Origin of the sequence: Tenuifilum sp. 4138str (assembly GCF_041102575.1) — a bacterium.
In the GTDB taxonomy this organism is placed as follows: Bacteria; Bacteroidota; Bacteroidia; order Bacteroidales; family Tenuifilaceae; genus Tenuifilum; species Tenuifilum osseticum.
The window spans coordinates 173,014-288,356 of sequence record NZ_JBGCUE010000002.1; the positions used below are offsets into that span (position 1 = coordinate 173,014).

The window sequence follows — 115,343 nt, forward strand, 5'->3', positions numbered from 1 at the left end:
AAGTCCAATACTCCCGGAGTTTCACATACCTGTGGCCACGATGGCCATATGGCCATTGTTTCAGGCCTGGCGGTTCGTTTTTTTGAAAATCCTTTAGAAAAGGGGAAGGTGATTCTGTTCTACCAACCCTCAGAGGAGAATGGTTCCGGTGCCAAGGAATCCATTGAAAGGCTAAAAGAGCTAGACCTCATGCCCGATTATGCATTTGCACTTCATAATTTACCCAAGTACAAAAAGGGCAGCGTAGTGCTTGGCCGATACACCTTTACGGCAGCATCAAAAGGCTTGATTATTAAACTTACCGGACGAAATTCCCATGCAGCCTTCCCAGAACTGGGACTTAATCCATCGGCGGCTACAGCTGAAATCATTCAGCACCTGCTTGCGTTACCTACCAACTTAAAGTATAAGAACTTTGTACTGGTAACCCTTATACACGTTAAGATTGGCGAAGTGGCATTTGGAACCTCAGCCGGTTCGGCTGTTATTATGGCTACACTCAGAGCCTTTGACGATTCCGATATGCACCTACTTTCCGATAACGCTCTCAAAACATCAACCCAAATTGCAACCAGACATGGCTTAGCCATTGAAACCGAATTTACCGACGATTTCCCAGCCTCAGTTTGCGACCCGCAGCTTACTAATGTTGTAGAGAAAATTGCCTCCGAGCAAAGGAAAGAGGTTATTTACCTCAATGAACCCAACCGCTGGAGCGAGGATTTTGCCCACTTTACAGGTGTATTCCCATCGGTAATTTTCGGACTTGGTGCGGGTGAAGACCACCCCGATATACATAGCCCAACCTACGATTTTCCCGATGACCTAATTATTGATGGAGTTGACCTACTGGAATCAATAGCACGAGAAATCACTTCCTCTGAATCCTTTTTAAAATCCTAACCAGCCAGCCGTCAGGACGCTGGCTTACTAAGTAAACCCCTGCAAATACCAGAGCTGCAGCAGTTATCTTTCTGGCATCGAGGCTATCCATTCCCAACAATACAGCAACTAAGGCCGCTATAACAGGCTGAGAGTAAATATATATGCTTACAGTGCTTGCCTGAACGTACCGTAATCCCCATCCGTTCAAGAGGTATGCTAAAAATGTTGGGCCAAGTAAAACAAAAAGTATTGAAGCGTAAATCATTGGTGGAATAACTGCCCACCTTGTAGTGGCTAAATCGTAAACACCAAAGGGAAGCAGGGAAATCAAACCAACCACAAAAACACCTTTCATAACAGTAATTGGCCTATACTTTAGCATCAGGGGCTTTACTACCACAAGGTAAAACGCATAGAAAAGAGTATTCAGGAAAAGCAAGGCATTGCCAAGGGTATGGTTCTGCCCAACCTCCAGGGAGCCCTTGCTCAGGATAAGCAAAAGGGCACCCGATGCACCAATAAGCAAACCTGTTACTTTAACAAAATTGATATGTTCCGATAGGACAAAGTATGCAATAAGCATCACCATTGCAGGGTTCAAGGTTGATATGATTGATGACTCGATTGGAGTACTGTAGTTTAACCCATTGAGAAATAGCAGCTGATTAAATGTAATGCCAAACAACCCCGATGCAATAAATCGTGGATAATCAGCTTTGCTTATTCTCTCATCACTCTTGTCAAATATCGAAATAACCCAGAAAAGAAACGAGGCTGTAACCACCCGAAGGAGAGTGAATGCCATGGGCGATAGGTAATTGGGCATAACCCCTTTGGCTATTGAGTAGTTAAGCCCAAACATAATGTTTGCAAGTATTATGGCTAAATGTGACTCGGCTCGCTTATTTTTTGCAATCACCATATACATTAAAAATACAATGCAGTTCGATTTCTAAAACAAAGTAAAGTTTAAAAAAGCAAAACTTACAGAAGGGTTACAAAGTTCATGTTTTTAACCCAATAAACAATTTAGCTTTTAATTAGCCATGATTTAAACCCTAAAACTTTAAATTTGTTAATTATTGCATTTGAAATTAATGCATAAGCAAACCGCCCATATTAAGGAAAACCCTGCACAACGTATAAAGGCAAAACTTGCCCTAATACCGGTTTTGCTTGGGCTGGGAGTAACAGGGGTCTTACTATACAATGAATTTAACCCTAGGGCTTTTGACGTTATAAACTTTACATGGAAATCAGCGTTGTGGCTAATGCTGGCTTGGCTTTTCATGGTTGGTCGCGATTTGGGTTATACCCTCCGGCTAATGATTTTAAGCGATGGTAAATTCCGATTCTGGAAGGCTCTAAGGGTGATAATGCTCTGGGAATTTACCTCGGCAATCACACCATCGGCTATAGGTGGCACCAGCGTGGCAATTGTTTATGTCAATAAGGAAGGTTTAAATCTTGGGCATAGCTCAGCACTGGTAATGATAACCTCGTTCCTGGATGAGCTTTACTTTGTGGTAATGTTTCCACTCCTGGTTTTGCTGGCAGGTTACCATGGATTATTCGATATTGGTACCACAAACAGCATGGCCAAGGAGCTTTTAACATTCAGCATTATTGGCTACTCATTAAAACTTGCCTGGGTAATAACCTTGGTTTACGGTTTATTCTTTAACCCCCGTGGACTTAAATGGTTGTTACTTTTGATTTTTAAACTACCATTCCTGCGGCGATGGAAGCATGGAGCAAATCGCGCCGGCTCCGATATCATAAACAGCTCCAAGGAATACCGAAACAAGCCCACTTCGTTCTGGGTAAAGGTTGTACTGGCCTCGTTTCTCTCGTGGTCATCGCGTTTCCTGGTTGTGAATGCGTTACTTATGGCATTCTTTAGCATTGAGCACAACCTGCTAATTTTTGCACGCCAACTGGTAATGTGGATAATGATGTTAGTGAGTCCAACTCCCGGAGGTAGTGGCTTTGCCGAGTTTGTTTTTACCCGTTACCTTTCAGAATTTATCCCTGTTGATGCAGCATTAATTGTTCCTGTTTCTGTGGCAATGGCCTTACTATGGAGACTGGTTACATACTATCCTTACCTCTTCCTGGGTAGCATAATTTTCCCCCGCTGGGTTCGTCGACACTTCATCAAGTAAATACTTTTCAAACTGACAGCTCTAAAACAAATCGTTTTATAAAGCTGTTTAGTTTGATATTAAAAAAAGGAGGATATGAATTATTTCTATATTACCGGTACTAGCTCGGGAATTGGGTTGGCGCTTACTCGCCAAATACTAAGCAATGACAGCTCCTATGTGGTTGGATACTCACGTAGAAATGTAGTTAGCCACCATAGGTATAAACATATTCAAATTGACTTCAGCCAACTGGGAGCAGCAAGAGAGGTAGAAATACCTTTCTTTCCCAATGCCAAACACGTTATACTTATAAATAATGCTGGCATACTAGGCGATGTAAAACCTATAGGTAAAATAGATAATGAACAGCTAGAGAAAATATTCATGGTTAATACCGTTAGCCCTGCAATACTAACTAACCGTTTAATATCGTTATATCTACCTTCAGCTGAATTAATTACCATTGTTAACATCAGCTCCGGAGCAGCGCGCCATGCGGTGGAATCGTGGAGTGGGTACTGCGCATCCAAGGCAGCTATCGATATGTTTTCACTTGTGCTACATGCTGAACAAAAGCTGGTAGGCGACCCAAAGGTTAAAGTAATTTCATTAGCACCCGGAATAGTTGACACCCCCATGCAGGACTCGGTTCGTAAAGTTGACCCAACGTACTTTCCCCAATCCGAAAGGTTTCACCATTACAAGCAGAAAGGAATGCTTGCCTCAACCGAGCAGGTAGCAAAAAAAATCGTTGAGCTGATAGGTAACCCGCCCAACGATCCAATTATCGATTTACGTATGCTTTAATTACTCAACTCCCTGATGTACTTAATCATTGACTCGAAAATAAGCCTGCCGTCAGTATTGCCCAGTTCATCGTCCGAGGCACGCTCCGGGTGGGGCATCATACCAAAAACATTGTGGCGCTCATTGCATACACCGGCAATGTTCTCCACTGAGCCATTGGGGTTAGCACTTTCTGAAACCACTCCGCTCTCATCGCAATAGCGGAAAAGTATTTGACCGTTTATTCGCATTTGGGCAAGTGTATCCTTATCGGCGTAGTAACGACCCTCGCCATGGGCAATGGGAACCTTAAGCGCCCTGTCGCGGGGTAAGTACTTTGTAAGAGCAGTGTTCTTGCTGTCAGGTACCAGGTGAACATTCTTGCATATGAACTTTTGGCTGGTGTTGTGCAGTAATGCTCCCGGTAAAAGTCCACTCTCGCAAAGAATTTGGAAACCATTGCAAATACCAAACACGTAACCCCCATTATTGGCAAAATCAATTACCCTGTTCATTATTGGCGAAAACTTGGCCAGGGCCCCTGATCGTAGGTAATCGCCATAGGAGAACCCGCCCGGCAGAATTATCACATCAATATTGGGATCAAAATCGGTTTCCTTGTGCCAAAGGGTGACTACTTCTTGCTCAAGAATCTCCTTAATTACATATACTGTATCCTGATCGCAGTTGGAACCAGGGAATACAACTACTCCAAACTTCATGCTAATGCAATTAATATGCGTCAAAGATAGCCAATAATATAAAATCGTCAAAATTAGGTTTGAACCAATAACATTTTTGGTTTAAATTTGATAATCAATTATTAAAAAAATGATTAAAAACACTCTACGTCTTGGCTTTATAGCTATAGCTTTTGCATTTATCTTTGCAATCCTATTTATGGTGTACAGCACCATAACCTTCTACAATCCTGAAAGGGAAATTACCCTTCAAGTTTCACTAAACCCCGACACAGTTGCTATAAGTACGCCGTACCAACTGATTACATGGAACATTGGTTATGCCGGGTTAGGCGACAATATGGACTTTTTTTATGATGGGGGAAAGCAAACCCGCGATACTAAAGCACGAACATTAGAAAACCTCGATTCCATTAAAAAATTCATTCTACAAAACCGCACCGATTTTATTTTTCTTCAGGAAGTAGATTTAGCATCGCGTCGATCATACAACACCAATCAACTTCAAATTATTAGCCAAGCGGTTAACTACTTTACCTTCTTTGCCACCAACTATCAGGTGTCATTTGTTCCGGTTCCACTTAAAAACCCAATGGGCAATGTAAATTCAGGAATTATGACTCTTAGCCGCTTTACCCCAATGAATGCGGTAAGAGTTCAGCTGCCTGGCCTATCGCCATGGCCTAACAGGGTTTTTAACCTACGTCGCTGCCTGCTGGTTACACGCTTCCCGGTAAGTAATGGCCGTGAATTTGTGCTTATCAATACCCATAACTCAGCATTTGAAAACGATAGCCTCAAGATGGCTGAAATGAGTTTCATTCGCCAGGTAGCATTAAGCGAGTATGAAAAGGGAAATTATGTGATAATTGGAGGCGACTGGAATCAACTACCGCCCAATTTTCCGCCCGACAGGTTCGGAAATGCATACGAAACCAAGGCTTTCAAACCTCTTTCCATTGAAAGCAGCTTTATGCCAAGCGGATGGCAATGGGCTTTTGACCCATCAAAGCCTACTAATCGATATCTGGATAGGCCATTCAGTAACCAGTGCAGAACGGTTATTCTCGATTTCTTCCTGCTTTCGCCAAATATTCATATTACCGATATCGTAACCACCGACTTAAAGTTCAGGCATTCCGATCATAACCCCGTTAAACTATCATTTGTTCTCCTGCCAATCCAATAGTATCAATGGAAAATGCAATCTCATAATCCATTAGGTGATGTTAATCAAAGTTAATGCTATCTTTGCCATTTAGATTTTGTTTGTATTTAAGAAAAATCTATATTTAGCCTGATTATTGTTGATGATATCTGCTTAATGAGATAATGCCAAGCCAGCGTATGCAGGTAACCGACCAGGATTTACAGTATTTTGTAAATACTATTAAAAGTGTTTCAAAGTATGACTTTTCCGAGTATTCGGAGAAGTCGCTTAAGCGCCGTTTGCAAAAAATTCTTGAAGATTACAACCTCGACCTAACCTCCCTGCTTACCTCGCTCCGGCTCGATAGGGATTTTCTGGAGAAAGTGGTCAAGGAAGTAACGGTTAATACAACAGAGTTATTCCGCGATCCACCGGTTTGGCATCTTTTGCGCTCGCGTATTCTACCCCGATTCAAGAACAACAAAACCATAAATATTTGGCATGCCGGTTGCTCCACCGGACAGGAGGTTTACTCCATGATGATTCTCCTGAACGAGATGGAAATGCTCGACAAGGCAAAAATATTTGCAACCGACCTAAACTCCGATGTGCTGGATGCTGCTAAGCAAGGAGTATACAAATACCGCTTTAACCTAGGCTATCTGGACAATTTCGATAAGGTTATTAAGCAAAACCCTCTCAACTTTGAGGAGTATAACGACGTTCCATACGAAAAGTATTTCGATATCGATAAGGTAAGAGATACTATCACCATGAAAAAGTTCTTAACCGAGCGTCCCATTTTCCGCAAACACGACCTTGTGGTCGATGGCAATATCTTTTTTGCCAAGTTCGACCTTATACTTTGCCGTAACGTAATCATTTACTTTAACTACTCGCTCCAGAACAAGGTTTTTGAACTCTTTCATAATAATCTTTACCCCAAGGGGACATTACTGCTTGGGATGCACGAAACCATACTTGGCCCTTGGGCTTCCCGTTTTGAACGATTAGGTCAGGCTTACATAAAAAAATAAATTTTACCATGAAGGCTTTTGCTAACATGAAACTTGCACAAAAAGTTCAACTTGCCATAATCCCTTTAATGGTTGTGCTCTTTGCCTTTGCAGGTTTAACCCTAAATTACTTTTCCCGTACCAGAACCATTAATAACGCCGTTAAAGAGGCTTACGTTTACATTGATAGGTTAATTGACATTGCTAACATAGTTGAGCAAAAAACTGGAAAAGGTTTAACCTCAAACGATATATTTGAGCTAAAGCCCTATTTCAATAAGCCAGCATTCAACAAAACCGATTTCCCCTCATTGATTTCCAGGAACGGCGAATACGTTTTACACATTACCCGCCAGGGAGCACGACTCCCAATGAAGACCATTCAGGAAATTAAGAACCTCAAAGCCAACGAGGGCTTCATATACTACCAGGATATTACCGATGACATTACGGAGAACCGAATACTTGTTTACAAGTACTACAAACCATACAATGCCTACTTTGCTATTTCAGTAAGTCCAACCGAAGTTCTTGAGCAGGTCAAGGCTAACAGGAGAGCCATGATTGCCATCGTTTTCCTCTCTTCGTTGATATCTGCACTTGTTGTATGGCTTTTGCTCAAACCTATCACAAAACAACTGGCCCACCTCTCCGTTCGACTAAAACAGCTTGCACAGGGCGAGATTCCTCCGGCTGTTAAAGTTACTGACAGGAGCGAGCTGGGAACCTTAGCAGAGTCGCTAAACAGCTTAATCGACGGGCTTAAGAGTACTACTGAATTTGCACGGCAAATTGAACAAAACAAACTCGATTTTGACTTTAAGCCTCTCAGCAAAAACGATCAGCTTGGATTGGCTTTACTACAAATGCGCGAAAGCCTAAAACGAGCCCAACAGGAAGAGGCTAAGCGTAAGAAGGAGGATGATATCCGTACATGGATTAACGCAGGTCTTGCCAAGTTTGGCGATATACTTCGTCAAAACAACAATAACCTTAACCTCCTTGCCGATAATGTTATCCAAAACCTGGTAAACTACCTTGATGCTAACCAGGGAGGAATTTTCATGTTTAAGGAGTACGAATCGGAAAAACACCTCGAACTCCTCTCGGCCTTTGCCTATAACCGGAAGAAATTCCTTCAAAAAAGCATTATGCTTGGCGAGGGACTTGTGGGCACCTGTGCGGTTGAGAAGCAAACCATTTACCTGAAAGAAATCCCAAGCGATTACATTGCCATTACCTCTGGGTTGGGTGAGGCCACCCCAACATCGCTGCTCATTGTTCCCCTTAAGCTTGAGGATGAGATTTTTGGTGTTATAGAGATAGCGTCGTTCAATGAGTTTGCCCCATACCAAATTGAGTTTGTTGAAAAGGTTAGCGAGAGCATAGCCTCAACCCTGAACTCGGTTAAGAATAATATCAGAACCCGTGAGCTGCTTGAACAATCGCAACAGCAACGTGAGGAAATGGCTGCACAGGAAGAAGAGATGCGCCAGAACATGGAGGAAATGCAAGCCACCCAGGAGGAAATGCAGCGTAAGAACCTTGAACTCGAAATCATCACTTCAGCCATTAACCAATCGTTGGTATCATGCTCACTTAACGACGATGGTTTTATTGTCGACTCCAACCTGGTATTCCAGGAGATGACCGGCTACAGCAAGGTTGAACTTGAGGGAATGCTGCTTGAGAGCTTAATTGTCGACTCACAGCGTGAGGAGTTTAGCAAGCTATGGAAATCTGTCCTTAACGGACAATCAATCAATACAACCCTTCACCTGGTTGGAAATAATGGCAGGGAACGCTTCCTGCTTGCTTCACTCACACCCGGTTTCGATCCCATGGGATTGCTAATCAAGATACTCCTTGTGGGGCACGATATAACCGAGTCAAAGAAACTCGAATTGATGACCCAGCAGCAAGCCAAAGAAATTGAAAAGAATATCAAGCGCATTAAGGAAGAGCAGGAGATATCGAACCTGCGCCAGCGCGAGATGGAAACCCTGCTCAAGGCTCTTGACCAAAACTGCCTGGTTACCATAATAGAACCCGATGGCCTTATTACCTACATCAATAACAAAAATGTAGAGGTGCTGGGCGACAAAAAGGAAGACATTGAGAACCGATTCATTCAGGATATTGATTTTACCGCTAAAAATAAACCCAAAGAATTTGAACGTTTTTGGAAATCGCTTCATAAGGGAACCAAACAAACCCGTGAGTTCTCACTTGATGTAAAAGGCGAAACCCGATGGGTGCTGGAAAACTACACCCCAATCATGGATGAAAATGGTAACCTTTACAAAATAATAAATATTGCCCTGGATATAACCGAGAATAAACGGAAAGAAATGGAACTAAATGCTGTTATTGAACAGCTTAAGCAACAGCTCAAGAAATAGTGAAGTATGACCATACGCTACGAAATAGGAATTGTTGACACCCGGAACGTAATCAAAACGTTGCTCGATGATTATGGTCTCGATTTCCGCGATTATGCCCTTACCTCACTAAAGCGGAGGCTGGAGTACATCATATCGCTTTACGCGCTTCGCGATGCCGAGGGCCTTATTGCCAAGCTAAAGAGTAGCAAGGATTTTTTAGACCAATTCCTTTACGATATTACCCCTGAAACCACCGAAATGTTCCGCGATCCATCGTTCTGGAGAATTCTAAGGGATGAAATCATTCCTGAACTGGTTAAGTCGGGCTCATCAAAACCCCGTATATGGATTGCATCGTTCGACTCGGGCGAAGAGCTATACTCGTTATCAATCCTTCTAAAGGAATTGAATTTACTTAACGAGGTAAATTTATACTGCAACGTACTCTCCGATCACACCATACAGCGCATCACATCGGGTCGCTTGGATCCTAAAGATATGGAGGTGAATGAGGCAAATTACCAACGTTTTAACGAGAAAGGGAAGTACTCGTCGTACTACCGAACCGAGGCAAACAGCATTGTTTTCGACGTTAGCCTTATTAAGGATGTAAGCTTCATCAAGCAAAATACATTAATTGACGAGGATCCGGGTGCGCCAAAACTTATAATCTTCCGTAACCAGGCAATTTACTACAACCAGCTTCTCAGCGAGAAGGTTTTCGCCAAGCTTGCCAACTGCCTGGTAGCTGGTGGGTACTTAGCAATTGGGGTTAAAGAAACTTTGGAAAATACCAACGTTAGTAATAAATTTACTCTGTACAACGAGGCAGAAAGAATTTACAAGCGAAAAACCAACTAGTTTTTATGTATAAAGCAGTTATCATAGGAGGATCGGCAGGAAGCTTTCAGGTTATTACCCGAATACTACACGCTTTGCCCCCAAACTACCCACTACCTGTCCTTCTTTGCCTGCATAGGTTAAAGCATGTTCGAAGCGGATTTGTTGAGGCCCTTTCCATCAAATCGGGCATTCAAATTATTGAACCAAACGATAAGGAACAGATCAAACCCGGCAAAGCATACCTGGCTCCAGCTAATTACCACATGTATGTGGAATTAGGAAATAAAATAGCCCTTTCAACCGAGGAACCGGTTAACCATTCACGCCCCAGCATCGACCTTTCATTTATTACCGCTGCTCAGGTTTACCGTGAAAAATTAGTGGGAATTATTCTCTCCGGAGCAAACCGCGATGGCGCATACGGGTTAAAAAAGATAAAGGACTTAGGTGGGCTAGCCATTGTCCAAAACCCCGATGAATGCCAGGTTAGAACCATGACCGAAGCCTCGCTCAAGATGACGCCTGTTGACTTTGTTTTTAATACTAACGAGATTATTAAGTTTCTTCAAAACATCAAAGTATAAAAACATGAAACCAATTAACCCGACTAACCGATTTGTACCTGTTATAGTATTGGTTTTGCTGCTAGCCAGTTCCCTATTGGTTTTCAGCTTGATCTATAACACGGCATTGGAAACCGGGCAAAAAATATCTCCTTGGATTATCGGCCTTTGCCTACTCCCCTTTCTTTTTGGATTGTGGTTCTACTTTATTGTAGTTAAGCAACGAAACCTTATCGATGGCCTTCAAGCCCAAATTGAATTGCTTAAAGCGCAGGTTGAATCATTCATGAAATCGCAGAAAAAGGAAACCACTCAGGAAATCCGAAAAGAAACCCTTGACTACAAGAAATTGCTTGAAAAGATTATCCCTAACCTTCCTACTGACGATATTGTAAAATATGGCGAGGCGCTCCTTGCCAATGTTGCCAAAACCGCTGAAATTGTTCAGGGGCAACTATACCTTAAAAATTCACAAACCGATGTTTTTAGCTTTAAAGCCGGCTACGCTTTCTTTTCCGAGACCACCCCACCCGAATACCGGGAAGGGGAAACCCTTGCAGGACAGGTGGCCAAAAACCAAAAACTTATAAACATTGATAATATACCCGAAGGTTACATTACTATACTATCCGGCCTGGGTAAGGGTTCGCCTAAACATTTAATTATTGCCCCAATAATCTCTACCGAAAATACAACTATGGGGATAATAGAGCTAGCCTCATTCAAACCCTTTACTAGCGAACACGAGGAACTTTTTTCTCAGCTCGGACGTAAACTTGGAGAGATATTAAGTGTCAATCAATAATAACCAAACTGCGGCATGATTTCATTCGGAATTATATCGACCACCGATAGCAAACAAGTAATCCGGCAAAGGGTAACTCAAGCCTTCTTGGTTAGCCTTATGTTCCCCATGATTGCCTGGATTGTTGATATCCTATCCAGAGGAATCCCTTTTAACTTGACCAGCATCGCAGATATACATGCCACCAATCCCATTCATTGGATTATTGATTTGGCTCCCTTTGTAATTTCCTATGTTACGTGGCTACAGCTTACCCGACACTACCGTAGGATTCTTTTGCTGGAGAAGGAACTCCGGCAGCGCGATGAGGACATTGAGAAAAATGCGCGCTTTGCCCAACGTATTGGCGAAGGCGACTATAATGCACCTTTTCAGGTTGGTGGTGACGATGATATCCTTGGAAAGTCGTTGGTTATCATGCGCGACAACCTGCTTGCAAACCAGAAAAAAGAGGCTGAGCAGAACTGGATAACCAAGGGGAAAGATGAAATATCGCACATCCTACGCCTACACAATAATATTGATGAGCTATCGTACGACGTACTGGTTAAGCTGATAAACTACATACGAACCATACAGGGGGCAATTTACCTTTACGATGAAGAGAAGCAGAAACTTGTTAACCTTGCCACGTATGCATACAACCGCCGTAAGTACATTAAGCAGGAGTTTCGTATTGGCGAGGGGCTTATAGGCGAGTGCGCCTACGAGCGTGAATTTATTTACCGAACCGAGGTACCCGATAATTACGTCACCATTACCTCAGGTATTTTGGGCGATCGTAAACCTAAAAGCTTGCTGCTTGTGCCCCTTATCACCGATGAAAAGCTTGAAGGTGTTTTAGAATTTGCCTCGCTCGACGACGAGATACCCGAGCTGACTATTCGATTCCTGAAAGAGGTGGGTGAAATAATAGCCCGCACCATCTTTAACCTGCGCATAAACCAAAAAACTGAAAAATTGCTGCAGGAAGCCCAGCAAATGGCTCAAGAACTCAAGGAGAACGAGGAAGAACTTCGCCAGAATGCCGAGGAGATGAAGATAACTCAAGAAGAACTTGAGATATCGAATGCTAAGCTCGAAGCTAAAATCCAGGAAGTTGAAAATGCCCAAAAACGTTTACACTCCCTCCTTGAAAACGCATCGGAAATTATATCGATATATAATAGCGAGAAACAGCTAACCTACATAAGCCCCTCGGTAACCAAAATTTTGGGTTATACCCCGCAGGAAATGATGAGCGGCAAGGATATCGATCGCCTAACCCGCAAGGGCGAAGCCGCTTTTAACGAAATGTTTGAGCAGCTCCTGGAGAATCCCCGTATTGCTATCACCATCCAGTACACCTTTATGAAAAAGGATGGTGAAAAGATTTTCCTTGAAGTAACCGGTCGTAATTTGCTCGACGACCCTGCCATTGGCGGTATAATCATTAACTCACGCGATATTACTGAACGTAAACGCGCCGAGAAAGAGGAGCGCATGCGTAGCAAAATGCAATCGCTTTCCGAGAACTCCCCCGATATTATCATGCGCGTAAACCCAGCCGGGCAATTCTTCTATGCAAACCCCATGGTGGAAACCTACCTTGGAATTGACTACAGGGAATTGGTTAACCAAACAATAACCGCGCTTGACGGTATTCCAGTGCTTTCGAACTTTATTCGCGAAGCCATAAAAACCATTAAGGTTGAAAAGGAAAAGTACGAAGGCGAAATTACTTTTACCACCAATCGGGGCGAAACGGTAATGCACATTGTTGGCATCCCTGAATTCAATGAGAACGAGCTTGAGACCATACTGTTTGTTGCCCACGATATAACCGAGCAAAAGCAAACCGAAAGGGAAATTCAGGAAAAGAACCGCAAAATCACCGAAAGTATTAACTACGCCCAGCGTATTCAAACATCAATCCTACCAAATAACAGAATCATTAGGCAGTACCTGCCCAAATCGTTCATTTACTACCACCCCAGAGATGTTGTTAGTGGCGACTTCCCCTGGTTCTTCATAAAGGATGATTTCATTTACATAGCTGCTGTTGACTGTACTGGCCATGGGGTTCCAGGCGCTCTGCTCTCCTTTATTGGCTACTTTACACTGAACAACGTGGTTGACCACGACTCATCGTACACAGCTGGTCAAATACTTGACCATCTACATTTTGGGGTTCGTAAAACCCTTAAGCAGGATCGCCCCGATGCCGATGCCCGCGATGGTATGGATATTGCTTTTTGCAAAATCAACCCCAAAAACAAGGAACTCCAGTATGCAGGGGCTCACCGACCGCTTTACTTTGTACGGAATGGAGAACTAACTGAATACAAGGGCGACCGCAAAGCAATTGGCGGTATTCCTCATCCCAAAAAGGCCGAAGAACCATTTACCAACTATATCATAGAGTATAAACCGGGCGACAGGGTATACTTTTTTTCCGATGGTATAGTTGACCAGGTTGGTGGCCCTGAAAAGAAAAAGTTTGGAGCTCAAAGTATTCGTGATATCATTATGAACAACCTAAAAACGCCGATTCACGAACTTAACGACGTGTTTGCAAAAGCACTTACCGATTACCAGGGTGAAAATAAACAGGTTGACGATATACTTTTAATTGGTATTGAATTTTAAAAATGTAATATATTTGTAACTCATATAACTCATCGGGCTATGGATCGAAAAAACATTAAAGGGTTTCTTGAGTTCGTTTACGACTTTTACAAGTCGATGAAGGCTCATGAAATTACTCTCGTTTACGAGGGTGAAATAACCCATCAAATAACCAAAGCCTTCACCTCCCTTACCGAGTCAAATATGGCCAAGGAGGAGGAGTCGAACTCCGTTCAGAAAAAGGTTTTCCATGTAATGGTGGAATGCCTCCAGAACATCAGCAAACATGCCGATAGTTTCGGCTCCGATGATTTTCTCTTTGCTGGCCGTGGTATTTTCATGGTTAGCAAAGGTGATTCGGAATACCACGTTACTACTGGCAATGTGATTGAAAACTCCAAGATTGAGGAGCTCTCAAAAATCCTTGATCACATTAACTCGCTCGACAAGGAGGGTTTGAAGCAACTCTACAAAACCCAGATGCGCGAAGGCCGCCTTTCCGAGAAGGGTGGAGCCGGATTGGGTTTCATTGACATAGCCCGAAAAACCGGAAGGAAGCTTGAGTACCACTTCCTCCCTATCGACGAGGAAACCCATTTCTTTGTATTAACTTCAACCATTTCAAGATCAGAATAACAGTACCGATATGGAAACCATAAAAATAATGGGGACCGATGATACCCCAACCGTAATTCTGGATGCTCAAAACGAAATCTTCGAAATCTCGGGTCGTTCTTTGCCCGAGGACGTTACTGCATTCTACGATCCAATTCTGCAGTGGCTCGATGACTACTCAGCAGCGCCAAAACCCAAAACCATCTTTACCTTTAAGCTGGTGTACTTTAACACGGCCAGCTCTAAGCTGCTCCTCGATATTCTGATGAAACTTGAACAGCTCAAGGAGGGCGGTCACGACGTACTTGTGCGTTGGTACTACCCTGAGGACGACGAGGATATGCAGGAAGCTGGCGAGGAGTACGCCGATATAGTTGATGTTCCTTTTGAACAGATTGGCTACACCTTGAGTTAGGTTCTTTTCCGTTTTTTGCCCAAGTGAAGAAGAATGAGTGAGGAGATTCTCAAAGCGTTAATGCAACTCTTTGCAATCATTGCAAAGCAGGACGAAGGTGTTGAGCTCAAGGAGCGTGACTATGTTGTTAATTTCCTCACCCAGCAACTCAACGATGAGGCAGTAAAGGAATACATCAGACTCTTTGATGAGCATGCAGGCCTGCTCGACAAAGAAGATAATGCCGAAAACGATGAGGAAAAGGGCAAACGAAAACTTACTTCGGTAAAGGATTCCGTTCGTATTCTGGGTATTTGTAAGAAAATCAACAAAACTCTTACCCAGAAACAAAAAATCGTTGTTCTGGTTCGTTTGTACGAGCTTATCAATGCCGACCGCAAGTTTACTGAACAACGAATGGCTATTATCAATACCGTAGCCGAAGTATTTAAGCTTACCAAGGAAGAAATATCGGATATTGAAAATTTTGTTATAAAAAATTCACCCGAAGAGTTAGACATTCCAAGTATTTTAACCATTCACGATAAACCCTTTACGGGCAAAAACTGCAAGCACATTGGCACCGAAGCCCTGGATGGTTATATATATATTCTCCAAATAAAAAGCGAGGACCTTTACTTCCTCCGGTGTACAGGCAATGAGGATATTTACCTTAACGGATTACCCATTCACAACCGCCGCATCTATCTTTTTGCCAGCGGGAGTTCACTTAAACTACCTAAAGGGAAGCCGGTTTACTACACCGATGTAGTTTCCCACTTCCTGGCCGACTCCACGTCAATCCGCATTTCCTACAAAGTAGAAAATGTTGGTTTTCAGTTTAAAACAGGTGATATCGGATTAAGAAACATTTCCTTTTCCGAGGGGCATGGTAAGCTGGTTGGTATCATGGGAGCCAGTGGTGCTGGTAAAACCACACTGCTAAACGTACTTGCCGGTATCGAAAAGCCTACCACAGGCCGTGTTATTGTTAACGGCTACGACCTTCATAATGAAAAGGAGAAACTTGAAGGTGTTATTGGCGTTATCCCGCAAGACGATTTGCTCATTGAGGAGTTAACCGTATTTGAAAACCTATACTACAACGCAAAACTTTGCTTTAAGGATAAAACGGAGGAGGAACTGGTAGCCCTTGTGGATAAAACCCTTGCAAATCTTGGTCTTTTAGAGCGTAAAAACCTCAAGGTTGGAACCCCGCTCAACAAGATGATATCGGGCGGTCAGCGTAAAAGGTTAAACATAGCCCTTGAGCTAATTCGCGAGCCCTCCATCCTTTTTGTTGATGAGCCCACCTCGGGGCTTTCGTCGCGCGACTCAGAAAACGTAATGGACCTACTCCGTGAGCTAACGCTCAAGGGAAAGCTCATATTTGTGGTAATTCACCAACCCTCATCGGACATCTACAAAATGTTCGATAACATGGTTATACTGGATACAGGCGGATACATGATTTACTACGGCAACCCTGTTGAAGCCGTGATGTATTTCAAACGTCTTGATATGCAGATTAACAGCGATGTTGGTGAATGCCCTGTTTGTGGTAATGTAAACCCGGAACTTATCTTCAACATCATTGAGGCACGCGTAGTTGACGAATTTGGTCGTTACACTCCCATACGCAAGGTTTCGCCCCAGAAGTGGGAGGAACAATTCCGTGAAAACATTAAGCTATCCCACATCCCCGATGAGAAAGCAGAGCCACCCAAAACCCTAAACATCCCGTCGCGGTTTAAACAGTTCCTCATCTACACCAAGCGCGACTTCATGTCCAAGGTAAGCAACACCCAGTACATTGTTCTTAACCTGCTTGAGACCCCAATTTTAGCTTTCATTCTGGCTTACGTTATTCGCTACATTGCCGACCCAAACTCTGACATTTACATCTTTTACGAGAACGAGAATATCCCCATATACCTATTTATGGCACTAATTGTAGCCCTGTTTATTGGCTTAACGGTTAGCGCCGAGGAAATTTTCCGCGACCGTAAAATACTTAAACGCGAGGCATTCCTTAACTTAAGCCGATCGAGCTACCTATTCTCCAAAATATCGCTCCTGCTTTTGCTATCGGCTATCCAAAGTGCAACTTTTGTAATTATTGCCAATAGCATTCTGGAAATCAGGGGCATGTACTTTGACTACTGGTTGGTGCTTTTCAGCACAGCTGTTTGTGCAAATCTGCTTGGCCTCAATATCTCCGCAACATTTAACTCTGCCATCACCATCTACATCGTAATCCCTCTGCTCATGATTCCCATGATGGTACTCTCGGGTGCAATGTTCAGCTTTGAGAAGCTCAACCGTTCAGTGGGAAGCTTTAACCGGGTACCACTCATTGCTGAGTTCATGATTACCAAATGGGGTTATGAGGCACTTGTTGTTCACCAGTATAAGGATAATGCCTTCCAAAAAATTTTCTACGACATCGACAAGGTAATCAATAATGCCAACTACAAAACGGTTTACTATATAGATGAGCTGGAAAAGCGCGCTACCGACCTCATTGATTTATTGCCACAAAAGGACAACCCTGAAGCACAGAAAAAGATTGCCGATAGGCTAGCTGTACTCCGAAAGGCAATAATAAATGAAACTTCCTATGAGTCGCCTTCAATAACCTTTGATAAACTCAATAAACTAACAATCAATACAATAGACGAAACAACCGTTTACGCCATATTCGACTACCTCGACAGGCTTAAGAGCCACTACTCCGATATCTATAGCACCCAGTCGCAAAAGCGCGAGCGAATGATATCATTCCTCGTAAATAATAACCGGGAACTCTACGAGGCCAAGCGTCGGGCCTACGATAACGAGAGCCTTGCCGACCTGGCAACAAAAACCTTTGAAAAGAACAAGATTGTGCAATACGGCGATGAGCTGGTTCAGCAGTACGATCCCGTTTACCGCGACCCAATCCCAAGGCATTACCTCGATTTTCGTTCACATTTCTTAGCTCCCCGCAAGCATTTTCTTGGCATGTATTTTGATACTTTCTGGTTTAACCTGGTGATCATTTGGCTTATGACCATAGTATTATATATAACCCTTTACTACGAGTCGCTAAAAAAATTGCTCGATTTTTTGGGGAAAATTAAAATTCCAACTCTAAAAAAATAAAATTTTGTATCTTTACTTTTCGAAACAGGATATTAAAATGAAAAAACTGCGTTTTATATACTACCTATCGCTGTTTGCAATACTTTCACAAGTTATTACCGCTTGCAACTCGTGTAGCAAACAAGGGGTTGATGTGACACAGGATTTATATGTTCCTGACTCAGTGATTGAGGTTGCACCGCCCCAGGTAAGCAAAGCGGTTACTGAGCAAATGATGCAAAATATTTCGTCGCCAGTTGAAACAGCGGCACTTATTAAAGGGTTAAAAATACCCTTCAATAAAAACTTTCTGGCCAGCACCAAGCAAGCCGAAAAGTTCAACACAAACTTTGAAAAAGCATTTGCCCTTGGGCTTTATGGTTGCGATTTGGGTTACCTCAACATGTATGAGAAAACCTCGTTTGTGGTCGATTACATCTCAACCATTAAGCGTTTAGCCGATGATATCCAGGTAGGTCAATTCTTTGACTTTAATACCCTAAAACGCCTGGCCACCAATAATGAAAACCTGGACTCATTAATCCTTATCTCACAACAAAGCTTCAACCGTATTGATAACTACTTGGCTGAAACAAACCGCTCAATGCTTAGCGCTGTTATTGTAGCCGGTGTTTGGGTTGAGGGGGCTTACCTTTCGAGTCGCGTGGCTCAAATTAGCAATCATCCCAGGATTAGGGAAACCATTGGAGAACAAAAAACCATTCTCAACTTCCTACTTGCCCTCCTAAAGGTTTACGATAAAGATCCCAACATGGCAAAGCTTATAACCGATTTTGAAAACATCAAAAAGATATACGATGAGGTAAAAATTACTTACGAAGTTGGAGAACCTGAAATGGTGGAGGAAAACGGAGTTTTAACCTTCAAGCAAACCGATAAGCAAATAATTCAGATGGACGATGAACTCTACCAAAGGTTGATTGTGGGTATACAGGAATTACGTAACGATTTATTAAAACTGTAAGAAATTTTCAGCTATGAAAAAGATATTATTCTCGTTATTGGTGGTGTTGATGGGTGTTACCTATTTTAACAAAGTAAATGCCCAATCGGAAGAGGAGTTGGTGCAAATCTGCACCATGGTAGCCGGCGATGCCGAATACCTAAAGGATTTCCGCATTAAGCTCGATGCTGGCGACCCTCCCCCTGTACAACGATTTCCAATTCTCCTGAAAAAGGATATCAAGTATCGCTTCACGGTTTGCAACTCCAAGGACTATGAAGGAAAGGTAATTCTGCAGCTTTTTGACAATAACAGGCAGCTGGCTACAACCTATATAGTTGCCACCGGTAAGGATTACCCATATATAGATTGGGTTTGTACCAAAACAGGAGCTTACCATTTGGTTTACTCCTTCAGGGATGGGAAAGCGGGACTGGCCGTTGGATTGCTCTCCATGGTAGGAACAATGTAAGGAATACACTATATATTCTATAAAAAAACCGCCTAAAAGGCGGTTTTTTTTGGCTTAATGGACATATTTCAGGCTGGCATAGCGTTTAACTCCAATAAATATCGAACTTTGGAGAATTTGAATGTCATGAATAAAAAATTTGTTTTTACTGTGGTTCGAAAAGGACGAAGAAAAATGGCTCAAGGAATGGTATCCAAATCTATAAATGCAACGACTGCCAACGCCAGTTTCTAGGAGGGCAGCGGATAGACAACCGGACTCTTTGGTTAGAATACACCGAAGGCAAACAAACCTACAGCCAACTGGCATTGAAATATGGTGTTTCGGTAAGAACCATTCAGCGACGGCTAGATAAAGTATTTGTATCCCAACAGTTCTATAGGCCTAAGGAAAGTATTGTTTTAATGGATACTACCTACTTTGGACGTGATTTTGGCGTCATGGTGTTTAAAGATACAGAAGGTCATCACCTGTACTGGAAGTATGTAAAGTACGAGACCATCAGTGAGTATGTTGCGGGCATAAGACACCTCGAAAACCAGGGTATAAAGGTAAAGGGCATTGTATGTGATGGGAGAAAAGGTTTATTCAAAGCATTGCAGGACTACCCCGTTCAAATGTGCCAGTACCACCAAGTGGCCATTGTAACGCGGTATATCACTAGAAAGCCTAAGGTTCAGGCATCGAGAGAGCTGAAAGAAATCGTTCATCTACTACCCCACACGGATAAGGAAAGCTTTTGGGGTGCACTTGACGAGTGGCATTCAAAATGGGAAGAGTACATAAACACAAGGGCTATTAACCCTGAAACCGGGAAAAGCCGGTATGTACACAAAAGGCTGAGGAGTGCCTACAAAAGTTTAGAGCACAATAAGCAATACCTGTTTACCTGGTACGACAACATGGAACTGGGGTTGCCCAACACTAATAATCAGCTTGAAGGGACTTTTACCGCTCTGAAAAACAAGCTTCGAAACCATAACGGGCTAAGCCGCAAACGTAAAGAAAAGTTTATAAATGAGTTTTTGAAGGCATCTGCTCTTGGAATTGTCAATAAATAAAGGCTGACGAGTGTCAGCCTTTATGACCATTCCAGTCGGTCAGGATATTCCTGACAGGTTGCTCTCCAGCAGAGCCTGTTTCTGCTTACCTGACATACAAAACTATTAATACTATTTGCTTCTTTCGAAAAACATTAAAAATAAAAAGCCTGAAAAATGTCCATTAGAACAAACTACCTAAAAAATAGCCTGAATTTTGTCCATTACGCCGTTTTTTTTTATTGACTAGTGATTTTTCTCTAAAAATGTTTCAGTATCAACATTTTATTAGCCCAAATTATTTTGTTTATTCATGGAACTTGAGTTCCACTTTTCACTTTTCACTTTTCACAATTCTTCTAACTTCCTCTAACTTCCTTTAACTTCATCATATTCTGTTTATTCCGACTCATTACTGCTTAAAATCACACATTAAACTTTTAACGGTTCACGGTTCACGTTTAACGGACTAAAACTTCCTCTAACTTCCTCTAACTACTTCATATTCCCATTCATTCCGACCCATTCCTCAAAAATCATGGCACTTGGTTTAATTTTTCTCTACCTCCAGTACAAGATCTTTTACCTTACTCCAGCGTGTACCATCCATTTTTGGACCAAGCACCTCAATAACATGTCCGGAGAGAATAGCCCCTATTTCACCACACTTAAGGAGTGAAAGGCCTTTTGATAATCCGTAAAGGAACCCTGCTGCGTACAAATCGCCAGCTCCGGTGGTGTCGATACTTGAAACTTCAATTACTCCAACCTCATAGGTTGTTTCACCTTGCTTAATGATAGAGCCATAGGCTCCCAGCTTTACAACAGCAATATCGGCCAACTTCCCAAGTTCATTCAATGCCTCAACGGGCATTTTACCCGTAAATGCTTTTGCCTCTTCCTCGTTGGCAAATACAATATCAACATAGTTTTCAACTATTTCGCGGAGGAAATCACGGTTCTCCTCAACTACATTATAGCTTGCCAAATCCAGCGAAATGCTGCAACCACTCTGCTTGGCAAGTTCCACTGCTTTCCTTACAAGACTATGGTTTTGCACCAGGTAACCCTCAATATGAAAATGGGTATACCCACTAAATAGTGAGGGGTTAAGGTCGTTAGGGGTCATTTCAATGGCTGCACCAAGGTAAACAGCAAAGGTGCGCTCGGAATCGGGGGTGATAAAGGCCAATGCCCTACCCGACTCGGCGTTGCCCTTAAGCATTATTGGTGTAATGCCGTTCTGCGTCATATCGTTAGCAAAAGCCTGGCCAAACGAGTCGTCGCCCACCTTGCCAATGAAAGCTGTACTCATGCCAAGATTTGCCAAGCCGTGAATGGTGTTAGCAGCGCTTCCGCCTGCGGCAAGGGTACGGGGGAGCCCCTCGGTCTGGGCCAGTATGCTTTGCATGCGCTCAGCATCAACTAGCTGCATGCTTCCTTTGGGTAAATTCAGCTCAAAGAGTTTTGCATCGTTTGGTAGCTGCACAAGGATATCAACCAATGCATTCCCAAGTCCAAGAAACTTTGCCATAATCTATCAGCGGTTTAATCAGATGGTAAATATACAAAAAAATAAAACCCCGATTTTCATCGGGGTTTGCTCCTCATCTAGGACTTGAACCTAGGACCCCCTGATTAACAGTCAGGTGCTCTAACCAACTGAGCTAATGAGGAGTGCTGTTCTGTTATTGCGGTGCAAAAATAATATTTTTTGAGAATACGAACCAAATTTTTTAAAAAAATTTTTATCCAAATAGCCCAATACCACTAAACTACAACATTCTGAGGGTTTTGCAAAATCCACTTTTGGATATTGTCCAGAACAATACTTGCCCGCTTGCCGATTGCCTCGTGGGTGGCGTAGGCAATGTGGGGTAGTAAAATAGTATTGGGGGCTTTGAGTAATGGGTGATCGGCCTCAATGGGTGGCTCATGCTCATATACATCAATAGCAGCCCCGGCTATCTGCCCTTTCTGAAGGGCTGTACTTAAAGCCATACAATCCACAATACTGCCCCTGGCGGTATTAATAATCACCGCCGCTGGCTTCATCAGGCTTATCAGCGACTTATTAACTAAACCCACCGTTTGTTGTGTTGCAGGTAGATGGAGCGATAAAATATCGGAGTCTCTGAACAGCTCTTCAAGCTCTACAAAGGAAACTCCGGGAGTGGGCTTGGGTGAACGGGTATGAGCTATAACTTTACATCCGTAAGCTAATGCCAGGTTAGCCACTCGCTGACCAATTGCACCAAACCCAAGTATTCCGAATGTTTTGCCAGCCAGTTCGCCACCTAAGAAACCACTACGGGTGCCCCCGCTACGGGTTGCAGCATCAAAATGAACAATATTGCGGAGCAATGAAACCGCTAGGGCTAACGTTAACTCAGCCACTGCTGTTGTACTATATCCTGCAGCATTACACACGTTAATTGAGTGTTCCCTACAGTAATCGAGCGGAACATGGTCGACCCCGGTAAATGCTACCGAAATTAGCTTAAGCGAGGGGCACGACTGTAGGGTTGATGCTGCAATGGGGTGGTTTGAGATAACAAGCACTTCAGCACCTTGAATGCGCTGCTGCAAATCGGACTGTGAGGCTGGAACGGTATCGAAATACACCACTTCATAGCCATATTTAAGCATTTCTGCTGCAAACGTGTCTGCCGTTGTCCTGTTAAGCCCTATGGGCTCAGCAAATACTATTCTTTTACTCATTGCTAAACTTTTTTATCAATACTGCTGGTAATGAATACAAACTAGGTGCTCAGAAGGAACCGCCATGGTACCTTTGACCAGTATGGCCCGGCATAGTCAATTCCAATGCGGGGCGTGGTTATGAAACTAGGTGCAACTCCGGTATCCTCTAGCCAAAGGCGATTTGAGGTCACCAAATCCTCACCATAAAAGGATTTGTCAATGGCAAGCAAGCGGGTAAGCTTTCCTGGGCCATCGGCTCCTGTTACCCCCCTTACAAGTACGGCCTGTGGATTGTTTTCAACCGAGGTAACCACATTGAACATCCAGTACATCCCGTAGATAAGGTAAACGTAAACCAGCCCACCCCGTGCGAACATCACCCTGTTACGCTCGGTCATGCCCTTGCTGGCATGGCACCCCAAATCATCGGTTCCGCGGTAGGCCTCAACCTCGGTGATGGTTACCCGTAACTCGTCGCCACTTTCGAATTTTCGAACCAGTGTTTTGCCCAGCAGGTCAGGGGCCACCTCAAGAACATCGCGCTGGTAGAACTGACTATCGAGCCGCATAATCTTCTTTCTTTACTATTGGAAAACTATGCCCAAAAAGGAAAAACGCACTGAAGACCGCTACAAATGATATGCCTGTATGGGTAAGCATGGTATCCTCAAAAAGCATCGAAATCAGAACCATTATCCAAAAATAGAGTACTGGCATTGCCTTTAGATTCGACGAAAATAAAAAGGGTAGAGCTAGCGAGAGCAGGAAAACTGCTAACCCGATAATTCCTGCCGAAGCCCAAATTGTTAAGTACTGATTGTGAGGCATAAACCGGTAGCTCTGTGGTAAATCAACCTTATAAATATCATAGAATTGGTTCATGGCAGTAGGCAAATCGCCGTAACCAACACCAAGTATAGGGCTCCCCTTAATAACGTGCCATGCCGCACGGGCATAAATCAAACGGCGAAGAACAGAACCTCCTGTTAGTGTGCCTGATTGCCTGAACTTATTAAGTTCATAGAAAAACTCGTAGAGTCGGCTCTCAAAACCTGTTGCCTTCTTTTTGAAAATTGTATTTGTATACCCAAGTTCAACTAAAGCAATATCGGCCGAATCGAGGTGACTTAATCCGACAGAGTCCTTTGTAAGCCCTGCCGATGTTAAGTAGCGTATTAAGGTGCTCCTTAAGGGTTGGCCCTTTTTATCGGTTCCATCGTACAATAGATTGCTCCGTTCAGGCCACTCGTTCCGTAGTTCATCTTCGCAAATGTTGATATTTACAAGATACCCATTCTCCGTTTCCTTGGATAACACATCGTGTTGGTAAGGATTTCCATTTACTGTAGTAGTTTTTGGGCTATTTTCCGGGCTAAGCCTAATGGTATTCATGCTATCATACTTGTGCAATAAGTACGATAACATAAGAAAAATCAATGTTGATAAACCAGTAATAGTAACAAAGCGAGCAACAGAGCCAAGCCCAAACAGATACTTTATAGCAATTAGCACTATCAAAAGAACTAGCATTAAAATGCCGGTAAACGAAGCCAAGAGAAAGAGGAAAAACAGAAACCATAACAAAACAAAGAGATGAAGCAGTATGGCAAGGGTTTTCGTTGGCGGTTGATGTACAATAAAGTAAACCATGATTGCAAGGGCAAGATTTACCATCAGTGCAAGCCTAATATGCGATATGAACGGCGATATTTTTCTAATATCGGCTGTATCGCCGGTAAGGTAATTGTAGGTACCTAGTATTGTAACTATTAAAGTGGAAAGAATAAAAAGCCAGAGTAAAAACCTAAACTCCTTACCGGTTAATTCCTGGGAAGCAGCAATAATTGGTGGTATCAGTAGAACAGGCAGCCAAAGGCGGATAATCTCAAAGCCTAAACGATGATTACTGGAAAGCAATCCGCTAAGCAGGATAGGTAAATACATTGCCATGAAGACCAAAACCATTGGTTGGGACTTCAGCCGTTGTAGCTTTATTGCCCAGTTGCCGCTCAAAAGAAAGTTAACAACCAACGTAATTGTTCCAATGCTTAAACCAATAATTGAGGAGGGTAAACTGGACAGAATTACCGCAAGAGCGGCAAGATATACTTTCTGATGGAAATGCTCACCAAACATCAACTCAGCAAATTTTTACAAATATAGTTATTTGGAAGGTAGCCAACTGGTCAAAAGCAATTGGTTATTGATTAAACGAATATGAAAATGTATTTACCCCCTTAAAGCTATGTAAATCTAATATATCAGCCTAATCTGCATTCTATTGAATTTACTCTCAACTTGTCATCCTGAGCAGCCTGTCCCGCCCTAGCGGTGAGCGAAGGATCTCATTTTTAGTGTGCAGTGTGCAGTGTGCAGTGTACAGTGTATGGGGGTGGTTAGTGGTTGGTGTTTGGTTTTTAGTGTTTAGTGTAGGTTAATATAACCAGTGTAAATCTAGAAAATCAGCATAATCTGCGTTCTATTAATCTAACTATCAAACATCAACTAAAAACTACTCACACTAAGTCCTATTGGGTTAAGGAGCCCTATTCAAGGGCAAGGGGGTATATGTTATTTTTTGCATAAATATCTACAAGAATAAAATTCGCATTTTTATGTTAAAATATCACCAAGAATTTGATATCGTATTAAATGTTAGTAACTTAAAAGCCTTCCTTATATCATTTTTGTATGAAAGCAAATAATGCACTATCCTGGAAAATCCTGATTTTACTGCTGTTGAACTGGTTAGCAATTTCGGGGTTTGCACAAAAAGGAATTCCTTTTATTACCAACTTCACGCTCCCGGTGAGCATGAGCACTGATAACTATCAGGTTGTTCAGGGTGATAACAATATGATATATGTTCTTAACCAGAACGGCATTTTCAGTTTCGATGGGTACAACTGGGAACACCTGCCAGTTGGTGGGCAACCCATGGCAATTACTTATTTAGATAAACTATTTGTAGGTGGCGATAAGGTTCTGGGTTACTTTAAGAAAAATTTGAATGGAATAAATGTTTTTGTTCCCATAGAGCAGAATAGAACTGAATTGTTTTACCTTTTTCATCACTTTAACAATATTCTTTACGCTGCCGGCGTTGATGGCATTTATAAAATTCGAAGAGTTGAACCTTACAGGGTTGAAAATTACTATACCGAGAGGGATAGTACCCAAATCATTACCGATATGTTTAGTGTGGGTGAACAATTATTCATTGTAAAAAACAAATCGGCTTTTTTTAGGGTTTACAAACAGGATGCAACACAAATAAATACTTCAGTTCTGGGGAATAGCGAGATACTGTTCTCATTTAAACATAACAATGAACAAATTATTGGAACAAGTTCCAATAGAGTTTTCAAATTTGACGGAAAAACATTCTCGCCAATCATTTTAAAAGACCAGAATTACATTGATGCCAGCTACTTAACAAGCGGTATCTCATTTGATGATAAGTCAATTGCATTATCCACATTAATTGGCGGATGTGTAATTGTAAATACCATTACCGGCGAAACAAGCCATATCATTAACTACTCCAGCGGTTTACCCGATGATGAAGTTAACGCAATGGGTAAGGACAGCAACGGAGGACTTTGGTTAGTACATGGAATGGGAATTTCCAGGGTTGATTTATCTGTCCCTATTTCGTCGTACCACCACATTTCGGGATTGCAGGGAAATATTCTATCTACAGTAAAGTTTAATGGTTCATTATACGTGGGAACCAGCGATGGGCTATATAGGTTAACTGAAGTACAGAATTACTCTACCAAAACCATTCAGTTCACTACCCAAAAACCCGTTGTAAAAAAAGTAAAACAAGCTGTTCAGCCGCAACCCCCTCAGGAACCTGAAAAAGACCAACAGACAGCTGCAAAGAAAAAAGGCTTATTTGCCAGAATCTTTGGTGGGGAACGAGCAGAGCAAATGCCAATGGAACCTAGCCAAATCCATACCAATGAAATTGAAACAGAGCAAATAGAATACGAAAAAAAAGTAATCAAAAAGAAAGAGCGCTTGTTGCTCTCAAGCAACTTTATTTACCAGAAAATTAGTGGAATAAGTGGTAAAATTAGCGCGCTTCAGACCTGGAACAATAATCTTTTAATAGCGTCGAGCACCGGATTATACTATATCGGCATTGCTGATCCAAAGCCCATTATTCCCAGCCAATATATTTTTAGCATCAATCCAAGTGTTTTCGACAAAAATGTCCTATACATTGGTTCGTGGGGAACACTTTACCGAATTAAATACGAAGGAGGCAATTTAAACCCAAGGGCGGTATTAAAACTTAACAACGAAAAAATTACATCGGTTTCGGAGATAACCGAATCGGAAATAGTATTTACAACCGATTATAAAGTGTACAAAGCAACTAATATTAACTCAGGTAACCCCAAACTGATTCCCATTTCCGAAGGTAAATACTCGGTTGTATCGCCTGTTGTACGAAAGTTAGGTGCTGAATACCTGATTATTACCCCTACTTGGGTATTTAAGTTTTACCATACTGCCGATAGCATTGGTGCACATCCCGAATATGCCCAACAAACCAATTACAAGGCATTCTACTCTAGCCCCGAGCAAACCTGGTTAAGAGCCGGACAGATATGGTACCCCTTCCCAAAAACGGAACAGAATCAAAGGATTGCAAAGTACATAGGACTGCTTGACCGGGTTAACTCTATAAGCTATGCCGATAGCAACGAGGTTTGGGTGGTAAATGGTTTTAGCCAGCTATACAAAATCTACCCAACCAAGCAAAACGATACCCTTAAAGCGGTTAACCTTTTCGTAAAACAGGTTTTGGATAAATCCGGGAATAATCTTAACACCAATTACGTTGAGCTGGAAGCTAACAACAACGCATTTAAGATTAAGCTGGGTGCACCCTTCTACCTGAAGGAGAAAGGCGTGGAATACCAGTTCAAGCTTAAAGGGCTTATGTCCGAGTGGTCCGACTGGGGTAATGTTCCGGAAAAAGACTTCCCATACTTCCCTCCGGGAAACCACGTCCTGCAGATTCGTGCCCGCGACGCCATGAATAATATCAGCGATATTAAGGAGTACTCGTTTAGCGTTACCCCTCCAATCTACCAAACAATTTGGTTTTACTCACTGGTTGCAGCCATTGCTGTTACCCTTATTGTAGTAATTATTAGAGCTAGGGAGAAAAACCTCATCAAGGAAAAACAAATCCTTGAACAAAAGGTAAAGGAAAGGACAAAAACCATTGAGGAGCAAAAGAACGCCATTGAGAAACAGCGCGATGAGCTTAAAGTGTTGAACCAGGAAATTCTTCAGCAGAAGGAGGAAATTGAAGCGCAACGCGATGAAATAACATCGCAACGTGACCAAATAATATCGCAGAACCAGGATATCATTAAGAGTATTTCGTATGCCCGACGAATACAAACAGCCGTAATGCCAAGTAAGGAAGTTGCCGACATGATACTTAAGGATTACTTTATTTTACTTAAACCCCGCGATATTGTTAGTGGCGATTTCTACTGGATGACCCAGAAGGGGAGCAAAATAATTGTAGCCGCTGCCGATTGTACCGGGCATGGAGTACCCGGCGCATTTATGAGCTTGCTGGGAATTACCCTCCTTACCGAGATTGTTAAAAACACCAACGATGTTCGCCCTCACATTCTGCTGAATGAGTTAAGAACCAATATCAAAAAAGCCCTAGCGCAGGTGGGCAAGGAAAACGAAACAAAAGATGGAATGGACGTTGCCCTAAGCGTAATTGATTACGATACTAGCACCCTCCTGTTTGCCGGTGCGTACAATCCGCTCTACCTGATTAGAGACAGAAAATTGATTGAGTACAAGGGTGATAAAATGCCTGTTGGAGTACATATAAACGAGGTAGAATCATTTACCCTTCATGAGATTGAGATAAAAAAGAACGATTGCATATACATGTTCTCCGATGGATATGTTGACCAGTTTGGCGGGCCCGATAACCGCAAGTTTATGTCAAAGAACTTCAAGGAACTTTTGCTTAGTATTTCCGAAAAGGATATGTCAGAGCAAAAAACAATTCTTGACGATACCATTGACCAATGGATTGGCCCCCACGACCAACTCGACGATATTCTGGTAATGGGAATACGGCTATAGAACCCGGAACAGGGCTGGTTCATTGTTACAGCTACCCGCCCGCACGGAATTACAATAAACACCTTTATATTAAACCCCTTTAAACCGTGTAAAGCTAACAAATCAGCGTAATCTGCGTTCCCTTGAATTTTCTCTCAACTTGTCATCCTGAGTGGCCTGTCCCGCCCTAGCGGAGAGCGAAGGATCTCATTTTTAGTGTGCAGTGTACAGTGTACAGGGGTGGTTGGTGTTTGGTGTTTAGTGTTTGGTTTTTAGTGTTTAGTATTTGGTTAATATTACCTGTGTAAATCTAGAAAATCAGCGTAATCTGTGTTCTATTAAGCTCACTATCAATCATCAACGAACAACTTCAGGTGTTAAGTAGAGTAGTATAAAAAAAATAAAAAGTTCATTTGATGATTAGTGAAAATATTATATTTTTGAATAAACCTTACAAAAAGTACGGTTATACACCCAAAATAGATGTATATAATTACTTTTGGTACGGTTATAAACGAGTTGTAGCCAATGCATAAAACGACCAACAGCCTAATAACGAGATAATTTTAAAAATAAGATTGATATGTACTATTTGAAATGTAGTAATTGTGGACACTTTAACGAGGTCAAAACAGAGTATTTAGTTTTTTGTGCAAACTGTAATAAAAAACTTGATAACAGTTATTCGGAATGGACTAAACGTAATTCCGACAAGTCATTTGATGATTATAAACAGTTGATTTGTACGACAGAGAAAACAGATTTATCGAAAGATAAACCAAAATCCAAGAAAATTAAAGGACTAAAATATTGGATTGGATTTACTGTTGCATTTGCAATCTTTTATGCTATTGGACAAATCGGAGGAGAAAAACTTGCTGGATTATTTCGGAAACCTGCATTTGATAAGGCATTAATGGAAACGGCAAGCGAGATTAATAAATCTTGCCCCATAATGATAGATAATGCAACAAGATTGGATAATGCGATGGCAATGCCTGATAATGTATTTCAATATAATTACACATTGGTAAGCATGATTAAAGATTCGATTAATATTGACGAATTAAAAGGTTATCTTGAGCCGACAATTACAAATTTTGTTAAGACTAATCCTGATATGAAGGCAATGCGTGATAACAAGGTAACTGTAAATTATTATTATAAGGACAAAATGGGAGTGTATTTATTTACAATATCTGTAAAACCAGAACAATATGAATGATTGATAATTAATGCACTGGCTACAACACGCGGTCATAAAACATGCCGGTTTCAGTGGGTTTTCGAGCGTTTCGTCCCGCCTCATGGGTTTGTCACGGGGGATACGGACGCAACCTTGCAATCCGGCACGTTTCATACCGCCAACCGTTGTGCACAATTATAGAGATCAATGCCGACATGAAAAATTGAACTTTCAAATAATTTTACATAATGAGTAAGGAGAATGAAATAAAAGATTTTTTAACGGCTGATTCCTCATCGGTAAAGAAAAAACCAGAAGAGTTATTATCCGTTCCTTCTAGTCCATTCCTAAATATCAAACGTGACTTAAATGAAGAAGATTTAAAAAGTCCCGCAGTACAGAGATTGCTATTAAGTGAAAACGACAAGCTTGAACATCAGGTTCATAGATTGGAAATTTTTGAAGAGAAGTTCCATTCACTTGATAAGGAATGTGCTGTGCTAAAAGAAAAGGTAAGTCAAAATACTGCATTTGAGATTATTTTTACAACATGTATTGCGATTGGCTCTGCACTATGTGGAATCTCAAGTTTGTATTGGTCTCAAAAAGGATATATTCTTCTATTAATTGGTTTAGGACTTACATTGGGTGGTATTTTAGCTAAAATTGTTAAAAAATGAAAATTCAAATTCATTCATTTATAGACAAGGGAAATATTAATTCTGAACGGATTGCTTTGAGAGCTTCTGCAGATTGTAATCTTAAATTCTTTTGTATACACTTAACTTACGAATTAAGTTCAGGTGGCTTCTATAATCAACCTAAACATACTTATTGGTTTCCACCTCAGGATATAAAATCCGGAGATTGGATTGTTATTTACACTGGACATGGTAAATCTTCTAGTAAGAAAAATGAGGACGGTTCAACTTCATATTTTTACTATTGGGGATTAGATAATATTATATTTAATAAACCTGAAGATACGATTGTACTTGCAGAATTAAATACATGGCAAACTAAGAATAATAGATAACTGTACACAACATGCTGGCATAAAACATAGTGGTTTCAGTGTAGTTTGCAAGCTCGTCTCCCGTTGCCAAGGTCAGTAACGGGGGATAGGTTCGCAGCCACGCAATACGCTAGGTTTCATACACATAACCGTTAGGAACCATTCTGAAGAAATTATGATGTATGGATAAAAAAACAACACTTGATATACTTTATCAAGAAAGAAACAGATTAAATCAAAAATATAGTACTCATGGATGGAATTTGTGGGCTGCAATAGGTGCATTATCTGCTCTAACATGGACATTCTTATCTCAAATTGAAACAAAATCATTTGCAACTAAAGAAGTTATTTCTGTTTTTATTATTTGTTTTTGTCTCTATTATTTATTTTATATTTCATACTCCTTAATCAAACCTAATCAATTTTCAAAAGAACTAATAACTAAAAGATATTACTATTTCGACAAAGACTTTTCAAATATCAAGTTTAGTATAATCTCTCATATAATTTTATTTAGTTTTTTTATTTACTCTAATTGGAGTTTAGGTTATTTGAGTGGAATATTCTCTATAGTTTTTATTGTTTTAAACATTGGAATTATTGTTTATCTAGTATTATTATTATTTTTAAGTATTATCAATATTCCTATACCAAAGGATACAAACCCTTCCTTTAAATTTACAACAATACTAATTCTTAGACTTTTAATTATTGGAATTATCTTAATAATAATTGGTTTAATAATTAATATTAGAAGTAAAGATTTAATTTCTTCAATTAAATTTGGCTTTATAATTTTCGGATTTTATTATTTAATTATTTTATTAAATAATATGTTAAGACCGAATAAAATATTAGACAAAATTGATGAACTTGTTGAATGTGCACTTTTCGAAAAGAAAACAAATGAAAATATTTTAAATGAACTTGAAATTTTAATACTAGGATTAGAATTAAGAGCATATTTCGAAACAACACTAATAAATTATTTCAATGCTATTGATAAATTTGAGAAACATTGTGAGCTTCTAAATGAAGACATTGATGAATTCAAAACTGCTGAAAAAGATTTATCAACAATTATTGGTGCTATAAATATTGACAATAAAATAGAAGAGATTTTAAAAAAAGTTGATGTTTTAGGCAATGATATAGATGATATTGAAAAATATAGCAAAAGGATATTAAACAAAATCGCTACTATTATTTTTTATAAAAACACAAAAGATGATATAGTGAAAATTATTGAGTCGGTTAGATTGAGATTTAACGAAAGTAAAGAAAAATATAACATTACAAAGAATAAAGTTTTGTCAATGTTAGAAAACTATAGGAATCTTAAAAGATAAAAAACGGTGCCTATCAGGCTGTTCCTTTCACTGGGGCTTATGACGCAGATGCAGAATATTTATTACATTTAACTAACTTTTTAACGGCGGATAACGCCGCTGGCGGTTAACTCCCCAGCAGTTTAAACCGCCGACCGTTACACAATAAAATTAACCTAACACCTCTGTTCACTACATTCTAATAAAGCTATTCTTTTGTGAGCTCTAAACTGGGTCAGGGTAATCACATCATGACAAAGTATGGAAGTTTCTTAATCCCGTCATTTTTACAGTCAACTATCAACAAACAAATATCAACTACCTTCAACGCAATGAAGTGTAAGCTTGAAGAACCAGGGATGTTGGTTAGCAAGAAGAAATTGTGCCTCATTTAAAGTAAACCCATCCTCCCAATTAGGTTTTACAGAATAGAATGAATAAATTCGCGTATCCAAGCGATACGAAATGGAACAGAAAAAGAAAGAGGAGAAAAGCGCACTTATAGTAAATCCGGGCATTGAACAGCCACCCATGGTGAATGAGGATGCCATTAAACGTTTCAAGGCTAAAAAGCGAAAGCTGCTGAGCGCTGAGGAGTATATGGATGGTATAAAGAATGGTAATATTCCCATACTCAGCCAGGCCATTACCCTTATTGAGAGTTCGCTTCCGCAGCATCAGGAGCTGGCAAGGGAACTGGTTGAGCAATGCCTCCCCCTTTCGGGTCGTTCGGTTAGGATTGGTATAACCGGTGTTCCCGGAGTTGGTAAAAGCACTTTCATTGAGGCGCTGGGAAGCACCATAACCGCTCAGGGACACAAGCTGGCCGTGCTGGCCGTTGACCCAAGCAGCGAGCGGAGCAAGGGAAGCATACTTGGCGATAAAACCCGCATGGAGTCCCTTAGCGCCGATCCCAATGCATTCATCAGGCCTTCGCCCTCGGCGGGTTCACTGGGCGGGGTTGCCCGCAAAACGCGCGAGACCATTATTCTTTGCGAAGCTGCCGGTTTCGATACTATATTTATCGAAACGGTTGGTGTTGGGCAAAGCGAGGTGGCGGTTCATTCCATGGTCGATTTCTTTCTGCTGCTTATGCTCGCCGGTGCCGGCGATGAACTCCAGGGAATTAAGCGCGGCATAATGGAAATGGCCGATATGATTGCCATTACCAAAGCCGATGGAAGCAACATCCAAAAGGCAAAACTTGCTCAGGCCGAGTACCAGAACGCCCTACACCTTTTCCCTGCCACGGAATCGGGATGGGTACCCCAAGCGGTTACATGCTCATCGGTTAACAAAACAGGTATATTGGAGATTTGGAGTACCATAAACCAGTACATGGCATTTACCAAGGCAAATGGCTACTTTAGCCACAGGCGAAGCCAGCAGGCAAAGTACTGGATGTACGAAACCATAAACGAGGAGCTGAAAAACCGTTTTTACCACAGCACACAGGTGAGTACCATGATTAAATGGATTGAGCACGAGGTTACTCATAACAAGCTTAGCTCATTTGCGGCCGCACAAAAACTAATCGATGTGTATTTTGAACAGAATGGTAATAAGTAGAATTCTATGACCTTTGATGAGATAAAACAACGTTTAAAGCACTACACGGTTGGCATTGCCGGTGCAGGTGGACTTGGCAGTAATGTAGCCATGCACCTCACGCGGGTTGGCATTGGAAAGCTGGTAGTTGCCGACTTTGATGTAGTTCAGGAAAGCAACCTGAACAGGCAGTTCTACTTCAGGCACCAGCTTGGCGCCAAAAAGGTTGAGGCGCTAAAAACAAACCTTTTAGCCATAAACCCGGAACTTAACATAGTAATACACAGTATTAAACTCGATGCCCTAAGCATCAAGGAAATTTTTAGTGATGTTGATATTATGGTTGAGGCCTTTGACAGGGCCGAAATGAAAGAGGTAATTGCCGAGGTTTTCCAAACCGAATACCCCAACATTCCCCTGGTAATGGGCAATGGTATGGCCGGTTGGGGTAAATCGAACGAAATGCGGGTTAACCGGTTTGGCAACCTTTACATCTGCGGCGATGGAGTATCGGAGATTGCCGATGAACTACCTCCCCTCTCGCCCAGGGTGGGTATCTGTGCAGCCATGCAGGCCAACGTGGTTTTGGAATTGCTGTTGGGTAGCAAGTAGTATAAGTCAAGTCCTGCAGCTTCATAAAGAAGCGATAGCCTTTTAATACAAAATCTGTTTGAAGCAAAATCAATTTATACTATATCTTTGCATCAAAAGTAAAAATCAAACTTCATGTTTTCAGGAATAGTTGAGGAACCGGCAAAAGTGGTTGCGTTGGAGCGGGAAAAGGAGAACCTGCATATCACCCTAACCTGCTCGTTTGTAAATGATTTAAAGATTGACCAGAGCGTTTCGCACAATGGCGTTTGTTTAACTGTAGTGAAAAAGGACAACGCTACTTACACTGTTACCGCCATTAAGGAAACCCTTGAGAAATCGAACCTGGGGCAACTCAAGGTAGGCGATAAGGTTAACGTGGAACGCAGCATGAAAATCGATAGCCTGCTCGATGGGCATATGGTACAAGGCCATGTTGACCAAACTGCCGTTTGCACCGATGTTCAGGAAGCCGATGGTAGCTGGTACTACACCTTTGAGTACGACCCCTCCAAGGGGAATATTACCGTTGAAAAGGGTTCAATTGCCGTAAACGGCGTAAGCTTAACGGTGGTTAACTCCCGTGAGAACTCGTTTCAGGTGGCTATAATCCCCTATACATACGAGCATACCAACTTTCATGAAATTAAGAAAGGAACCGTTGTAAACCTGGAGTTCGATATTGTTGGTAAATACATCACCAAAATACTTAAGCAGTACCTGGAATCGGGCCAGCTTAACAGGCTTACCGGCAAGTAAAACAAATGACGGTTAAAAAAATCTTTGAATCGCCACGCTCCCTCTCGTTAACTATTGCATCTATAGTTAGCGTACTGGCTGCAGTATGTTTTCTGTTTATCGTCAACTTTACGCAGGGGCAACAGCTGCTTAAGCTTGTTGCCTTTACGCTTTCTGTTTTTACAATAACCTTTCTGAGTAGCCTTTTACTGGTCAACCTTTTTGTATCAAAAAGGATTAAGCCTCTATACAAGGCTTTATACAGCATTGATAAGGCCAACGCCGACCTTGTTGACGAGCTTGACCAGAACAACCTGTTACAGCGGCTCGAATACGACTTAAGGGTATGGGCCGAAGCAAAAACTGACGAAATAGACCGGTTAAAGCAGATGGAGCGTTACCGTAAGGAGTTCCTGGGAAACGTATCGCACGAGCTTAAAACGCCTATTTTTAATATTCAGGGATATGTGCTCACCCTGCTGGATGGCGGACTGGAGGACCCAAGTATTAATCGGCGTTACCTGGAACGTACCGAGAAAAGCATAAACCGCCTAATTGGTATTGTTGAGGATCTGGAGCTAATCACAAAGCTCGAGGCTGGTGAGCTGCAGCTCAACCTGGAACGCTTCAACATTATAAGCCTGATTGAGGAAACATTTGAGGCCCTTGAGGAAAGGGCAAAGCAGAAAAATATCACCCTGAAACTTGACAAGGAGTTTGGCAAGCCTGTTTGGGTTTATGCCGATAAAAAAAGAATCTCGCAGGTACTTTATAATCTTATTATCAACTCCATTTTTTATGGGAAGGAAGACGGGGTAACCACTGTATCGGTTTCCGATATTGGAACAAGGGTACAGGTTGAAGTAAACGATAATGGTATTGGGATTGACCAGAAGGATTTACCCCGAATATTTGAACGCTTTTACAGGGTTGATAAAAGCCGTTCGCGCGACCAGGGTGGAACCGGGCTTGGCCTTGCCATTGTAAAGCATATCATTGAAGGGCACAAGCAGGTTATTGGTGTGCGCAGTAGCCTAAACCAGGGAACAACCTTTAGCTTTACGCTCGATAAACCTAAAAAATAGGCAGCACCAAGCTGCGTTTTAGTACTCAATGATTTGTTTCCGCCTATCGAGCGAGGGGTAAAGCTCGTATCGCAAAGCCTGATAGTCGATTAGTTGACCCTCTGAGTTATAAACCGATATAAACTTAAGCATGCCCTTATCGTTGTACTCAAGGGTTGTTCGGCTTAGTAGTTTCCCCGCAGAATCGAACTCCTCCACCGCTGAGCGCAGGTTCTTCTTGTTATACTCGTATTTAAAGCTTTTAGCTTCCTTACGGCCGTCGGCAAAGGTTTTTGTAATAGTTTCAGCCACCTTCCTGCCCAAGGTGTCGTAAGTGGGTTTACAACTTAAATTCACTATGGAGTCAACCGGAATATAGCCCTTTGATACTTTAACCTGACGTAGTATTTCGGTTCCGTAGTTGTCATAAACCGACTTGGTTCGGTAAACCCGCTTCCCTTTGCTGTTGTGGGCATCAACCTGAATAGGTAGTCTGTTTTGGTACTTAAAGCTAAGTGTAACGTAATGAACTGTATCGCCAGGGTTTACCAGGTAAACCTTTTGGGTAGCTACTAGCGAATCGGGTGTATAGGTGAAAAGGCTGTACCTGAAAAGCTTTTCGCTAGCAAATTCATCGGTTCTAACAATTTGTTTCCCCTCATAGGTGTGCCAAATGTAGCGATACACCCCCTGGGTTTCATAATCGCGGAAAAGAATTGTATGGACTCTATCGAGCGAATCCTTAATCTCCTGCTTAATGGCCCGGCTATTAATTGTTCGTTTTCCGTCCTTTATCTCATAGCGGCTGGTTACAATCACACGCCTTACATTCTGCGGTGGACGGTTTTGAGCCTCGGCATTTACAAGGCAAAGCATCAGTAACAGAACAACTAAAGGGGTAACTTTTAGCCTCATAGCAATCAGTTTTTATGTTGCAATTTAACGAAATTTTCCCTGAAAGGTTTTACGCTAAAACTGTTTTGAAAATTATGAGCAGTAAACTACCTATTTGTTACATTTGCAAAAATGTTTGACTAGATGCATGAAGATTTAAGACAACTTGTTGAGCAAGCCTGGGATAACAGGGAACTTCTTAACCAGAAAGAGTACATTCAGGGTATCGAGGCTGTTATTGACTTACTCGATAAGGGGCAAATCCGTGTAGCACAACCCATTGAAAAGGGTTGGCAGGTAAATGAATGGGTCAAGAAAGCGGTACTGATGTACTTTCCCGTACGGAAACTTGAGGTTATGGAGGCAGGGATTCTGCAATTCTACGATAAAATACCCCTTAAACGGGATTTTGCTGCGATTGGTGTACGCGCTGTACCGCATGCCGTAGCCCGCTATGGCAGTTACCTTGCCAAGGGTGTAGTGCTGATGCCCTCGTACGTTAACATTGGGGCATATGTTGATGAAGGGACCATGGTGGATACATGGGCCACCGTGGGCTCCTGCGCTCAAATTGGGAAAGGTGTCCACCTTAGCGGTGGCGTTGGAATTGGCGGGGTTCTTGAACCCGTTCAGGCTGCACCCGTAATAGTTGAGGATGGCTGCTTTATTGGTTCGCGTTGTATCATAGTTGAGGGGGTGCACATTGGCCGGGAAGCTGTACTTGGCGCCAATGTTGTGATAACTCAATCAACAAAAATAATTGATGTGTCGGGCCCTGAGCCTGTTGAATACCGCGGATATGTTCCGGAACGCTCAGTAGTTATACCGGGATCATACACAAAAAAATTCCCAGCCGGCGATTATCAGGTTTCGTGCGCATTAATTATTGGTAAACGCAAGGAATCTACTGACCTAAAAACCTCGCTCAACAACGCCCTCAGGGATTTTGGGGTGAGTGTTTAACACGAGTACCGTGAGTTGCGCTACATGCAAAGAAATTGCTAGAAACATTTTCGTATAAAGAAATTTCGGAAACTTAAATTGATTGACAATTGAAAGGATTTAATAAGGCTTAAGACTAGGAAAAGTTAATAACTTTGTCCTATGAGCCTTGTAAAATATAGTAAAATCAGTGATTATAAAATTAAAAAAGTTCTTCGACATTTTTGCGCCGATGTTGATGCCACAAAAACCGCATACCTATTAGGCATTAACCGGAATACGATAAATCGGCTATACAAGATATTTCGGGAAGCCATATATCGTTCAAGGATTGAGACCCTTCAGGCGATACTGCTCACGAAAGAATTAGAATTTGATGAGGCCTACTTCGGATCTAAGCGCATTCGAGGCAAAGTGGGTATTCATAAAAGGGGGCGGGGAACCTGGAAGCGTCCAGTTTTTGGTGTATTCGAACGCAACGGAGAGGTGTACACCGAACTCATTCCCGACAGCAGCCGCAAATCGCTTCAACAGGTAATCCTCAAACGTGTAAGCCCCGATGCGGTGGTTTACTCCGATGGCTGGAGGGGGTATGATGGGCTGGTTGACGTAGGCTATAGCAAGCACTTCAGGGTCAATAAGTCCAAGCATTTCTCTGACGGGAAAGGCGTTCACATCAATGGCATTGAATCTTTCTGGAGTTTCACCAAAAGGCGATTGTCCAAGTTCAACGGAGTGAAAGCCCACTTTGACCTCCACCTAAAGGAGTGCGAATGGCGATGGAAAAAGTCGGAAGAACAGATGTTCAAAGAACTAGTGCTTTTGTTGAAACGTGAATAACTCAAAAAACGAGTTATTTCCCGTTCCAACAAAACATCATTATCATAATGTTGAAAAATATTTCATAGTCTAGAGCCTTAATAAATTCAAACTTTTAAAGCATGAGAATGATATCCATAAATTATAAACCACTAAAATAACAATGAAATGAAAGGCAGTAAATTAGTTCACTTTTCTTTATTTATCCTTGCAATATTTGTTGTATCAGTTATTTTTACAATCATTGACAACGGCACATATACTTCAGCATTTGAAGCTGGAAAAGCAACTGGACAAACCATGAGACATTTCCTGAAGATTTCATTCACATTGGGCTTAATAGTTTTAATGTATAGACTTTTCAAAAAGAATGCTCACAAATGATTATTCATCGAGAATAAAAACATTGTAACTTATCGAAACGGAAAGTGTTAATTGTTTTTAGAAAGCCAATAGAATTATTACGGACTTTCAGATAAAATGAATGCACGAAAGCACATCAATTGCTAATTTCCATTGGGGTAAGCAGTTAGATAAGTTTGTTTTTTGTATATTTGGCTTTATCTTTACCGTACGACCACAGTGCTGCTCCGAACTCCCCAACGTATCTTAGCAGCAAAACGTTTATATGAATGAGTCGAAATGAGTAGGAATAGTATAATTTGAATGAAGTTGATTACGTTAAATCTTAACTGGGATTTTAATTTTTAAGAAAATTAGTCAGTGAAAAAAGTTGTTTAGATGTTTTCAGTATTTCCGTTGACCAATCTCAGTTTAACAAATCTTAAATGTACTAATTCCGCCTTACCTGAAAGCAGTTTCTTTTAAGTGAAGAAAAGTATTACCTTTGTCGGTTAATTATCATGTAAATACAGTTTTGATGGCAGATATTGATTTTCTTAAGAAAATGGCGGCACAGGTTCGCCGCGATGTTATCCGTATGGTTCATAAACCTGCAAGCGGTCACCCCGGAGGTTCGCTTGGCTGCGCCGATTTCTTTACCGCACTCTACTTTGAGGTGATGAACATCAATCCAAAAAACTTTACCATGGATGGTACCGGTGAGGATGTTTTCTTTTTGTCGAATGGTCACCTATCGGCTGCGTGGTACAGCGTGCTTGCCCGCCGTGGATTTTTTGAGGTTTCAGAGCTATCAACATTCCGATTAATCAACTCACGTTTACAGGGCCACCCCACCACTGCTGAACACTTACCCGGAATTCGCGTGGCTTCGGGATCGTTGGGGCAAGGCCTTTCGGTTGCATGCGGTGCTGCTCTGGCAAAAAAGCTTAATGGCGATAAAAATCTGGTTTACACCCTGCACGGCGATGGCGAGCTGCAGGAGGGTCAGATTTGGGAAGCAGCCCTTTTTGCCGCTGCCAAAAAGATTGATAACCTTATTGCTACTGTTGACTACAACGGAAAACAGATTGACGGCCCGGTTGATGAGGTGGTTACCCTTGGCAACCTAAAGGCTAAATGGGAATCGTTTGGCTGGGAGGTGCTGGAAACCAATGGCAACGACATGGAAAAACTCGTTTCCACCTTTGCTCTTGCTAAGAGCAAAACTGGCCAAGGTAAGCCCATTGTCATACTGATGCGAACCGAAATGGGTATGGGGGTTGATTTTATGATGGGAACGCACAAATGGCATGGCAAGGCCCCCAACGACGAAGAGTTTGCCCGTGCTATGGCACAACTCCCTGAAACAATTGGCGATTTTTAGGCTTTAGTCATTAAAAATAAAAAAGCAAAGCTATGCAGAACATTGCCCTAATTGCGCACGATGCCAAAAAACCTGAACTTGTCAGGTTCCTGAAAGAGCATGAAGACTGGTTACCGGGTGTAAACCTTTTGGCAACCGGTAGAACTGCTGAGTTCCTAGAGGAACAGGGCATTAAATGCCGTCACCTTAGCCCAGGAAAATCGGGCGGGTATAATGAGATTACGGAAATGATTGGTAAAGGTGAAATTGATATAGTGATATTCTTGCGCGACCATAAGGTGGTGCAACCCCACCACGAGGATATCCGCCGTTTGCTGGAAGCATGTAATGTGAACAACATTCCACTTGCTACCAACAAAGCTACAGCTGAACTGGTTATCCTTGGTCTTATCCGTAAGGAATCCATTGAGCGAATGAAACGAAATATCGACTAAAGAACTTTTTCACTTTACTAGAATCAGGTTAACCCTAGCTACAAGGGTAATGGCTTATTAATCAATTTTTACAGTTACAAAGCAAAAGCAAAAAAACATAATGAAATATACTTCGACTGGAAATAAGGACACCCGTTCCGGATTTGGAGCCGGACTACATGAGCTGGGACGCACTAACCCCAACGTGGTAGCGCTATGTGCCGATCTTATTGGATCGCTTAAAATGGACGATTTTATTAAGGAGAATCCCAATCGTTTCTTTCAGGTTGGAATTGCTGAGGCCAACATGATTGGACTTGCAGCCGGATTAACCGTTGGTGGCAAAATTCCATTTGCCGGCACCTTTGCCGCTTTTGCAACCGGCAGGGTTTACGATCAAATTCGCCAGGTTGTAGCCTACTCCAACAAAAACGTTAAGATTTGTGCTTCGCACGCCGGCCTTACGCTGGGCGAAGACGGAGCAACACACCAAATGCTGGAAGATATTGGGATGATGAAAATGCTTCCCAATATGACCGTTATTGTCCCCTGCGACTATAACCAAACCAAAGCCGCAACGCTGGCCATTGCTGACCATGTGGGGCCGGTTTACCTACGATTTGGGCGTCCGGCAGTACCCAACTTCACCCCAGCCGACCAGAAATTTGAAATTGGCAAGGCTCAACTCCTGGTTGAGGGTAGCCATGTTACCATATTTGCCACCGGCCATATGGTTTGGAAAGCCCTTGAGGCAGCCGATATACTTGAGCAAAAGGGTATCTCAGCCGAGGTTATTAATATCCATACCATTAAGCCGCTCGATGAGGAAGCCGTTCTGAAATCCGTTTCCAAAACACGCTGCGTTGTAACTGCCGAGGAGCACATGATGAATGGAGGTCTTGGCGATAGCATAGCACAGCTTTTAGCACGCAAAATGCCCACACCGGTTGAAATGGTTGCCGTTAACGATACCTTTGGCGAGAGTGGCAAACCTGAAGAACTACTGGTGAAATACGGGCTCGATACTCCTAATATCGTTGAAGCTGCTCAAAAGGTATTGGCACGAAAGTAAAATAACCATTTACGAATGGATAACCATACCGATAGCGAGTTACTCGTAATGTTTCGGAATCCCGAAACGAAGCATTACGCTTTTAACTTGCTGGTTAGGAAATATCAGGAACGACTATACTGGCAAGTCCGCAAAATTGTTATTAGCCACGACGATGCCGACGATGTTATTCAAAATACTTTCCTTAAGGTATGGGGCGGGCTGGAGAACTTTCGGGAAGATTCCCAGCTCTTTACCTGGTTATACCGAATTGCCACCAACGAGGCATTAACGTTTCTGAAGAAGAAACGTACAAAATTGCTCCTCCCCATTGTTGATGTGGAACAACAGCTTGCACGAACCCTTGAGGGCGATCCCTTTATTGATGGCGACAGCACAGCACTCAAGTTACAGAAGGCACTCCTTAAACTGCCTGAGAAACAGCGCTTGGTCTTTAATATGAAGTATTTTGAGGAGATGAAGTACGAAGAAATTTCTGAAATCCTTGGCACCTCCGTTGGTGCGCTTAAGGCTTCGTTCCATCATGCAGTTAAAAAAATTGAAAAATTTTTAGAGGAGGATTAAACCTATACCTAAACATACTATCATAGTTTTAGAGAGATATAGCAATAGCGCATTTGGAAGGAGATTGATTATGAAAAGCATGGAGGAAAAATTCAACAAAAAGTTACCCTTTAAGGTACCGGAAGGCTACTTTGATACCCTACCTCTAAGGGTACAGGAGCGCATTGCAGCTACCGAAACACAGCACGAACCAAAAGGCCGTTGGGTAACCCTTAAATCGCAGCTGGCATTTGCTGCCGGATTTGCTTTCATGGCTTTGCTAAGCTATTTGGGTTATTACATGGCTCGCCCACTTATGGCTGATAAAAAGGCCGTTAAAACTGATTACGTTGAAATTGTAAGCCGAACCATTTATGAGTTCGACGATATCGACCTTTACAAGGCCATTGAACAGAAAAAGAAAACCGATAGCCTTAAAGAGGTTTACAACGAAATTCCCCACAGGCTATATGTTAGGAGCAGCAACTGCATAACAATTATTGACGAAAAGAAAGAAATTAAACCATGAGGCAGCTCTTTAGGATACTAATCGTTTTTATATTTATAGCCCTGGGGGCAAAGGCTTTCTCACAAACCGACGATACCGAGAAAGCCCTTAAGGCCGAAAAGGTCGCTTTTTTGACCAAAAAGCTCGATTTAACCCAGGATGAAGCCAAAAAGTTTTGGCCTTTATACGATGAGTACTGGAAGAAAAAGAATAAAATACTTAACGACCGTCGCAAGCTTGCCGATGACTTTATCCAAAACATAAACAACATAACCGATAAGGAAGCTGTTGATTATGCAAATAGATATGTGGAGTCCCAAAAAAGAGAATCGGATCTAATAGCAGAGTATAACAAGCTACTCCTTCAAATACTCCCACCCAAGAAGGTTATGCTTCTGTACCAATCCAACTACGAGTTCAAGAATTACCTGCTTCAAAAAGTTCAGGAAACAAAAAAATAGTTATAAACATCATAAGTTTTTAACTTTTTTTTACATTTGTCGGGTTACATGTTAATTCTTTTGAGGTAATGGTAAACGAGGAGAAAGTGACTGAATTGGTTGATTTGTTTATTCCGGCAACAACTGAAACACCTGAAATTAAATGTGAAAAGAGTTCAGGACGAATAATGATGGTGGGCAACCTGATCCCTAGCGATCCCCAATCATTTCTTGCACCAATACATCGTTGGCTACAGAGCTACGTTACAACCTACACCCCACAAAATATAACCGTTGAGTTCTACCTAACCTTTATTAACGGATGCTCAGAACATCACCTTGGGAAGCTACTGAAGTACCTTGAGGAACTTCACATCAACGGGATGTCCGTTAAGGTTATTTGCCACTACGAGAATGAGGATCTGGACATGAAGGAATGGGGAAAAGATCTAAGTATGGCACTCCGAATCCCCATTGAGTTGGTGGAAATCAACTAAGAAATTAGCATCAGTATAATACGTTACAGCAAAGTTTAACCGCTTTGCTGTTTTTCGTTCCAAAGCGGAAACTGCTTATATTTGCTAAAAAAAATAGAAATGTCAATTAACGAGATTCAGGACGCAATAGTTGAGGAATTCAGCGTTTTCGACGACTGGATGGATCGCTACCAACAGCTCATAGAGTATGGCAAGGACTTGCCGCCTATAGATGAGCGCAAGCGGACAGAACAGTACCTTATACAAGGCTGCCAAAGCAAGGTTTGGCTCGATGCAGAGCTGCGCGATGGAAAAATCTACTTTACTGCCGATAGCGATGCCATAATCACCAAAGGAATTGTTGCGCTGCTAATAAAAGTTCTCTCGGGCCGCACCCCCGATGAGATTCTTAATGCTGAGCTTTACTTTATCGACAAAATTGGCTTGAAGGAAAACCTTTCCCCTACCCGTAGCAACGGACTTGTTGCAATGGTAAAGCAAATGCGTATGTATGCCCTTGCTTTTAAGGCAAAAGCGGAGTGAACCGGTTAAACCTTATGAAACAAAAGCTGTTTCTTATAAAAAAATAGATATGCGCGACGAACTCGAAATTCAAACCGATATTGTCAAAACCCTCAAGGGCATTCACGACCCTGAAATACCGGTTAACATTTACGATTTAGGGTTAATTTACGAGGTTGATGTTGACGATAATCGTAAGGTTACCATAACCATGACTCTTACTGCTCCTAACTGCCCGCTTGCCGATCAGGTAGTTGAAGAGGTTCAGGAAAAGATTTCAAAAATTGATGGGGTAACCGATGTAGAGGTACGCTTAACCTTTGACCCTCCCTGGGATAAAAGCCGTATGAGCGACGAAGCTATGCTGGAACTTGGCTTTCTATAACCATCGGTATAAAATGGAAAAGAAAAGCCAAGGCCGTGCTTACTTTCTGGCATCGTTTGTAGTTCTCTTTTGGGGCACATCGGCCACAGCTTTTAAAATCGGGTTAGGTCATACAGAACCGGTTCATCTGCTTTTTTGGTCATCGCTTTCGGCCAGTGTTATACTGTTTGTTTTTTTAGCATTTCAAAAAAAACTACCGCTATTAAAATTCACCAGCAAAAAGGAGATACTTTACTCGCTTGCCGAATCGGTATTAAATCCTTTCCTATACTACCTTGTGCTTTTTAAGGCCTACAGCCTTTTACCAGCTCAGGTTGCTCAACCCCTAAATTACATTTGGCCAATAGTTCTGGTTGTTTTGGCGGCATTACTACTAAAGCACCCTATTAGGTTTACTGATATAATTGCATTACTAGTCAGCTTAATTGGCGTTGCGTTCATATCGTCGCAAGGCAATATCAATATTTTTGCAAAATCTAATCCGCTGGGAGTTCTACTGGCAGTAGGGAGTTCGGTAATTTGGGCTAGCTTTTGGATTGTCAACATGTACGATAAGCATCGCCCTGAAGAGGTTAAACTGTTTATAAGTTTTGCTTTAGCTACGGTTCTCACCCTGCTTTACATGGCAGCAACAAGGGATTTACCAGTTTTTAATCTGAACGCTTTAGCCGCATCCGTTTACATTGGAGCATTTGAAATGGGCATTACGTTTGTGCTTTGGCTAAAAGCACTTAATAGCGCAACAAACACAGCCCGATTAGGCAATTTTTCGTATCTTGTTCCGTTCGTTGCGTTAGTATTTGTGAGCCTGGTGCTCCGCGAAAAGATAGTATGGACTACTCTAGTAGGCCTTATAGTTATTATTGGTGCCATTGTATTTCAACAACTTTTTTCTAAAAAGGATATTAAAGATGAACCGATTTAAACTAGCAATCCTCCTTTTATTAGGATTAGCAGCATTTACATCGTGCGAGGATGACGAGCAAAAAGTAAATGTTAATAAAGAGGTTTACAACCTCATGAAGGATTGGTACTACTGGTACGACCAGTTGCCCAATGTTGATCCCAACAGCTATCCTGACCCCGTTGAGCTGGTAAAAGCCATCCGGGTTAACCCTCCCGACCGTTGGAGCTACGTTACCACTAAGCAGGAACTTGATGCCTACTATAAACAAGCCGCATATATAGGCTTTGGATTTGGTAGTGCATTTACAGCTGACAATAAGCTAATTATTACATTTGTTTTCAACACATCGCCACTTTATGCTAATGGTATTGGTAGAGGATGGGAAATTGTTAGTATCGATGGGCAAACCCCAACCCCCGATAACTACACCTCACTAATTGGCCCATCGGAGGTTGGTGTTACTAAAACCTTTGTGTTCAAATCGCCCTCAGGGCAAACGACTCAGCATACTTTTAGTAAAGCCCAAATTGAAATGAATACGGTGCTGATGGATAGCGTTTACACCATTAACGGGAAAAAGGTTGGCTACTTTGTTCTGAAAGGGTTTATTGAAAAAACTGCCACTGAGCTTGAAACAGTATTTCAGAAATTTAAAAATGCCGGCGTAAGCGAGCTAATCTGTGACCTGCGCTATAATAACGGCGGCCAGGTAAATGTTTCGCAACTTTTAGGAAATCTTATTGGTGGTAGTATTGCATTTGGTAGGGTTTTTGGGCAGTACATTCATAATAACAAACATTCCGACAAGAATAGTTACCTGTACTTTTCAACCAATCAGTACTCCTTAGAAATTCAACGTGCGGTATTCATTACTACCAGCAGCACGGCATCGGCAAGCGAATTGGTAATAAATGCGCTAAAACCCCATATGGATGTTGTGTTAGTAGGAAGCAAAACACACGGGAAACCGGTTGGAATGTACACATTCCAGTTTAACGATCCAAGTATCGACTGGGCAATTGTACCGGTATGCTTCAGCATAAGGAACTCCAACAATGAGGGCGATTACTACGATGGTATTCCCGTAACCGTTGAAGCTGCCGATGATATATTTACACCTTTTGGAGAGGTTACTGAAAGTAGCCTGAATAGTGCACTCAACTACCTTGGACTTGGAACAAAGGCAGTAACAAAAAGTTATGTAACAGCTCAACCGATAACAGGGAAGGGACTATACGAAGAAATTGGCGCTTGGTAACCCACTAAAATCTTTGGTATGGAAGGAATCCAATTATATCTTTGATTTTTTTCTTTATCCTTTTACCCTTAACTTTTAACCTTTATCCTTTAGCCTTTATCCTTTAGCCTTTATTATATAACCTTTAACCTTTAAATTATGCGTACCATACTCGGTATCGATCCCGGCACAAATGTATTGGGTTATGGTATAATTCGGTGTAGCGGTCGAAATAATGCTAAACTGGTTGTGTTAGGTGTTATTGAACTGTCAAAATACCGCGATCACTACACAAAGCTAAAGGTGATATATGAACGGGTGCAACATCTGGTTGATGAATACAAGCCTAATGAGGTAGCCATTGAGGCTCCCTTTTACGGCAAGAATGTTCAAAGCATGCTAAAGCTTGGACGGGCACAGGGAGTAGCCATGGCTGCTGTTCTTTCGCGCTCAATACCCATATATGAGTACGCTCCGCGTAAAATCAAAATGGCCATTACGGGTGTGGGTAGTGCATCCAAAGAGCAGGTGGCGGCTATGCTTAAAAATATACTTGGCGAAAAAGCTTTTGATAGTGAATACCTTGATGCAACCGATGGTTTAGCAGCTGCGGTTTGTCACTTTTTCCAAGGTGAACAGAACGAAACCGAAAGCAGAGTCTCCAGCTGGGAGGAATTTATTAGAAAAAATCCGGGACGAGTTAAAGACAAATAGTAAAAGACCCCGAAAAAATCGGGGTCTTTTTTTCTGTACTCAAATTTTATATGGTTCTACCCGGGTATTGCTTTAGTGCAACCTCCAAGCATTCCATGGCATTGCGGAGATCATCAACATTAAGCACGTAAGCTATACGCACCTCGTTCTTCCCAAGACCTGGGGTTGAGTAAAATCCGGTTGCAGGAGCAAGCATTACCGTTTGGTTTTTATGCTCAAAATGTTCAAGCAGCCACTGTGCAAACTTATCGCTATCGTCAATTGGTAAGCGAACAACTGTGTAGAAAGCACCTTTAGGCTTTGGACAGTATACGCCATCCATCTTGTTTAGCGCCTCTACCATAAAGTTGCGTCGCTTGATGTACTCATCGTAAACCTCCTTGAAATACTCGGTTGGAGTATTAAGTGCTGCTTCGGCAGCAATTTGACCGAACGATGGGGGCGAAAGACGTGCCTGAGCAAACTTCATGGCAGCAGCAATAACCTCTTTGTTGCGGGTAATAAGTGCACCTATTCGAACTCCGCACATGCTGTAGCGCTTTGAAACCGAATCCATTAGGACAACATTGTTCTCAAGCCCCTTAAGCATCATGGCAGAGTAATGAGTAATGCCATCATAGCAGAATTCACGGTAAACCTCATCGGAGAAAAGGTAAAGGTCGTGTTTCTTTACAATGGTTGCAAGCTGCTCCAGCTCTTCCCTTGAGTAGAGGTAACCCGTTGGATTATTGGGGTTGCAAATTACAATACCTTTAGTCCTAGGGGTAATAAGCTTCTCAAACTCCTCAACGGGGGGTAGCGCAAAATCGTTCTCTATCCTGGAAACAATTGGTTTAACAACTACGCCTGCCTGAACGGCAAATCCGTTGTAGTTGGCATAGAAAGGTTCAGGTATAATAACCTCATCGCCCGGATTCAAACAGGTCATGAAGGCAATGGTAATGGCCTCCGACCCCCCGGTGGTAATAATCATATCGTTGTGGGTGATATCGATGCCTAAACCTTGATAATACTTGGCAAGCCCTCTCCTATAGCTTTCAATACCTGCCGAATGGCTATACTCAATAACCTTCAAATCGGTACTCTTAACAGCATCGAGTGCTACCTGTGGGGTGGGTATGTCGGGTTGGCCGATGTTTAGATGGTAAACTTTTCGCCCCTTACGTTTTGCTTCCTCTGCATAGGGTACCAGCTTACGAATGGGCGAAGCTGGCATGGCTAATCCTTTTTCCGAAATCTTTGGCATGGTTAACTATTTTTGGTTTTCCTTTTGATAATTATCGCTATGACTTGGTTTAATTTCACCCTTTATGATTAGTAGGATTGGCTCAGGACTTGAATTGGTAAACACCCTGATGCTTTTCCTAAAAGTTCCCGTAATTGAAGTATTGTACTTTACGGTGATTGAACCCTTTTCATTTGGTTTTATGGGCTCCCGGGGCCACTCAGTTGCAGTGCACCCACATGACGCTGCCACATTAGTAAGTATTAATGGCTTTGAGCCGTTGTTTGTAAACTCAAATACGCGTTCGCCGTTGGAATTCTGTGAAATTGATCCGTAGTCAATTTCAGTAGTGGTAAAGCGGATTGAAGGGTTTGCAGCAGCACTGTCTAAAACATTTTGGGCCCAGCCCCATAATGAGGTTGAGCCCAAAAGTATTGCAAAAAATATTTTTTTCATTGCAAAAGCAATGTTTTTAAAAGGCGTAACTTACTTTACGCTATCTGTTTGTTCAGTTGGCATTGGGAAGTTTGGTAGAGCGCTGGGTTGAGTTTCCTTTACCTTGGACTCAATAGCCGATTTTTGTTCAACCTCAGGCTTTGGCATGGTGATGGTTGCCAGAAAGCTGAGTACTACTAGTGCAATGGCCAATGTCCATGTAGCTTTTTCAAGAAAATCGGCAGTGCGGCGTACACCCATTATCTGGTTCGATCCGGCAAAGTTTGATGCCAACCCTCCCCCTTTGGGGTTCTGGGCTAAAACGATAAGTATCAGTAAAATTGATACTATCACTACAAATGTCATTATAAATGTAAACATCGCTTATGGTAATTTATAGTTTAACTATCCTTGTTGTTGCTTTTTAAGCTTTTGAATTTGATCGGCAAAGTAACTACTTTTTTCTGGATATTTCAAACGTAATTTCTCATAAACCGAAATAGCTTTATCAATATACCCCTGGAGGGCATAAATCTCAGCAAGTGTTTCCGTTGCAAGTTCGTCGGGCTCAATAACGGAATTTACGGAGATATCTACAACCTCACCGGTGTCGGAACCCCTTTGCGGAGTAGCAGGACGCGGAATTGTAGGTTGCTCAGCAATAAACTTCTCAATTAAATCAACCGGCTCAATACCTGACTCATTGCCATTTTCAATAAGTTCAAGAATGTCAGTATCATCGGTTTGCAAGGGCTTGCTTTCAGTAATAATGGTTTTTGTTGGCTGTTCCCCGCTCTCAAGTAACTCAAGGGTGCTATTGGTGTCGTCTGTTTTCTTACGCGGCCGTCCACGCTTTTTGGGCGTTTTGGGCAAAGTTTCGGGAGCGGGTTTAACCTCATCCTTTACCTCTGAAATAGGATTAACGTTAACTGCTTCAACCCTATCATCGGCTTGAATGTTTGTGCTGGTGTTTTGCAGATTCGAGATTAGCATTGCAAAATATCGGCGGTCAGGGATAAAAAGGGCATGCTTGGGCAGCTCGATTTTGAAATGTTCAGCATTGGAAATGAACATTTGCTGGAGTAATGCTGAACGCGCAGCGTTAAAGTAAGGGTACCTGTTTACCAGCTCAACCAGCTCGTTTGTGTTGATTTGTTCTCGTTTACTACCCTTTTCCAGTAGGCTGAATAAACTTTGCTTGTCCATGGCTTACCAGTTTGATGCCGCTGCATTAAAAATATCGTCGATTAGCTTTTCAACTATCTCCTGAACCAGCGCCTGCTCCACCTGGGAGAAATTCTGGCTGCTACTAAATACAGCGTATTGCGAAAATGTTTTGTCAAAACTTTGTTTTGGGTCAATGGCGTTTACAAATTTCACCTTAACAGCAATGGTTAGCCGGTTTTGAGCAGCAATCTCATTGCCCTGAATAGCCGTTGGCGAAACATCGTAGGTTACAATCTGGCCGGAAAAGGCAAAATCGCCAAAATCGGCAACCGGTGTTAAACGGGTTTGGGTTAAAAATCTATTTTTTAACTCCTCGGTAATATAGTTGGCCAAGGTTGGGTTTACAATGCTTGCAAGGTTCTGGAAGAGCTGAACGCTATATGTTTTGGCCTCAGGGGGTATTGATGCCCCAGTAAAGCTATAGCTCACCTTGCAGCTATTCTGCGAGATCAATGTGAATACTAAAATTAGCGGTATAATGAACTTTTTCTTGGACATAATCAAAGGTTAATATTGTACTCCTTAATTTTTCGGTAAAGCGTGCGTTCTGAAATTCCCAACTCCATGGCAGCCCATTTTCGTCGACCATTATGCTTTTCAAGTGCCTTAACTATCAACTCCTTCTCCTTTTCCTCCAACGAGAGGGTTTCCTCCTGAATTTCCTCAGTATCCTGAATATCATTTAAATCCTTAACAAACGACTTTGTTTCCGTACCACGAGCAGGTGCCGATGAGATAATTGGATCGACATGCGTAACGCCTAAATCCTGAAATACAGGCGATGAACGAACGTGCTCAGGCGAAACCACGCCGTTGCGCATGAGATCGAACACAAGCTTCTTCAGCTCATTCATGTCGCTGCGCATGTCGTAAAGTATCTTGTAGAGTATTTCCCGCTCTGTGGCAAAGGTTTGCTCATCAACAACACCCTTTTTGTGGTAAAGGGTTGGCAGGCGCGAAGCGTTATAATCAGGAAGATAACGTAAAAGCGTTTCAGAATCGATTACCCTTTTCTGCTCAATTATCGAAATTTGCTCTGTTACATTCTTGAGCTGGCGGACATTTCCTGGCCAGTAGTATGAAATTAGAACCTTACGAGCCTCATCGTCGAGTGCAATTGCTGGCATCCGATACTTTTCAGCAAAATCGGTTGCAAACTTGCGGAAAAGCAAAGGAATATCCTCTTGCCTCTCGCGTAATGGCGGAATAAAAATGGGCACCGTATTCAAGCGGTAATATAAGTCCTCGCGGAACTTGTTTTCAGCTATTGCATCAACAAGATTTACGTTAGTTGCGGCAACTACACGCACGTTGGTCTTTTGAACCTTTGAAGAGCCTACACGAATGAACTCGCCTGTTTCCAAAACCCTAAGAAGTCGAACCTGCGTGGATAAGGGCAATTCACCAACTTCATCGAGAAAAATGGTGCCGCCATCGGCAACCTCAAAGTAGCCCTTACGGCTATCGGTTGCACCAGTAAAAGCGCCCTTTTCGTGTCCAAATAGCTCCGAATCGATTGTACCCTCGGGAATGGCACCGCAGTTAACCGCAATATATGCTCCGTGCTTGCGAGCGCTGTAGCCATGAATGATTTGCGGAAAAACCTCCTTTCCGGTACCGCTCTCGCCGGTAATAAGTACCGATAGGTCAGTAGGGGCAACCTGCCGGGCTATATCAATTGCCCTATTCAAAGCCGGCGAGTTACCAATTATTCCAAACCGTTGCTTAATACTTTGGACTTCCATTTTTACTTGTTAACTGACAAAATTACATATTTTTCATGAGCTCTGCCACACAATGGCGAGATTTTATGTGAAAGTTTGTTGGGTTTCACTAAATATGGCATAAACTAAAGCGGATAGCCCCAATGCCTTAACCTTTTACTGTCAACCCATTGGGATAATGATTGGTTCGACTCCCTGAACCGCGATTCAATCCATTTATGAACCTCTCTATCAAACTTAAACCTAGGAAAACTAAAGTGCCTATCAATGGCAAGGGTTATTAGTCTTGAATACCTGTATAAACAGGGAATATTAAGAAAATACTGCTTATAAGGAGTATTGCCAAGTGTAAACCGGTTAAGGAAACGTTGCTTTTGCAATGCCAGCCACGAGTAACGCATGTTTACTCTTTTGTATGAGAGATTTTCCGGGAACTCAAGCTGCAACCTGCTGCAAAAATGAGCAGTGAACCGCTCGGGGTTTTCAGCAAAATCCTCGTAGAGAAAAACATGAACCTTATCCTTCCCAAAAAGTGCGATGTAATGCTCTATCAGCTTACTATAATCAAAGAGTTTTGGGTTAAAAAGATGGTAGGCCATAAATGGCTTGTTGAACATCGGTTTAATCCCCAAAAAACGTGAAGGAGAGTATGTACCCCCGGCCATTATGTAATGGCTATAGGCTGACTCAAGCGCTGTATGTTGGTTTCGTATAAAAACAATCACCTGCGAATCGGGCAAAACCTTGTGGAGCCTTTCCGACATTAGCTTGGCAAACTCTCCATTTCCAAAACCGATATCCAACCCCCCAACAAGAATCTCATCGCAAATCACAACCCTTTTGCTGCCAGAGTCAGGAGCTAACCACCCTTTGAATTGGTCAGGCGAAAAGGAGAAAACATCAGTAAAAACAAACCTGTTAAAAACATCAGTTCTTTTTAAAAAATAAATATCTGTTAATTTGGAGTAAAACTCCTCCTGGAACCATTTGGTTGCAGTTTTTGGGTAACCAATATGTAAAATTGAGGCGGTCATAGGTAATAGCCAAAGTTTTCCAGCACCTGTTTATCGAAATAGCTTGTAAGCTCACGATTATGCTGGCTGTAAAAATTTTTGATATACTCCAAATCTTTTTTGCTCAGAAAATCATCCTCGTTCAGGTATCGTCCGAAAACGGGCATTGGGTTAAGGTACTTAATAACCCCACGGCCAACGGTTGTCATACCTGGTATGTGACATATAAATCGTTTACGACCCACCGGTTTCTTGTAAAAATGATTGACCATCTTAATTAGGGGCATACAAAAACGCCTTAAACCCCTGTTGGTGGGTGTGTAGCTAATGCTATCCCAATCAACCACAAAACCAAATTCCTGGCAAAATTTTTCCATGAATTTCCTGTTGTTCATCTTAAAATCCTCATACAGGAAAACCTTTACCTGATTGCTGCCAAATAGCTTAATATAATGCTCAATAAGCTTACTATAAATCAGATGTTCAAAGCTGAAAACCTCGCCTGAATACAACCAACGCTTAAAGCTATATGTCCCGCCGTTTTTAATATACTGCTGGTATGCCGATGGAATAAGCGATTGCTGACGGCGTATAAATATTATAATAGTAGCATCAGGAAATGTTTCTTTTAATTTATGGGAAATTCCATATGAAAAATACCCATAATTAAAACCAGAGTTTATTGCAGTTGAAAAAAACTCAGAGCTTACTAAAAGGTTAGCACCTTTATTCTTAAAAAACTCATCTCGAACTCTTTCGGAATTGTAAGCAAAGCAACTGGAATTATAGATTAATCGATTGGCTTCGCGCCATGATACATAATGGTAATTGAGAATTTTTGGAAAAAAAATGTCCTGCAACCAGGTGGTGGCTGTTTTCGGATAACCTATATGAATTAATATGCTTGTCACCTTAAAATGTTTTTTTATGTAAATATAGTCTTACTGCTATTACAATATATGTTTCTTTACGTATAAATATTGATTTAATTCCTATTTTTGAAATAGTTTTGTAACCTAATTCTGTTTTTTTATTATCAATCATTTATTTATACTTATTGGCTTAATTTTTGCTTAAGAAATAAAAAAATAAAATATGAAAGCGAAAAAGTTGCTTTTAACGCTTATAGTTGGCCTAGCAGCAGCTATGGGCTATACCCAAAATGGGTGGGTTTGGTTAAAGCAGTTCACCCAGTCGCCCAATCCAAATCTGGCAAATGAGCTGGATATATATCAAGTCCGATATGCACAATCCGGTAACATTTATGTTTTAGGCTCCTTTAAATCGCATTTTATTCTAAATGGTGTTACCTATAATGGTTACTCACCAACCAAACTGGACATTTTTATTGCCAAGTTTGACTCCGACGGAAATGTAGCATGGGTAAAAACAGTAGGAGGAAGTGAGGGTGACCAGCCCGATGACCTTGCTATTGACGCCTCTGAGAACCTGTACGTTTCTGGTTTCTTTCAGGGTACCTGCGATTTCGGAACTGGAAATACTCTTACTTCCGATGGGGGTAACGATGGCTTTTTAGCAAAATACAACTCAAATGGAGTTTTGCAGTGGGTACGTAAAGCTGCATATGGTTCATCGGGAAACGAGCGAGTATCTGCAATCACCGTTGGTAAGGATGGTAATCTTTACGTTGCCGGTATGTCGCAAAGCACTTCATTTACGGTAGGCGATGGAACTAATGGACAAAACTACACCAACGCCGATAGCAACCGCGACCTTTTTACTGCAAGCTTTACCCCTGCAGGTGTTTACCGCTGGTCAAAGCAAATTCCTGGCAACAACAATTCATCGCTATTTAGAGCAATCGCAGTGGATGAAACCAATTCGCTCTATGTAGGTGGTGCACTTGCAGGCACACTCACCTTAGATGGTACCCCTTACACATCGGCTGGTAGTGGTGACATAATCCTTGTGAAAGCAAGTCCAACCGATGGCACTACTATCTGGGTTCGCAAGGGTGGTAGTACTTCCGATGATCAACTAAACAGCATTGCTGTTTACGATAACTTTACATACATTATTGGTTATATTCAGGGGACAGGGACAATTGACAGTACTGCAACACAGCAATCATCGCAGTTCACTACTGCTGGCAGCAACGATATTTTTGTAGCCAAGTATAACCTCGACGGACGATTAATCTGGAAAAGAACCATAGGTTCAACTGGAGGCGATGTGGGATATGGCCTGAACGTTTTCAATAACATTTTGGTAGCCACTGGTTATTTTTCAAATTCCATAAACTTTAACCTTAACACTATTACATCGGGCGGTAATAACGATGCTGCATTCTTTGTCTTCGACGTAGAATCAAATGCCGTTCTGGCTAGGTCAGTATCGGGAACCCAAGACGATCGTGGACAGGGTATCGCACTTGATACGCTTTACAACGTTTACTTTGGGGGATATTTTACATCACCTACACTAACAGTTGGTACTAACACTCTGACCAATTCAGGGTCAGGCTATAAAGACCTTTTCCTTACTAAAAATCATAACGATTTTACTGCAGCTTTCACTTACAAGAAGAATGTTAGCTGTAATGGAGGCTCCGATGGAGCCCTTACCGTTACCCCATACTTTGGAATACCCCCATACTCCTATAGCTGGAAACTAAATGGGAACCCATACGCGGCAACTGACTCCTCAATTACAAATTTGGCTGCCGGTACCTATGAGGTAACCGTAACCGATAACAATTCAAGTCAGTCAACCGTAAGCTACACCGTTACTCAGCCTGCTGCACTTTCACTCAGTCACACCCAAACCAACGTGAGTTGTTACGGCGAAATGGATGGAACCATTAACCTAACGGTTTCAGGCGGAACTTCGCCTTTCAGTTACTTCTGGACAACCGAAAACGGAAGTGGGCATGTGATTGATGCTGAAGATCAGAACAGCTTAGGTGCCGGCGATTACCAGGTGACGGTTACCGACGTGAATGGTTGCCAGACAAACGATAACTACACCATAACCCAGCCCACTAAAATTTCGATAGCGGGAACGGTTACAAACATTACCGGTGCTGGAAGTAATGGTGCTGTTGATATTACCGTTAGCGGAGGGTCGGGTACCTACTCCAGCTACTCCTGGAAACTTGGAGTAACCGAGGTGGCAACTACTGAAGATATTTCGGACCTCGATGTTGGTGGAACCTACAAAGTGATTGTAACCGATAACACTTCCTGCAAAGACTCCAACTCCTTTGTGGTACTCGACGAGAGGAACTTTCATGCTTGGGTTTCAGCCCAAACCAATGTTAACTGTAAAGGAGAAAGTACAGGAGAGGTTACCGTATCGTATGCCGAAAATATTGGTACCGTTACGGTTTTATGGTCAAGTGGCGAAACTACATTCACCATTACCGGTAAACCTGCAGGCAGCTACACTGCAACTCTAACTGACGATAATGACACCCCTGGTTATACGGATGATGATAAAACAGCTGTAGTTGATGTTGACATTACCGAACCTGCTCAAATACTCGATGGTACTATTGTTTCGTACCCAACCTCCTGTTACGGCGGTAGCGATGGGATACTCGACTTAACCCCAAGCGGAGGAACAGGCCCTTACACCTACTCATGGAACACTTCTCCGGTTCGCACAACACAGGATATAAATAACCTACAGGCAGGCACTTACGAGGTTACCATTACCGATAGTAAGGGGTGCACAACCGTTAAATCGGGCACGGTTAATCAACCTGCCGATATCTCGTTCGATTTCCTATCAACCCAGCCTACCTGCTATAACACCTACACCGGCTCATTGAGTGTTAACAACCTAACTGGTGGTACGGCACCTTACAGCTACTTATGGTCAAATACTCTTACCACCCCCACAATTTCAAATATTAAGAGCGGTAACTATTGGCTTAAGGTTACTGATAGTAAGGGATGTAACAAGACCAATTCAACATACCTTTCTCAACCCTCAGATATTAGCATAAGTCACTCAGAGAATAAGCCTACCTGCCCTGAATCGAAAAACGGTAGTATTGGACTAACAGTATCAGGTGGTACACCAGGATACACCTATTTCTGGAGTGGTCCCGATATTGTTAACGCCACCGATAAAGACCAAGTAAACCTTGGGCCAGGAACCTATAATGTAACCGTAACCGATGCAAATTCTTGCACAAAGGATTATCAGGTTATCCTTACCTCGGCAAACCCAACCCCAACTGTAAACCTTACAACCAACGATGCCGATAACTCAATATGTCCGGGTACTGAGGTTATCTTCACTGCTAACGGTGGCTCAACCTATGAATTTTTCCTTAACGGATTAACAGTTCAAGGTCCGGGAACAGCCTATGCATATAGCAACTCAACACTAGCTGACGGCGACCAGGTTTTTGCTGAGGTAACCTCAGCAGCGGGTTGTAAGGCAAGCACAAACACAATAACCATAACCGTGTTCACTCTACCAACGGTTACCGCCAATGCCAGCCAGAATCCAATTTGCCAGGGCGATGGTGTTACATTAACCGGAGGTGGAGCCGTATCGTATGTTTGGGATAAAGGGGTGATTGACGGGCAGGTGTTCTACCCTGCATCAACCGATACCTACACAGTAATTGGAACCGATGCTAACGGTTGCCAAAACTCAGCACAAATTACTGTAACGGTTAACCCTGTTCCCAATGCTGTAATTAGCACTACCGATCCGCTAGAGTACTGCGCCGATCAAACCGTTAGCACATTGTTTTCCGCATCGCCCTCCGATGGCTCATTCTACCAGTGGATAAAGGACGGACAAAATATTTCGGGAGCTCATACCAACACCTATACCGCAACAGAGCCAGGTTTCTACTCCGTTTACCTAATCAAGAATGGTTGTTGGAGCATTAGCGATGAAATTGAAGTTATTGTTCATCCTCTACCTACAGTTACCCTAACCGACTTTACTCCCGTTTGCGTGGATGCTGCTCCCTTTGCCCTCGATGGCGGATCGCCTACCGGTGGGGTTTACTCCGGAAATGGTGTTTCGGGTAGTACATTCGATCCGGCTGCCGCTGGGGCTGGTACACATACCATCACCTATACCTACACCGATGGAAACGGGTGCGTGAACTCGGACTCAAAGGATATTACCGTGAACCCATTGCCTACTGTTACCCTTGCCGATTTTACTCCCGTTTGCGTGGATGCTGCTCCCTTCACCCTCGATGGCGGCTCGCCTACCGGCGGGGTTTACTCCGGAAATGGTGTTTCGGGTAGTACATTCGATCCGGCTGCTGCTGGTGCTGGCACACATACCATCACATACACCTACACCGATGGCAACGGGTGCGTGAATTCGGCCTCCAAGGATATTACCGTGAACCCATTGCCTACCGTTACCCTTGCCGATCTTACTCCCGTTTGCGTAGATGCTGCACCCATCCCCCTCGATGGCGGCTCGCCTACCGGCGGGGTTTACTCCGGGAATGGCGTTTCGGGTAGTACATTCGATCCGGCTGCTGCTGGTGCTGGCACACATACCATCACATACACCTACACCGATGGCAACGGATGCGTGAACTCTGAGGCTAAGGGTATTATTGTTAAACCTCTACCCTCTGCTACAATATCAACTTCCGATCCTACGGATTGGTGCGAGGGTACAACCATTAACGTAACCTTCACAGCCGAAACTGCCGACAGCTACCAATGGTTGTTGAATGGCAATCCGATTTCCGGCGAAACGAATCCAACCCTGAATGTTAGCGCTGCAGGTATATATAGTTTAAGCGCAACTACAAACGGCTGTACAGCCATAGGCAATACAATTGAAATAAGTGTGATTAGCACCCCAGCTGTTTCAATTGAAACCACTGACCCAGCTAACTGGTGCGAAGGCGACGAGGTTAATGTACTCTTACAAGCTAATCCATCAGGTGGTTCGGCCTACCAGTGGCGTAAGGATGGCAACGATATTGACCAGGCTACCCAACCCCAATACCTGGCTACTGAGGCTGGTACTTATAGCGTGATTGCTACCTTTGCTGGTGGGTGCCAGGCCACCTCAAGCGACTTCATAATCACTGTTAATCCTCTACCTGTGATTGATTTACCTGACGATACAATCAGAATTGACACCACTCAGCAATACACCCTCGATGCTGGAACAGGATTATCCAGTTACCTATGGAACAATTCAACTACTGAACAAACCTTACTGGTTGATGGTCAAACCTACGGTGAGGGTATTTTCAAGTTCTGGGTAACTGTTACCAATGAGTTTGGTTGCGCCGCCACCGATACCGCTGTAATAAAAATTGCACTACCTAACTCTCTCCCAACCGATAAGATGTATAGCATTAGCATTTACCCAAATCCCACAACTGGTAATTTCAGCATTAAGATTACGGGATTTGAACCCGGAAGGTATAAACTGGAGTTTTACAACGCAATAGGAAATAAAGTGAGATCCAGAGATATTACCATTGAAAACACTGAAACTGATATTACCGATAATATGGAGAGGCTTCCAAAAGGGCTATACTACATCAGGTTTGGTAACTCAAAGAAGTATCTGATCCGAAAATTAATTCTCGAATAAAAGAAAAGGGGCTACTGTAAATGTAGCCCCTTACTTTTTCAACCTTTCTATTACATCTATATAAGCCAAAGCAACCTTCTCCCATAAGAAATTGCGCTCAATGGCTTGAATGTTTTGCTCTTTTACCCTATTTACCTCAACATTGTTTAGTTTTTCAAATTGGGAAATGCAATTCCCCAGTGTGGCTATGTTGTTGAAATATAGTCCCTGCTCTCCCAGAATATCACGATTAAAAGGATTATCGTGTGCAATAATAAAACAGCCACAAGCCATAGCCTCAAGCAACGAAGGGTTAGTGCCACCAGCTGAATGCCCATGGATGTACGCTTTGCAGTAAAACCTCAAGCCATTTAAGATTTGCTGGTCATAAATGGCACCCAAGAAATGAATGTTTCTAAAATGACTGTATTTCCCAACTATTTTTTTTGCATAGCCTGATGTTAAATCGCCAACAACCAGGCATGATTGGTCGCTATGGGCAAAGTAACTTAATACTGTTTCAACGTTGTTTTCAGGGGTAATTCTTGTAATGAGCAGGTAATATTCGTTGATATGCAACATGTCTAACACATCTGGCCTGCCAGGGGCTTGCATCAAGGGATGAGCACCGTACGGAATGTAGTGAAGCTTTCTTTTATACCTGGTTGAGTAATACTGGACTAACGCCCTGTTGTCGCAAACAAGTTGTGCCGATAGCTTAAAGGCAAAATACTCCGAAAAGCGCAGGTAACTTTTAGCAATCCAGCCCCATTTCTTACGCTTATGCTCAATCCCATCGGGGTTAGTAATTATTTTCCCCCGTATTGACGCCGATATAAAAAGCAGTAACGGGGCAAAAGAGTGCCCGCATTCAATAACTGCATCAACATTATTCCTAATTGCCCATTTAAGGGAGATGTAATCGTAATAAAGTGTAGCCAGGTTTGATGTGAGAAATCTTGGTACCCTTAAGTTAACCGTAAAAATGTTATTGGCATTGAGTTCCTTACAGGAGTGAGCTGCAGGACTAGTTACATAGACCGTGTAACCCCTTTTGCTAAGTTCTTGAGATAGTTCTTCGGCAAATCGTTCGAAACCACCATACCGGTTGGGAATACCGCGAGTGCCAAGAATAGCTACTTTCATTGCTTTTTCACTTCAATGCGCGGCACAGTGAAGTAAAATGTTGAACCTTTGCTTACCACACTCCTAACCCCAATTGTACCTCCGTTTTTCTCAACAAACTCTTTGCAGAGTATTAAACCCAATCCCGTACCGCTCTCCTCGTTAGTTCCTAAAGTGGTTGGGTTCGAATCGATGCGGAAAAGTTTTTGAATAACCTCATCGGGTATTCCGACCCCAGTATCAATTACTGAGACTTTATAGTGATCAGGTTCAGCATCAACCTGAACAACAACCTCGCCATTTTGAGGTGTGAACTTAATGGCATTGCTAATAAGATTACGAACCACCGTTGTAATCATATTAACATCAAAATATGCGTATGAATCGGTTGGTAAGGCCCAGTAAAGGTTTATGGATTTGTTATGTGCAGTTCCTTTTAGCAAATCAATGGTGTCGTTTATAACATCGGCCAGGTTTGCCATTTGAGGTTTAGGCGTCAACCTTCCGGTTTGTAGCATTGACCACTGTAAAAGGTTCTCGAGCAGGTTAAAAGTCTTGTTGGAGTACTTGTAAATCTGCTCAATGAACATTTGCAGGTTGTTTTGGTCAAAATTGGCAAACTCCTTAGCCAACAACTCCGATAGGGAAAGAACTGTGCTGAAAGGATTTCGAAGATCATGGGCTATGATTGCAAAGAACTTATCTTTCATTTGGTTCAGCTGTTCCAGTTCCTTGCTCTGTTGTTCAATTTCCTCCTTTTGTTTTTTTATTTCGAGGTTTTTAGCCGTAAGCTCTGCCTCAAGTACATTGTAATCCCTTAAGCGCCAAACTAAACCGAGTAAAAGAGCTCTGGAGAGGCTTGGTATTTTTTGTAAAAATCTATTGAATTGTTCCTGGTGTAACCTAAGCAATACGGAATCCTCCATGGCAGTTACTGCGGTAGATCGAGCTGAGGAATCGAGAAGTGAGTACTCCCCAAAATACTGATTTGGGCCAAAGGTGGCAAAGGTGTGGTTGCCATCGTGGGCTTTAACCTTGCCTCTTACTACAATGTATAAAGAGTAGTCCCTATCGCCTTTGTTGAATAACCGTTCGTCTTTTTTAACCTCACAAGACTCAAGTACTGTTGCAATTTTACGAAGAGTTGAATGATCAACCTCCTTGAAAAGAAGTATTGACCTTAAACAGTCAATCCTTTTTTCGAGCTCATCATCCCTATGTTTTTTAAATAAGTTTAGCATGGAAATTTTTTGAATAAAATGGTACTGCCAAATTAAATAAAATTCCTTAATATCTGCATAAACAATCATTTTTTTGTAATATTGTGAAACGTAAATGGCATAATTAAAACGGCTATGAGATTAAAACTTACCATCCGGCAGAAAATACTATACTACATCCTGGGTAGTGCATTTATTATTTTTTCAATAGTTTTTTACTTCATAAGTTCATCGTCGCGCCGTTTAGCATACGAGGAATCCATTAAGCTAACCAATAGTTATGCCCGACAGTACGCCCTTAACATTGAAAGTTGGATAAACCAAGATTTTGCTGTAACCCGGACGCTTGCTGCAGCATTCATGGAGTACAAGCAAATGCCCTTTGATCAATGGCAAAAGCTAATCTACCCCATGTACAATAGGGTTATTCTAACCACTCCACATATAGATGCTTACTGGGATAGCTGGGAGCTAAGCAATCTTGACCCCAACTGGACACTCCCTTATGGCCGGCACTTCTACATAGTTTATAAGCAAGATGGGGTTTACAAAACAAAAGCTGAAATGCGCAGCTTAACCGGCGATCCCCCAACCTACGGTAGTATGAAAAGTGCCGCCAAGGAGATCATTGTTGAACCATACATATCGGAACTCCAACGGGGACAAATGATGACCACCCTCTCATCGCCACTTCTCGAAAATGGTAAGTTTATTGGTTTAATTGGTGCTGACCTAATACTTACCCGCTTTCAGCAACTGGTAAATACCATTAAACCTTACCCCAATAGCTACGCCTTTTTACTATCATATAAGGGTGTTTTTATTGCCCACCCCGATTCCTCAATTTTCAAAAAGAATATAACCGAAGTATTACCTGAGTTTAATAATCAACACAACATACTAGCCCAGGTTCAGAAAGGGAAAGCCTTTAGCTTCACCCATCAAAATAACAAAGGTGATAAGATTTACTACACTTTTGAACCTATCCGAATAGGTAATACACAAACACCTTGGTCAATTGCAATTGCTGTTCCTGTAACCGATATTATGGCTCAAGCAAACAAGAGCTACAACACAAGCCTCTTCATCGCCTTGGTAGGTTTACTGGTAATTATTTTTATGGTTTACTTTGTTTCCAACAACATTACACTGCCCATTAAAAAAATCACCCAAATACTTAATGAATTTGCAAAGGGAAAGATTGTAAGCAGCATTGATATTAGAACCTCATCGAACGATGAAATAAGCCAAATGGTTGAGGCGGTAAGCGCCTCGCTTGCTGGTGTAAACTCCAAAACCTCATTTGCCCGCGAGATTGGTGCAGGAAACCTAAATGTTGACCTTGCGCTGCTAAGCGACGAGGATCAGCTAGGTAAGTCGCTTATTGAAATGCGCGATAATCTCCGTAGAGCTCGTGATGAAGAAGAAAAACGAAAAATTGAGGAGGAAAAGAAGCGGTGGACCAATGAGGGAATGGCAAAGTTTGGTGAAATACTTCGTCAGAACAACAATAACCTTAGCCTGCTAAGCCAGGAACTTATTAAAAACCTTGTTTGGTACCTGAACGCTCAGGTTGGTGGGTTATTTGTTTTGAACGAAAACAAGGAAACTGGCGATAAAACCGTCGATATGGTTGCCATGTTTGCCTACGACAGGAACAGGGTTATGCAACGAAGCTACCATTTTGCCGAAGGTCTTATTGGTGCTTGCGCTGCTGAACGCGATGCTATCATTTTAAAAGAAGTTCCACAGGATTATATAGAGATTACCTCAGGGCTTGGTGGTATTAACCCCAATTACATAATAGTTGTTCCCTTGATATTTGAGGAGGAGGTTATGGGGGTTATTGAAATTGCCTCGCTTCAGGAGTTTAAAGAACACGAGGTTCAGTTCCTCAAGGATATTGCCAAAAGCATTGCATCGACCCTGCATACCGTAAAGGTTAATACCCTGACCGCTGAACTTTTAATGAAATCCAAAGAGCAAGCGGAAATGATGGCTGCCCAGGAGGAAGAGATGCGTCAGAACATGGAGGAACTACAAGCCACCCAGGAAGAGGCTGCCCGTAAAACCCTTGAACTCGAAGGGTTAGTTAATGCCCTGAATGCTGCTGCTTTTGTTATGGAGTACGATACCAAGGGTTACGTGATTAACATCAATGATAGTTACCTCAACTTCCTTGGAGCCAATCGTGACGACATAATTGGATTGCACCATGCAGAGAACCTTATACTGTCCGAGACCGAAAAGGCCTCGTACGATAAGATGTGGAGCGATATTCTCAGGGGAAATATCCGTAAGCATAAAACCCGCATTAGGGTTAATGGACAGGAACATCTACTTCTTGAGACCTACACTCCAATTTTTGACCATAGCGGTCAACTGTTGAAAATTCTAAAAATTGCAACGGATATTACCAACATTTAAAAGGAAATATCAACCAAGTATCCTGAATGATTCCGAATATTGATTACAATACCTGATTCAAAAATCAGGTATTGTCCTTTTATACCAACCAGTTTCCCCTCAATTGCATTAACTTTTTCCAGGTTAACGGATCTTACCTTATCTGAAAGTTGAATTACTGGATAGCTTACACGGTAAACCACATCGCTTTCAGGAATGTAACTTAAATTTTTACCATTTATAAATTCAAGTGCTTTTGCTTTATGGGTCAAAAAATCGGGCGGTAGCTCGCTTGAATCGGTGAGCATACGTTGCCAAGCCGTTTTATCGGCAAAAATCTTTTTTAGCTCTACCTCAACCAATCCTGCAGTATAACGGTTAGGAGTATGACAGATCTTAACGGCAAAGGTTGCTCCCTGATCAACCCATCGGGTGGGTATTTGGTGATACCTTGTTACACCAACCTTTAAACCGCCAGTCCATGCCAGGTAAACGTAGTGTTGCACAAGACAATTTGCCTTTGCAAATTCCAAATCGCGGGCAATACCCTCGTGTGCTCTGCACAGTTCAGGCCTTAAAACGCACTCCTCCGCTTCCGGTACCTTTATAAAACATGGGTAACAAAACCCCTGACCAAACAGCTTCTTTGTTTCACGCCCACAATGAATACAGCGATTAATATTTAGGTACTTCAGCCCTATACCTTTACCAATTAGTTCTGAAAGGTTTACCCTACCTGAATCAAGATCAAGAAAATACTCTGGACTAATACTAACATCATTGCCAGTATTAGTGAACCCCATTTTTGTAAGCACACCTTTCATGGCAGATTTATCTTAATTAGAAAGTTGCATTTTACACATGCTCTCCTTTGAAATTGCTAAAACACAGAATAAAGAACATAGCTCAACCAGTGAGTTATAAAGATAAACATTTAGAAGAAAGCTTAAGGTTCTACAAAAAGACTGCAATGTTAAACCATGTTAAATACACTACTATGTATTGCATAGTATTATTTTATCGCTTATATTTGTAATGAATAAATACTAGTTATTGCATTGCAACAAACAAAAAGTCAAACCAAACAGCATGAGTTATGAAACGTACAATTTCAGTGAGTTTAAACGGTAAAGCCTATATGCTTGAAGATGATGCCTACTATGCCCTAGATCGATATCTTAAGGGTCTGGAGGCTCACTTTGCAAACGACCCCAACAAAAAGGAAATAGTTGGCGATATTGAAAGTAGGATTGCCGAACACTTCGATGAGTTCATAAAGGTTCCAGGGCAAGTGGTAAACCTTGAAGAGGTTAATCGGGTAGTTCACCTAATGGGGAACATTAACGACTTTGACCCAACAAACACTAAAGCGTCTTCCGAAAATGACAGGGTGTACCCAAAACTTTACCGCGATGTGGACGATAGAATTTTAGGGGGGATATGCACGGGAATGGGACACTACTGGAAAGTTGATCCCGTTCTTTTCCGTTTGGTATTTTTCCTGCTAACCCTTTGGGGCGGTCTAGGAGTGCTAATCTACATTGTTTTATGGGTAGTTGTTCCACCCGCCATTACCCCAACACAAAAACTTGAGATGAAGGGTGAAAAAATAAATGTTAACAATATGTAACCCATTTTTTACAGCAAAGAATGGGTTGAATCAGAAAATATGCACAACATAATAAATACACCTAAGTTGAAGCCATGAATCAGGAAATAGAGAATGCTAAAGCACAAATGCGAAAGGGCGTACTTGAGCTATGTGTTTTGACAGTACTATCGAGAGGCGATGCTTACGCAAACGACCTTATAAACCAGCTTAAACAGGCAAAAATGATAGTAGTTGAAGGTACTATTTACCCCCTACTTACTCGGCAAAAGAATGCTGGTTTGCTCACCTATCGATGGGAAGAGTCGCCGCAAGGCCCTCCAAGGAAGTACTATTCGCTAACCGAAGAAGGCAAAGAGTATCTTGCTGAACTGCTAAATAGTTGGGATGAACTGGTTGAAATGGTTAGCGCTATTCGCAATCAGAAAAATGATTAATTTTTAGGTACTATTACGATTTTACCATTAATAAAAAACAAATGAATACAACTGTAAATGTAAGTATTGGAGGCTACTCTTTCACACTGGAAGAAAATGCATACAATACGCTCCAGGAGTACCTTAACACGGTTAAGGTAAAACTTGGCAACGATAAGGTAGCCCAGGAAACTGTGAACGATATTGAATTCCGAATAGCAGAATTGCTATCCGAGAAAATTACCTTAGGTCAAGTGGTTACCAATGAAATGGTAACGCCAATAATTGAGCAAATAGGTAAACCTGAAGATATTGGTGAAAATAACGACTCAACCAGCAATAAACAGTACCGTCCAAAACGTTTATATCGTAACCCCGACGATTCAATTATTGCTGGCGTTTGCGGTGGACTGGCAGCTTACTTCAGGGTCGACCCCCTAGTTTTTAGGATTTTATTTATTGCTCTCTTATTCCTTAAAGGATTTGGCTTACTACTTTACATTCTACTTTGGATTGCAATGCCAAAAGCAAAGACCCCATTCCAAAAAATGGAAATGATGGGCGATACCGAGAACATTGATGAAATTGGCAGGCGTGTTCGAAAAGAGATTAGCAATGCAAGTGATAATCTAAAAAAATCAAAGGCAGGTAACACTGTTAATAAATTAATAAACCTTTTCGGACAGGTTATGCTCTACCTGTTAAAAGCCATGCTTGTTATTGTAAAAGTAATTTCAATTACCATAGGAGTTCTTTTAATCGTTAGCATGCTACTTATTTTTATAGCCCTTGTTGGCGCTGTGTTTTTTGCATCGTATAGTCCCGATTTTTCCGGAGTTATTGGTGGCGTTGGAATGACACTCAATGAAATTATTGCATCTGTTCTTGATATTAGTAGTAGCTACTGGATTACAATCCCACTATTTTTAACCCTGGCCATACCAATTGTTGCACTAATTTATGCTGGAATACGAATTCTTTTCAGGTTCAGGGCTAAAGATGGCACTATAGGCATTATTGCTACAGTAATTTGGGCCGCTGCTGTTGTAACCCTTTCAGTCACATTTTTCTTCCAGATGCGAGGCCTCTCTGTTAGCGAAAAAGTGGTAAAGGAATTTGAAGTTTCGCCAGTAAATAACAACTCCAAGATTGTACTGTGTAAATCATACAACTACTTGACCGATAGTACATCATCGATAGAGGAAAAGGTTCAAATTTTCGATTGGAAAGTTTTTACACTAAAAGGGAAACATCATCTTGCAGGCTCGCCAACTCTTATAATTGAGAAAAGCTTTGAAGCGAAACCAAGATTTGAGGTAATACGCAGAGCAAGAGGGGTAAATAGCTTTACAGCTAAAAATAATGCTAAAGATTTAGTTTACTCCTTAACATTAAACGACACCCTGGCCATTCTGGATCCGTTATACATTATCCCTGAAAAAACAAAGTGGAAAAACCAGAGCATAACCATTAAGCTCTATTTGCCTGAAGGGTACGGTGTTTACCTTGACGAAACGCTATCCGATATCCTTGATGAATATCAACCCTACAGCAACTACTGGCCCGATGAAATGGTTGGGAAAACATGGATTATGACCGCAAACGGTTTGCGTATAGCGAGGTAAATAAATTTTTAAAAAAAATTTTGAGGTTTACTACATTAGTATTAATTTTGCATTGCTTTAAAAAAGCGATAGGATTGACCTATGGTGTAATGGTAGCACAGCAGATTTTGGTTCTGTTAGTCTAGGTTCGAGTCCTGGTAGGTCAACCAAAGCCCCTGAATAAGGGGCTTTTTTATTTTAGAACCGGAAATAGATAAACGGCTTAAGCTCCATAGTTTGAAATTGAATGAGAACAACTACTACCAACAGAGCTGCAAAAAGCTTTAAACTTAAAGGCATAGCAATAAACCGACCCCGCAGGTACTCCTTGGCATTATAGGGCAATAAGTGGACAATAAAGCCCAACGCAAGAACCAGGAATACATCGGAAAAGGCCAAAGCAATATCCGGGACAGTTTTTATACCGAAATTGGTAAATATTTGGCTTAGCATATCGGTTGCCTCATTAAAATCATTTGCCCTGAAAAAAATCCACGACAAGCAAACCACATTAAAGGTGATAATGCCCCAGACCAATCGGGTTGAATGTCTCTCGCTATTAATGTTTACTAATCTTAGGTTGGATAGCAACTTTTCAATTGCCAATCCAACCCCATGAATTCCACCCCAAACAACAAATTTCAGATGTGCGCCATGCCATAAACCACCAAGTAGCATGGTTATTAACAGGTTTATGTATGTTCTTATCCTTCCCTTTCGGTTTCCTCCTAAGGGAATATATAGGTAATCCCTCAACCACGACGATAGCGATATTTGCCACCGGTGCCAGAAATCGGTTAAGCTGGTTGCTTTGTAGGGAGAGTTAAAATTGATTGGAAGCTTAAAACCAAGCAAAAGGGCTACTCCTATTGCAATATCGGTGTAGCCTGAAAAATCGCAATAAATCTGCATGGCATAGCCATAGGTGGCCAGTAGGTTTTCAAAACCTGTATGGCTGAGGGGATTACTAAAAACCCTATCGACAAAGTTTACCGACAGGAAATCGGAAATTACCATTTTTTTCACCAACCCAGCAAGTACTAGAAAAAGTGCATGGCCAAACTCGTTTTTGCTTAATTCATACCGCCTGTATATTTGCGGAATAAACTCTGCAGCACGCACAATTGGGCCTGCAACCAGCTGAGGGAAAAACGAAACGTAAAATGCAAAATCAATAATGTTTCTGACCGGGGCGACTTTCCCCCGGTAAACATCAACAGTATAGCTTATGGTTTGAAAGGTATAGAATGAAATTCCAACAGGAAGCAAAATGGTGGTAGTGTCAAATTTCGTATTAAGGAGGGCGTTGCCCCAAAGGGCAAGATGATTAACAACTGTTAGGTTGATACCTAGAAGGTTATTGAGCAAATCAACAATAAAGTATGCATACTTAAAGTACGACAATACTAATAGGTTTACCAAAACACTTAAGGCTACAAGCAGTTTTCTGTTTATCTTGCTACCCGATTTAGCTATTGCTAATCCAATTGAGTAATCGACCAATGTTGAAAACAGAAGAAGTGAGAAAAATAACCCGCTTGATTTAAAGTAGAAGAAAAGGCTAAATACCAAAAGGTAAGCGCTTCGTATAACCGGACGGTTGTATACAAACGTGTAACCAGCCAGTAAAACACCAAAGAAAACCCAAAAGGAAAGCTGGGTGAACATCAGGGAGTCACCCTCGGTGTAGTGAAGAAAGTTCAGAACTATTTCCTTAATATTGATCATAACAATTGGCTACTCAATAAAACCTGAATTATACAGCGCATTATAAAACAACTCGCCTTGGAGCTGATAACCTTTTGCTGTAAGATGAACCCCATCGGGGGCTGCAAGACCATACCTAATCCATCCCTGAATACTTCCCTTTCCACCCATAAGGCTATAGAAATCCCACACCGGTAGTTGATGTTTGGTTGAAATCTCTTTAATAACATTGGACGCCACCTGCACCCTGATGTTCATGTACTTACGATTTAAAAGATGATCGTTTGGCGTGGTAAGAATTATCAATGGGTTAGGTAAAGCGCTTTTTATTGTGTTAACTAAATTTTCCTGATCACGTGCGAAATTGAGACTATCGAATAAGTTTGAATATGCATCATTGGTACCAAGCGAAACTATTACTATATCGGGTTTAACCAATTTGATATTGGGGAGCAATTGTTTTGCCAATGAAAATCCGTGGACGGTTGCACCATTTAAGCCTACAGAACTAAGAGAGAATTTCGATTTTGTGTTCCAAAGATTCACACCATAAACTGTACACTCAAAATCATTTTTTGCCCTAAACCCTATTACAACACTATCAACTTCGCTCTCAAGTTCAAACTCAGCAAAATTGTCATGTAAAATAGGATTTACATTTTTGGGTTCAACCAGAATAGGAGTCAAGTTGGATGAGGCAGATTGGTAGAATACACCTACCCTGTTTACCTGTGTTTTGAAGAGGGCGTTAGGCTTTACTTTAAACGATAGGGTTGCAAGGCTATCGGTGGTTTTAACTGCAACCCTAAAAATACCTGCATCAACTGGAGCTTTGGCTCCGTTTACCTTTTGGTACTCCCATCGGCCAGTATGGTATGAGGTGTACTCAACAGGATTATTTGAACCCATTACTGAGTAAGGGAAAACCAATCCGGGCGATACATACTGGCTTTGGAACTCGCGTGCAAGAAGCATTTTTACTGTTCTCGATAATATTCCAGCCTGCACATGTGAATCGCCAATATGAACAATTGTTAGTGGCTTACTGGGTTTAACTAATATTTTTTGGCCAAAGAAATTTTTTATTGTGTTAGCGGAATGGTTGAACAATAAAATGGCAGGTGATTTTGTGGGTACAAGTAGGCTTACCTGATATGGCAAGAGTGTCAAGATTAAAAAAATGGCAAATCCGGTAATATGTAGTACTAACCTATTCATAGCTTACTGAATCGGTGAAAGCAGTGGTCTGGTTATCATTACTCAAATTGTTATTACCTAAGGCCATTAGCAATGCATTAGCCATTTTTTGGCCAAAGCGCTTAGCCCCATAATTTGTAAAGTGGGTATAATCCTTTGTTGCAAGGGGAGGTTTAGAGTTAACCCATTCAATTATTGATCCTTCCCCACCCATAGCGGAATACCCATCCCAAAACAAAGCTCCATTACCTAAAGCCGCTTTTCTTTGTGCTTGCAGCACTTTTTCAACGCTTGGGTTCGATTTCAGCTCGCCATCGAACCGGTTGGCCATATCGGAAACCCCAACAACTAAAATATCGGCTTGTGGAGCAAAACGCTTAACCGCTTTTATTTGCTGCTCCATAAGCTTTTGGTAGTAGGCATAGCTTGATAGGTTCGAGGGAACCACATTGATTCCAAACTGCATTATAACCAATCGGACATTTAGTATCCTGTAAATTTCCGAGGCAACCCCTGAATCGAAATGGTTAAAAAAGTTACCTGATGTTCCCCTTAATGCAATATTGTTAACACTAACACCGCTGCCCGATTCGGCCAGTAAGCCATAAAGCTTAACGGTAGATGGATTCCTTAATTGAATTGAGATTCTCTCAAAACGGCTGGGGAGGTTTACATTTACCAATTTCACTTTACTGTAAGGCACAACCTGAGTCTCTAGGGTATCGGTTCCATCAACTATAATTTTTAATGCATAGGAAGAATCAGAGTTACCTGAAACTATGCTTAAGGTGTTAAAGCTTTGCTTAGAGTTAACCTTTATGGAAACAATCTCGCGATACAAATTCGACGGGGCAACCTCAGCAATTGACCCAAGCACACAATCGGGCTTTTGTGTTGGTTTGGCCTTAACCGTTGAATTTACGTTTACATGCTCTGATAAGCTAACCCTAAAGCCGTACGGCAAATACTCAGTATTCCAAATTGGAATTAGACCCAAACCCTTCCCACCGTACTTTTCCTGAAGGGCAGCTCTCAGCTGGCTGGTAATCCTATCACCTTCAATTTGCGAATCGCCATAATGCAGCACTCGAACCGTTGTGGCTTCATCGCTATTCCTATATATAGCGCTAATAAAGGAACCTAACGCATTAATACCCTGTGGCATTTCAAGGTGTAAGGTTCCGGCTGTAACAATATTTTTTTGGGGAGCTATTGCTGAATCGCTACTCGCTTTTACAGGTTCTACATACAATGAATCCAAATTCGGGATTGACTCTTCTGTTATTGTCTTTACTTTTGAATTTACATCGGGTTGAATGGAATCGGTTTTGCTGGATGCTATTTTTATATTGTCTCCAGCTAATTGCTCAAAGGGTTTTGGAAAACGAAACAAAAAATCATCTACCCTAAAGGTGCTACCTGGCACAATTATGGATAGTAATGTGTAAAGAATTGCTACCAATAACAGGAAACCCAACGTATGGTACGGCTTGTTCATGAAATATTTAATGCTAACGGATTTTAAATGTAATTGTTTTTGATAAATGGTGTATATTAGGTAGCAATAATTAGAAAGTAATTTTGCTTTTAAATTTGATAAATAGTAACTTACAGGTTGTAATAATGGCAATGATAAGAGTGTTACATAATCCACGATGCGCAACCAGCCGGAAGGGGCTGGAGTACCTGAACTCAAAAAATATCAATTTTGAAGTAATAAACTATTTGTCCACCGGCCTAAGTCGCGATATTGTGAAAGAGATTTTGCTTAAATCAAACCTAAAACCCATTGAACTGGTAAGGACTAAGGAGGAATACTACAAGAAATTTCTGAAAGGCAAGAATTTTAACGATGAGGAATGGATAGAGATACTTACTCAAAACCCAAAACTTTTAAAACGCCCAGTTGTGATTGGTAAATATAAAGCAGTAATAGGTATACCTGTAGAAAATATCGATAAAGTTTTATAAACTTCCATAGCCATGAAATTAGGAAATTTAATTTTAGCCGCACTTACACCGCTATTATTCTCCCCAACAGCATTTTCGCAAAATGCCGATTTGGTAAGCATGGAGAATGAAATTCTTAAAATGGTGAACGAGCATAGGAAATCGATTGGTAAATCGGAATTGGTGTTTAACGATTATGTTCGCAAAGAAGCATACATTCATTCCCAGAACATGGCATCGGGCAAGGTAACATTTAGCCACAAGGGATTCGATGAACGCTTTAATCGGTTAAGCGGTTTTCTGGAAATTACAACCGGAGCCGAAAACATTGCAAATGGCCCATTTAATGCAAAACACATTGTTAGTGGTTGGCTTGCCAGTCCTCCCCATAGAAAAAACATTGAAGATGATTTTAACCTTACAGGAATAGGAATAGCCAAAGCTCCAAATGGCACATACTTTTATACCCAGATATTTGTAAAAAGCGCTGAGAAACCTAAGGTTGTACCCAGGGAGTACGAGGCAGAACTTTTACAGCTGATAAATAACCACCGTAAGGGTCTTGGGCTACCTGCCATAAAAAACGACGAAGGTATTCATACCGAGGCACTCGGGTACTCCCAGCAAATGGCTGCAGGCAAAGTTCCTATTGGCCCACCGAGTTTCGACAATCCAATTAAATCGCTAATGCGTAGATATAAAGCATCAAAAATGGTAGAGCTTATTGGATATGATTACCTCAAACCCAAGGAACTATTTGATGCCTGGATGAGCAGCACTAGCCAGCGCGATATTATAGAGGGGAATTTCAACCTAACGGGAATTGGAGTTTACCAGTCAGTAAACGGTAAAGTGTTTGTTACCCAGGTGTTTCTGCTTCAGTAACCAACCTAAAACTAAATACCATGGCAACACCGGAATTCTTTTACCAGGAAAGATTTCCTTTGGAGAAGGATGATACTGAATACTATCTCCTAACAAAGGATTTTGTTTCATCAGCAAAGTTTGAGGGCGAAGAGATTTTAAAGGTCGACCCGGAAGGTTTGGCATTTCTTGCCCGCACCGCAATGCACGACATCTCTTTCTTTTACAGGGCTGAACATGTAAAGCAAATTGCTGCAATTCTGGGAGATCCGGAAGCCAGTAAAAACGATAAGTTTGTAGCATTGGTCTTGCTCCGCAACGCCGAGATTGCAGCCAAAGGGGTTTTACCGCTATGCCAGGATACAGGTACTGCTACTGTGTTTGCCAAAAAGGGGCAAAGGGTTTGGACTGGCGCCAATGACTACGAGGCACTTTCGCGTGGTATCTACAAAACCTACACCGAGGAAAATTTGCGTTACTCCCAAACCGTACCCCTTGACATGTATACCGAGAAGAACTCGGGGACAAACCTACCTGCCCAAATCGATATTTACTCAACTTACGGCAATGAGTACGAGTTCCTCTTTATAGCAAAAGGGGGAGGTTCCGCCAATAAAAGTATGCTTTTCCAGGAAACCAAGGCACTACTGAACCCCGAAAAGCTGGAAGCATTTTTAGTTGAAAAAATTAAGAATTTGGGTACAGCCGCTTGTCCACCCTACCATATTGCCATAGTAATTGGAGGAACATCGGCCGAGGATACACTGAAGACCGTAAAGTTGGCATCGGCAAAATACCTCGATAATCTGCCAACCTCAGGTAACATTCACGGTAGAGCATTCAGGGATAAAGAGCTGGAAGAGAAAATTCTTAAAGCCACCAACAGCATAGGAATTGGTGCTCAGTTTGGCGGTAAATACCTTGCCCTTGACATACGAATTATACGCCTTCCCAGGCATGGTGCATCATGTCCGGTAGGAATAGGGGTATCGTGTATTGCCGATAGAAATATTAAGGCAAAAATTAACAGCCAAGGGATTTGGATTGAGAAGCTGGAGAAGAATCCGGGCAAATATATCCACGACCAATGGCGTAAGCCTGAAGAAAACGATGCTATAAAAATCGATTTGAATCAACCCATGCAAGCAATTCTTTCGGAACTCACCAAGTACCCTGTAGGCACAAGGCTTTCGCTCACCGGGCCAATTATTGTAGCCCGCGATATTGCCCATGCAAAGCTGAAAGAGCGGTTAGATAAGGGTGAAGGGTTACCCGAATACGTTAAAAATCACCCTATTTACTATGCTGGTCCGGCAAAAACACCAGCCGGAATGCCCTCGGGTTCGTTTGGTCCAACTACTGCAGGGCGAATGGATTCATATGTTGACACATTCCAATCGCAGGGTGCAAGCCTGGTGATGATTGCCAAGGGTAACCGCAGCCAGGCTGTAACCGATGCCTGCAAGAAATATGGAGGTTTCTACCTCGGGAGCATTGGCGGTCCTGCAGCCATACTAGCCCAGGAAAACATTAAAAAGGTTGAACTAATTGAGTTCCCTGAACTGGGAATGGAGGCGGTGTACCGAATTGAGGTGGTTGATTTCCCTGCATTTATACTGGTTGATGACAAAGGAAACGACTTTTACAAGCAGATTAAGTAGCTTCTTAAGGCTTTCGAAATAAAAAAGGCCCGTTAACAGGGCCTTTTGCTTTTAGTATTTTTCATTTTAAATGATCAGCATAGCATCGCCGTAAGTGCCAAAGCGGTATTTCTCCTTAATGGCAACCTTGTAAGCATCCATAACCTGATCGTACCCGCCAAATGCACAAACCATCATTAGGAGGGTTGATAAAGGCAAGTGGAAGTTTGTAACCAGCATGTTTGGTACAGCAACCTCGTATGGCGGGAAGATAAACTTGTTAGTCCACCCGCTGTATGGCTTTAGGAAGCCATCGGTTGTCACGGAGCTCTCAAGGGTGCGTAGCACGGTTGTGCCAACAGCGCAAACGTTGTGCTGGTCGCGTTTGGCCTTGTTAATGATGTTGGCGGCATCGTCACCTATCCAGATCTGTTCCGAATCCATTTTGTGCTTGGTCAAATCCTCAACATCAACAGTTCTGAAGTTGCCTAAGCCAACATGAAGGGTAATCTCGGCAAAGTTTATTCCTTTAATCTCAAGCCGTTTGAGCAGATGCTTGCTGAAATGCAGGCCTGCGGTTGGAGCTGCAACTGCACCCTCGTGCTTGGCGTAAACGGTTTGGTAACGCTCACGATCTTCGGGTACAGCCTCGCGCTGTAGGATATGCTTTGGAACAGGCATCTCGCCTAACCTGTAAAGGGTTTCCTTAAACTCCTCGTATGAGCCGTCGAAAAGGAAACGCAGGGTACGTCCACGGCTGGTGGTGTTGTCAATAACCTCAGCCACCAGAACATCATCTTCGCCAAAATAGAGCTTATTGCCTATTCGGATTTTACGGGCAGGGTCAACTAAAACATCCCATAGCCTTTGCTCCCGGTTCAACTCACGGAGAAGGAACACCTCTATTTCAGCCCCAGTCTTTTCCTTATTGCCGTATAGGCGTGCTGGAAAAACCTTTGTGTTGTTGAATACTAAAACGTCGTGTTCGTTCAGATACTCAATAATATCCTTAAAAATCCGATGTTCAATTTTCCCGGTTTTCCTGTTCAACACCATTAGCCTCGATTCATCCCTGTTCTCAACAGGAAATTTTGCAATTAAATCTTTTGGCAGATTGTACTTAAATTGCGATAGCTTCATATGTATAGTTTTACTTCAATTTACACAAAGATATAACTTGCCACCAGGCGTTGTCAACAGTTTTACCCTTAATTTATAGGAATTTGCAAAGATAATCTATTATTTTAGAGCATGTGCACCTTATACGGCAATATTTAGCTTTGGTTACCCAAATCGGAAAGTTTTTTTTCCACCTCAGCAATTGATAAGGCTTGCTCAATTGAGAAAATACCACTACGCGTACGCCGTAACTCAACCAGATGTGCTCCTGTGCTTAGGGCCTTACCAATATCGCGGGCTAAGCCTCTAATGTAGGTACCCTTGCTACAAGCTATTTTTATTGTTAGAAACGGTAAATCGAAACCGATAAGTTCAATGCTATGAATCTCGATTGGAACCGGTTCAAGCTTAGGATCGATACCCTTACGAGCATACTCGTAGGCACGTTTTCCGTTAACATACTTTGCTGAGAATGCAGGGGGTTCCTGCAACTGCCAGCCAGTAAAATTCTTTAAAGTTGCTTCAACTAATTCCCGAGTCACGTGGTCAAAGGGGTAAACAGCATCAACATCGGTCTCCAAGTCGAACGATGGGGTTGTTTCGCCAAGCTTGATTTTAGCAATGTACTCCTTATTGTCGGCCGTAAGCTCCATAACCCTTTTGGTAGCTTTCCCGGTACAAATTACCAATAGGCCCGTAGCCAATGGGTCAAGGGTTCCTGCATGGCCAATTTTAGTTGATTTTTCGCCAGTGTATTTTTTAATCAACGATCGTAACTTCCCCACAACATCGAACGAAGTCCAATCGTATGGCTTATCGATAAGTAATATGGTACCCTCCTTAATGCTCTCGAAACGGTTTACCTCCATGGGCTAGGCTAAAAACAGTGCAACTATTCCAACCAGTGCACAGTAAAGTGCAAACCAGTAAAGATTCCCTTTCCGAACAATGCGAAGCATGAATGAGCAGGCCAAAAAGCCCGATACAAATGCAGCAACAAATCCTGCAACAATGGGCGCAGTAATGGTGTTTGAAATATCACCTTTAATAATATCGAGAAAAACAGCTCCAAGTACGGGAATAATAACCATAAGAAATGAAAAACGAGCTACCTCATCGCGGTCCTTGCCAAGCAAAAGTCCGGTAGAGATGGTAGCGCCCGAACGACTTAACCCGGGCATAACGGCAACAGCCTGGGCTAGACCTATAACAACAGAGTCGAAATATCCTACTGGCTTTGTGTTTTTGGGTTTTACTAATCGGGTTAAAGCAAGTAGAATGGCGGTAACAAGCAACATGGAACCCACTACCAATAAATTTCCCTCAAAAAGAGTCTCAATTTGGTCCTTGAATAAAACACCTATAATACCAACAGGAACCGCTGATATTATAAGCTTAAATACGTAATGGGTTTGGCTGTTCAGCTTTAAGCTGAAGAATCCCGAAAATAAATCGATTATCTCCTTACGGAAAACAAGTAGGGTGCTTAAAACCGTAGCCACATGAACTGCAATGCTAAACTCCAAGTTGTCTTCGAGTTGAACCCCAAGCAAAGCCTTCGATAGTTCAATGTGTCCGCTACTACTTACAGGTAAGAACTCGGTTAAACCCTGAATAATGCCAATAATTATGGCCTCAAAAATGGTCATTTCAAATACTTTTTAATGAAAAAAATTAGCTATCCTTTTTCTCGCGTTTCATTATGGCGTAACCCACAAATGCGAACCCAAATAGTACAACAACGGGGGCAAGCGTAATACGTCGGAAGCTGAAAATGTCGGGGTTGAACACATTGGGGTCAGTTGATCCACCGCCTGCCATGAGAATGAAACCCAGAACTATTATGGCAAAGCCAATTATCATCAGCTTATAGTTCATCCAGCTTAAGGGAAAAAGATTCTCTTTTTCCTGTATCTCCTTTTTGGGGGTATTTTTTGCAGACATAACTGTTAATTTTATCGGGTTAATAGTAAAGATCATCGGTGCTTGAACGTAAAAATTTATTCACTGCCATCAGGGTTGCCAAAAAGTTAATAACTATTCCAATTGCAGTAATTGCTGCAAATACAAGCACAATGCTTGGCGGATCGAGGATGGCAAGCAAATCGGTAACCTCCTTGTTTATAGCATACAGCAATCCTATTAACAAAGCAATGGCAATAAAGGAAGCGTATAGGGCATGTAAAATGCTTTTCAGCAGGAAAGGTCGTCGTATAAAACCCCAGCTTGCCCCAACTAATTTCATGGTGTTAATGATAAATCGCTTGGAGTAAACGGACAACCTAATAGTATTGTTAATGAGCACAAGGGAAATGAAAAGCATCAGTCCTGCAAATGTCAGTATCACCAAGCTAATACTACTAACATTATCGTTAACCAGATTGATGAGTGAGCGCTGGTAGTCAACCTCCTTTACCTGGGGGAAACGCTTTAACCACCCCTCAATACGTGCAATGCTATCGTTATTGGCGTAATCGGCCTTAAGCCTTGCCTCAATGTATGCATTTAATGGGTTGTATCCCAGGTAGGCAATAAAATCCTCGCCAAGCTCATTGGCCATCATTTTAGCGGCATCCTGCTGTGTGAAGTACTGGGTTGATTTTATGTAGATACTAGCATCGAGCTGCTTTTTCAGGTAAAGGGCATCGGCATCGGTAACTCCCTCGTTCAGGTAAATATCGAACCCAATGTTTTCCTTAACGTACGCTGAAAGTTTCTTTGCGCTAATAACCAAAACCCCGAGCAAACCCAAAGTAAAAAGCACTAAGGAGATGCTTATTATTGATGAGATATAGGAACTCCTCAACCTCCCTTTAGTTGCCCTGTTTACTGAATTAGCCATTTACTCCTTAAATGTTTTATACAAACTAAAGCTTACCCAACCAACAAAGGTAAGTATTAATAGCAACGATGAAGCCAAATCGATATACATTCCTTTTTTCCACATAGGCGGGTCAAATACAAACTCAATTTCATGGTTACCAGCAGGTATTTGCATGGCTCTTAACACGTAATTTACCCTGAAATGATCGGCTGGTTTGCCATCGAGGTACGCTTGCCAACCTTTGGGATAGTAAATCTCGGAGAAAACAGCTAGCTGAGAAACAGGCGAATCGCTCCTATACTTCAGCCTATTAGGACGGTATTCAGTAAGTTCAATCTTACCCTGACCCGATTTACCCTGCTCAAAACCTCTAAGGTATTGCTCAAATCGCTTATCGACTACTGCTATTGATTTTGGGTTGAGGCCATTCAGGGCCTCAATCTCCTCATCGGCATTATTAACAACTTTAACTGAGTCCACAAACCATGCATGGCCTAGTGCATCGGGGTTGTATACTGCAACGGGACCTTCCTTACCGGGTTGTATAATATACTTTGTGTTTAACATGTTAAACACAGCAATATTACCCTTGGATAGATGAAAATCAATTAAATCCTGATAGCGACGCAGCTTGGCTCCATGGTATCCGCCAATTGATTTATGGAAATAGGATGTGGATGCATCGTTGAATGGGCTAACGGTAAGGTTAAACACACGAAAATTTGGATCGTTATCGGCTAGTATCTGCTTATCGGCATCGGTTGGGGTAAAGGGGGCTTCAACCTGCTGGGGTAACTCAAAGTTCTTGTTATCCATAAAGCGCTTGTTTACTACCCACAAATCAACAGTAATGAGCAGGCCCAGCAAGGCAAAGAATAGTGTTGGCTTCAACTTTTTCATGTAGTAAAGCGCAATGGTAACTGCACCGGCAAGTACAAAGAATAGTGAGCGGAAAGCATCGTTCCACATCAGCGCTTGCCTATCCTTGCGCATTACCTCAACAATCTCCTTGGGCCAACCCAGCTGATTGTCAATTGAACCGCTAAAGGATAACATTCCCTTGCCAAGCAGCAGGAACAGCAGACAAATTCCTCCAACCAATCCCACTGACCATTTAAATGCTTTCCAAAAATCATCCTTTGTAACCTTGCCTTCAACTATTTCCTTAAGGGCAAGTATTCCTAGCAAAGGAATGGTTAACTCAGCTATAACCAGTATCATCGATACCGTTCGGAACTTGTTGTAAAAGGGGAAATAATTCAGGAATAAATCGGTAAGAAAATTAAAATTTTTACCCCATGAGAGCATTATTGCCAGAACAGTAACCCCAAACAAAAACCACTTAAATCTACCTTTAAGGATAAACATCCCGAATACAAAAAGAAAAACTACAATTGCACCAATGTAAACAGGACCAGAGGTTGATGGCTGCGGGCCCCAGTATGTGGGTAGGTTTTGTGCTATGGAACTGGCTTGACCATAGGGAACACCATTCTGCCTGAGAAAACGGAATGTTTCCGATTTTTCGCCAACATCCATGGTGCTTGAGCCGCCCATCAAATTAGGGATAAGCAGGTTAAAAGTTTCAGCTATTCCGTAACTCCACTGGGTTGCATAGTCCTTGTCCAGCCCCGAAGTTCTATTATCCCTATCATGGGTTAACTCAGATTTGCCTCTGATTGTATCCTTACCATAATCGTTAGTGAACCATAGGTAGGTAAAGTTAGCGCCAAAAGCCAGAACTGCTGCCAGAAGCAAAATACCGGTAGCTTTGGCAAACATCCTTAAGGCTTTAGCCTTAAATGCCTCAACAAAATAGTAGAGATAGACAGAGGCCATTACAAGTGCACCATAGTAGGTGATTTGCGGGTGCCCTGCATTGAGATTGAGTCCAAAAGCTAGTCCAAAAACTGCCAAACCAGCAAAAAGCTGTCCACGTAAAGCCAAAATCATTCCAGCAATTGTTGGGGCAACATATGCTATGGCATGAATCTTAGCGTTATGCCCTGCTCCAATAACTATGAGGAAATAGGTTGAAAGGCCATAGGCAATGGAACCCACTATTGCAAGCCAAGGGTTTACCCCAAAAACAAGAAGTAGAATATAAAATCCTAACATGGTTAGGAAAATATAGCTGGCAGGCCGTCCCACCACATTTAGGAAGCTATCGACATGCTTTAGCAGGTTTCCCTTGTAGCTAGCCGAAATGAGATATGCCGGCATTCCTCCAAACATGCTGTTTGTCCAAAGCGACTCCTCGCCTGTTTTTGCCTTGTAATCCAAAATTTCTTTCGCTGAGCCTTTCCACATAGCAATATCGTGCTGAGCTAGCCTTTTACCCTGTAGCTGTGGGTAGAAATAAGCTAACGGAATGGCCATGAAAAGCAGCAAGGCTACTATATGAGGCTTTATCTTACTAAATTTTGAATTCATGCCGGCAGGTGTTTATTTATATTTGACGTAGTAGGTTAGTTAGCGAAACCTTATCGTTCATTATCTCGCGCAGGCGCGATGCGGGAACACGCTCTTGCTCCATGGTATCGCGGTAGCGAATGGTTACCGTTTCATCGTCGAGCGTTTGGTGGTCGACGGTAATACAGAATGGAGTACCAATTGCATCGTGGCGGCGGTAACGCTTGCCAATAGTATCCTTTTCCTCGTACTGGCATGCAAAATCGAATTTTAGGTCGTCCATTATTTTGCGGGCCATCTCGGGTAATCCATCCTTTTTAACCAGTGGGAAAACAGCAAGCTTAACAGGAGCCAGGGCAGGCGGTATGCGAAGCACTACGCGCTCATCGCTGGTACCATCCTCCTTAGCCACTTTTTCCTCAGCGTAAGCAGCCGAAAGAACAAGCAGGAAAGTACGGTCTAAGCCAATTGATGTTTCAATTACGTAAGGAATATAGCTTTGGTTGATGTCGGGATCAAAGTACTGCAGCTTTTTACCCGAGTGCTTTTGGTGGTTAGCCAAATCGAAATCGGTGCGGGAATGAATCCCTTCCACCTCCTTAAACCCGAATGGGAATTCAAACTCGATATCGGAAGCGGCATTGGCATAATGGGCAAGTTTCTCGTGCTTATGGAAGCGGTACTTGCTGTCGCCAAACCCCATGGCGCGATGCCAACGCATGCGTTTCTCCATCCAGAACTCATACCATTTCATCTCCTCGCCAGGGCGAACAAAATACTGCATTTCCATTTGTTCAAACTCACGCATGCGGAATATGAACTGCCGGGCAACAATCTCGTTGCGGAAAGCCTTTCCCACCTGGGCAATTCCAAAAGGAATTTTCATACGCCCGGTTTTCTGAACGTTGATGTAGTTAACAAAAATACCCTGAGCGGTTTCGGGTCTAAGGTAGATTGTGTTTGCCTCATCGCTAACCGAGCCAAGCTTGGTTTCAAACATCAGGTTAAACTGGCGTACCTCAGTCCAGTTGCGGGTACCTGAAATGGGGCAAACTATCTCGCAATCCTCAATTATCTTTTTAACCTCAGCCAGGTTGTTCTGTTCCAGAGCCTCAACCATCCTATGGTTAACGGTGGTAATGCTTTCGGAAAGTTCAACTACCCTTGGGTTGGTTTGGCGGAAAAGCTCTTCGTTAAAAGCATCGCCAAAACGCTTGCGGGCTTTTTCAACCTCTTTATCTATCTTTTCGCGCTGCTTTTCCATCCATTCCTCAATGAGTACATCGGCACGGTAACGTTTCTTACTATCCTTGTTGTCGATAAGAGGGTCATTGAAAGCGCCCACATGCCCCGATGCCACCCAGGTTGTAGGGTGCATGAAGATAGCCGCATCAATACCAACAATGTTTTCGTTCAGGCGTGTCATGGCCTCCCACCAGTAACGGCGTATGTTATTCTTCAGCTCAACGCCGTTCTGCCCGTAATCGTAAACAGCGCTAAGCCCGTCGTAAATCTCACTCGATGGGAATACAAATCCATACTCCTTGCTATGTGCAATCAGCTTTTTGAATAGTTCCTCCTGTGTCATAAATGCTTCAAATGAATTTCCAGTAACTCACAAAAATAGTTCAATTTCTTTACATCCAAAAAAATGAGTTTTGGCAAATATGTTTTGACTTTGTAAATGGCATTTCATATATTACCAAAAATTTTGATACTGCAATGGTTCGCTTAAAGCCTTTCATAACAACCATTACAAAATATCTTGTACTGCTTTTTGTATTAACTAGCGCGGTTCATGCACAGTATCTTGCAAATTCCACAAATAACAAGTCAATAAAAATTGACGAGGTAAAACCTTTATCACAAATTCCTGAGTATAAAATTAAAGCAGCCCTTATCCTTAATATTGCCAGTAACATTGAATGGCCAAACGAAAGGATTATTAAAGAATTCGGAATACTAATTGTTGACAGCGATACACTTATATACAATGAAATCAGAAGTGTTGAACCCAGCTATAAGCTTAAAGGGAAACCCATAAAAGTATATCTTTCGTCGCTTCCAGTAAGAAAGCCAACAGAATATTCAATTATTTACCTAAGCCACAGCTATAGCCCTTTAGTTAACTCAATTTACCAGCAAATAGTTGGTAAAGGTGTGCTCATTGTTACCGATGAAGGAACTGAACGGCTACTTACCATGGTAAACCTTTTTCTCAACCAGGAAAAACAAAATGTATCATTCGAGATTAACCGGCATACCCTTGAGGAGAATGGATTTACCCTCAGCCCAAAGCTTGTTGCCCTTGGTGGGAGCTTTATTGATATTAAAGAGCTTTACCTAAAAACCTACCACCAGCTAATTGAAGAGAATAAAAAACTGCAGCAACTACAAACCGACCTAACCCGCTACCAGCAAGAAAAAGCAGAATACGAAAGCGAGATCAGAACGCTAAACGAAAGGGTTAATAGATTAAATCAAAATACTGCGGTTCTTGAGAAACAGTATGCCAATGCAAGTGTTTCCCTTAAGCAAAAAGATAGCTTGCTCCTAATTGCAACGAAGGAGATTGCCAAAAAAGTTGCAGAGAGTCAAAAACTGCAGATAGCTATCAATAAACAAGTGGCATTGATAAACTCCTCGCGTAGCCAACTGGACTCACTGAACAAACAAATTGTTCAAACCCAAAAAGTTTTAGACCAGAAACAAAAGGAGATTGAGGAACAGGACATAGTTATATCGGAAAAGGAGAGTATCATTCTTAAGCAGCAAAGACGATTTTTTATTATGCTTATTGCCCTTGTAGGAATCTCATTTACTCTGGTATTTGCGTTTTGGGCATACAGCATTAAACGAAAACTCAACATCAAACTTGAAAAACAGGTAGAGATTAGAACAAACGAATTAAACATAAGCCGACAACACTACCAAAGGCTTTTCGATAATTCACCTGTGGCTATGCTTGAGCTTGACCTGTCGCTCCTTTTAAACTACGTAACTTCTATCGGAATTCCTTTGGATTCGATGTACGAAGTTGATCGTAGTTTCTCCATTGCAAAAGTACGTGAAGGCCTTAAATACATACAAGTTGTAAATGTGAATAATGCAGCATTAAAGCTGCTTGGGTTTGAAAGCAAAGATGATGCTATTGAAAATTACATAAGAACCTACTCCGAAGAATCGCTTGAGACATTCCGGGAAGTTTACAAAGCATTAATAGAACGAAAGCAGTTCAGCGAGTACGAAAGTATAAGGAATACAAAGGAAGGTAAGAAGCTTTTTGTGGTTTTAAAGTGGATAGTACTACCCGGACACTCCCACGATTACTCCAGAGTGTTGCTATCAATTACTGACATAACAAAGCTTAAGGAATACGAGAAAGAGTTGACCCAACACCGTGATCATCTGGAGGAAATTGTTGAAGAACGCACCCAACAGATTGTCCAGCTGAACAAAATGCTCCAGGAGTCAAATGAAGAGCTACTGCTTAAAACCGAGGAGTTAGAACAAACCATACGTTTACTGGAAGATGCCCAAAAGCAGCTTGTACAGCAGGAAAAAATGGCCTCGCTTGGTATGCTCACCGCAGGGATTGCGCATGAAATAAATAACCCCATTAACTTCATTAGCGGGAGCCAACAGGCTATCGAATCGCTGCTCGATGAGCTTTGGAATAGCCTGAACATATACCGCGAAAATGCCCTAAAGTACTCGCCCCAAAACATTACCAATGAAATTGAAACCAATAATAGCATTCAGGTTGAGGAACTTTACAGCTCCATAAAGTTAATGCTTCGGAATATTGAAATTGGTATTGAGAGAACTACTGGTATTATCAGGAGCCTAAAAGCCTTCGTTCGGTCCGATAGTAAAGAGTACGTTCCGGTTTCAATACCCGAAACCATTGCCGATGTGCTCAACATGCTGCGGGGTAACTATAAGGATAGAATTGAGATTATTCAGCACTACGACCAGGACCTTCCCAAAGTCAAATGTTACCCTAACCAGCTACATCAGGTTGTTATGAATTTGGTAGCCAATGCCATTGATGCCATACCGGGTGAAGGAAAAATTTACATAAGCGGTGAGTTCTCCAACTCCGATAACAGCGTTACCATTCGTATAAAAGATACTGGCGCAGGAATCCCAAGCGATATCCAGGAAAAGATCTTCGACCCGTTCTTCACCACTAAGGATGCTGGTAAAGGAACTGGTTTGGGGCTTTACATCACCTACAATATTATAAAGTCATTAAATGGCGATATAAAAGTAAACTCAGCACCAAATCAAGGGGCTGAGTTTACAGTAACACTTCCAACTTATGAGAAGATTTAGTTAACCTAATGCTTTTCAAACCTTTTAAAAGCTGACTCAATTATATCACGTAACTCATCCTTCTTCCAGGGCTTCATGATGTAGCGGTACACCAACTCCTCATTAATAGCCCTGAGCATGACCTCTGATTCCATGAATGCCGTAAGGAGGATACATATTTTTTGAGGGTTTTCCCTTTTAATCCTCTCGATAAAATCGATGCCGTTCATGTGGGGCATCTTCAGATCCGATATAATCACATTGATGTCCTCGTTCTTAAGGATATCGAGCCCCTCTTGAGCCGAATCGGCTACAAGTATGGTAAAATCGTTCCGGAAGTTAATCTTAAATAGTTCAAGGTTAATTACCACATCATCAACGTATAATACCTTTTTTTCCATGGTTAACAGGGTTGATTACCCACAAAAGTATAGGTATTTGGGAAATATGCAAGCACTTCCCAAATACCACAAAGATTAATTCTTAACACAGCGGACTGAGTATGCAGAACCAGAAGAACCCTCGGTGATAGATACACTTCCCGTGTAATTGTCTATACTAACAATTTCTATTGTACCACCTGTACTTACCCAGAAATAAGCATTTGAACCCGTATAGGGAGGCATCCAATAAAACATATCCCAGAAAGTACTACCTCCACCACGGGCTGTAAATCCAGTCTCATTGGTTGCAAATAATACACCTTGATCAGGAATCCAGTTGAAAATTCCAGCAAGAACTTCACGATACGGCTCAATAATCTTCTTCCCTAGGTTGGCTGAATTTAAAGTCCAATCGGCACCGGATACGAAAGCAAACATAGTTTCCCATTCAGCTTGTGTTGGCACATGCCAACCGTCGGGGCAAACATTTTTACCGCTAACTGTTACTGCGCTATCCAAGTAGTAGTTTCCAAATACGGTTGTAGAGTCAGGGGTTGTAAATTTATAAAAGTGACTGGGATTAATTGGTACACCATCAGAGTACTTGGTGGTTTTTAGGTTTTCGGCCATCCATACCTGCGTGCCTATCTTAACCGTTCGGTAGGTATTACCGTCGACATCGGCAACCGGGGGTTCCGGCATCCCCACATTGGTTGTCACATTCCCTGCAACCACCATATCGCTGTACGATACCATGGTGTTTACAATGTATGTGCTATCCGGGGTTACCTCAAAGAAATTAGGATTGCTAGACTTAGCGTTTGTTAACCCCCCTACAGCAAAGCCGCCCTTGGCTCCCTTGGTGTTGCTGTCGTCAAAAGCAAACCGGATGCTGTCGGGTAGTAACGACATGTAAACATTGGTTCCCGACTTCCCGTTGGTGAGACCGCCAACCGCAAAGCCGCCCTTGGCCCCCTTTACCACTGGGCTGTCATCGATAAAGAACCTTGTGCTGTCGGGGTGTATGGTCATGTAGGTGAGCGTATCGCCCTTGCCATTGGTGAGGCCACCCACGGCAAAGCCGCCCTTGGCTCCCTTGGTCAGGTTGGTCTGGTCAAACAGGAACTGGGCATAGGAGGGCTCCAGCTGGAAGTAGGTGGGTGCTGGGGCTTTACCGTTGGTTAGTCCGCCCACGGCAAATCCACCCTTGGCCCCCTTGCCGCTGCTTCCCTCAACATTAAATCGTACCCCGGTTTCGTAAACCGCCATTACAACCTGACCCTGCGAGTTGGTAACCGCAAAAATGGGTTTGTCGGGATCATGCCCCCCTCCGGGTGATACTATTACCGTACTGTCCAGAACGCTTACCCTTGCGGTGGGCGCCCATTCCACTCCATTGGAAAATACGGTATTCCCAACTGCTCCCAAGCTGGATATCCCGTTGCTGGCGTTCAACGATTTTTCCGCCAGAAAGGCGTAGGGTACAGCAACTATCTGGCTTGTTCCCAGGTCAGTAAAACTTTGCTGATCCTGCTTTCTTACCTTCAGCTCCAGGAAGATGGGATCGCTCCAGCTGATACCGCTAAAAGTGCCCGCGTTAACCGTGCCCGCACCAATCTCAAAGGCAACCAAACCCTGACTGGTGGTGGTTTTGGTATGGGTCTCGGAGTATACAACGTCGCCGGTGGCGGTTGTTTTATGCAGCAATACCTGTAGCTCAACCTGCTGGTTTGCCATTACGGTTCCATCGGCATTCCGCAGGACTGCCTGGTAGGCTATCCGTTGGGGTACCTGTGCGCTAATTCCATAGCCTACTAGCACCAGTAGTACCACCATTGCCTTTCCTAAACATTTCATCTTTGTATAGTTTTTAGTTTTAAGTATTAAAGAACACAAGTTATATTTTTAAATACTACTTGTCAATTATTTTATGATAATTTGATATTAATTCTTCATTCTTAATTTTAAAGTTTTATGAGCCATTAAAAACGTGAAAGATTTTACCCTGTGTATGCATTACTTGCCCATAGGTTATAATCATTCAAAATTATTGTTTTGGCATCAATGTGATGTCATTAATTTAGAATGATTCTTAACATGTAGAAACAAAGCAAGTAAATACATTGCAGATACAGCTAAACTCTTTATATTCGGCTGTTCTCTATTAAAAATCTATTAATCTAATTTTGACGAATGGCGGTTTTGGATTGATGAATGAAATTGGTTTTACTTCTTTATCTGGAAATACCCTATCAAATCGGTAAGTGCTTTAGCTCTAGCATTCAGTTCCTCAGCGCTGGCTGCAACTTCCTCCGAGAGCGATGCGTTCTGCTGGGTGGTATTGTTAAGTTCCTGCACCGAGGTGTTCACCTGCTCCGTTCCAGTGCGCTGCTCGTGGGTGGCCGCGGTTATCTCCCTGATTAAATCAGAGGTTTGTATTATCTCGTGCACGTTCTGGTTCATAATATCCTTGGCCTTGCCCGATATCTCCGCTCCCCGCTGCGATACTGCAATAATCTCGTTGGCGGCCTGACGGCTACGCTCGGCCAAGCGCCTTACCTCGGCAGCTACCACGGCAAAGCCCTTCCCATGCTCACCCGCACGGGCAGCCTCAACGGCTGCGTTAAGCGCCAGCAGGTTGGTTTGGAATGCAATATCATTGATGATTCCAATCTTCTGCGCTATCTCGTTCATGGAGTCCAGCGCCACATTGGTGGACTCAACACCCTCCTCCAGCTTCTTTGACGTGGATGAGGCAATGCGCTCTGTTTGAATGGCATTCTCCGAGTTCTGCTGTATGCTGGCCAGGATCTCCTCCATGGCGCTGGATATCTCCTCCAACGACGAAGCTTGCTCCGAGGTAACCTCCGATAGGCTGGTGGCACTCATGCTCAACTGGCTTGCCGATGATTCCAGCTCTCCTGCGGCCTGTGAAATGCCATCGATCACCTCGCGTAACTTATCGGAAAGATTGCCTACCGATTTACTTAACCTCCCGAGTTCATCGTCGTGCTTAACAAACTCAGGATTAACCTGTACTGTGAGATCACCCTCGCTTATTCTTTGAATATCATCAATTGCCTTGTCTAGGGGATAACGTACCTTTTTTGCTATTAAGTATATCACCCAAACACCTACAATAATAACTACAGGTGTAGTTATGTATGCAGGGAAAATTTCTGGATAGATGTACTTTAGGTTAACCATAACATCAATAAGAATCCCCCATGATATTATTAGAGCTCCCATAAGAAAAAGAATGGAGTTCTTGAAAAAGTACCTTATGGTGAGTATGCCCACTGGTAATGCAATTAGCATTATTACTATGAGTTCAAGTATGCCCTTATTCATGGCTGTAAGGTTTAATGTTCAACATATGCATTTTGTGGGCAATATAAAGTAATACATGAGTTAAGTCAAGGAAAACTACACGAAAAATTCATCTGTTATTATCTTTTCATGTATTGATTGGCTTAAGCGCTGGTTTTGATAATTGATTCGCTCCCCAATACCTAGCAATCTATGTATCCTGAACCGGTTTTTAACCGAAACATTACATAGCAGCAAATCGAGAAGTTTTGCTACAAACTTTGGTTTAACTATTCCTACCAATGATTTAGTTCTATCATACATGGACAAGGGTTCCCTAAAACCAGCACCATGGTGGTAAACCAAATCGGCGTAAATACCGAACATTAATCCATGGTTAGTTAGCTGTGAGGTGCGCTCAAGTGGTAGCCAGTCAATTTTTAGGTCGATTAGAATTTTTAAGAGATTTCCCCCTACATCCGTTCGGTGCGTTCCAGCAGTGGTTTCCCATTCGTAACCCTCCTTCCAGTCACCTTCAATTGATTTCCAGAACCCTACCGTGGTAAAACAGAACGAAGGGTGCGGCTGTAAATCGCCAATATTTTCAGTTCGCCTTATGGCGGCAACCGGGTACTGTTTTAACGTTAAGGTGACGAAACTATCAATAGGTTTAACGGGAAAGGCGTCGCCATCAATAAAAATAAGGATATCCTCATCGTTAGCTTGAAGTGAAATAAACCGGGCTAGAAGATTTAACTTAATGGCATGTTCGGTAATGGGCTCGCAGCAGGCAAAGTAGAATTTATCCTTATGTTTACAGGCATCGCCACTCAGAAACGCAAAAACTCTATATGGCTGGTTTATGTTCCTTTTAAAATATTTGAGCTGAATGTCGATCCATTTATCGGTTTCCCAGTGGACGGTTGCAATATAAATCATACCTACTGCTTTCTTATATCACAAAAATAACCAAATTTGCCTTAGTTATCCATAAATGGTAAAATGGCAAATCCCATTCAAAGCCCAGCGGTTTTAATTTTTACTGCCGAAACGTTCCCGGCGATGGCCGGCGATGGCCGTAATGCCCTGCTTGTAGCATCAAAACTCAATGAGAATGGCTACTGTGTAAAGCTAATCTGCCTTAACCCTAATGGGAAACTACCCAAGAAGGAAAAATTGAATGGGGTTGAGATATCCCGAATAAATTATTGGTACCGTACAATTATTGGAAGATTTTCCTTAAGGCTAAGCCTTTTCCAATACTTAACCATCAATTGTAATAGTAGTTCCAAATGGATGATTTTTGGGGCGATGCCCGGGTATAAACTAATTGCCTTTGTCGCCACCCTAAAAGGGGTTGATTGTGTTTTCCGCTCTACGCTATGGGGTTTTGATGATGCCGAGAGTATTGCCGGAAACTCACATCGGTTCTACACCCGATATTTATTGGGTAGGCTTTACGGCTACTACGCACTTAACTCTGCATTTGCAAATTCATGGAAAAGCGTTTTTGGTAGCTTTAACATTTTGCAATCGGTACAGGGTGTTGATTTAAAAAAGTACGATATCGATCATAGAAATGGGATTCGCCATGAGCATCGTGGTAAACTTCAAATTGCCGACGGTAAGTTTGTAATACTAATGGTGGGGCATCTGATTGAACGAAAAGGCTTTCCTGAAATTGCAGATTGGCTAAGTAGAATTGATGAGGATTTTCTTCTCTTGCACATTGGCAGCACCGAGGCCCCCGAATGGGATACCATGAGCAGGTATAACGTGGTAATGAAAAATCTAAAAAAATACGTTGAAGAAAAATTAGGCGATAGGGTTCGGTTCCTGGGCCGACAGAACGATACAACCCAATTTTACCTTTCGTCCGATATCCTATTGGTGGCATCGCATGCGGAGGGATTCCCGCCAAACTCGGTTAACGAGGCATTGGCCGCAGGCCTGCCAGTGCTAACCCGACGAATACCAGGCGTTGCCGATGTTATTACGGACGGTGTTAATGGCTTTGTATTTACCGATGAAGCGGAGTTTACCCGTAAGCTTTCCGTTTTGATTAACAACCCAGTTAGGCGTTATGAACTTGGGCGAAATGCCCGCGTTTTTGCTCAGGATAAACTTGATATCAATAAAATCGTTCCTACACTACAAAATTTTCTTGGTCTTTAACTTGGAATCAATGTCGTTTATTTAACAAAAATATACATGCCTGTCATCCTGAACGTAGCAAAGGATCTCGATTTATTTAAGATTTAAAATTTAAGATTTAAGATCTCACTTGTTAGCACAAGTCTTTGGACGCACACATAAATCGCCCTGAAAGGGCAAATCACATTAGCCCTGGGTTTTAACCCAGGGGATTGAGGTATTCAAATTATTTTGCGATGCACGCAATACTTTTTCCAATGAGCAAGGGTGAAGCATTGCATCGCAACAGAAAAGTACCGCAAAGAGCGGTTTCCAAAAAAAACCATAAGGAATAAAGGGTTAAAGGAAAGAGATGCTTCGGCTAGCTCAGCATGACAAGGGAGCAGAAGGAAAGATAGGGTTTTTGTCATCCCGAGCAAAGTCGAGGGATCTCAATTTAAGAACTCACTAGTTAGCACACGTCTCTATACACACACATAAATCGCCCTAAAAGGGCAAGTCACATTAGCCCTGGGTTTTAACCCAGGGTATTGAGGTATTCAAATTATTTTGCGATGCACGCAATGCATTTTCCAAAGAGCAAAGGTGAAGCTTTGCATCGCAACAGAAAAGTACCGCAAAGAGCGGTTTCCAAAAAAAACCATAAGGAATAAAGGGTTAAAGGAAAGAGATGCTTCGGCTAGCTCAGCATGACAAGGGAGCAGAAGGGAAGATAGGGTTTTTGTCATCCCGAGCAAAGTCGAGGGATCTCGATTTAAGAACTCACTAGTTAGCATACGTTTCTATACACACACATAAATCGCCCTGAAAGGGCAAGTCACATTAGCCCTGGGTTTTAACCCAGGGTATTGAAGCATTCAAATTATTTTGCGATGCACGTATTGTATTATCCAAAGAGCAACCGTGAAACGTTGCATCGCAACAGAAAAGCAATGCAAAGAGTCATTTACACGTTCTTTCTTGTCTTGATACAAGAAAGAACCAAAGAAAATCAAGGCTGAAAAGCCCTACCCGATGGGTACCCCGCGGGTGGAACTGCCACGCAATACAATTCGCCACACCATAGGCGTGGTACATGTGGTATCGCTTACTAGGCCCACCGCAACGTTCCACCCCTGACCCATTGCCGGGTCAGGCTTTTATGCCTCTGCTTGCTTCTTCCGATCCATTCCCTCTCAGGGAAAAGGGCTAGGGTTAGGTCGTTTCCCACATTCAACCTAGATGACCCCTCTAAATCTCCCCTGAGAGGGGAGACTTTAGCCCTTCAATAAGATTTCCTTATCGCTTCTCCCCTCTCCTGTCAGGAGAGGGGAGGGGGCGTGGTCAATTTCACGAACAACCAACAACGCTTCCAGCCCCGTAGGGGCGTAATATTTGTAACACCATGATTATTCCTACATGTATAGCGATGCACGCAATACTTTTTCCAAAGAGCAAGGGTGAAGCTTTGCATCGCAACTGAAGAGCATGGCAAAGAGCGGTTTCAAAAAAAAACAAGGGTTAAAGGTAAAGAGTTGCTTCGGCTAGCTCAGCATGACAAGGGAGCAGAAGGGAAGTTGGGGTTTTGTCATCCCGAGCAAAGTCGAGGGATCTCATCAAAGGATTGAAGAAAAAAGAGCAAAGAGATGCTTCGGCGAAGTCAATCCCGATAAATCGGGACTCAGCATGACAGCGTGATGTTTCGCTTGCGCTCAACATGACAAATAACCATACCTAAACGACATTGAATTAAGATATCTGCTCATCATGTTTAACAAATTTTTATGGTATTCATGCAGCATTATCGTTTTTTCCTCTGTCTTTAGGATAATTCAATTTAAAAATTTACTGCCATGAGATTCGGAATTTTAGCTGCGCTGCTTATTGCAGCAACCGTAACCAGCACAACTACAAGTGCTCAGGAAACCCGAAACTTTGATGCTAAGGGATTTGACGGAATAAGAAACAGCACATCGGCCGAGGTGCAAATTTCACAATCGCCAAACTATGGTATTGAGGTAACCGCAAAGAGTGAGGTTTTAAATGAACTTGAGATAGTTGTAAAGGAGAATGTTTTGCATATCAAAAGCAAGGACAACCTAAGATTTTCAAGTAACTGGGGTAAAGTACTGGTCAAGGTTTCATGCCCGGATATTAAACTTTTGGCTCAGAATGGCTCGGGCAATATGATTGCACTAACGCCCATAAAAGGTGCCGACGAATTTACAGCTTCAATAAATGGGAGTGGCGATATATTGCTAAAAGAGATACAGGCCAACTCGGTACAGGTAAGCATAAACGGTTCAGGTAACATAAAAACCTCATCGCAAGGGAAAACCAATACGCTAAAGGGCACCTCTAACGGGTCAGGGAATATCGATCTGGAAACACTAACCTCGGAGATTGCTCAGCTAAAGCTGAACGGTTCTGGCGATGCAACTGTAAGGTGCAACAAGGAATTTAAAGGATCAATAAACGGGAGCGGAAGCATCACGCTTTATGGTAATCCCCTTATTGATGCCAAGGTTAACGGTTCAGGACGATTAGTCCGTAAGTAAGGATTGGAAAAATGGAGCACGAAAAATTAACGGCTGAGGATATTCCTCGGCCGTTCGTATTTTAATAAATTTGGGAGAAGTGAGGTTTCCAATTTGATGAATTGGCATAGGTTTGGGATGCATAAACTAAATTCCCCCTCCCGGAATATGCAAAACTTGCGTATAAATTTGTAGTTTTGATTTTTATTCTAAGCTTTAGCATCATGCTCAGGGTGGCAGTTGATTTTGATGGTACAATTGTGGAGAATGAGTATCCCCAGTTGGGAAAGCCCATGCTATTTGCCTTTGAAACCCTTAAGGAACTTCAAAAAAGAGGCTTTGTCCTTATCCTATGGACTGTGCGAACCGGTGAACTGCTCGAGGAGGCTGTGGAGTTCTGCCGCCAGAATGGGGTTGAATTCTACGCAGTTAATCGCAACCACCCTGAAGAGATTCTTGACCCGGAGACTCCCCGTAAGCTCGATGTTGATGTTTTTATTGACGATCGCAACCTGGGTGGATTTCCCGGTTGGGATAAGGTGTTCAGCATGCTTTGCCCCAACGAGCCCTATGAGGTTTCGCAGAAAAAGGTTTTAAAACAGTATAAAACGAAAAGTTTTGTACGACGTATCTTTGGTATTTAACATCTATTTTATGCTACAAAGAATTTCAATTTTGCTATTAGTTCTAGCCGTTGCTTGCACAAATGGCCGAAAGGATCAACTGCCCGATACCACTAGTATTCCAGCAGAGAATCCTTTGCATCTTATCCGGTTCGACAAGCCCACAAGTGGTTCAATATTCACAGCCGGCGAAAGCATTGATATTACAATTAAACTAACCGATACCATTCAGCCCGACTCCATTGTGTTTTACCGTAACAGCGAACGAATTCAGAAAGTTAGCAATTTATCGTTCATCTTACAAACGCAAGCTGGTAAACCCGGCACAATTCAGCTGAATGCTACAGCATGGAAAAATGGGCGCAGGCAAACGGCATCAATTTCCGTAAAGCTCAAATCGAATACAAAACCTGCCAGCTACAGTTACCGAATAGTAAAAGCCTATCCGCACGACCCCGAAGCCTACACTCAGGGTTTATTCTACCATAACGGCTACCTGTACGAGGGTACTGGTCAGCAAGGCGCATCGAGTTTAAGAAAGGTTGAGCTGGAAACTGGCAAAATATTACAGAGCGTAAACCTAAGCAGGGAATACTTTGGCGAAGGCATTGCCATTCTTGATGATAAAATTTACCAGCTTACCTGGACAAACGGTACAGGCTTTGTTTACGATGCTGCCACTTTTAAACCCTTAAACACTTTCAGCTATACCACGCAGGGCTGGGGGCTAACCACCAATGGAAACGAACTTATAATGAGCGATGGCTCAAATACTATCTACTTTAGAGAGCCAAGTGGTTTTAGTGAGCTCAGGAGAATTGAAGTATTTGACAACAATGGGCCCGTTAAAATGCTTAACGAGCTAGAGTACATTGATGGTAAAATTTACGCTAATGTTTATCTGACCGATAGGATAGTAATAATTAACCCCGAAACCGGAGTGGTAGAAGGAAATATTGACATGCAGGGACTTTTAACTACTGCCCAACGAACCGGCAAGGAAGATGTATTAAACGGTATAGCATACGACCCCAATGGAAAGCGAATTTTTGTTACCGGAAAGCTATGGGGTAAACTATTTCAGGTTGAATTCATAAAGAAAAAGTAGATGACAACCCGCACTGAAACCGATTACCTTGGAAGTTTACAAATCCCTGCCGATGCACTTTACGGAATACACTCGGTAAGGGCAAAAGATAATTTTCCTGATACCACACAGTTCCATGTTGAGTGGTACCAGGCTATGGGACTGGTAAAACAGGCATGTTACCTTACCTATGCGGAAATGGTTAAGGCACTCCAGGAAGAAAATTTATACCACTATAGCAAAGGTTTTATTCCGCCCAACGTAGTAAATGCCCTAATTGCAGTTGCAGGCGAAGTGCATGAGGGCAAGTACTTCGACAGTTTCATTGTCCCGGCCATTCAGGGAGGTGCTGGTACAAGTATTAACATGAATGTTAACGAGATAATTGCTAACGCAACACTCATCAGGCTTGGCCATAATCCCGGCAACTACACGGTTATCGATCCCATTGAGCAGGCCAATGTTTACCAAAGCACAAACGATACGGTACCAACAGCACTTAGGGTAGCCGTGGTAAGGTTGTTAACCCTGCTCGAGGAGCTAATCAATAACACCCGCCAGGCAGTTGAAACCATTGAGAAAAGCCACCGAAACTCATTGCGCATAGGTTACACGCAGCTACAGGCAGCGGTACCATCGTCGTACGGACAGCTGTTCAGCACTTACAGCGAAGCGCTATCGCGCGATTGGTGGAGGGTTTCAAAATGCTTTGAGCGTATAAAGGTTGTTAACCTTGGAGGAGGAGCCATTGGTACTGCAGTGGGAACACCCCGTTTCTTTGTAATGGAGGTGGTTAAGCACCTGCAACAGCTAACCGGATTCCCGTTTACCCGCAGCGAAAACCTAAACGATGCCACAGCAAACCTCGATTCATTTGTTGAGGTACATGCCATTCTCAAAGCCCATGCAGTGAATATTGAGAAAATGGCATCGGATATACGCCTGCTGGCGTCGGATATTGCGGGCAATGCAATTAGCATTCCCAAACGACAGGTGGGCAGCTCAATTATGCCTGGCAAGGTAAACCCCGTAATCCCTGAATTTGTAGTAAGCATTGCCCATCGGGTTTACACCAACGATATGCTTATCTCAAACCTTGCCGGACAGGGTGCGCTTGACCTAAACGCATACCTGCCAACCATTGGACACGCCATGATTGATTCCATAAAGCTACTGATTGCTGCCAACCAAGCCCTTGCAAGCCATTTACTCAATGGCATTGAGATCGACTCTGAGAAATCGGCTCAGCTACTGATGTTTAATCCATCCATAACCACAGCCCTGCTCCCGATTATTGGATTTAACCGGGCTGCAATGCTTGCGCAGGAAATGCGTCTGAAAAAAATTGATATTTTCAGCGCCAACCAAAACCTGAAACTAATTCCGGAAGAAAAACTGGTTGAATTGGTAAAACCAAACAACCTGCTTAAGCTGGGTTTCTCGTTTCGCGAGGTGATTGATTAATTCTCAATATCTATTTCATTACCTAGTTGGCCCGCATCTTCAGATGCGTGCAGGAAGAAGTGCCCAATATGGTGTATTGCCTTGTGGGAGTGGTTTACCCGTTGTTGAGCACCCAGAATTTTGCTTTAAAGCATACCGGTTTTTTAAAAATTTACTAACTTTACCTTGTGTTCTTTGAGTGTATAAGCCATGTCAAGTTCTACGATGAAATTCACCGCCTACGCCAGGGTTTCGCGAGGCATTGCCTGTCCCGCCTAAGGCGGGAAGCACGAGCCGCTGTTTGGCATAATAAACATGAACGGACGGGTGTACGACCCCGTGCTGGGCCGCTTCCTTAGCCCCGATAACTTTGTTCAGGCTCCCGATTTCACCCAGAACTTTAACCGGTACGCATACTGCCTCAACAACCCGCTGAAATATACTGATCCGACGGGAGAAATATTTGTAATTGATGATATTCTTTTTGCAGCTGCAATAGGGGCAATTATAAATGTAGCTGTACAAGGTATGTCTGGTCACATTAATAGTGCCGGAGATTTCTTTATGGCTGCAGGAATTGGCGCTTTAGCTGGAGCTGGAGGTGCTTTTGTTGGAGGTGCGGTTGCAGGTGCAATTGGCTATGGAGGATTTGCGGGTGGAGCAACAATTGGGGCTGCCTCTGGATTTGCTGGAGGCTTTATCGGAGGGGCTGGAAACTCTTGGATGAATGGGAGCAACTTTGGAGATGGTTTAGTAGCTGGTTTGAAAGGAGGTTTAATTGGCGGAATTTCTGGTGGTTTAATAGGAGGGACAATTGCTGGTATTGACGCAGTAAGGAGTGGTTCTGATTTTTGGAATGGAAGTGTTAATGAGGTCGGAGGAAGTGGTTTTGGAACGTTTTTAGATGAAGAAATTCCTGCCGGCGCTAAACCTACAGCTACTGGTGAAATAGCCGAAACATCAACTAATCCTAATTATGGCAAATATGGTATGACACGAAATGGAGGCGCAAAAGCTCACTACGGAGTTGATTATGCGGGCAAAGAAGGGGATGATGTTTTTGCTATGTACGATGGAAAAGTAATTAAAATAGGCGGCTCTAAGGAATATGGAGAAAACTTTGTAAGAACATCATCAACTATTAATGGGAAAACATACAATGTAGATTATGGCCATATGTCAAAGAGCGTTGTATCTATTAATAAAATGGTTTCAGCTGGAGAAAAAATTGGTGAAATGGGACGGCTTGGAAACTTGGCCGGAACTTCATTTCCAACGCATGTTCATATTGCTGTTTGGCGTCCTGTAAATGGTTTACAGGGTTTTGTAATGCCTTGGTGGAAGTGATAACAATAAATAACTTAATGATGAGATTATATTATATTTTGCTTATGCTTGCATTTGTTTCCTGTGGCGGGCATTCCAACTTGGAATTTAAACTGCAAAATTCCTTTCAAATTAAGCTCCAAAATCAGATTTGTATTAATACAAAAGATTGTTTTTATTTTAGTACTGACAGTAGCCTTTATCAGCTCTTTATGTATTACTCAAATGCTGAATGGGAAAAGAAAAAATTGATAGATAAAGTAGATTTTAGCCCGTATAAATCAAAGATACATAGCTTTCAATCACAAAGTAATGAGTCTTACGTTGTTTTATGGGAAACAGAATACGAAATTTATCCTTTAATTTATGCTTACTATATCACAGAAGGGAAAATAGTAAAAATAGGAGAGTTTTTAATTTCTTTACCTTGTCAAACGTGTGAGAGTTTAGAATATCCAATAAAAGATATTCGAATACTTCAAAATGGAAAGGATATTATAATTTCTTTTTTAAAAGATGTAAATTTTAAGCCAAGAAACGATAATGACTGGAAGTTGTATAAAGCTGGGGTATTAAAATGCATTTTTAATACTGAAACAAACGAATTAAAATACAACTATCGTTGAGTTAATTGGATAGCACAAACAATCAATAACTTAAAATAAAGAACCTCGGAAATCCGAGGCTCTTTACTTATAATGCAGCAACGTCTTTTTGGAAAGAAGGCTTTAAACTTCTTTTTGGTGAGCATGGTATCAATCATCTTAAAGATTACATGCTTATCTTCACCATCCATTACTGGTTTAACCAGAACTTTGTTTGATGTTTTTTCCCTAAGCCGGGACTTCACGAGGCATTGCCTGTCCCGCCCCCTACTCGCGTTCGTCGTTTGATTCATGCTATTGTTACAATTCCCTGTATCAGTCCAGTCTTTAAAATCATTAAATTAAAGGAGGTTGGGTGGCGGCCGCACCGCCATCCGTACATTTTAGCGGTTTCACCTACAGTTGCTTACGTTCCGCCTAAGTTAAACGTTGCGCTTTGGCCTGTACATATTTTTAAAAACCATTTCACACGTGTGAACGAGGAATTTTACTAGTTTTACTGAAAATTGCTGAACAGAATTGTCGTTATAGCAGGCGTTTGAAGATGAACGCAAATGAGGGTTGTTTAACAAAATGTTTTCCTACATATGAAAAAATTTACTGAATACATAGTGGTTGTTGCTGTTGGGTTACTTTTTACCTACCTGTTTGCTGGCGATGTAGTTAAAAATATTAATCACAGATACTTTGCCCAAAGCGGCGATGGTGCAAAGGACTACTATGCCACATTCTACCACATTAAGCACGATAATAGCTACATACATTCCAACAGCATGAATTATCCCTTTGGCGAGAGTATCTTCTTTGCGGGTTCGCAGCCAATTGTAAGCAATACCATTAAGTTCATATCACAAAACATATACGATGTTAGCCCTTACACTGTAGCCATACATAACCTTCTGATTCTGATTAGCATTGCCCTCACGGTTCTTGTAATCTACCTGATTTTTAAACATCTTAATCTACCCATTTGGTACTCGTTACTTGTGGCTATAGGGATTACTTTCCTTTCCCCTCAAATTGACAGGATTGGAGGGCATTTTGCCTTGAGCTACACCATTGTGCTTCCGTTATTCATTCTGCTTTTGCTAAAGTTCCACCGCCAAAAAAGTATTGGTCTATCAGTACTCATTCTTTTTGCTGGAATGTGGGCATCAATAACCCATGGTTACTTTTTCACTTTCTACATGGTGATGTTTTTGGCCTACTGGCTCTGGCAAAAGCCTTGGCGTAAGGAGTTTGAATGGCGCAAACAGTGGTTACACGTGGTGCTGCAAATTGCTATTCCTCTTATTGTTGTCCCTACCCTAATTTTGTACATAGAGCCCGTTGAGGATCGAACAACATGGCCATGGGGTTTTCTGTTTTACCGGGCTTTCCCTGAGTCGGTGTTTCTTTCGCCGGGTCGCCCTTACTGGGGCTGGCTAAATAGCCTTGTAAAAATACGTAACCTCCAGTGGGAGGGAATTGCCTATGTTGGATTGGTGTCTACAATCATTTTTTTAATAGGCCTTTTCAGCTTAATTAAAAATGCTGTTAATAGACGTTGGGGAAAAACCCTTGCCATAACCAGTCAACCTCTAATGGATCGGCTTTTCTGGCTGTCGTTTTTACTCCTTTTATTCTCATTTGGAATTCCGTTTATCTTTAAGATGGAGTTCCTGCTGGAATACCTTGGGCCTATTCGTCAGTTCCGTGGTATAGGTCGATTTGCATGGCTTTTCTACTACACCATGAACATTGTGGCGTTTTACCTAATTTGGCAGAAAGCTAAAGGGTATAAACCTGTTTACAGGATTTTACTGGTAATTCCAATAACCATTTTGCTCTACGATGCCTGGTTTCATAGCAAATCGCAAAAACACTTTATCAACAATAACCTACCTGAGTTGGATTATGCCTTTCATTCAAACAGTAAGCCCAATATCAATATTGATGAGTTTCAGGCCATCATGCCAATTCCCTTTTTTAGCGTGGGAAGCGAAAACTACTGGCACGAATCGGCCTGCTTTGGTTCCATGGTAAAGATGTATGCCTTATCGCAGCTAACTGGGTTGCCCCTTAACGCCACCTACACAAGCCGATCATCGGTTTGGCAATGCGTGGAAAACCTCAACCTGATTATGGAACCGCTCCAGGAATACCCCGTGCTTAAATACTACAACCATGGTAAGGATATCCTTTTATTTGTTGACCCACATTGCGACCAAATAAACCAGAATGAACGCCGAATTATTACCATATCAACCCCAATTGACACACTCTGGGGGTATGAGCTACGAAGGTTGAAAGTGGCCGACCTTGCTAAGCTGCCCGAGGTATACCGTAATGAGTACCTTAATGCTACCCCTGGAATGGCCGATAGCATTTCTGGTAATTACTACTTTCAGGAATTTGAGAGCACTCCCACACCCATAGCGTTTACAGGAAACGGGGCGCTCAAGATAAACCGACGGGGTTACACAAACCTTTACTGGGGGCGCTTGCCAAACAACAGCTCATCGGAAATAACTGTGTCGTTCTGGGTTAACCGCATGAAAGCAGATATTGTACCCCGCAACCGTATTGAGATTGTTACCGGTAAAGAGGAAGGAAAGTGGGAAACCTGGAATGGGTTTGGTTTTATGGAGAAAACAAAAGCATTCTGGAACGATTGGGCATTGGTGGAGTATAACCTGAAGCTCAACAACCCGTCCGATTTTATTTGCATTTCGGTTGCTCCCTTGCTGGCTAAAAGCGGAGATGTTTACATTGATAATTTTTTAATCAAGGGGGAAAAGGATAATGTAATTCTGAAGAAAAACGATGTGACACTAGTAAATAACAGACTTTTTCAATGGTGATTTGAAACTTGCTACAGGTTTTGATTTTCTTCGGATACAATCATATTGCAATCATATTCCTCGCTTTGAATAATATCTGACAACATAGTACTTTTCATGAAGTCAAGTATTTTACTGTTTAAATTTGACCACACCTTGCGAGCTTTACAGCATGAGCTCAGCTGACAAGAACTTGGATTGTTCAGGCATTCCTGTAGATCATCGTTTGCATTAAATGCTCTTTCAATATCCAAAAGCGAAATTTCATTTGCTGGCCTAGCTAAAAAGTAGCCCGACTTTAAAGAGGGCCTTACTATAAGCTTTGCCACTTTAAGGGAATTAATAATGTGGTCGAGGTACTTAAATGAAATTTTTTGTCGTAACGCAATGTCCTTTTGGAACACACCCTTACAGTCATTCCCGTTGTTCAAAGCAATATCAATCATTACCCGTAAACCATATCTTACTTTTGTGTTAAATCGCATTGCTCATAATTTTTAATATTCAATACAAATTTAATATTTATTGACTCGTCAATTGTTATTAGTCCATTAAATCGTTTTGGAGGAGAAAGTCCTAAAGTTTTCCAGTTAATTTCAGTATTTCCAATAATACTCCTTTGGTCAGTGGTGGTTTTAATTTCTGGCCGGATAACTTTTGTTATTTTTTTCCCGGCAATAATAACTTCTACAGGTGTTAATACATAATTTTTCAAATTCTTGTTAGGGAATCTTATTTCAATTTGAGGGTAAATATTGGCTCTAAGCATTTTTTGAAAGTCCGATTCTATCATTTCAAAATTTGCTTTAAAGTTCTCAAGGGGAACTTTTAAACTGAAAGCCTCCTCAAAAGGATCAAAATATAATACCCAATTCGATAATTCAGCCTTTAACCTAAACCCTGAAATATTTGTGTTACCACTTATAGATATGTAACCATCGCAAATTGTACCATGATTTAAAGGGGGTTGTGTATATGCTGAAAAGCAAGCAATGACAAAAAAGCAAAAAAAGATTAAAAGCCTATGCCGTAGTAAGTTAATAATATGTGATAGAGTATTCATAATTACTACGACATAGGCAGTTATTACCGTAAAGCTAATTAAAAGCTGACTGTAGCCTCAAACATTATCCCATTAAAACCGGCATCGGCACCATAAACTCCAGTAAACTCTTTGTAATTCTGTTTTACATACTCAAGTTTAACCAAAGTTGACTTTAGAATAGCCCAACCAGCACCAAGCTGTATTCTATCAACAGTTTGATCAACGCTTGCTGAATTGGCAGCATCCTTATTACCCTTTACCACATTGTAACGTGCACCTACAAAGAAATTTTCATCCTTACCAAACCGGTAAAGCAACTCTGCAGCAATTTGATTGAACTTAAATTCCTTAGCACTAGGATATAATCCCTTTGCATTCTCATAGGTACCAAAGAACTCAAAACCATAAACCCTACTAAACAGGTTTAGCATGTATGAGTTAGTTTTGGTAGCTGCACCAGGTGAGAAATATGTATTTAAATGATTTGATTTGATATCAGCAGCAGTAGCACCGTTTTTGGCAAGATTCATTACCAGGTAATACCTTGAACCTGCCCTATCGCCGCCGTAAAGCGTATTTCTGTGGTTGCTTTCAGGCATATGGTAACCCGAAAGAGTTAAGCGAGCTCTAATTTTCTCAGAAAAGTTCTTATCGTACCCGGCTTTCCAGTAAAATCCTAACTCCTTGTGTGCATCGTAGGCTGTAAAATTTCCCCCGGAATAAAGGGTTAAATCCTGACGAAGCTGGCCGGTTGAGGTAGCTGCCATTAGTAGTATCCCGTTGTTACGGTACATTACTTCAAGAGCTGGCGCTGTGGTAAATGCATCCATAATATAGTTTCCAACAAAGGGATTATTAATTACCTTACCATTGTCCGATCTACGGAAATGGGCATCCCCGTAGTTAATCTCCATGTCACCAACCCAAATTGTTAGCTTATCCATTACTTGATCAACAATTTCAGAGTGAAGAAATGGAAGCTCATCGAACATTAAGTAACCTCCCTTAACCCAAGCCTCATTATGGTGACGCGACGACAGGTAGGTTTGCAAGTTCAGCACAACCCCTTGAGCTAGCTCTACATCAAGGTTAAAGTTTGCTGTTGGTAGGTTAAAACCTGTCCCAAGAGGAATCAATAAACTATCGGCGTGATGCTTTATTGACTGGTACTGAAGGGCAAAATCACCACCTACTTTTACCTTGATTTTTTCAAAATCTTCGCCTTTTACTTGTGGCGACTCAAACTGGGCATAAGAATAGCTTAACCCAAAAAGTGCAAGAAGAGTAATTAATGTTCTTTTCATACTTGATTAATTTAGTTTGTTGTTGTTTTTATTGATTTGTAGAAAGTTCAAAGCTGAATCTAACTAACACATCCTTTCCGGTTTTTAATGCGCCAAACATGGCAGTGGGGGGGTCAACTCCATACTGAGTCATATCAATCCTATAATCGCCTTTAACCTCCAGCATATTGTTGCTTTTTACTACCCCAGCAATAGGTATTTCAACCTGTCGCTTTTTGCCTGCAATTTCAAGCATTCCCATAATTTTGCCCTTAAATGCACCCTTTTCAAGGGCTAGCTTTGACTGCGTGGCGATAAACTTTACAAAGGGAAACTGTTTGCCCTTTAATGCATCAAATGTCTTGCTATCCATTATGGAGTTATCGCTGGTTATGCTTTTTACTGGAATTGTTAATTCTATTGAGTGAATTACCAATTCATTGGCATTAATCTCAATTTGTTGAACCGATTGCACACTTTCCACTTTCATCTCCCAATCATGCAACGACGAAGTCCCTGCAATTTTTATGGAAGATTTATTCACACTCCACATTGTAATGTGAAGAGTCATACCTGCGGCTAAAACCGAGTAGAACAGCAGAACTAATATGGAAAACTTTTTGCTCATAGGTGTATTTTTTTAAACTACTTATACTATCATTTTAGTAGTTTAACGCAATTTTATGAAATAAGTTTTACTTTTTACCTCAAATTGATTTATATCAATCTAAAAGGGATGAATATGCAGCTTAGCCAATCAAAATTTTACCCTAACCATACACTTCACCTCGCTACGGGTATTCCCCATAATAAGGTCAGGGCCTGACCCTATAGTTGCCGAACCGGGGTAGTAGGTTTGAGCATATCGTAGCCAGAAATCAACACCCTTTGAGGGTGAGTATTTAAGCATCGCCATAATTCTGGTTCCGTTAGAGTAGTAGGCTGGAACCGTAAAGGAGTAAAGCAAATCGCTCTCGTACGAGTAAAGGCGGGTATTCCATGATTCTGTATCGAAAATGGCAAAGCGTAACCTGATGCTCAGCGGTGTTTTTTGCAGGTTAATGTTTATATCCTGAGCTAGCAGGTATCCATATTCACCACCGGAAAGGCTATCGGTTCTATAGTTCGAGATCTCCAGGGTTGACCTCAGGTTTACCAAAGGGTTTGGCTGATAGGTAAGTTGAGTACGGAAACCTTGTCGGGTTTGGGTTAGTGTTGATGCTATCGGAATATTATCACCAGTCATATTTTTCTCATCCTGCTTGTAACGGAAACGAAAACTTACCTGAAAATATGCATTTAGCGAGTGTTCCGAAAGGAAAAGAAAATCTCTCCCTGCCGAAGGCGAGTAAACCCCATAGCGCATCCATGGGAATTGGTAAAGGTCAATATAGCCCGATATTTTCCATCCTTTTGCGGCTAGCAATCTTAACCCCATCAGTAATCCCTTTTCATTGGTAGCACCTGAGCCCTCAGCAAGGGCAGCAGTGTAACGGGGGTTAAAGGTTGTGCTATAGTTCCTCCCTAAAACCGAAAGATGCACTCGGTTACTTAGCTTCAACTGCCCACCGGCAAGGACTGCCATTTTCTGCGAGAAAATATTGATAGCAATCTCACCAAAAAACAGATGCTGACGGTAGTAGTAATCGGCATTTATTCCCATAGCAAGTTTCTCGGTAGAGGCAGGCGTTAGGCTGTAAATGGGTTGACTGTTTAGGTTTTCACCATAAATTCTGCTGTAAACAGCAGTTGTGCCAAGCTTTAGCTTATTAAAGGTTAGGGTTATATTACTGCCGGTTACCAGTTCTGGAATATTTCGTCGGCTTGCAATTTCCGAAGCCGTTCGGTGGTAACCGGTTTCTGGCAACGATGAAAATGCCATTTCGTCAATGCTCATGGTGTCCGCAAGGCTGGCATCAATTTTTTGGTATGAAGTTAGTAGGCTAAAATCGATATTCTTGAGGTTTAAAGTGATGCCTGCACCCCTCAAAAAAAGCGATTCGTAAGCTGAGGAATGCGGCACAATCCCCCTGCCCCGCTTATGTAGCCCCATTACGTTCGCCGATTTTCCGAAGGTTAAACTATTCCAAAATGTAAGCCCTTGTCCAAATTCAGCACGGAAATCACCAACCACAAGGCGTTTAACTTTCCCAACATCCGAAACCATTGCGTAGCCTGCAAGGTAATCGAAACCGGAAGGAAAGGTTCCGTCGAGGAGTGGCTCACCGGCATCGTTCTCGGCTGTAACCCCAAGTTGCAACCGGTTTGCCCTGTAACGGTAACGGGTGTAAATTGCATGCTTGCTCCCTAAGTAACTGCTCGCACCGCCATAATCGCTCCTATAGCCAACTGGGGTTTGGAGGGTTGTCTTGAAACGAGTGAAAATATCGTGCCTCCCCTGAGTAAAATCGGTAGACTTCAATGGTTTTATAACCTCGCCAGCCACAACAAACGGAGCAAGCCGCTCAACATCAGTCAGGTCGAATCCCTGAACTAACTGCAATTCGTAAACACTAAGTATTTTGCCAGTGGAATCGCGGTAGCTTAGCAAGCTCTCAATCTGAAAATCGGTAAGGAAAAATAGCTTTTGCAAATCGGACTTACGTGCGGCATTTAGGTTCAAAGGACTCTCAGCAAGTTGGAGTAAATCCTCAACTAGCTCCGAATAATCCTGTTCAGTATCGGAGTTGGCAGCCATCTCCTCAAGGATATCGGCTACAACCTGTTGCGGGTCGGTTACCAGCTGAGCATTGCTTACCAATGCCACAAAAACAAAAAGGGATAGCAAAAGGTGTTTCGCCTTCATTGGGCTTTATTATCTTTTTTGCCAAACAAATAGGCAACCGATAGGCTTGGTGTAAAACCAAGTTGCTGATGGTGGCTTAAGCTAAAGTCGATATCAAAGCCTTTAATGGGTAACCCTACTCCAGCGGTAATCCCCTCAGGGCTTGCTGCTGAGTAACCTAATCGCAAAGCCGTTCGTTCCATTACCCTATACTCAAGTCCAAACCGAAAGGTGGGTGCGCGTTGGGTGTCGTCGTCAATTTGAAATGCAAGCAAAATATTTTGTGAGGGCAAATAGGTTACGCCTAAGCCCATTAGAGTGGGCAAATCGCCTAAATCGTCGAAGGTTGAGCCCGTGGGATTAAAAACGTAAAAGCCAAAGGTTAGCTTGGAGGTTGGCATATAATGAACTCCACCCTCAACAGTAAAAGCGGTGGCATTGCGGTAATCGGCAGGTAGTTGCATACGAGTAAAGGCAAGCCCTACCCCAGCAGCAAAACGTTTCCCCAGAAACATTCCATACCCCAAGCCAGCCCTACTTGTACTAAACCCGCTAAATCCCAAATGTGAAATATCAACACCAAAAGTACCAGGTTTTACAGGGATTGCAACCCCCAGCATGCTTAGGCCAAGTTCTGAAAGCATAAACCGATTCTCGTGGTGGGCTCCAACCCAAAACTGGCGCTGGTACGCTAACGATGCCTGATTGGTAAAACCATCCCAATTGCCTTGCATGGAGAGCGAACAGTTTCCCATAGCAGCCGCCGCTCCGGAAACAGGCCTGATATCAGTTTGACTATAAACCGATAGGGATTGAAATAGTAAAAGTAGTACTATACTAAGCTGCCGAAATAATTCCATAAATCCGGTTTATACCACAAGTTAAAAAGAAATTGAAAAACATGCAATTGGAATGTAAAAAGGTATGTGCAGCGGAAAAGCTTATTGATGTTGATTGTTGCAACTGTTCGAAAAAAGGAGTTAACTTTGCACTTTATTTTAATTTGATAAACCATGAAACAGGTCAAGCTAAAAGATAAGGAGTTCCGGTTAAGCTATCCCGAGGCAGAAATTCAGAACGATATCGACTTGGTAGCATCAAAAATCAACCACGATTTTGCCAAGAGTGGCGAAGTTCCATTTTTTGTTAGCGTGCTTAATGGTTCCTTTATGTTCACAGCCGACCTGTTAAAACGGATTACAGTACCCTGTGAGGTATCGTTTGTAAAACTTGCCTCGTACCAGGGCACCTCATCAACCGGTAAGGTAAATGAGCTAATAGGCTTAAACGAAAATGTAACCGGCAGGACCCTTGTTGTTCTGGAGGATATTGTTGATACTGGCATTACTTTAAGTAAGCTATACGAAGAGCTCCGCAAGCTTAACCCAAAAGAGATAAGGGTAGCCACTCTGCTCTTTAAGCCTGAAGCCTATAAGGGCAATATTAAACTCGATTACATAGGCCGTAGCATACCCAACGATTTTATAGTAGGCTATGGTCTCGATTACGACGGACTTGGTAGAAACCTTCCAGATATTTACACTCTAATTTAGAAAATGACAGCCTAAACAATTGCCCACCTGCATTTTCAGATGGGTTTTTGTTTTTAGTTAAGGATTGATATTTATCAAAATCGGCTAAATAAACCAACACCCAAAGCAAAAAAAGGTAACTTTGAAATCCGTTGAGCAGTTCGTAAAATATGGATTCATTAGTCAATAGCCATTTTATTATACCCTTTCTTATCTCCATGTTTCTGTCCATCAACATGGGGGGTAGTGGAACAGGGCCAGCATTTTCAATTGCCTTTGGAGCAAACGTACTAAAAAAGACCTCGGTACCAGCCCTGTTTGGGCTAATGGTATTTTTAGGGGCAATAATTGCAGGCAAGGCAACCTCAGCAACGGTGGGTAAGGGACTTGTTAACCCTGAGCTTATGAACTACGCCCAGGTGTCAATCATTCTTTTTGCGGTTTCCATTTCGCTACTTGTGGCAAACCTTTTTGGGATTCCACAATCAACAAGCCAATCAACAGTACTAGCTGTGATAGCTCCAGGCATTTACTTCCATGAGCTTAATTCCCGCAAGGTGTTTTTTGAAGTTATTCCCACATGGTTTATCCTGCCCATTATTGCATTCATCTTAAGTCTAATAATTGGCAAGTACATTTACACCCCATTGCGGAGAAGGGGGTATACTATATCGAGCCGGATAAATGACCATTACATGCTGCGTTGGGCAATAATTTTTGCCTCGCTTTACGTGGCCTTTTCCATTGGTGCCAACAACGTGGCAAATGCCAGTGGGCCCTTAACCTCAATGACCATGAACGAGCTGGGCTTGGGGAATCAGGGCGGAAGGCTGCTTATCCTTATCATGATTATGTCAACCATGATAGTTGCCCCGAGCTTTGGCATAGGCAGTTCGCTATTTGGTGAGAAAATCCTCAGGAATACAGGAAAAGAGCTCTTCCTGTTTGGGCGAATTGAGGCAGTAATAATTGCTATTATATCTGCAAGCCTTTTGCTTGCAGCCTCGCTCTTTAAGGGCATACCCACATCGCTGGTTCAGCTCAATGTTGGGGCAATACTGGGTATTGGCGTTGCCCGCCTTGGACCTCGAAATATCTTTAGAAAAACAGCCGTTCGTAAGTTTTTCCTGATGTGGCTTATTGCACCAATTATTGCTTTCCTTATTTCGTGGTACCTTACCTTCCTAGCCGATAAGTACGGATACCTATAACCTAAGTACGTTAAGTTAAAAATTCAACCGGGCTTATTTCTAGAGGAATGAGGTGGAATATAGGGAATATGAAGAAGTTAGAAGAAGTTAGAGGAAGTTTTTTTGCCCGTTAAACGTGAACCGTTAAACGTTAAAAAGTTAAACATGTAGTGGGAATAAGGCGGAATAGATGGAATATGAGGAAGTTAGAGGAAGTTAGAGGGATTGTAAAAAGTGAAAAGTGAAATCCAACAAGGATGAGCAGAGATATTCAAAATGATTAGGAATTGTACAATGGAAGAGAATTTAATGCATTAAACCGAAATAGGGAAATGGTAACGTTTTTTAATTGTATAGTGTGTTTCAATTTTACTAATCTCGTATCAATGTCGTTTAGTTAAGGTTATTTGACATGTTGCGCGCAAGCGAAACATTACGCTGTCGTTCTGAGTCCCGATTTATAGGGATATAGACTTCGCCGAAGCATCTCATTGCTCTTTTTTCTTCAATCCTTTGAAGAGATCCCTCGACTTTGCTCGGGATGACAAAAACCCTATCTTCCTTTCTGCTCCCTTGTCATGCTGAGCTAGCCGAAGCATCGCTTTACCTTTAACCCTTTAATTCTTATTGTTTTTTTGGAAAACGCTTTTTGCTGTGCTTTTCTGTTGCGATGCAAAGCTTCACCCTTGCTCTTTGGAAAATGCACTGCGTGCATCGCTATACATGTAGGAATAATCAGGGTGTTACAAATATTACGCCCCTACAGGGCTGGAAGCGTTGTTCGTTGTTCTTGAAACTATTGTCATGTTGAGCGCAAGCGAAACATCTCAATGGGTCGATTAGAGATCCTTCGCTCCCCGCTAGTGCGGGACAGGCCGCTCAGGATGAAAGGCATGAATATTTTTGTTAACTAAACGACATTGAATCTCGTACAAGCAAAAATAGCGTACCCTATTGGTACGCTATATGTTGGTGTTAAACGAGTATCCTACTCAAAAATCCCACGCATCCTTTCAAAGAATGAGCCTCCCTCATCGGGGTTGGGGGTAAAACTTGGCGATTTTGCAAATTTCTCAAAAATTGCCCTTTCCTCCCGGGTAAGGTTTTTGGGTATGTAAACATTAACCGCCACAAGCAAATCGCCGCGCTGGTAGCTGTTCACCTCAGGTAAACCCTTACCCCTTAAGCGGAGAATTTTCCCGGGTTGGGTGCCGGGCTCTATTTTAATCTTTACTTTTCCATCAACAGTAGGAATTTCAGCCGGTGCACCAAGAACGGCGTCGGGAATACTTATGTTAAGGTTGTAAATTAGGTCGTTACCGTCGCGCACCAGGTTAGGGTGTTTTTCCTCCTCAATCATTACAAGCAAATCGCCAGGTACTCCACCACGGCGGGCAGCATTACCCTTGCCCTGAACGTTGAGCTGCATACCCTCGGCAACACCAGCAGGTATTTTAACGGTTATTACTTCGTCCTCGCGAACCACCCCTTCGCCATTACATGCAACGCACTTGTTGGTTATTACCTTACCTTCGCCATTACAGGTTGGGCATGGCGAAGTGGTTTGCATCTGCCCTAGCAGGGTATTAGTTACACGGGTTACATACCCTGAACCGCGGCAGGTAGAGCATGTACTATACGATGAACCTCCTGCCGCACCGGTACCTCCGCATGATTGGCACGATACGTACTTGTTTACCTTAATCTTTTTCTCAACCCCGTTAGCAATATCGCTTAACGACAGCTTAACTTTAACCCGTAGATCGGTACCGCGGTTTGTGCGTCGCGATGAACGTCCGCCACCGAAGCCACCAAACCCACCAAAACTGCCAAAATGGCCGCCAAAAATATCGCCGAACTGGGCAAAAATATCCTCAATGGTCCAGTCGTGCGAGAAACCACCACCGCCAGCACCGTTACCCATACCTGCATGGCCAAACTGGTCGTAACGGGCACGCTTGTTATCGTCGCTAAGAACCTCGTAGGCTTCCGCAGCCTCTTTGAACTTTTCCTCGGCATTCTTATCGCCCGGATTCTTATCGGGGTGGTATTTGAGTGCCATTTTGCGGTATGCCTTTTTTATTTCATCCTTGCTGGCATTCCGCGGCACACCTAATATTTCGTAGTAATCGCGCTTGGTTGTCATACCCTACCAATTTTACTCTCCAACCACTACCTTTGAGAAGCGCATTACCTTTTCGTGCAGCATGTAACCCTTTTGAATCACATCAACTATTTTGCCCTTCTGGGCATCGTCCTGCACCGGAATTTTGGTAATGGCCTCATGCAAATCGGTGTCGAGCTCTTTGCCAATAGCATCAATCTCTTTAACGCCTTTTGCCTTAAGGAAATCGTTGAACTTATTTACAATTAATGATATGCCTTCCTTAACCGCATTAATATCGTTAGCCGTTTCAATGGCCTTAAGGGCTCTGTCTAGGTCATCGATAACCGGAAGCAGGTCCTTGAGAACTTCCTCCGACGCAAATTTTATCAATTCAGCTTTCTCCTTGAGCGTTCGCTTACGGTAGTTATCAAACTCGGCAGTAAGGCGTAAATACTTGTCCTTCATCTCCTCCAACTGGGTAGTAAGCTCAGCAACCTTGTCTTCATTGGCCTGACTGGCCTCGGTTTGTTGAGCATCTCCTTGAGGAGCTTGTGTATTACTATCGGTTACGTTACTTTCGGTACTGGTTGTTTGCTGGTTTACCTGCTCTTGCTCAATATCCTCCTTTTTGTGTTTCTTGCTCATATATGATGATTTTTTTACGTTTCACACTAATTCCCAACCTTATATTCAAAATCTATTCCAGCTGTTGGTGTCGGTCAAATTGACATAGAATTATCAAAAATTGATGTCATTAATAACTTCTTCAAGCTAAGCAGCATGACAAAATTGTAATGCTTCCCCGTTTATGGAAATGCTTAACCCATATAAGCTCATTATAACCATTCCGACCCTTTGCTTGATTCGGTTCGGCTATTTTGCCCTTAGCTTAATATCTTTCACCCGAAGCTGCAGGGTGATATTGCCTTTGTAATTATTTTCATGTATTGCAAAGCAAGCGTCAAATGGCTGGCCATAGTGTATTGGTTTATAGTACTCAGCCATCTGAAATGCAATTGCATCGAACTTTTGGGTACTACCTTCCTGAACCAGGGTTAGCTTGAGGTGCTCCTTCTCGCTGCCAACCAGTCGGGCTTCGCCGTTATCGTACACATTTTCAGCCATGAATACTGGCGACATGTTTCCCGGCCCAAAGGGCTGGAACTGCTTTAACAAGTTGAAAAACCTCTCTGTAATATCATCGAGCCTAATGCGGGCGTCAATATCAATTTGTGGTGAGAGCATTTCGGGGGTTATGGTCTTGCTCACATGCTCCTCGAACCGCCTTTTAAACTCCTCAACCCTATCAACCTTCATGGTAAGGCCTGCAGCGTACATGTGACCACCAAAGTTTTCGAGTAAGTCCGAACATGCCTCAATGGCCTGGTACAGGTCATAGCCCTGAACCGATCGTGCGGAGCCGGTTGCCAAATCGCCCGATTGGGTTAGAATAATGGTAGGACGATAGTAGGTTTCAATTAAACGTGAGGCTACAATGCCCACCACGCCCTTGTGCCACGATGGGTTAAAAAGCACGGTAGAGTAGCTGTGCTGCAACCGCTTGTCCTGCGCAATCATCCTTAGCGCTTCGTGGGTAATGGAGCGGTCAACATGCTTTCGGTCGTTGTTACACGAGTCAATTAGTGCGCCAACCTCAAAAGCTGAACTGTCGTCCGATGCGCAAAGCAGGTCAACAGCCGTTTTACCGGACTCCATGCGGCCTGCCGCATTAATCCGAGGGCCTATGCGGAACACTATATCGTCAATAGCAATCCTTTGGTTCTCAATGCCAGCTATTTTGATTATCGATTTTAGTCCTCGGCTTGGATTGGTGTTTAGCTTTTCCAGCCCGTAAAAGGCTAATACCCTATTCTCATCCACTATAGGCACAATATCGGAGGCAATACTTACTGCAAGTAAATCGAGATGTTGATATAGTTCTTCCTCAGAGATCCCCTCCTTTTTGCAGTAACCCTGTAGCAGCTTAAATCCTACCCCACAACCCGAAAGCTCCTTAAACGGGTACTTGCAATCGGAGCGTTTGGGATCGAGCACGGCTACTGCATCGGGAATTCGTTCGCCAGGTAAGTGGTGGTCACAGATGATAAAATCGATATTGCGAAGCTTAGCATACTTAACCTTTTCCACCGCCTTTATTCCACAG

The 115,343-nt window shown here is 42.2% G+C and carries 101 protein-coding genes and 2 tRNA genes (2 of these 103 only partly in view); 61 read left to right on the forward strand and 42 right to left on the reverse strand.

The annotated features are described in order from the left end of the window. Window positions 1–903, forward strand: partial view of an amidohydrolase gene (locus AB6811_RS02615; RefSeq protein ID WP_369488764.1) — the 3' portion only. 243 nt of this gene lie to the left of the window's left edge; only the last 903 of its 1,146 coding nucleotides appear in the window; the start codon falls outside the window, past its left edge; its stop codon occupies window positions 901–903. On the opposite strand, the gene AB6811_RS02620 is transcribed toward AB6811_RS02615, so the two are convergent. Continuing rightward, window positions 872–1,807, reverse strand: a complete 936-nt coding sequence (locus AB6811_RS02620) for a DMT family transporter (RefSeq protein ID WP_369488766.1) — start codon at window positions 1,805–1,807, stop codon at window positions 872–874. The genes AB6811_RS02615 and AB6811_RS02620 overlap by 32 nt on opposite strands. 175 nt (window positions 1,808–1,982) lie before the next feature. On the opposite strand from AB6811_RS02620, the gene AB6811_RS02625 reads away from it, so the two are divergent. Both AB6811_RS02625 and AB6811_RS02630 read left to right on the forward strand, forming a co-directional pair. After that, the gene (locus tag AB6811_RS02625; protein WP_369488768.1) at window positions 1,983–3,050 is read left to right on the forward strand and encodes a lysylphosphatidylglycerol synthase transmembrane domain-containing protein; all 1,068 of its coding nucleotides are present in this window, start codon (window positions 1,983–1,985) and stop codon (window positions 3,048–3,050) included. 75 nt (window positions 3,051–3,125) lie between these two features. Continuing rightward, window positions 3,126–3,839 carry an SDR family NAD(P)-dependent oxidoreductase gene (locus AB6811_RS02630; protein WP_369488770.1) on the forward strand — a complete coding sequence of 238 codons (714 nt, stop codon included), beginning with the start codon at window positions 3,126–3,128 and terminating at the stop codon, window positions 3,837–3,839. Here the strand turns inward: AB6811_RS02630 and purQ are convergent. After that, complete coding sequence (purQ, locus tag AB6811_RS02635; RefSeq protein ID WP_369488772.1) at window positions 3,836–4,540, reverse strand: phosphoribosylformylglycinamidine synthase subunit PurQ; 705 nt, start codon at window positions 4,538–4,540, stop codon at window positions 3,836–3,838. The two genes, AB6811_RS02630 and purQ, sit on opposite strands and share 4 nt — an antisense overlap. 109 nt (window positions 4,541–4,649) lie before the next feature. Between purQ and AB6811_RS02640 the strand changes: the two genes are divergently transcribed. The 13 genes from AB6811_RS02640 (at window position 4,650) to AB6811_RS02700 (ending at window position 20,516) form a co-directional block, all read left to right on the forward strand. After that, entirely contained in the window at window positions 4,650–5,708 is a 1,059-nt protein-coding gene (locus AB6811_RS02640; RefSeq protein WP_369488774.1) for an endonuclease/exonuclease/phosphatase family protein, read from the forward strand. A 143-nt stretch (window positions 5,709–5,851) separates the two neighbouring features. Then, the gene (locus tag AB6811_RS02645; RefSeq protein WP_369488776.1) at window positions 5,852–6,706 is read left to right on the forward strand and encodes a CheR family methyltransferase; all 855 of its coding nucleotides are present in this window, start codon (window positions 5,852–5,854) and stop codon (window positions 6,704–6,706) included. An 8-nt stretch (window positions 6,707–6,714) separates the two neighbouring features. Further along, a complete protein-coding gene (locus AB6811_RS02650) occupies window positions 6,715–9,087 on the forward strand; it encodes a PAS domain-containing protein (protein ID WP_369488778.1) in 2,373 nt (790 codons plus the stop codon). Window positions 9,088–9,093: 6 nt separating this feature from the next. After that, window positions 9,094–9,930 (forward strand): CheR family methyltransferase, encoded by an 837-nt coding sequence (locus tag AB6811_RS02655; protein WP_369488780.1) that lies wholly within the window; start codon window positions 9,094–9,096, stop codon window positions 9,928–9,930. Window positions 9,931–9,935: 5 nt separating this feature from the next. Then, complete coding sequence (locus AB6811_RS02660) at window positions 9,936–10,496, forward strand: chemotaxis protein CheB (protein ID WP_369488782.1); 561 nt, start codon at window positions 9,936–9,938, stop codon at window positions 10,494–10,496. A gap of 4 nt (window positions 10,497–10,500) precedes the next feature. After that, the gene (locus AB6811_RS02665; protein WP_369488784.1) at window positions 10,501–11,280 is read left to right on the forward strand and encodes a GAF domain-containing protein; all 780 of its coding nucleotides are present in this window, start codon (window positions 10,501–10,503) and stop codon (window positions 11,278–11,280) included. 15 nt (window positions 11,281–11,295) lie between these two features. Then, window positions 11,296–13,908 (forward strand): PAS domain S-box protein, encoded by a 2,613-nt coding sequence (locus AB6811_RS02670; RefSeq protein ID WP_369488786.1) that lies wholly within the window; start codon window positions 11,296–11,298, stop codon window positions 13,906–13,908. Window positions 13,909–13,947: 39 nt separating this feature from the next. Further along, window positions 13,948–14,523: a SiaB family protein kinase gene (locus tag AB6811_RS02675; RefSeq protein ID WP_369488788.1), complete on the forward strand. Its 576-nt coding sequence runs from the start codon at window positions 13,948–13,950 to the stop codon at window positions 14,521–14,523. A 10-nt stretch (window positions 14,524–14,533) separates the two neighbouring features. Then, window positions 14,534–14,917 carry a DUF1987 domain-containing protein gene (locus AB6811_RS02680; protein ID WP_369488790.1) on the forward strand — a complete coding sequence of 128 codons (384 nt, stop codon included), beginning with the start codon at window positions 14,534–14,536 and terminating at the stop codon, window positions 14,915–14,917. Between the two features lie 33 nt (window positions 14,918–14,950). Next, window positions 14,951–18,040 carry an ATP-binding cassette domain-containing protein gene (locus tag AB6811_RS02685; protein WP_369488792.1) on the forward strand — a complete coding sequence of 1,030 codons (3,090 nt, stop codon included), beginning with the start codon at window positions 14,951–14,953 and terminating at the stop codon, window positions 18,038–18,040. 37 nt (window positions 18,041–18,077) lie between these two features. After that, window positions 18,078–19,004, forward strand: a complete 927-nt coding sequence (locus AB6811_RS02690) for a hypothetical protein (RefSeq protein ID WP_369488794.1) — start codon at window positions 18,078–18,080, stop codon at window positions 19,002–19,004. Between the two features lie 13 nt (window positions 19,005–19,017). Next, window positions 19,018–19,455 carry a hypothetical protein gene (locus AB6811_RS02695; protein ID WP_369488795.1) on the forward strand — a complete coding sequence of 146 codons (438 nt, stop codon included), beginning with the start codon at window positions 19,018–19,020 and terminating at the stop codon, window positions 19,453–19,455. Between the two features lie 137 nt (window positions 19,456–19,592). Continuing rightward, complete coding sequence (locus AB6811_RS02700) at window positions 19,593–20,516, forward strand: IS256 family transposase, variant Zn-binding type (RefSeq protein WP_439655707.1); 924 nt, start codon at window positions 19,593–19,595, stop codon at window positions 20,514–20,516. Window positions 20,517–21,045: 529 nt separating this feature from the next. On the opposite strand, the gene AB6811_RS02705 is transcribed toward AB6811_RS02700, so the two are convergent. From AB6811_RS02705 to AB6811_RS02725, 5 genes are all read right to left on the reverse strand, one after another. Then, window positions 21,046–22,029, reverse strand: coding sequence for an adenosine kinase (locus AB6811_RS02705; protein ID WP_369488799.1), 984 nt, complete (start codon window positions 22,027–22,029; stop codon window positions 21,046–21,048). A 69-nt stretch (window positions 22,030–22,098) separates the two neighbouring features. Next, a tRNA-Asn gene (locus AB6811_RS02710) sits at window positions 22,099–22,172 on the reverse strand. A 93-nt stretch (window positions 22,173–22,265) separates the two neighbouring features. Further along, a complete protein-coding gene (locus AB6811_RS02715; protein WP_369488801.1) occupies window positions 22,266–23,216 on the reverse strand; it encodes an NAD(P)-dependent oxidoreductase in 951 nt (316 codons plus the stop codon). 41 nt (window positions 23,217–23,257) lie between these two features. Then, a complete protein-coding gene (locus AB6811_RS02720; RefSeq protein WP_369488802.1) occupies window positions 23,258–23,767 on the reverse strand; it encodes a DNA-3-methyladenine glycosylase in 510 nt (169 codons plus the stop codon). Beyond that, window positions 23,754–25,148, reverse strand: a complete 1,395-nt coding sequence (locus AB6811_RS02725; RefSeq protein WP_369488804.1) for an O-antigen ligase family protein — start codon at window positions 25,146–25,148, stop codon at window positions 23,754–23,756. Before AB6811_RS02725 ends, AB6811_RS02720 begins: the two co-directional genes overlap by 14 nt. Here AB6811_RS02725 and AB6811_RS02730 point away from each other — a divergent pair. The 10 genes from AB6811_RS02730 (at window position 25,147) to AB6811_RS02775 (ending at window position 36,812) form a co-directional block, all read left to right on the forward strand. Next, a complete protein-coding gene (locus AB6811_RS02730; protein WP_369488806.1) occupies window positions 25,147–25,314 on the forward strand; it encodes a hypothetical protein in 168 nt (55 codons plus the stop codon). The two genes, AB6811_RS02725 and AB6811_RS02730, sit on opposite strands and share 2 nt — an antisense overlap. Window positions 25,315–25,889: 575 nt before the next feature. Continuing rightward, window positions 25,890–29,339, forward strand: a complete 3,450-nt coding sequence (locus tag AB6811_RS02735; protein ID WP_369488808.1) for a SpoIIE family protein phosphatase — start codon at window positions 25,890–25,892, stop codon at window positions 29,337–29,339. A gap of 562 nt (window positions 29,340–29,901) precedes the next feature. Next, entirely contained in the window at window positions 29,902–30,543 is a 642-nt protein-coding gene (locus tag AB6811_RS02740) for a DUF8479 domain-containing protein (RefSeq protein ID WP_369488809.1), read from the forward strand. Between the two features lie 209 nt (window positions 30,544–30,752). Beyond that, window positions 30,753–31,184 carry a hypothetical protein gene (locus tag AB6811_RS02745; protein ID WP_369488811.1) on the forward strand — a complete coding sequence of 144 codons (432 nt, stop codon included), beginning with the start codon at window positions 30,753–30,755 and terminating at the stop codon, window positions 31,182–31,184. Further along, window positions 31,181–31,540, forward strand: a complete 360-nt coding sequence (locus AB6811_RS02750) for a hypothetical protein (RefSeq protein ID WP_369488813.1) — start codon at window positions 31,181–31,183, stop codon at window positions 31,538–31,540. Before AB6811_RS02745 ends, AB6811_RS02750 begins: the two co-directional genes overlap by 4 nt. Window positions 31,541–31,701: 161 nt before the next feature. Further along, window positions 31,702–32,871 (forward strand): hypothetical protein, encoded by a 1,170-nt coding sequence (locus tag AB6811_RS02755; RefSeq protein WP_369488815.1) that lies wholly within the window; start codon window positions 31,702–31,704, stop codon window positions 32,869–32,871. 444 nt (window positions 32,872–33,315) lie between these two features. Next, window positions 33,316–34,419: a methylmalonyl Co-A mutase-associated GTPase MeaB gene (gene meaB / locus AB6811_RS02760; protein ID WP_369488817.1), complete on the forward strand. Its 1,104-nt coding sequence runs from the start codon at window positions 33,316–33,318 to the stop codon at window positions 34,417–34,419. A gap of 6 nt (window positions 34,420–34,425) precedes the next feature. Further along, entirely contained in the window at window positions 34,426–35,010 is a 585-nt protein-coding gene (gene thiF / locus AB6811_RS02765) for a sulfur carrier protein ThiS adenylyltransferase ThiF (RefSeq protein WP_369488819.1), read from the forward strand. 114 nt (window positions 35,011–35,124) lie between these two features. After that, a complete protein-coding gene (locus AB6811_RS02770; RefSeq protein ID WP_369488821.1) occupies window positions 35,125–35,748 on the forward strand; it encodes a riboflavin synthase in 624 nt (207 codons plus the stop codon). A 5-nt stretch (window positions 35,749–35,753) separates the two neighbouring features. Further along, window positions 35,754–36,812 (forward strand): sensor histidine kinase, encoded by a 1,059-nt coding sequence (locus tag AB6811_RS02775; RefSeq protein ID WP_369488823.1) that lies wholly within the window; start codon window positions 35,754–35,756, stop codon window positions 36,810–36,812. 18 nt (window positions 36,813–36,830) lie between these two features. Here the strand turns inward: AB6811_RS02775 and AB6811_RS02780 are convergent, their stop codons facing one another. After that, on the reverse strand, window positions 36,831–37,706 hold the full coding sequence (locus AB6811_RS02780; protein ID WP_369488824.1) for a hypothetical protein: 876 nt from the start codon (window positions 37,704–37,706) through the stop codon (window positions 36,831–36,833). A gap of 123 nt (window positions 37,707–37,829) precedes the next feature. Here AB6811_RS02780 and AB6811_RS02785 point away from each other — a divergent pair, with 123 nt between their 5' ends. The 15 genes from AB6811_RS02785 (at window position 37,830) to ruvC (ending at window position 48,389) form a co-directional block, all read left to right on the forward strand. Further along, complete coding sequence (locus AB6811_RS02785) at window positions 37,830–38,648, forward strand: 2,3,4,5-tetrahydropyridine-2,6-dicarboxylate N-succinyltransferase (RefSeq protein WP_369488826.1); 819 nt, start codon at window positions 37,830–37,832, stop codon at window positions 38,646–38,648. A gap of 141 nt (window positions 38,649–38,789) precedes the next feature. Beyond that, entirely contained in the window at window positions 38,790–39,467 is a 678-nt protein-coding gene (locus AB6811_RS02790; protein WP_369488828.1) for an IS1595 family transposase, read from the forward strand. Window positions 39,468–39,614: 147 nt separating this feature from the next. Then, complete coding sequence (locus tag AB6811_RS02795) at window positions 39,615–39,830, forward strand: hypothetical protein (protein ID WP_369488830.1); 216 nt, start codon at window positions 39,615–39,617, stop codon at window positions 39,828–39,830. Window positions 39,831–40,326: 496 nt separating this feature from the next. Then, on the forward strand, window positions 40,327–41,172 hold the full coding sequence (locus AB6811_RS02800; RefSeq protein ID WP_369488832.1) for a transketolase: 846 nt from the start codon (window positions 40,327–40,329) through the stop codon (window positions 41,170–41,172). A 32-nt stretch (window positions 41,173–41,204) separates the two neighbouring features. Then, window positions 41,205–41,606, forward strand: coding sequence for a methylglyoxal synthase (locus AB6811_RS02805; protein WP_369488834.1), 402 nt, complete (start codon window positions 41,205–41,207; stop codon window positions 41,604–41,606). Window positions 41,607–41,706: 100 nt separating this feature from the next. Then, complete coding sequence (locus AB6811_RS02810) at window positions 41,707–42,657, forward strand: transketolase family protein (RefSeq protein ID WP_369488836.1); 951 nt, start codon at window positions 41,707–41,709, stop codon at window positions 42,655–42,657. Window positions 42,658–42,672: 15 nt separating this feature from the next. After that, entirely contained in the window at window positions 42,673–43,221 is a 549-nt protein-coding gene (locus AB6811_RS02815) for an RNA polymerase sigma factor (protein WP_369488837.1), read from the forward strand. Window positions 43,222–43,291: 70 nt separating this feature from the next. Further along, window positions 43,292–43,729 carry a hypothetical protein gene (locus AB6811_RS02820; protein WP_369488839.1) on the forward strand — a complete coding sequence of 146 codons (438 nt, stop codon included), beginning with the start codon at window positions 43,292–43,294 and terminating at the stop codon, window positions 43,727–43,729. After that, entirely contained in the window at window positions 43,726–44,169 is a 444-nt protein-coding gene (locus tag AB6811_RS02825; RefSeq protein WP_369488841.1) for a hypothetical protein, read from the forward strand. The genes AB6811_RS02820 and AB6811_RS02825 overlap by 4 nt, the downstream gene beginning before the upstream one ends. 68 nt (window positions 44,170–44,237) lie before the next feature. Continuing rightward, window positions 44,238–44,645, forward strand: a complete 408-nt coding sequence (locus AB6811_RS02830) for a SiaC family regulatory phosphoprotein (protein WP_369488843.1) — start codon at window positions 44,238–44,240, stop codon at window positions 44,643–44,645. Between the two features lie 99 nt (window positions 44,646–44,744). After that, window positions 44,745–45,167, forward strand: coding sequence for a SufE family protein (locus AB6811_RS02835; RefSeq protein ID WP_369488844.1), 423 nt, complete (start codon window positions 44,745–44,747; stop codon window positions 45,165–45,167). Between the two features lie 49 nt (window positions 45,168–45,216). Then, the gene (locus tag AB6811_RS02840; RefSeq protein WP_369488846.1) at window positions 45,217–45,531 is read left to right on the forward strand and encodes an SUF system Fe-S cluster assembly protein; all 315 of its coding nucleotides are present in this window, start codon (window positions 45,217–45,219) and stop codon (window positions 45,529–45,531) included. A 13-nt stretch (window positions 45,532–45,544) separates the two neighbouring features. Continuing rightward, a complete protein-coding gene (locus tag AB6811_RS02845; RefSeq protein ID WP_369488849.1) occupies window positions 45,545–46,456 on the forward strand; it encodes a DMT family transporter in 912 nt (303 codons plus the stop codon). Further along, window positions 46,443–47,696 (forward strand): S41 family peptidase, encoded by a 1,254-nt coding sequence (locus tag AB6811_RS02850; protein WP_369488851.1) that lies wholly within the window; start codon window positions 46,443–46,445, stop codon window positions 47,694–47,696. The genes AB6811_RS02845 and AB6811_RS02850 overlap by 14 nt, the downstream gene beginning before the upstream one ends. A 138-nt stretch (window positions 47,697–47,834) precedes the next feature. Continuing rightward, window positions 47,835–48,389 (forward strand): crossover junction endodeoxyribonuclease RuvC, encoded by a 555-nt coding sequence (gene ruvC / locus AB6811_RS02855; protein ID WP_369488853.1) that lies wholly within the window; start codon window positions 47,835–47,837, stop codon window positions 48,387–48,389. Window positions 48,390–48,435: 46 nt separating this feature from the next. On the opposite strand, the gene AB6811_RS02860 is transcribed toward ruvC, so the two are convergent. From AB6811_RS02860 to AB6811_RS02895, 8 genes are all read right to left on the reverse strand, one after another. Beyond that, window positions 48,436–49,635, reverse strand: a complete 1,200-nt coding sequence (locus AB6811_RS02860) for a pyridoxal phosphate-dependent aminotransferase (RefSeq protein WP_369488855.1) — start codon at window positions 49,633–49,635, stop codon at window positions 48,436–48,438. Window positions 49,636–49,641: 6 nt separating this feature from the next. Beyond that, complete coding sequence (locus tag AB6811_RS02865) at window positions 49,642–50,070, reverse strand: DUF1573 domain-containing protein (RefSeq protein WP_369488857.1); 429 nt, start codon at window positions 50,068–50,070, stop codon at window positions 49,642–49,644. 30 nt (window positions 50,071–50,100) lie between these two features. Beyond that, window positions 50,101–50,430, reverse strand: a complete 330-nt coding sequence (gene secG / locus AB6811_RS02870) for a preprotein translocase subunit SecG (protein ID WP_369488859.1) — start codon at window positions 50,428–50,430, stop codon at window positions 50,101–50,103. Between the two features lie 24 nt (window positions 50,431–50,454). After that, window positions 50,455–51,255 carry a DUF8458 domain-containing protein gene (locus tag AB6811_RS02875; protein WP_369488861.1) on the reverse strand — a complete coding sequence of 267 codons (801 nt, stop codon included), beginning with the start codon at window positions 51,253–51,255 and terminating at the stop codon, window positions 50,455–50,457. Between the two features lie 3 nt (window positions 51,256–51,258). Then, window positions 51,259–51,774, reverse strand: coding sequence for an LptE family protein (locus AB6811_RS02880; protein ID WP_369488863.1), 516 nt, complete (start codon window positions 51,772–51,774; stop codon window positions 51,259–51,261). Window positions 51,775–51,776: 2 nt separating this feature from the next. Next, window positions 51,777–53,021: a sigma-54 interaction domain-containing protein gene (locus AB6811_RS02885; protein ID WP_369488864.1), complete on the reverse strand. Its 1,245-nt coding sequence runs from the start codon at window positions 53,019–53,021 to the stop codon at window positions 51,777–51,779. Window positions 53,022–53,125: 104 nt separating this feature from the next. Continuing rightward, window positions 53,126–54,034, reverse strand: a complete 909-nt coding sequence (locus AB6811_RS02890) for a sulfotransferase (protein WP_369488866.1) — start codon at window positions 54,032–54,034, stop codon at window positions 53,126–53,128. Next, on the reverse strand, window positions 54,031–54,924 hold the full coding sequence (locus AB6811_RS02895) for a hypothetical protein (RefSeq protein ID WP_369488868.1): 894 nt from the start codon (window positions 54,922–54,924) through the stop codon (window positions 54,031–54,033). The genes AB6811_RS02890 and AB6811_RS02895 overlap by 4 nt, the downstream gene beginning before the upstream one ends. Window positions 54,925–55,108: 184 nt before the next feature. Here AB6811_RS02895 and AB6811_RS02900 point away from each other — a divergent pair, with 184 nt between their 5' ends. Further along, the gene (locus tag AB6811_RS02900; protein WP_369488870.1) at window positions 55,109–60,580 is read left to right on the forward strand and encodes a T9SS type A sorting domain-containing protein; all 5,472 of its coding nucleotides are present in this window, start codon (window positions 55,109–55,111) and stop codon (window positions 60,578–60,580) included. A gap of 30 nt (window positions 60,581–60,610) precedes the next feature. On the opposite strand, the gene AB6811_RS02905 is transcribed toward AB6811_RS02900, so the two are convergent. Both AB6811_RS02905 and AB6811_RS02910 read right to left on the reverse strand, forming a co-directional pair. After that, on the reverse strand, window positions 60,611–61,705 hold the full coding sequence (locus AB6811_RS02905) for a DUF1972 domain-containing protein (protein ID WP_369488872.1): 1,095 nt from the start codon (window positions 61,703–61,705) through the stop codon (window positions 60,611–60,613). Further along, entirely contained in the window at window positions 61,702–62,925 is a 1,224-nt protein-coding gene (locus AB6811_RS02910; protein ID WP_369488874.1) for an ATP-binding protein, read from the reverse strand. The genes AB6811_RS02905 and AB6811_RS02910 overlap by 4 nt, the downstream gene beginning before the upstream one ends. 114 nt (window positions 62,926–63,039) lie before the next feature. On the opposite strand from AB6811_RS02910, the gene AB6811_RS02915 reads away from it, so the two are divergent. After that, entirely contained in the window at window positions 63,040–65,331 is a 2,292-nt protein-coding gene (locus AB6811_RS02915) for a cache domain-containing protein (protein ID WP_369488876.1), read from the forward strand. Here AB6811_RS02915 and AB6811_RS02920 read toward each other — a convergent pair. Beyond that, entirely contained in the window at window positions 65,328–66,134 is an 807-nt protein-coding gene (locus AB6811_RS02920; protein ID WP_369488878.1) for a DUF2797 domain-containing protein, read from the reverse strand. The two genes, AB6811_RS02915 and AB6811_RS02920, sit on opposite strands and share 4 nt — an antisense overlap. Before the next feature lie 272 nt (window positions 66,135–66,406). Between AB6811_RS02920 and AB6811_RS02925 the strand changes: the two genes are divergently transcribed. The 4 genes from AB6811_RS02925 to AB6811_RS02940 all read left to right on the forward strand — a co-directional run bounded on the left by AB6811_RS02925 (window position 66,407) and on the right by AB6811_RS02940 (window position 69,109). Continuing rightward, the gene (locus AB6811_RS02925; protein ID WP_369488880.1) at window positions 66,407–66,940 is read left to right on the forward strand and encodes a PspC domain-containing protein; all 534 of its coding nucleotides are present in this window, start codon (window positions 66,407–66,409) and stop codon (window positions 66,938–66,940) included. 74 nt (window positions 66,941–67,014) lie between these two features. Further along, window positions 67,015–67,356 carry a PadR family transcriptional regulator gene (locus tag AB6811_RS02930; protein WP_369488882.1) on the forward strand — a complete coding sequence of 114 codons (342 nt, stop codon included), beginning with the start codon at window positions 67,015–67,017 and terminating at the stop codon, window positions 67,354–67,356. Between the two features lie 41 nt (window positions 67,357–67,397). After that, complete coding sequence (locus tag AB6811_RS02935) at window positions 67,398–68,960, forward strand: PspC domain-containing protein (protein ID WP_369488884.1); 1,563 nt, start codon at window positions 67,398–67,400, stop codon at window positions 68,958–68,960. A 75-nt stretch (window positions 68,961–69,035) separates the two neighbouring features. Next, window positions 69,036–69,109: transfer RNA gene (locus tag AB6811_RS02940), tRNA-Gln, on the forward strand. Between the two features lie 28 nt (window positions 69,110–69,137). On the opposite strand, the gene AB6811_RS02945 is transcribed toward AB6811_RS02940, so the two are convergent. The 3 genes from AB6811_RS02945 to AB6811_RS02955 are packed head-to-tail and all read right to left on the reverse strand — an operon-like array spanning window position 69,138 to window position 73,341. Continuing rightward, a complete protein-coding gene (locus AB6811_RS02945) occupies window positions 69,138–70,667 on the reverse strand; it encodes an MBOAT family O-acyltransferase (RefSeq protein WP_369488885.1) in 1,530 nt (509 codons plus the stop codon). A 9-nt stretch (window positions 70,668–70,676) separates the two neighbouring features. Beyond that, a complete protein-coding gene (locus tag AB6811_RS02950; RefSeq protein WP_369488887.1) occupies window positions 70,677–71,864 on the reverse strand; it encodes a GDSL-type esterase/lipase family protein in 1,188 nt (395 codons plus the stop codon). Next, window positions 71,857–73,341 (reverse strand): SGNH/GDSL hydrolase family protein, encoded by a 1,485-nt coding sequence (locus AB6811_RS02955; protein ID WP_369488889.1) that lies wholly within the window; start codon window positions 73,339–73,341, stop codon window positions 71,857–71,859. Before AB6811_RS02955 ends, AB6811_RS02950 begins: the two co-directional genes overlap by 8 nt. A 125-nt stretch (window positions 73,342–73,466) precedes the next feature. Here AB6811_RS02955 and AB6811_RS02960 point away from each other — a divergent pair, with 125 nt between their 5' ends. The 3 genes from AB6811_RS02960 to AB6811_RS02970 are packed head-to-tail and all read left to right on the forward strand — an operon-like array spanning window position 73,467 to window position 76,318. Next, window positions 73,467–73,814 carry an ArsC/Spx/MgsR family protein gene (locus AB6811_RS02960; RefSeq protein WP_369488891.1) on the forward strand — a complete coding sequence of 116 codons (348 nt, stop codon included), beginning with the start codon at window positions 73,467–73,469 and terminating at the stop codon, window positions 73,812–73,814. 12 nt (window positions 73,815–73,826) lie between these two features. Continuing rightward, window positions 73,827–74,678, forward strand: coding sequence for a CAP domain-containing protein (locus AB6811_RS02965; protein WP_369488893.1), 852 nt, complete (start codon window positions 73,827–73,829; stop codon window positions 74,676–74,678). Between the two features lie 20 nt (window positions 74,679–74,698). Beyond that, window positions 74,699–76,318, forward strand: a complete 1,620-nt coding sequence (locus AB6811_RS02970) for a fumarate hydratase (RefSeq protein WP_369488895.1) — start codon at window positions 74,699–74,701, stop codon at window positions 76,316–76,318. 66 nt (window positions 76,319–76,384) lie between these two features. Here AB6811_RS02970 and queA read toward each other — a convergent pair whose 3' ends face one another. From queA to AB6811_RS03005, 7 genes are all read right to left on the reverse strand, one after another. Then, complete coding sequence (gene queA, locus AB6811_RS02975; RefSeq protein WP_369488897.1) at window positions 76,385–77,437, reverse strand: tRNA preQ1(34) S-adenosylmethionine ribosyltransferase-isomerase QueA; 1,053 nt, start codon at window positions 77,435–77,437, stop codon at window positions 76,385–76,387. 134 nt (window positions 77,438–77,571) lie between these two features. Further along, a complete protein-coding gene (gene truB / locus AB6811_RS02980; RefSeq protein WP_369488899.1) occupies window positions 77,572–78,285 on the reverse strand; it encodes a tRNA pseudouridine(55) synthase TruB in 714 nt (237 codons plus the stop codon). 3 nt (window positions 78,286–78,288) lie between these two features. After that, the gene (locus tag AB6811_RS02985; protein ID WP_369488901.1) at window positions 78,289–79,065 is read right to left on the reverse strand and encodes an undecaprenyl-diphosphate phosphatase; all 777 of its coding nucleotides are present in this window, start codon (window positions 79,063–79,065) and stop codon (window positions 78,289–78,291) included. A 25-nt stretch (window positions 79,066–79,090) separates the two neighbouring features. Continuing rightward, complete coding sequence (locus AB6811_RS02990; RefSeq protein WP_369488903.1) at window positions 79,091–79,360, reverse strand: DUF3098 domain-containing protein; 270 nt, start codon at window positions 79,358–79,360, stop codon at window positions 79,091–79,093. Window positions 79,361–79,379: 19 nt separating this feature from the next. Beyond that, on the reverse strand, window positions 79,380–80,258 hold the full coding sequence (locus AB6811_RS02995) for a cell division protein FtsX (protein ID WP_369488905.1): 879 nt from the start codon (window positions 80,256–80,258) through the stop codon (window positions 79,380–79,382). Further along, window positions 80,259–82,673 carry a YfhO family protein gene (locus AB6811_RS03000; protein WP_369488907.1) on the reverse strand — a complete coding sequence of 805 codons (2,415 nt, stop codon included), beginning with the start codon at window positions 82,671–82,673 and terminating at the stop codon, window positions 80,259–80,261. It abuts the gene before it with no gap. Between the two features lie 16 nt (window positions 82,674–82,689). Continuing rightward, complete coding sequence (locus tag AB6811_RS03005) at window positions 82,690–84,240, reverse strand: glycine--tRNA ligase (protein WP_369488909.1); 1,551 nt, start codon at window positions 84,238–84,240, stop codon at window positions 82,690–82,692. 134 nt (window positions 84,241–84,374) lie between these two features. Here AB6811_RS03005 and AB6811_RS03010 point away from each other — a divergent pair, with 134 nt between their 5' ends. Next, window positions 84,375–86,990, forward strand: coding sequence for a YfiR/HmsC family protein (locus AB6811_RS03010; protein ID WP_369488911.1), 2,616 nt, complete (start codon window positions 84,375–84,377; stop codon window positions 86,988–86,990). A gap of 5 nt (window positions 86,991–86,995) precedes the next feature. On the opposite strand, the gene AB6811_RS03015 is transcribed toward AB6811_RS03010, so the two are convergent. From AB6811_RS03015 to AB6811_RS03030, 4 genes are all read right to left on the reverse strand, one after another. Next, window positions 86,996–87,370, reverse strand: a complete 375-nt coding sequence (locus AB6811_RS03015; RefSeq protein ID WP_369488913.1) for a response regulator — start codon at window positions 87,368–87,370, stop codon at window positions 86,996–86,998. A gap of 75 nt (window positions 87,371–87,445) precedes the next feature. Further along, the gene (locus AB6811_RS03020; protein WP_369488915.1) at window positions 87,446–89,209 is read right to left on the reverse strand and encodes a fibrobacter succinogenes major paralogous domain-containing protein; all 1,764 of its coding nucleotides are present in this window, start codon (window positions 89,207–89,209) and stop codon (window positions 87,446–87,448) included. 369 nt (window positions 89,210–89,578) lie between these two features. Continuing rightward, window positions 89,579–90,703: a methyl-accepting chemotaxis protein gene (locus tag AB6811_RS03025; RefSeq protein ID WP_369488917.1), complete on the reverse strand. Its 1,125-nt coding sequence runs from the start codon at window positions 90,701–90,703 to the stop codon at window positions 89,579–89,581. A gap of 75 nt (window positions 90,704–90,778) precedes the next feature. Continuing rightward, window positions 90,779–91,600 carry a hypothetical protein gene (locus tag AB6811_RS03030; protein WP_369488919.1) on the reverse strand — a complete coding sequence of 274 codons (822 nt, stop codon included), beginning with the start codon at window positions 91,598–91,600 and terminating at the stop codon, window positions 90,779–90,781. A 63-nt stretch (window positions 91,601–91,663) separates the two neighbouring features. Between AB6811_RS03030 and AB6811_RS03035 the strand changes: the two genes are divergently transcribed. The 8 genes from AB6811_RS03035 (at window position 91,664) to AB6811_RS03070 (ending at window position 103,258) form a co-directional block, all read left to right on the forward strand. After that, window positions 91,664–92,836, forward strand: a complete 1,173-nt coding sequence (locus AB6811_RS03035) for a glycosyltransferase family 4 protein (RefSeq protein ID WP_369488921.1) — start codon at window positions 91,664–91,666, stop codon at window positions 92,834–92,836. A gap of 1,811 nt (window positions 92,837–94,647) precedes the next feature. Beyond that, window positions 94,648–95,352, forward strand: a complete 705-nt coding sequence (locus tag AB6811_RS03040; RefSeq protein ID WP_369488923.1) for a head GIN domain-containing protein — start codon at window positions 94,648–94,650, stop codon at window positions 95,350–95,352. A 203-nt stretch (window positions 95,353–95,555) separates the two neighbouring features. Then, the gene (locus AB6811_RS03045; protein WP_369488926.1) at window positions 95,556–95,975 is read left to right on the forward strand and encodes a BT0820 family HAD-type phosphatase; all 420 of its coding nucleotides are present in this window, start codon (window positions 95,556–95,558) and stop codon (window positions 95,973–95,975) included. A gap of 10 nt (window positions 95,976–95,985) precedes the next feature. After that, window positions 95,986–97,062 (forward strand): glutaminyl-peptide cyclotransferase, encoded by a 1,077-nt coding sequence (locus AB6811_RS03050; protein WP_369488928.1) that lies wholly within the window; start codon window positions 95,986–95,988, stop codon window positions 97,060–97,062. Beyond that, complete coding sequence (locus AB6811_RS03055; protein WP_369488930.1) at window positions 97,063–98,505, forward strand: lyase family protein; 1,443 nt, start codon at window positions 97,063–97,065, stop codon at window positions 98,503–98,505. Window positions 98,506–98,781: 276 nt separating this feature from the next. Next, window positions 98,782–99,831 (forward strand): peptidoglycan DD-metalloendopeptidase family protein, encoded by a 1,050-nt coding sequence (locus AB6811_RS03060; protein ID WP_369489071.1) that lies wholly within the window; start codon window positions 98,782–98,784, stop codon window positions 99,829–99,831. Window positions 99,832–99,848: 17 nt separating this feature from the next. Continuing rightward, the gene (locus AB6811_RS03065; RefSeq protein ID WP_369488932.1) at window positions 99,849–100,436 is read left to right on the forward strand and encodes a hypothetical protein; all 588 of its coding nucleotides are present in this window, start codon (window positions 99,849–99,851) and stop codon (window positions 100,434–100,436) included. A 566-nt stretch (window positions 100,437–101,002) separates the two neighbouring features. Continuing rightward, a complete protein-coding gene (locus AB6811_RS03070; protein WP_369488934.1) occupies window positions 101,003–103,258 on the forward strand; it encodes a DUF6311 domain-containing protein in 2,256 nt (751 codons plus the stop codon). Window positions 103,259–103,269: 11 nt separating this feature from the next. Here the strand turns inward: AB6811_RS03070 and AB6811_RS03075 are convergent, their stop codons facing one another. The 6 genes from AB6811_RS03075 to AB6811_RS03100 form a co-directional block, all read right to left on the reverse strand. Next, window positions 103,270–103,722 carry an RrF2 family transcriptional regulator gene (locus AB6811_RS03075; protein WP_369488936.1) on the reverse strand — a complete coding sequence of 151 codons (453 nt, stop codon included), beginning with the start codon at window positions 103,720–103,722 and terminating at the stop codon, window positions 103,270–103,272. Further along, window positions 103,701–104,300 (reverse strand): hypothetical protein, encoded by a 600-nt coding sequence (locus AB6811_RS03080; RefSeq protein WP_369488938.1) that lies wholly within the window; start codon window positions 104,298–104,300, stop codon window positions 103,701–103,703. The genes AB6811_RS03075 and AB6811_RS03080 overlap by 22 nt, the downstream gene beginning before the upstream one ends. Window positions 104,301–104,338: 38 nt before the next feature. Beyond that, window positions 104,339–105,586: a hypothetical protein gene (locus AB6811_RS03085; protein ID WP_369488940.1), complete on the reverse strand. Its 1,248-nt coding sequence runs from the start codon at window positions 105,584–105,586 to the stop codon at window positions 104,339–104,341. Window positions 105,587–105,614: 28 nt separating this feature from the next. After that, entirely contained in the window at window positions 105,615–106,193 is a 579-nt protein-coding gene (locus AB6811_RS03090) for a YceI family protein (protein WP_369488942.1), read from the reverse strand. 129 nt (window positions 106,194–106,322) lie between these two features. After that, a complete protein-coding gene (locus tag AB6811_RS03095) occupies window positions 106,323–108,371 on the reverse strand; it encodes a helix-hairpin-helix domain-containing protein (protein ID WP_369488944.1) in 2,049 nt (682 codons plus the stop codon). After that, a complete protein-coding gene (locus AB6811_RS03100) occupies window positions 108,368–109,210 on the reverse strand; it encodes a PorV/PorQ family protein (protein WP_369488946.1) in 843 nt (280 codons plus the stop codon). The genes AB6811_RS03095 and AB6811_RS03100 overlap by 4 nt, the downstream gene beginning before the upstream one ends. Window positions 109,211–109,363: 153 nt before the next feature. Here AB6811_RS03100 and hpt point away from each other — a divergent pair, with 153 nt between their 5' ends. Together hpt and AB6811_RS03110 are read left to right on the forward strand one after the other, a co-directional pair. Beyond that, window positions 109,364–109,903, forward strand: coding sequence for a hypoxanthine phosphoribosyltransferase (gene hpt / locus AB6811_RS03105; protein WP_369488948.1), 540 nt, complete (start codon window positions 109,364–109,366; stop codon window positions 109,901–109,903). 149 nt (window positions 109,904–110,052) lie between these two features. Beyond that, complete coding sequence (locus tag AB6811_RS03110; RefSeq protein WP_369488950.1) at window positions 110,053–111,093, forward strand: inorganic phosphate transporter; 1,041 nt, start codon at window positions 110,053–110,055, stop codon at window positions 111,091–111,093. A gap of 967 nt (window positions 111,094–112,060) precedes the next feature. On the opposite strand, the gene dnaJ is transcribed toward AB6811_RS03110, so the two are convergent. From dnaJ to recJ, 3 genes are all read right to left on the reverse strand, one after another. After that, on the reverse strand, window positions 112,061–113,218 hold the full coding sequence (gene dnaJ / locus AB6811_RS03115) for a molecular chaperone DnaJ (RefSeq protein WP_369488952.1): 1,158 nt from the start codon (window positions 113,216–113,218) through the stop codon (window positions 112,061–112,063). Between the two features lie 12 nt (window positions 113,219–113,230). Next, window positions 113,231–113,824, reverse strand: coding sequence for a nucleotide exchange factor GrpE (grpE, locus tag AB6811_RS03120; protein WP_369488954.1), 594 nt, complete (start codon window positions 113,822–113,824; stop codon window positions 113,231–113,233). A 228-nt stretch (window positions 113,825–114,052) separates the two neighbouring features. Continuing rightward, window positions 114,053–115,343 carry the 3' portion of a single-stranded-DNA-specific exonuclease RecJ gene (gene recJ / locus AB6811_RS03125; protein WP_369488956.1) on the reverse strand. It continues 428 nt past the right edge of the window, so 1,291 of the gene's 1,719 nt are visible here — the last part of the coding sequence; the start codon falls outside the window, past its right edge; its stop codon occupies window positions 114,053–114,055.

Excerpts from the sequence above, each read along its gene's own strand:
- AB6811_RS02620 (WP_369488766.1), bottom strand. The coding sequence starts at position 1,807 with ATGGTGATTGCAAAAAATAAGCGAGCCGAGTCACATTTAGCCATAATA.
- AB6811_RS02625 (WP_369488768.1), top strand. The coding sequence starts at position 1,983 with ATGCATAAGCAAACCGCCCATATTAAGGAAAACCCTGCACAACGTATA.
- AB6811_RS02630 (WP_369488770.1), top strand. The coding sequence starts at position 3,126 with ATGAATTATTTCTATATTACCGGTACTAGCTCGGGAATTGGGTTGGCG.
- purQ (WP_369488772.1), bottom strand. The coding sequence starts at position 4,540 with ATGAAGTTTGGAGTAGTTGTATTCCCTGGTTCCAACTGCGATCAGGAT.
- AB6811_RS02640 (WP_369488774.1), top strand. The coding sequence starts at position 4,650 with ATGATTAAAAACACTCTACGTCTTGGCTTTATAGCTATAGCTTTTGCA.
- AB6811_RS02645 (WP_369488776.1), top strand. The coding sequence starts at position 5,852 with ATGCCAAGCCAGCGTATGCAGGTAACCGACCAGGATTTACAGTATTTT.
- AB6811_RS02650 (WP_369488778.1), top strand. The coding sequence starts at position 6,715 with ATGAAGGCTTTTGCTAACATGAAACTTGCACAAAAAGTTCAACTTGCC.
- AB6811_RS02655 (WP_369488780.1), top strand. The coding sequence starts at position 9,094 with ATGACCATACGCTACGAAATAGGAATTGTTGACACCCGGAACGTAATC.
- AB6811_RS02660 (WP_369488782.1), top strand. The coding sequence starts at position 9,936 with ATGTATAAAGCAGTTATCATAGGAGGATCGGCAGGAAGCTTTCAGGTT.
- AB6811_RS02665 (WP_369488784.1), top strand. The coding sequence starts at position 10,501 with ATGAAACCAATTAACCCGACTAACCGATTTGTACCTGTTATAGTATTG.
- AB6811_RS02670 (WP_369488786.1), top strand. The coding sequence starts at position 11,296 with ATGATTTCATTCGGAATTATATCGACCACCGATAGCAAACAAGTAATC.
- AB6811_RS02675 (WP_369488788.1), top strand. The coding sequence starts at position 13,948 with ATGGATCGAAAAAACATTAAAGGGTTTCTTGAGTTCGTTTACGACTTT.
- AB6811_RS02680 (WP_369488790.1), top strand. The coding sequence starts at position 14,534 with ATGGAAACCATAAAAATAATGGGGACCGATGATACCCCAACCGTAATT.
- AB6811_RS02685 (WP_369488792.1), top strand. The coding sequence starts at position 14,951 with ATGAGTGAGGAGATTCTCAAAGCGTTAATGCAACTCTTTGCAATCATT.
- AB6811_RS02690 (WP_369488794.1), top strand. The coding sequence starts at position 18,078 with ATGAAAAAACTGCGTTTTATATACTACCTATCGCTGTTTGCAATACTT.
- AB6811_RS02695 (WP_369488795.1), top strand. The coding sequence starts at position 19,018 with ATGAAAAAGATATTATTCTCGTTATTGGTGGTGTTGATGGGTGTTACC.
- AB6811_RS02705 (WP_369488799.1), bottom strand. The coding sequence starts at position 22,029 with ATGGCAAAGTTTCTTGGACTTGGGAATGCATTGGTTGATATCCTTGTG.
- AB6811_RS02715 (WP_369488801.1), bottom strand. The coding sequence starts at position 23,216 with ATGAGTAAAAGAATAGTATTTGCTGAGCCCATAGGGCTTAACAGGACA.
- AB6811_RS02720 (WP_369488802.1), bottom strand. The coding sequence starts at position 23,767 with ATGCGGCTCGATAGTCAGTTCTACCAGCGCGATGTTCTTGAGGTGGCC.
- AB6811_RS02730 (WP_369488806.1), top strand. The coding sequence starts at position 25,147 with ATGAAGACCAAAACCATTGGTTGGGACTTCAGCCGTTGTAGCTTTATT.
- AB6811_RS02725 (WP_369488804.1), bottom strand. The coding sequence starts at position 25,148 with ATGGCAATGTATTTACCTATCCTGCTTAGCGGATTGCTTTCCAGTAAT.
- AB6811_RS02735 (WP_369488808.1), top strand. The coding sequence starts at position 25,890 with ATGAAAGCAAATAATGCACTATCCTGGAAAATCCTGATTTTACTGCTG.
- AB6811_RS02740 (WP_369488809.1), top strand. The coding sequence starts at position 29,902 with ATGTACTATTTGAAATGTAGTAATTGTGGACACTTTAACGAGGTCAAA.
- AB6811_RS02745 (WP_369488811.1), top strand. The coding sequence starts at position 30,753 with ATGAGTAAGGAGAATGAAATAAAAGATTTTTTAACGGCTGATTCCTCA.
- AB6811_RS02750 (WP_369488813.1), top strand. The coding sequence starts at position 31,181 with ATGAAAATTCAAATTCATTCATTTATAGACAAGGGAAATATTAATTCT.
- AB6811_RS02755 (WP_369488815.1), top strand. The coding sequence starts at position 31,702 with ATGGATAAAAAAACAACACTTGATATACTTTATCAAGAAAGAAACAGA.
- meaB (WP_369488817.1), top strand. The coding sequence starts at position 33,316 with ATGGAACAGAAAAAGAAAGAGGAGAAAAGCGCACTTATAGTAAATCCG.
- thiF (WP_369488819.1), top strand. The coding sequence starts at position 34,426 with ATGACCTTTGATGAGATAAAACAACGTTTAAAGCACTACACGGTTGGC.
- AB6811_RS02770 (WP_369488821.1), top strand. The coding sequence starts at position 35,125 with ATGTTTTCAGGAATAGTTGAGGAACCGGCAAAAGTGGTTGCGTTGGAG.
- AB6811_RS02775 (WP_369488823.1), top strand. The coding sequence starts at position 35,754 with ATGACGGTTAAAAAAATCTTTGAATCGCCACGCTCCCTCTCGTTAACT.
- AB6811_RS02780 (WP_369488824.1), bottom strand. The coding sequence starts at position 37,706 with ATGAGGCTAAAAGTTACCCCTTTAGTTGTTCTGTTACTGATGCTTTGC.
- AB6811_RS02785 (WP_369488826.1), top strand. The coding sequence starts at position 37,830 with ATGCATGAAGATTTAAGACAACTTGTTGAGCAAGCCTGGGATAACAGG.
- AB6811_RS02790 (WP_369488828.1), top strand. The coding sequence starts at position 38,790 with ATGAGCCTTGTAAAATATAGTAAAATCAGTGATTATAAAATTAAAAAA.
- AB6811_RS02795 (WP_369488830.1), top strand. The coding sequence starts at position 39,615 with ATGAAAGGCAGTAAATTAGTTCACTTTTCTTTATTTATCCTTGCAATA.
- AB6811_RS02800 (WP_369488832.1), top strand. The coding sequence starts at position 40,327 with ATGGCAGATATTGATTTTCTTAAGAAAATGGCGGCACAGGTTCGCCGC.
- AB6811_RS02805 (WP_369488834.1), top strand. The coding sequence starts at position 41,205 with ATGCAGAACATTGCCCTAATTGCGCACGATGCCAAAAAACCTGAACTT.
- AB6811_RS02810 (WP_369488836.1), top strand. The coding sequence starts at position 41,707 with ATGAAATATACTTCGACTGGAAATAAGGACACCCGTTCCGGATTTGGA.
- AB6811_RS02815 (WP_369488837.1), top strand. The coding sequence starts at position 42,673 with ATGGATAACCATACCGATAGCGAGTTACTCGTAATGTTTCGGAATCCC.
- AB6811_RS02820 (WP_369488839.1), top strand. The coding sequence starts at position 43,292 with ATGAAAAGCATGGAGGAAAAATTCAACAAAAAGTTACCCTTTAAGGTA.
- AB6811_RS02825 (WP_369488841.1), top strand. The coding sequence starts at position 43,726 with ATGAGGCAGCTCTTTAGGATACTAATCGTTTTTATATTTATAGCCCTG.
- AB6811_RS02830 (WP_369488843.1), top strand. The coding sequence starts at position 44,238 with ATGGTAAACGAGGAGAAAGTGACTGAATTGGTTGATTTGTTTATTCCG.
- AB6811_RS02835 (WP_369488844.1), top strand. The coding sequence starts at position 44,745 with ATGTCAATTAACGAGATTCAGGACGCAATAGTTGAGGAATTCAGCGTT.
- AB6811_RS02840 (WP_369488846.1), top strand. The coding sequence starts at position 45,217 with ATGCGCGACGAACTCGAAATTCAAACCGATATTGTCAAAACCCTCAAG.
- AB6811_RS02845 (WP_369488849.1), top strand. The coding sequence starts at position 45,545 with ATGGAAAAGAAAAGCCAAGGCCGTGCTTACTTTCTGGCATCGTTTGTA.
- AB6811_RS02850 (WP_369488851.1), top strand. The coding sequence starts at position 46,443 with ATGAACCGATTTAAACTAGCAATCCTCCTTTTATTAGGATTAGCAGCA.
- ruvC (WP_369488853.1), top strand. The coding sequence starts at position 47,835 with ATGCGTACCATACTCGGTATCGATCCCGGCACAAATGTATTGGGTTAT.
- AB6811_RS02860 (WP_369488855.1), bottom strand. The coding sequence starts at position 49,635 with ATGCCAAAGATTTCGGAAAAAGGATTAGCCATGCCAGCTTCGCCCATT.
- AB6811_RS02865 (WP_369488857.1), bottom strand. The coding sequence starts at position 50,070 with ATGAAAAAAATATTTTTTGCAATACTTTTGGGCTCAACCTCATTATGG.
- secG (WP_369488859.1), bottom strand. The coding sequence starts at position 50,430 with ATGTTTACATTTATAATGACATTTGTAGTGATAGTATCAATTTTACTG.
- AB6811_RS02875 (WP_369488861.1), bottom strand. The coding sequence starts at position 51,255 with ATGGACAAGCAAAGTTTATTCAGCCTACTGGAAAAGGGTAGTAAACGA.
- AB6811_RS02880 (WP_369488863.1), bottom strand. The coding sequence starts at position 51,774 with ATGTCCAAGAAAAAGTTCATTATACCGCTAATTTTAGTATTCACATTG.
- AB6811_RS02885 (WP_369488864.1), bottom strand. The coding sequence starts at position 53,021 with ATGGAAGTCCAAAGTATTAAGCAACGGTTTGGAATAATTGGTAACTCG.
- AB6811_RS02890 (WP_369488866.1), bottom strand. The coding sequence starts at position 54,034 with ATGACCGCCTCAATTTTACATATTGGTTACCCAAAAACTGCAACCAAA.
- AB6811_RS02900 (WP_369488870.1), top strand. The coding sequence starts at position 55,109 with ATGAAAGCGAAAAAGTTGCTTTTAACGCTTATAGTTGGCCTAGCAGCA.
- AB6811_RS02905 (WP_369488872.1), bottom strand. The coding sequence starts at position 61,705 with ATGAAAGTAGCTATTCTTGGCACTCGCGGTATTCCCAACCGGTATGGT.
- AB6811_RS02910 (WP_369488874.1), bottom strand. The coding sequence starts at position 62,925 with ATGCTAAACTTATTTAAAAAACATAGGGATGATGAGCTCGAAAAAAGG.
- AB6811_RS02915 (WP_369488876.1), top strand. The coding sequence starts at position 63,040 with ATGAGATTAAAACTTACCATCCGGCAGAAAATACTATACTACATCCTG.
- AB6811_RS02920 (WP_369488878.1), bottom strand. The coding sequence starts at position 66,134 with ATGAAAGGTGTGCTTACAAAAATGGGGTTCACTAATACTGGCAATGAT.
- AB6811_RS02925 (WP_369488880.1), top strand. The coding sequence starts at position 66,407 with ATGAAACGTACAATTTCAGTGAGTTTAAACGGTAAAGCCTATATGCTT.
- AB6811_RS02930 (WP_369488882.1), top strand. The coding sequence starts at position 67,015 with ATGAATCAGGAAATAGAGAATGCTAAAGCACAAATGCGAAAGGGCGTA.
- AB6811_RS02935 (WP_369488884.1), top strand. The coding sequence starts at position 67,398 with ATGAATACAACTGTAAATGTAAGTATTGGAGGCTACTCTTTCACACTG.
- AB6811_RS02945 (WP_369488885.1), bottom strand. The coding sequence starts at position 70,667 with ATGATCAATATTAAGGAAATAGTTCTGAACTTTCTTCACTACACCGAG.
- AB6811_RS02950 (WP_369488887.1), bottom strand. The coding sequence starts at position 71,864 with ATGAATAGGTTAGTACTACATATTACCGGATTTGCCATTTTTTTAATC.
- AB6811_RS02955 (WP_369488889.1), bottom strand. The coding sequence starts at position 73,341 with ATGAACAAGCCGTACCATACGTTGGGTTTCCTGTTATTGGTAGCAATT.
- AB6811_RS02960 (WP_369488891.1), top strand. The coding sequence starts at position 73,467 with ATGGCAATGATAAGAGTGTTACATAATCCACGATGCGCAACCAGCCGG.
- AB6811_RS02965 (WP_369488893.1), top strand. The coding sequence starts at position 73,827 with ATGAAATTAGGAAATTTAATTTTAGCCGCACTTACACCGCTATTATTC.
- AB6811_RS02970 (WP_369488895.1), top strand. The coding sequence starts at position 74,699 with ATGGCAACACCGGAATTCTTTTACCAGGAAAGATTTCCTTTGGAGAAG.
- queA (WP_369488897.1), bottom strand. The coding sequence starts at position 77,437 with ATGAAGCTATCGCAATTTAAGTACAATCTGCCAAAAGATTTAATTGCA.
- truB (WP_369488899.1), bottom strand. The coding sequence starts at position 78,285 with ATGGAGGTAAACCGTTTCGAGAGCATTAAGGAGGGTACCATATTACTT.
- AB6811_RS02985 (WP_369488901.1), bottom strand. The coding sequence starts at position 79,065 with ATGACCATTTTTGAGGCCATAATTATTGGCATTATTCAGGGTTTAACC.
- AB6811_RS02990 (WP_369488903.1), bottom strand. The coding sequence starts at position 79,360 with ATGTCTGCAAAAAATACCCCCAAAAAGGAGATACAGGAAAAAGAGAAT.
- AB6811_RS02995 (WP_369488905.1), bottom strand. The coding sequence starts at position 80,258 with ATGGCTAATTCAGTAAACAGGGCAACTAAAGGGAGGTTGAGGAGTTCC.
- AB6811_RS03000 (WP_369488907.1), bottom strand. The coding sequence starts at position 82,673 with ATGAATTCAAAATTTAGTAAGATAAAGCCTCATATAGTAGCCTTGCTG.
- AB6811_RS03005 (WP_369488909.1), bottom strand. The coding sequence starts at position 84,240 with ATGACACAGGAGGAACTATTCAAAAAGCTGATTGCACATAGCAAGGAG.
- AB6811_RS03010 (WP_369488911.1), top strand. The coding sequence starts at position 84,375 with ATGGTTCGCTTAAAGCCTTTCATAACAACCATTACAAAATATCTTGTA.
- AB6811_RS03015 (WP_369488913.1), bottom strand. The coding sequence starts at position 87,370 with ATGGAAAAAAAGGTATTATACGTTGATGATGTGGTAATTAACCTTGAA.
- AB6811_RS03020 (WP_369488915.1), bottom strand. The coding sequence starts at position 89,209 with ATGAAATGTTTAGGAAAGGCAATGGTGGTACTACTGGTGCTAGTAGGC.
- AB6811_RS03025 (WP_369488917.1), bottom strand. The coding sequence starts at position 90,703 with ATGAATAAGGGCATACTTGAACTCATAGTAATAATGCTAATTGCATTA.
- AB6811_RS03030 (WP_369488919.1), bottom strand. The coding sequence starts at position 91,600 with ATGATTTATATTGCAACCGTCCACTGGGAAACCGATAAATGGATCGAC.
- AB6811_RS03035 (WP_369488921.1), top strand. The coding sequence starts at position 91,664 with ATGGCAAATCCCATTCAAAGCCCAGCGGTTTTAATTTTTACTGCCGAA.
- AB6811_RS03040 (WP_369488923.1), top strand. The coding sequence starts at position 94,648 with ATGAGATTCGGAATTTTAGCTGCGCTGCTTATTGCAGCAACCGTAACC.
- AB6811_RS03045 (WP_369488926.1), top strand. The coding sequence starts at position 95,556 with ATGCTCAGGGTGGCAGTTGATTTTGATGGTACAATTGTGGAGAATGAG.
- AB6811_RS03050 (WP_369488928.1), top strand. The coding sequence starts at position 95,986 with ATGCTACAAAGAATTTCAATTTTGCTATTAGTTCTAGCCGTTGCTTGC.
- AB6811_RS03055 (WP_369488930.1), top strand. The coding sequence starts at position 97,063 with ATGACAACCCGCACTGAAACCGATTACCTTGGAAGTTTACAAATCCCT.
- AB6811_RS03065 (WP_369488932.1), top strand. The coding sequence starts at position 99,849 with ATGATGAGATTATATTATATTTTGCTTATGCTTGCATTTGTTTCCTGT.
- AB6811_RS03070 (WP_369488934.1), top strand. The coding sequence starts at position 101,003 with ATGAAAAAATTTACTGAATACATAGTGGTTGTTGCTGTTGGGTTACTT.
- AB6811_RS03075 (WP_369488936.1), bottom strand. The coding sequence starts at position 103,722 with ATGCGATTTAACACAAAAGTAAGATATGGTTTACGGGTAATGATTGAT.
- AB6811_RS03080 (WP_369488938.1), bottom strand. The coding sequence starts at position 104,300 with ATGAATACTCTATCACATATTATTAACTTACTACGGCATAGGCTTTTA.
- AB6811_RS03085 (WP_369488940.1), bottom strand. The coding sequence starts at position 105,586 with ATGAAAAGAACATTAATTACTCTTCTTGCACTTTTTGGGTTAAGCTAT.
- AB6811_RS03090 (WP_369488942.1), bottom strand. The coding sequence starts at position 106,193 with ATGAGCAAAAAGTTTTCCATATTAGTTCTGCTGTTCTACTCGGTTTTA.
- AB6811_RS03095 (WP_369488944.1), bottom strand. The coding sequence starts at position 108,371 with ATGAAGGCGAAACACCTTTTGCTATCCCTTTTTGTTTTTGTGGCATTG.
- AB6811_RS03100 (WP_369488946.1), bottom strand. The coding sequence starts at position 109,210 with ATGGAATTATTTCGGCAGCTTAGTATAGTACTACTTTTACTATTTCAA.
- hpt (WP_369488948.1), top strand. The coding sequence starts at position 109,364 with ATGAAACAGGTCAAGCTAAAAGATAAGGAGTTCCGGTTAAGCTATCCC.
- AB6811_RS03110 (WP_369488950.1), top strand. The coding sequence starts at position 110,053 with ATGGATTCATTAGTCAATAGCCATTTTATTATACCCTTTCTTATCTCC.
- dnaJ (WP_369488952.1), bottom strand. The coding sequence starts at position 113,218 with ATGACAACCAAGCGCGATTACTACGAAATATTAGGTGTGCCGCGGAAT.
- grpE (WP_369488954.1), bottom strand. The coding sequence starts at position 113,824 with ATGAGCAAGAAACACAAAAAGGAGGATATTGAGCAAGAGCAGGTAAAC.